The 111,218-nt window shown below is 71.5% G+C and carries 105 protein-coding genes, 2 tRNA genes and 1 pseudogene (1 of these 108 running past the window's edge); 54 read left to right on the top strand and 54 right to left on the bottom strand.

Going from position 1 to position 111,218, the window contains the following annotated elements:
* Positions 1-90 precede the first annotated feature (90 nt).
* The 5 genes from ACPPVO_RS52985 to ACPPVO_RS52965 all read left to right on the top strand — a co-directional run bounded on the left by ACPPVO_RS52985 (position 91) and on the right by ACPPVO_RS52965 (position 6,976).
* Entirely contained in the window at positions 91-1,134 is a 1,044-nt protein-coding gene (locus ACPPVO_RS52985; RefSeq protein ID WP_426506981.1) for a substrate-binding domain-containing protein, read from the top strand.
* A 55-nt stretch (positions 1,135-1,189) separates the two neighbouring features.
* On the top strand, positions 1,190-2,356 hold the full coding sequence (locus ACPPVO_RS52980; RefSeq protein WP_426514862.1) for a Gfo/Idh/MocA family protein: 1,167 nt from the start codon (positions 1,190-1,192) through the stop codon (positions 2,354-2,356).
* A gap of 133 nt (positions 2,357-2,489) precedes the next feature.
* On the top strand, positions 2,490-3,668 hold the full coding sequence (xylA, locus tag ACPPVO_RS52975) for a xylose isomerase (protein ID WP_426506979.1): 1,179 nt from the start codon (positions 2,490-2,492) through the stop codon (positions 3,666-3,668).
* A gap of 323 nt (positions 3,669-3,991) precedes the next feature.
* Positions 3,992-5,533 (top strand): ThuA domain-containing protein, encoded by a 1,542-nt coding sequence (locus tag ACPPVO_RS52970; protein ID WP_426506977.1) that lies wholly within the window; start codon positions 3,992-3,994, stop codon positions 5,531-5,533.
* Between the two features lie 435 nt (positions 5,534-5,968).
* Entirely contained in the window at positions 5,969-6,976 is a 1,008-nt protein-coding gene (locus ACPPVO_RS52965) for a sugar phosphate isomerase/epimerase family protein (RefSeq protein WP_426506976.1), read from the top strand.
* A gap of 56 nt (positions 6,977-7,032) precedes the next feature.
* On the opposite strand, the gene ACPPVO_RS52960 is transcribed toward ACPPVO_RS52965, so the two are convergent.
* Positions 7,033-7,488, bottom strand: a complete 456-nt coding sequence (locus ACPPVO_RS52960; RefSeq protein WP_426506974.1) for a hypothetical protein — start codon at positions 7,486-7,488, stop codon at positions 7,033-7,035.
* A gap of 84 nt (positions 7,489-7,572) precedes the next feature.
* Between ACPPVO_RS52960 and ACPPVO_RS52955 the strand changes: the two genes are divergently transcribed.
* The 3 genes from ACPPVO_RS52955 to ACPPVO_RS52945 all read left to right on the top strand — a co-directional run bounded on the left by ACPPVO_RS52955 (position 7,573) and on the right by ACPPVO_RS52945 (position 8,258).
* A tRNA-Asn gene (locus tag ACPPVO_RS52955) sits at positions 7,573-7,645 on the top strand.
* Positions 7,646-7,735: 90 nt separating this feature from the next.
* Positions 7,736-7,809: transfer RNA gene (locus ACPPVO_RS52950), tRNA-Ile, on the top strand.
* Between the two features lie 134 nt (positions 7,810-7,943).
* Complete coding sequence (locus tag ACPPVO_RS52945) at positions 7,944-8,258, top strand: hypothetical protein (protein ID WP_426514949.1); 315 nt, start codon at positions 7,944-7,946, stop codon at positions 8,256-8,258.
* Here the strand turns inward: ACPPVO_RS52945 and ACPPVO_RS52940 are convergent.
* The 3 genes and pseudogenes from ACPPVO_RS52940 to ACPPVO_RS52930 all read right to left on the bottom strand — a co-directional run bounded on the left by ACPPVO_RS52940 (position 8,157) and on the right by ACPPVO_RS52930 (position 11,943).
* Positions 8,157-8,539, bottom strand: a pseudogene (locus ACPPVO_RS52940) (recombinase family protein). The gene ACPPVO_RS52945 and the pseudogene ACPPVO_RS52940 overlap by 102 nt on opposite strands.
* A gap of 117 nt (positions 8,540-8,656) precedes the next feature.
* Complete coding sequence (locus ACPPVO_RS52935) at positions 8,657-10,894, bottom strand: autotransporter-associated beta strand repeat-containing protein (RefSeq protein WP_426506972.1); 2,238 nt, start codon at positions 10,892-10,894, stop codon at positions 8,657-8,659.
* 281 nt (positions 10,895-11,175) lie between these two features.
* Entirely contained in the window at positions 11,176-11,943 is a 768-nt protein-coding gene (locus ACPPVO_RS52930) for a hypothetical protein (protein ID WP_426506971.1), read from the bottom strand.
* A 251-nt stretch (positions 11,944-12,194) separates the two neighbouring features.
* On the opposite strand from ACPPVO_RS52930, the gene ACPPVO_RS52925 reads away from it, so the two are divergent.
* The gene (locus tag ACPPVO_RS52925; RefSeq protein ID WP_426506970.1) at positions 12,195-13,712 is read left to right on the top strand and encodes a BTAD domain-containing putative transcriptional regulator; all 1,518 of its coding nucleotides are present in this window, start codon (positions 12,195-12,197) and stop codon (positions 13,710-13,712) included.
* A gap of 81 nt (positions 13,713-13,793) precedes the next feature.
* Here the strand turns inward: ACPPVO_RS52925 and ACPPVO_RS52920 are convergent, their stop codons facing one another.
* The 3 genes from ACPPVO_RS52920 to ACPPVO_RS52910 all read right to left on the bottom strand — a co-directional run bounded on the left by ACPPVO_RS52920 (position 13,794) and on the right by ACPPVO_RS52910 (position 17,432).
* Positions 13,794-14,876, bottom strand: a complete 1,083-nt coding sequence (locus tag ACPPVO_RS52920) for an amidohydrolase family protein (RefSeq protein WP_426506969.1) — start codon at positions 14,874-14,876, stop codon at positions 13,794-13,796.
* Positions 14,864-16,210, bottom strand: a complete 1,347-nt coding sequence (locus ACPPVO_RS52915) for a glutamine synthetase (RefSeq protein ID WP_426506967.1) — start codon at positions 16,208-16,210, stop codon at positions 14,864-14,866. Before ACPPVO_RS52915 ends, ACPPVO_RS52920 begins: the two co-directional genes overlap by 13 nt.
* Before the next feature lie 1,009 nt (positions 16,211-17,219).
* On the bottom strand, positions 17,220-17,432 hold the full coding sequence (locus ACPPVO_RS52910; RefSeq protein WP_426506966.1) for a hypothetical protein: 213 nt from the start codon (positions 17,430-17,432) through the stop codon (positions 17,220-17,222).
* A gap of 391 nt (positions 17,433-17,823) precedes the next feature.
* Here ACPPVO_RS52910 and ACPPVO_RS52905 point away from each other — a divergent pair, with 391 nt between their 5' ends.
* Entirely contained in the window at positions 17,824-18,297 is a 474-nt protein-coding gene (locus ACPPVO_RS52905) for a hypothetical protein (protein WP_426506965.1), read from the top strand.
* A gap of 140 nt (positions 18,298-18,437) precedes the next feature.
* Here the strand turns inward: ACPPVO_RS52905 and ACPPVO_RS52900 are convergent, their stop codons facing one another.
* The 3 genes from ACPPVO_RS52900 to ACPPVO_RS52890 all read right to left on the bottom strand — a co-directional run bounded on the left by ACPPVO_RS52900 (position 18,438) and on the right by ACPPVO_RS52890 (position 20,275).
* Positions 18,438-18,647, bottom strand: coding sequence for a hypothetical protein (locus ACPPVO_RS52900; protein WP_426506964.1), 210 nt, complete (start codon positions 18,645-18,647; stop codon positions 18,438-18,440).
* Positions 18,648-19,120: 473 nt separating this feature from the next.
* Positions 19,121-19,699, bottom strand: coding sequence for a GNAT family N-acetyltransferase (locus tag ACPPVO_RS52895; RefSeq protein ID WP_426506963.1), 579 nt, complete (start codon positions 19,697-19,699; stop codon positions 19,121-19,123).
* Positions 19,700-19,741: 42 nt separating this feature from the next.
* Entirely contained in the window at positions 19,742-20,275 is a 534-nt protein-coding gene (locus ACPPVO_RS52890) for a dihydrofolate reductase family protein (RefSeq protein WP_426506962.1), read from the bottom strand.
* 66 nt (positions 20,276-20,341) lie between these two features.
* Here ACPPVO_RS52890 and ACPPVO_RS52885 point away from each other — a divergent pair, with 66 nt between their 5' ends.
* Together ACPPVO_RS52885 and ACPPVO_RS52880 are read left to right on the top strand one after the other, a co-directional pair.
* Entirely contained in the window at positions 20,342-20,632 is a 291-nt protein-coding gene (locus ACPPVO_RS52885; RefSeq protein ID WP_426506960.1) for a hypothetical protein, read from the top strand.
* A complete protein-coding gene (locus ACPPVO_RS52880; protein ID WP_360381941.1) occupies positions 20,629-20,919 on the top strand; it encodes a ribbon-helix-helix domain-containing protein in 291 nt (96 codons plus the stop codon). The genes ACPPVO_RS52885 and ACPPVO_RS52880 overlap by 4 nt, the downstream gene beginning before the upstream one ends.
* An 18-nt stretch (positions 20,920-20,937) precedes the next feature.
* Here the strand turns inward: ACPPVO_RS52880 and ACPPVO_RS52875 are convergent, their stop codons facing one another.
* The 6 genes from ACPPVO_RS52875 to ACPPVO_RS52850 form a co-directional block, all read right to left on the bottom strand.
* The gene (locus ACPPVO_RS52875; protein WP_426506958.1) at positions 20,938-21,342 is read right to left on the bottom strand and encodes a hypothetical protein; all 405 of its coding nucleotides are present in this window, start codon (positions 21,340-21,342) and stop codon (positions 20,938-20,940) included.
* 99 nt (positions 21,343-21,441) lie between these two features.
* Positions 21,442-22,884: a hypothetical protein gene (locus tag ACPPVO_RS52870; RefSeq protein WP_426506956.1), complete on the bottom strand. Its 1,443-nt coding sequence runs from the start codon at positions 22,882-22,884 to the stop codon at positions 21,442-21,444.
* A gap of 146 nt (positions 22,885-23,030) precedes the next feature.
* Positions 23,031-23,456: an SHOCT-like domain-containing protein gene (locus ACPPVO_RS52865; RefSeq protein ID WP_426506955.1), complete on the bottom strand. Its 426-nt coding sequence runs from the start codon at positions 23,454-23,456 to the stop codon at positions 23,031-23,033.
* Between the two features lie 12 nt (positions 23,457-23,468).
* Entirely contained in the window at positions 23,469-23,729 is a 261-nt protein-coding gene (locus ACPPVO_RS52860) for a hypothetical protein (RefSeq protein ID WP_360369752.1), read from the bottom strand.
* Entirely contained in the window at positions 23,726-24,100 is a 375-nt protein-coding gene (locus ACPPVO_RS52855; RefSeq protein ID WP_426506953.1) for a DUF2089 domain-containing protein, read from the bottom strand. Before ACPPVO_RS52855 ends, ACPPVO_RS52860 begins: the two co-directional genes overlap by 4 nt.
* Positions 24,101-24,213: 113 nt before the next feature.
* Entirely contained in the window at positions 24,214-24,660 is a 447-nt protein-coding gene (locus ACPPVO_RS52850; RefSeq protein WP_426506951.1) for an iron chaperone, read from the bottom strand.
* A 126-nt stretch (positions 24,661-24,786) separates the two neighbouring features.
* Here ACPPVO_RS52850 and ACPPVO_RS52845 point away from each other — a divergent pair, with 126 nt between their 5' ends.
* Entirely contained in the window at positions 24,787-25,260 is a 474-nt protein-coding gene (locus ACPPVO_RS52845) for a hypothetical protein (RefSeq protein ID WP_426506950.1), read from the top strand.
* On the opposite strand, the gene ACPPVO_RS52840 is transcribed toward ACPPVO_RS52845, so the two are convergent.
* Positions 25,257-25,973 carry a lysozyme gene (locus ACPPVO_RS52840; protein WP_426506948.1) on the bottom strand — a complete coding sequence of 239 codons (717 nt, stop codon included), beginning with the start codon at positions 25,971-25,973 and terminating at the stop codon, positions 25,257-25,259. The genes ACPPVO_RS52845 and ACPPVO_RS52840 overlap by 4 nt on opposite strands.
* A 149-nt stretch (positions 25,974-26,122) precedes the next feature.
* On the opposite strand from ACPPVO_RS52840, the gene ACPPVO_RS52835 reads away from it, so the two are divergent.
* The gene (locus ACPPVO_RS52835; protein WP_426506946.1) at positions 26,123-26,725 is read left to right on the top strand and encodes a peptidoglycan recognition protein family protein; all 603 of its coding nucleotides are present in this window, start codon (positions 26,123-26,125) and stop codon (positions 26,723-26,725) included.
* A 411-nt stretch (positions 26,726-27,136) separates the two neighbouring features.
* On the opposite strand, the gene ACPPVO_RS52830 is transcribed toward ACPPVO_RS52835, so the two are convergent.
* A complete protein-coding gene (locus tag ACPPVO_RS52830; protein WP_426506944.1) occupies positions 27,137-28,864 on the bottom strand; it encodes a cellulose binding domain-containing protein in 1,728 nt (575 codons plus the stop codon).
* Positions 28,865-29,082: 218 nt separating this feature from the next.
* Here ACPPVO_RS52830 and ACPPVO_RS52825 point away from each other — a divergent pair, with 218 nt between their 5' ends.
* Positions 29,083-29,337: a three-helix bundle dimerization domain-containing protein gene (locus tag ACPPVO_RS52825; protein WP_426506943.1), complete on the top strand. Its 255-nt coding sequence runs from the start codon at positions 29,083-29,085 to the stop codon at positions 29,335-29,337.
* 675 nt (positions 29,338-30,012) lie between these two features.
* Here ACPPVO_RS52825 and ACPPVO_RS52820 read toward each other — a convergent pair.
* Complete coding sequence (locus ACPPVO_RS52820; protein ID WP_426506941.1) at positions 30,013-30,666, bottom strand: macro domain-containing protein; 654 nt, start codon at positions 30,664-30,666, stop codon at positions 30,013-30,015.
* Between the two features lie 96 nt (positions 30,667-30,762).
* Between ACPPVO_RS52820 and ACPPVO_RS52815 the strand changes: the two genes are divergently transcribed.
* Positions 30,763-32,328 carry an ADP-ribosyltransferase domain-containing protein gene (locus ACPPVO_RS52815; RefSeq protein ID WP_426506939.1) on the top strand — a complete coding sequence of 522 codons (1,566 nt, stop codon included), beginning with the start codon at positions 30,763-30,765 and terminating at the stop codon, positions 32,326-32,328.
* A 436-nt stretch (positions 32,329-32,764) separates the two neighbouring features.
* Here the strand turns inward: ACPPVO_RS52815 and ACPPVO_RS52810 are convergent, their stop codons facing one another.
* The gene (locus ACPPVO_RS52810) at positions 32,765-33,964 is read right to left on the bottom strand and encodes a beta-ketoacyl-[acyl-carrier-protein] synthase family protein (protein ID WP_426514861.1); all 1,200 of its coding nucleotides are present in this window, start codon (positions 33,962-33,964) and stop codon (positions 32,765-32,767) included.
* An 88-nt stretch (positions 33,965-34,052) separates the two neighbouring features.
* Here ACPPVO_RS52810 and ACPPVO_RS52805 point away from each other — a divergent pair, with 88 nt between their 5' ends.
* Positions 34,053-34,628 (top strand): TetR/AcrR family transcriptional regulator C-terminal domain-containing protein, encoded by a 576-nt coding sequence (locus ACPPVO_RS52805; RefSeq protein ID WP_426506938.1) that lies wholly within the window; start codon positions 34,053-34,055, stop codon positions 34,626-34,628.
* A gap of 418 nt (positions 34,629-35,046) precedes the next feature.
* Here ACPPVO_RS52805 and ACPPVO_RS52800 read toward each other — a convergent pair whose 3' ends face one another.
* From ACPPVO_RS52800 to ACPPVO_RS52785, 4 genes are all read right to left on the bottom strand, one after another.
* Positions 35,047-35,940, bottom strand: coding sequence for an MBL fold metallo-hydrolase (locus ACPPVO_RS52800; RefSeq protein WP_426506937.1), 894 nt, complete (start codon positions 35,938-35,940; stop codon positions 35,047-35,049).
* Positions 35,941-36,528: 588 nt separating this feature from the next.
* On the bottom strand, positions 36,529-37,092 hold the full coding sequence (locus tag ACPPVO_RS52795; RefSeq protein ID WP_426506936.1) for a TetR/AcrR family transcriptional regulator: 564 nt from the start codon (positions 37,090-37,092) through the stop codon (positions 36,529-36,531).
* A gap of 26 nt (positions 37,093-37,118) precedes the next feature.
* Positions 37,119-38,906 (bottom strand): arabinofuranosidase catalytic domain-containing protein, encoded by a 1,788-nt coding sequence (locus tag ACPPVO_RS52790; protein WP_426506934.1) that lies wholly within the window; start codon positions 38,904-38,906, stop codon positions 37,119-37,121.
* 594 nt (positions 38,907-39,500) lie between these two features.
* Positions 39,501-39,809, bottom strand: a complete 309-nt coding sequence (locus ACPPVO_RS52785; RefSeq protein WP_426506932.1) for a hypothetical protein — start codon at positions 39,807-39,809, stop codon at positions 39,501-39,503.
* A 174-nt stretch (positions 39,810-39,983) separates the two neighbouring features.
* On the opposite strand from ACPPVO_RS52785, the gene ACPPVO_RS52780 reads away from it, so the two are divergent.
* The 5 genes from ACPPVO_RS52780 to ACPPVO_RS52760 all read left to right on the top strand — a co-directional run bounded on the left by ACPPVO_RS52780 (position 39,984) and on the right by ACPPVO_RS52760 (position 43,631).
* Entirely contained in the window at positions 39,984-40,343 is a 360-nt protein-coding gene (locus ACPPVO_RS52780) for a hypothetical protein (protein WP_426506930.1), read from the top strand.
* 1 nt (position 40,344) lies between these two features.
* Positions 40,345-41,649 carry a glutathionylspermidine synthase family protein gene (locus tag ACPPVO_RS52775; protein ID WP_426506929.1) on the top strand — a complete coding sequence of 435 codons (1,305 nt, stop codon included), beginning with the start codon at positions 40,345-40,347 and terminating at the stop codon, positions 41,647-41,649.
* A gap of 11 nt (positions 41,650-41,660) precedes the next feature.
* On the top strand, positions 41,661-42,521 hold the full coding sequence (locus ACPPVO_RS52770) for a hypothetical protein (protein WP_426506927.1): 861 nt from the start codon (positions 41,661-41,663) through the stop codon (positions 42,519-42,521).
* Entirely contained in the window at positions 42,518-43,024 is a 507-nt protein-coding gene (locus tag ACPPVO_RS52765) for a GNAT family N-acetyltransferase (RefSeq protein ID WP_426506925.1), read from the top strand. The genes ACPPVO_RS52770 and ACPPVO_RS52765 overlap by 4 nt, the downstream gene beginning before the upstream one ends.
* A gap of 460 nt (positions 43,025-43,484) precedes the next feature.
* Complete coding sequence (locus ACPPVO_RS52760; RefSeq protein WP_426506924.1) at positions 43,485-43,631, top strand: hypothetical protein; 147 nt, start codon at positions 43,485-43,487, stop codon at positions 43,629-43,631.
* An 803-nt stretch (positions 43,632-44,434) separates the two neighbouring features.
* Here the strand turns inward: ACPPVO_RS52760 and ACPPVO_RS52755 are convergent.
* A complete protein-coding gene (locus ACPPVO_RS52755) occupies positions 44,435-46,318 on the bottom strand; it encodes an adenylyl cyclase (RefSeq protein ID WP_426506922.1) in 1,884 nt (627 codons plus the stop codon).
* A gap of 252 nt (positions 46,319-46,570) precedes the next feature.
* On the opposite strand from ACPPVO_RS52755, the gene ACPPVO_RS52750 reads away from it, so the two are divergent.
* Positions 46,571-48,385, top strand: coding sequence for a PH domain-containing protein (locus tag ACPPVO_RS52750; RefSeq protein ID WP_426506920.1), 1,815 nt, complete (start codon positions 46,571-46,573; stop codon positions 48,383-48,385).
* Between the two features lie 183 nt (positions 48,386-48,568).
* Here the strand turns inward: ACPPVO_RS52750 and ACPPVO_RS52745 are convergent, their stop codons facing one another.
* Positions 48,569-48,997: a VOC family protein gene (locus ACPPVO_RS52745; protein WP_426506918.1), complete on the bottom strand. Its 429-nt coding sequence runs from the start codon at positions 48,995-48,997 to the stop codon at positions 48,569-48,571.
* A 190-nt stretch (positions 48,998-49,187) separates the two neighbouring features.
* Here ACPPVO_RS52745 and ACPPVO_RS52740 point away from each other — a divergent pair, with 190 nt between their 5' ends.
* The gene (locus tag ACPPVO_RS52740; protein WP_426506916.1) at positions 49,188-49,814 is read left to right on the top strand and encodes a DUF899 domain-containing protein; all 627 of its coding nucleotides are present in this window, start codon (positions 49,188-49,190) and stop codon (positions 49,812-49,814) included.
* 275 nt (positions 49,815-50,089) lie between these two features.
* Positions 50,090-50,479, top strand: a complete 390-nt coding sequence (locus ACPPVO_RS52735; protein ID WP_426506914.1) for a VOC family protein — start codon at positions 50,090-50,092, stop codon at positions 50,477-50,479.
* Positions 50,480-50,661: 182 nt separating this feature from the next.
* Here ACPPVO_RS52735 and ACPPVO_RS52730 read toward each other — a convergent pair whose 3' ends face one another.
* Complete coding sequence (locus ACPPVO_RS52730) at positions 50,662-52,248, bottom strand: cellulose binding domain-containing protein (RefSeq protein ID WP_426506912.1); 1,587 nt, start codon at positions 52,246-52,248, stop codon at positions 50,662-50,664.
* A 745-nt stretch (positions 52,249-52,993) separates the two neighbouring features.
* Here ACPPVO_RS52730 and ACPPVO_RS52725 point away from each other — a divergent pair.
* The 4 genes from ACPPVO_RS52725 (at position 52,994) to ACPPVO_RS52710 (ending at position 59,392) form a co-directional block, all read left to right on the top strand.
* On the top strand, positions 52,994-54,154 hold the full coding sequence (locus ACPPVO_RS52725; RefSeq protein WP_426506910.1) for a hypothetical protein: 1,161 nt from the start codon (positions 52,994-52,996) through the stop codon (positions 54,152-54,154).
* Positions 54,155-54,585: 431 nt separating this feature from the next.
* Positions 54,586-57,285, top strand: a complete 2,700-nt coding sequence (locus ACPPVO_RS52720) for an Hsp70 family protein (RefSeq protein ID WP_426506908.1) — start codon at positions 54,586-54,588, stop codon at positions 57,283-57,285.
* 77 nt (positions 57,286-57,362) lie between these two features.
* Complete coding sequence (locus ACPPVO_RS52715; protein ID WP_426506906.1) at positions 57,363-58,694, top strand: SPFH domain-containing protein; 1,332 nt, start codon at positions 57,363-57,365, stop codon at positions 58,692-58,694.
* A 98-nt stretch (positions 58,695-58,792) separates the two neighbouring features.
* Positions 58,793-59,392 (top strand): DUF4142 domain-containing protein, encoded by a 600-nt coding sequence (locus tag ACPPVO_RS52710; RefSeq protein WP_426506904.1) that lies wholly within the window; start codon positions 58,793-58,795, stop codon positions 59,390-59,392.
* Between the two features lie 45 nt (positions 59,393-59,437).
* Here the strand turns inward: ACPPVO_RS52710 and ACPPVO_RS52705 are convergent, their stop codons facing one another.
* Positions 59,438-60,784, bottom strand: a complete 1,347-nt coding sequence (locus tag ACPPVO_RS52705) for a DUF1996 domain-containing protein (protein WP_426514860.1) — start codon at positions 60,782-60,784, stop codon at positions 59,438-59,440.
* A gap of 311 nt (positions 60,785-61,095) precedes the next feature.
* Between ACPPVO_RS52705 and ACPPVO_RS52700 the strand changes: the two genes are divergently transcribed.
* Entirely contained in the window at positions 61,096-61,827 is a 732-nt protein-coding gene (locus ACPPVO_RS52700) for an SDR family oxidoreductase (RefSeq protein ID WP_426506902.1), read from the top strand.
* 90 nt (positions 61,828-61,917) lie between these two features.
* On the opposite strand, the gene ACPPVO_RS52695 is transcribed toward ACPPVO_RS52700, so the two are convergent.
* Positions 61,918-62,058 (bottom strand): hypothetical protein, encoded by a 141-nt coding sequence (locus ACPPVO_RS52695; protein ID WP_426506901.1) that lies wholly within the window; start codon positions 62,056-62,058, stop codon positions 61,918-61,920.
* A 19-nt stretch (positions 62,059-62,077) separates the two neighbouring features.
* Between ACPPVO_RS52695 and ACPPVO_RS52690 the strand changes: the two genes are divergently transcribed.
* Together ACPPVO_RS52690 and ACPPVO_RS52685 are read left to right on the top strand one after the other, a co-directional pair.
* Entirely contained in the window at positions 62,078-62,647 is a 570-nt protein-coding gene (locus ACPPVO_RS52690; protein WP_426506900.1) for a hypothetical protein, read from the top strand.
* Positions 62,644-62,955 carry a hypothetical protein gene (locus ACPPVO_RS52685; protein WP_426506898.1) on the top strand — a complete coding sequence of 104 codons (312 nt, stop codon included), beginning with the start codon at positions 62,644-62,646 and terminating at the stop codon, positions 62,953-62,955. Before ACPPVO_RS52690 ends, ACPPVO_RS52685 begins: the two co-directional genes overlap by 4 nt.
* A 229-nt stretch (positions 62,956-63,184) precedes the next feature.
* On the opposite strand, the gene ACPPVO_RS52680 is transcribed toward ACPPVO_RS52685, so the two are convergent.
* The 4 genes from ACPPVO_RS52680 to ACPPVO_RS52665 all read right to left on the bottom strand — a co-directional run bounded on the left by ACPPVO_RS52680 (position 63,185) and on the right by ACPPVO_RS52665 (position 66,753).
* On the bottom strand, positions 63,185-64,390 hold the full coding sequence (locus tag ACPPVO_RS52680; protein WP_426506896.1) for a glycosyltransferase: 1,206 nt from the start codon (positions 64,388-64,390) through the stop codon (positions 63,185-63,187).
* A gap of 178 nt (positions 64,391-64,568) precedes the next feature.
* Positions 64,569-65,234: a response regulator gene (locus ACPPVO_RS52675; RefSeq protein WP_426506895.1), complete on the bottom strand. Its 666-nt coding sequence runs from the start codon at positions 65,232-65,234 to the stop codon at positions 64,569-64,571.
* Positions 65,231-66,619, bottom strand: coding sequence for a histidine kinase (locus tag ACPPVO_RS52670; protein WP_426506894.1), 1,389 nt, complete (start codon positions 66,617-66,619; stop codon positions 65,231-65,233). Before ACPPVO_RS52670 ends, ACPPVO_RS52675 begins: the two co-directional genes overlap by 4 nt.
* Positions 66,607-66,753, bottom strand: a complete 147-nt coding sequence (locus ACPPVO_RS52665) for a hypothetical protein (RefSeq protein WP_426506892.1) — start codon at positions 66,751-66,753, stop codon at positions 66,607-66,609. Before ACPPVO_RS52665 ends, ACPPVO_RS52670 begins: the two co-directional genes overlap by 13 nt.
* 135 nt (positions 66,754-66,888) lie before the next feature.
* Here ACPPVO_RS52665 and ACPPVO_RS52660 point away from each other — a divergent pair, with 135 nt between their 5' ends.
* Complete coding sequence (locus tag ACPPVO_RS52660; protein WP_426506891.1) at positions 66,889-67,086, top strand: hypothetical protein; 198 nt, start codon at positions 66,889-66,891, stop codon at positions 67,084-67,086.
* 13 nt (positions 67,087-67,099) lie between these two features.
* On the opposite strand, the gene ACPPVO_RS52655 is transcribed toward ACPPVO_RS52660, so the two are convergent.
* The gene (locus tag ACPPVO_RS52655; protein ID WP_426506890.1) at positions 67,100-68,323 is read right to left on the bottom strand and encodes a homocitrate synthase/isopropylmalate synthase family protein; all 1,224 of its coding nucleotides are present in this window, start codon (positions 68,321-68,323) and stop codon (positions 67,100-67,102) included.
* Positions 68,324-68,483: 160 nt separating this feature from the next.
* Between ACPPVO_RS52655 and ACPPVO_RS52650 the strand changes: the two genes are divergently transcribed.
* The 6 genes from ACPPVO_RS52650 (at position 68,484) to ACPPVO_RS52625 (ending at position 75,109) form a co-directional block, all read left to right on the top strand.
* A complete protein-coding gene (locus ACPPVO_RS52650; protein WP_426506889.1) occupies positions 68,484-69,677 on the top strand; it encodes a citrate synthase in 1,194 nt (397 codons plus the stop codon).
* 22 nt (positions 69,678-69,699) lie between these two features.
* Positions 69,700-71,751 (top strand): M3 family metallopeptidase, encoded by a 2,052-nt coding sequence (locus ACPPVO_RS52645; protein WP_426506888.1) that lies wholly within the window; start codon positions 69,700-69,702, stop codon positions 71,749-71,751.
* A gap of 145 nt (positions 71,752-71,896) precedes the next feature.
* The gene (locus ACPPVO_RS52640; RefSeq protein WP_426506887.1) at positions 71,897-72,532 is read left to right on the top strand and encodes a hypothetical protein; all 636 of its coding nucleotides are present in this window, start codon (positions 71,897-71,899) and stop codon (positions 72,530-72,532) included.
* Positions 72,533-72,966: 434 nt separating this feature from the next.
* Positions 72,967-73,659 carry a FadR/GntR family transcriptional regulator gene (locus ACPPVO_RS52635; protein WP_426506885.1) on the top strand — a complete coding sequence of 231 codons (693 nt, stop codon included), beginning with the start codon at positions 72,967-72,969 and terminating at the stop codon, positions 73,657-73,659.
* The gene (locus ACPPVO_RS52630; protein ID WP_426506883.1) at positions 73,656-74,483 is read left to right on the top strand and encodes a sterol desaturase family protein; all 828 of its coding nucleotides are present in this window, start codon (positions 73,656-73,658) and stop codon (positions 74,481-74,483) included. Before ACPPVO_RS52635 ends, ACPPVO_RS52630 begins: the two co-directional genes overlap by 4 nt.
* Positions 74,480-75,109 carry a lysoplasmalogenase gene (locus ACPPVO_RS52625; RefSeq protein WP_426506882.1) on the top strand — a complete coding sequence of 210 codons (630 nt, stop codon included), beginning with the start codon at positions 74,480-74,482 and terminating at the stop codon, positions 75,107-75,109. Before ACPPVO_RS52630 ends, ACPPVO_RS52625 begins: the two co-directional genes overlap by 4 nt.
* Positions 75,110-75,164: 55 nt before the next feature.
* Here ACPPVO_RS52625 and ACPPVO_RS52620 read toward each other — a convergent pair whose 3' ends face one another.
* The 7 genes from ACPPVO_RS52620 to ACPPVO_RS52590 all read right to left on the bottom strand — a co-directional run bounded on the left by ACPPVO_RS52620 (position 75,165) and on the right by ACPPVO_RS52590 (position 81,575).
* Positions 75,165-75,842 (bottom strand): phosphatase PAP2 family protein, encoded by a 678-nt coding sequence (locus tag ACPPVO_RS52620; protein WP_426506880.1) that lies wholly within the window; start codon positions 75,840-75,842, stop codon positions 75,165-75,167.
* A 5-nt stretch (positions 75,843-75,847) separates the two neighbouring features.
* Entirely contained in the window at positions 75,848-76,444 is a 597-nt protein-coding gene (locus tag ACPPVO_RS52615; protein ID WP_426506879.1) for a hypothetical protein, read from the bottom strand.
* Between the two features lie 23 nt (positions 76,445-76,467).
* A complete protein-coding gene (locus tag ACPPVO_RS52610; RefSeq protein ID WP_426506877.1) occupies positions 76,468-77,256 on the bottom strand; it encodes a prepilin peptidase in 789 nt (262 codons plus the stop codon).
* Between the two features lie 75 nt (positions 77,257-77,331).
* Positions 77,332-77,805, bottom strand: coding sequence for a prepilin-type N-terminal cleavage/methylation domain-containing protein (locus ACPPVO_RS52605; RefSeq protein WP_426506875.1), 474 nt, complete (start codon positions 77,803-77,805; stop codon positions 77,332-77,334).
* 130 nt (positions 77,806-77,935) lie between these two features.
* Complete coding sequence (locus ACPPVO_RS52600) at positions 77,936-79,168, bottom strand: type II secretion system F family protein (protein WP_426506873.1); 1,233 nt, start codon at positions 79,166-79,168, stop codon at positions 77,936-77,938.
* Between the two features lie 61 nt (positions 79,169-79,229).
* Positions 79,230-79,952 (bottom strand): type IV pilus twitching motility protein PilT, encoded by a 723-nt coding sequence (locus ACPPVO_RS52595; protein ID WP_426514859.1) that lies wholly within the window; start codon positions 79,950-79,952, stop codon positions 79,230-79,232.
* Between the two features lie 444 nt (positions 79,953-80,396).
* Entirely contained in the window at positions 80,397-81,575 is a 1,179-nt protein-coding gene (locus ACPPVO_RS52590; protein WP_426506871.1) for a GspE/PulE family protein, read from the bottom strand.
* Between the two features lie 279 nt (positions 81,576-81,854).
* Between ACPPVO_RS52590 and ACPPVO_RS52585 the strand changes: the two genes are divergently transcribed.
* Complete coding sequence (locus ACPPVO_RS52585) at positions 81,855-82,973, top strand: hypothetical protein (RefSeq protein WP_426506869.1); 1,119 nt, start codon at positions 81,855-81,857, stop codon at positions 82,971-82,973.
* On the opposite strand, the gene ACPPVO_RS52580 is transcribed toward ACPPVO_RS52585, so the two are convergent.
* Positions 82,958-83,812: an NAD-dependent epimerase/dehydratase family protein gene (locus tag ACPPVO_RS52580; protein ID WP_426506867.1), complete on the bottom strand. Its 855-nt coding sequence runs from the start codon at positions 83,810-83,812 to the stop codon at positions 82,958-82,960. The two genes, ACPPVO_RS52585 and ACPPVO_RS52580, sit on opposite strands and share 16 nt — an antisense overlap.
* Positions 83,813-83,821: 9 nt before the next feature.
* A complete protein-coding gene (locus ACPPVO_RS52575) occupies positions 83,822-84,406 on the bottom strand; it encodes an NADPH-dependent FMN reductase (RefSeq protein ID WP_426506865.1) in 585 nt (194 codons plus the stop codon).
* Positions 84,407-84,458: 52 nt separating this feature from the next.
* Here ACPPVO_RS52575 and ACPPVO_RS52570 point away from each other — a divergent pair, with 52 nt between their 5' ends.
* Positions 84,459-84,929 (top strand): MarR family winged helix-turn-helix transcriptional regulator, encoded by a 471-nt coding sequence (locus tag ACPPVO_RS52570; protein WP_426506863.1) that lies wholly within the window; start codon positions 84,459-84,461, stop codon positions 84,927-84,929.
* A gap of 38 nt (positions 84,930-84,967) precedes the next feature.
* On the opposite strand, the gene ACPPVO_RS52565 is transcribed toward ACPPVO_RS52570, so the two are convergent.
* From ACPPVO_RS52565 to ACPPVO_RS52555, 3 genes are all read right to left on the bottom strand, one after another.
* A complete protein-coding gene (locus tag ACPPVO_RS52565) occupies positions 84,968-86,122 on the bottom strand; it encodes an LCP family protein (RefSeq protein WP_426506861.1) in 1,155 nt (384 codons plus the stop codon).
* 54 nt (positions 86,123-86,176) lie between these two features.
* Positions 86,177-86,302, bottom strand: coding sequence for a hypothetical protein (locus ACPPVO_RS52560; protein ID WP_360369899.1), 126 nt, complete (start codon positions 86,300-86,302; stop codon positions 86,177-86,179).
* 108 nt (positions 86,303-86,410) lie between these two features.
* Positions 86,411-87,445: an isopenicillin N synthase family dioxygenase gene (locus ACPPVO_RS52555; protein WP_426506859.1), complete on the bottom strand. Its 1,035-nt coding sequence runs from the start codon at positions 87,443-87,445 to the stop codon at positions 86,411-86,413.
* Between the two features lie 63 nt (positions 87,446-87,508).
* Here ACPPVO_RS52555 and ACPPVO_RS52550 point away from each other — a divergent pair, with 63 nt between their 5' ends.
* From ACPPVO_RS52550 to ACPPVO_RS52540, 3 genes are read left to right on the top strand one after another with little or no spacing between them, the layout of a single operon-like run.
* Positions 87,509-87,736 (top strand): helix-turn-helix domain-containing protein, encoded by a 228-nt coding sequence (locus ACPPVO_RS52550; protein WP_360369905.1) that lies wholly within the window; start codon positions 87,509-87,511, stop codon positions 87,734-87,736.
* The gene (locus tag ACPPVO_RS52545; protein ID WP_426506858.1) at positions 87,737-88,288 is read left to right on the top strand and encodes a Clp protease N-terminal domain-containing protein; all 552 of its coding nucleotides are present in this window, start codon (positions 87,737-87,739) and stop codon (positions 88,286-88,288) included. It abuts the gene before it with no gap.
* Between the two features lie 40 nt (positions 88,289-88,328).
* Complete coding sequence (locus ACPPVO_RS52540) at positions 88,329-89,315, top strand: winged helix DNA-binding domain-containing protein (RefSeq protein WP_426506857.1); 987 nt, start codon at positions 88,329-88,331, stop codon at positions 89,313-89,315.
* Here ACPPVO_RS52540 and ACPPVO_RS52535 read toward each other — a convergent pair.
* Complete coding sequence (locus ACPPVO_RS52535; RefSeq protein ID WP_426506856.1) at positions 89,292-89,921, bottom strand: hypothetical protein; 630 nt, start codon at positions 89,919-89,921, stop codon at positions 89,292-89,294. The two genes, ACPPVO_RS52540 and ACPPVO_RS52535, sit on opposite strands and share 24 nt — an antisense overlap.
* A gap of 59 nt (positions 89,922-89,980) precedes the next feature.
* Here ACPPVO_RS52535 and ACPPVO_RS52530 point away from each other — a divergent pair, with 59 nt between their 5' ends.
* From ACPPVO_RS52530 to ACPPVO_RS52520, 3 genes are all read left to right on the top strand, one after another.
* Positions 89,981-90,778, top strand: coding sequence for a phosphatase (locus ACPPVO_RS52530; protein ID WP_426506855.1), 798 nt, complete (start codon positions 89,981-89,983; stop codon positions 90,776-90,778).
* Positions 90,779-90,886: 108 nt separating this feature from the next.
* Positions 90,887-91,933: a S1 family peptidase gene (locus ACPPVO_RS52525; RefSeq protein WP_360369920.1), complete on the top strand. Its 1,047-nt coding sequence runs from the start codon at positions 90,887-90,889 to the stop codon at positions 91,931-91,933.
* 261 nt (positions 91,934-92,194) lie between these two features.
* Positions 92,195-95,893 carry a BTAD domain-containing putative transcriptional regulator gene (locus tag ACPPVO_RS52520; RefSeq protein WP_426506854.1) on the top strand — a complete coding sequence of 1,233 codons (3,699 nt, stop codon included), beginning with the start codon at positions 92,195-92,197 and terminating at the stop codon, positions 95,891-95,893.
* 282 nt (positions 95,894-96,175) lie between these two features.
* On the opposite strand, the gene ACPPVO_RS52515 is transcribed toward ACPPVO_RS52520, so the two are convergent.
* Together ACPPVO_RS52515 and ACPPVO_RS52510 are read right to left on the bottom strand one after the other, a co-directional pair.
* Positions 96,176-97,006 carry an ABC transporter permease gene (locus ACPPVO_RS52515; protein ID WP_360369926.1) on the bottom strand — a complete coding sequence of 277 codons (831 nt, stop codon included), beginning with the start codon at positions 97,004-97,006 and terminating at the stop codon, positions 96,176-96,178.
* Positions 97,003-97,947, bottom strand: a complete 945-nt coding sequence (locus tag ACPPVO_RS52510; protein WP_426506853.1) for an ATP-binding cassette domain-containing protein — start codon at positions 97,945-97,947, stop codon at positions 97,003-97,005. The genes ACPPVO_RS52515 and ACPPVO_RS52510 overlap by 4 nt, the downstream gene beginning before the upstream one ends.
* 356 nt (positions 97,948-98,303) lie before the next feature.
* On the opposite strand from ACPPVO_RS52510, the gene ACPPVO_RS52505 reads away from it, so the two are divergent.
* Genes ACPPVO_RS52505 through ACPPVO_RS52495 form a run of 3 tightly spaced genes read left to right on the top strand, consistent with a single transcriptional unit; the run spans position 98,304 to position 99,450 of the window.
* Positions 98,304-98,771, top strand: a complete 468-nt coding sequence (locus ACPPVO_RS52505; protein WP_426506852.1) for a cysteine dioxygenase — start codon at positions 98,304-98,306, stop codon at positions 98,769-98,771.
* The gene (locus tag ACPPVO_RS52500) at positions 98,768-99,178 is read left to right on the top strand and encodes a rhodanese-like domain-containing protein (protein ID WP_360369935.1); all 411 of its coding nucleotides are present in this window, start codon (positions 98,768-98,770) and stop codon (positions 99,176-99,178) included. The genes ACPPVO_RS52505 and ACPPVO_RS52500 overlap by 4 nt, the downstream gene beginning before the upstream one ends.
* Positions 99,175-99,450: a Smr/MutS family protein gene (locus ACPPVO_RS52495; protein WP_360369938.1), complete on the top strand. Its 276-nt coding sequence runs from the start codon at positions 99,175-99,177 to the stop codon at positions 99,448-99,450. Before ACPPVO_RS52500 ends, ACPPVO_RS52495 begins: the two co-directional genes overlap by 4 nt.
* A gap of 22 nt (positions 99,451-99,472) precedes the next feature.
* Here ACPPVO_RS52495 and ACPPVO_RS52490 read toward each other — a convergent pair whose 3' ends face one another.
* On the bottom strand, positions 99,473-99,853 hold the full coding sequence (locus ACPPVO_RS52490) for a DUF6401 family natural product biosynthesis protein (protein ID WP_426506851.1): 381 nt from the start codon (positions 99,851-99,853) through the stop codon (positions 99,473-99,475).
* Between the two features lie 189 nt (positions 99,854-100,042).
* Between ACPPVO_RS52490 and ACPPVO_RS52485 the strand changes: the two genes are divergently transcribed.
* Positions 100,043-102,421, top strand: a complete 2,379-nt coding sequence (locus tag ACPPVO_RS52485; protein ID WP_426506850.1) for a M28 family peptidase — start codon at positions 100,043-100,045, stop codon at positions 102,419-102,421.
* Between the two features lie 45 nt (positions 102,422-102,466).
* On the opposite strand, the gene ACPPVO_RS52480 is transcribed toward ACPPVO_RS52485, so the two are convergent.
* Positions 102,467-104,416, bottom strand: a complete 1,950-nt coding sequence (locus ACPPVO_RS52480; RefSeq protein ID WP_426506849.1) for an Hsp70 family protein — start codon at positions 104,414-104,416, stop codon at positions 102,467-102,469.
* Between the two features lie 116 nt (positions 104,417-104,532).
* Here ACPPVO_RS52480 and ACPPVO_RS52475 point away from each other — a divergent pair, with 116 nt between their 5' ends.
* Both ACPPVO_RS52475 and ACPPVO_RS52470 read left to right on the top strand, forming a co-directional pair.
* On the top strand, positions 104,533-105,240 hold the full coding sequence (locus ACPPVO_RS52475) for a peptidylprolyl isomerase (RefSeq protein WP_426506847.1): 708 nt from the start codon (positions 104,533-104,535) through the stop codon (positions 105,238-105,240).
* Positions 105,241-105,304: 64 nt separating this feature from the next.
* Positions 105,305-105,544, top strand: a complete 240-nt coding sequence (locus ACPPVO_RS52470; protein ID WP_360369955.1) for a hypothetical protein — start codon at positions 105,305-105,307, stop codon at positions 105,542-105,544.
* Here the strand turns inward: ACPPVO_RS52470 and ACPPVO_RS52465 are convergent, their stop codons facing one another.
* Together ACPPVO_RS52465 and ACPPVO_RS52460 are read right to left on the bottom strand one after the other, a co-directional pair.
* The gene (locus ACPPVO_RS52465) at positions 105,545-106,564 is read right to left on the bottom strand and encodes a TAXI family TRAP transporter solute-binding subunit (RefSeq protein WP_426506844.1); all 1,020 of its coding nucleotides are present in this window, start codon (positions 106,562-106,564) and stop codon (positions 105,545-105,547) included.
* The gene (locus tag ACPPVO_RS52460) at positions 106,470-108,689 is read right to left on the bottom strand and encodes a TRAP transporter permease (RefSeq protein ID WP_426506843.1); all 2,220 of its coding nucleotides are present in this window, start codon (positions 108,687-108,689) and stop codon (positions 106,470-106,472) included. The genes ACPPVO_RS52465 and ACPPVO_RS52460 overlap by 95 nt, the downstream gene beginning before the upstream one ends.
* A 92-nt stretch (positions 108,690-108,781) precedes the next feature.
* Here ACPPVO_RS52460 and ACPPVO_RS52455 point away from each other — a divergent pair, with 92 nt between their 5' ends.
* Positions 108,782-109,381: a hypothetical protein gene (locus tag ACPPVO_RS52455; RefSeq protein WP_426506841.1), complete on the top strand. Its 600-nt coding sequence runs from the start codon at positions 108,782-108,784 to the stop codon at positions 109,379-109,381.
* 100 nt (positions 109,382-109,481) lie between these two features.
* On the opposite strand, the gene ACPPVO_RS52450 is transcribed toward ACPPVO_RS52455, so the two are convergent.
* Positions 109,482-111,218, bottom strand: the 3' portion of a protein-coding gene (locus ACPPVO_RS52450) for a SpoIIE family protein phosphatase (protein WP_426506840.1). 759 nt of this gene lie beyond the right edge of the window; only the last 1,737 of its 2,496 coding nucleotides appear in the window; the start codon falls outside the window, past its right edge; its stop codon occupies positions 109,482-109,484.

Genomic DNA, 111,218 nt, shown 5'->3' with positions numbered 1-111,218 from the left:
CTGCACTGCTCGAAAATCCCACGCTGCCGTCCACGCCGGGACGGTCGCGCCGTTCCCCACACCCAAAAACACCCCAATTTGGAGGTCGTGATGAGCGACATGTCCCGCCGCCGGCTCCTGCTCGGCGGGGCCGCCCTCGGCGCTGGTGCGCTGCTGGCCGGCTGCACGTCGAACGACACGAAGGACAGCGAGCCGCAGACCAACACCAAGGAGGGCAACGCCGCCAGCGAGGCCCCCGGCAAGGCCGTCACCATCGGCTTCTCCGCCCCGGCGGCCGACCACGGCTGGATCGGCGCCATCACCGCCAACGCCAAGGCCCAGGCGGCGAAGTTCTCCGACGTCACGCTCAAGGCGGTCGACGCCGGCAAGGACGCCCCCGCCCAGATCGCCGCGCTGGAGACCCTGATCGCCAGCAAGCCGGACGCGATCGTGCTGCTGCCGCAGGACGGCGCCCAGCTCACCGCGATCGGCAAGAAGGCCATGGACGCGGGCATCATCGTCATCAACCTCGACCGCGAGTTCTCCGACTCGGCCGCGTCGTTCTGCCTCATCAAGGGCGACAACTACGGCATGGGCGTCGCCGCCGGGCACTACGTCGGCGAGAAGCTCAAGGGCAAGACCGACGCGGTCATCGGCGAGATCCCCGGCATCGACGAGCTGCAGCTGACCAAGGACCGCTCGAAGGGCTTCGCCGACACGCTCAAGACCTACGGGCTCACCGTCAAGCACCGCGTCGCGGCCGGCTTCACGGTGCAGACCGGCCAGTCCGCCGCGGCGAACCTGCTGCAGGCCGCGCCGAAGCTCGACGCGGTGTGGAACCACGACGACGACCAGGGCGTCGGCGTGCTCGCCGCGATCCAGCAGGCCGGGCGCAAGGAGTTCTTCATGGTCGGCGGCGCGGGCTCCCGCGACGCGATGGACCACATCAAGGCCGGCGACACCGTGCTCACCTCGACGGTCACGTACCCGCCGTCGATGGCCTCGTCGGCGATCATCCTGGCCCGCCTCGCGGCCCAGGGCAAGGGCATGGGCGACCTGGTCGAGCTGCAGGTGCCGAAGCTGATCGTGCTGCAGTCCGAGACGATCACCAAGGACAACGTCGACAAGTACCTGCCGCTCGGCTTCAAGTCCTGAACGACCGCACTTCAGAAAGGAACCGCCAGTGTCCAGTCAGGAGCTGCGCGTCGGCATGGTCGGGTACGCCTTCATGGGGGCCGCCCACTCGCAGGCGTGGCGCACCGTGAACCGGGTCTTCGACCTGCCGGCGCGGGCGAGCATGGTCGCCGTCTGCGGTCGCGACGCGGCCCGGCTGGCCGAGGCCGCGGCCCGGCTCGGCTGGGCCGAGGCGGTGACCGACTGGCGCGAGCTGATCGCCCGGGACGACATCGACGTCATCGACGTGTGTACCCCGGGCGACAGCCACGCCGAGATCGCCATCGCCGCGCTCGAGGCGGGCAAGCACGTGCTCTGCGAGAAGCCGCTGGCCAACACCGTCGACGAGGCCCGGGCGATGGTGGCGGCCGCGGCCAAGGCCCGGGCGGCCGGGGTGCGCTCGGCCTGCGGGTTCAACTACCGCCGCGTGCCGGCGGTGAGCCTCATGCGCAACATGGTCGCCGCGGGCCGGCTCGGCGCGATCCGCCACGTCCGCGCCGCCTACCTGCAGGACTGGATCGTCGATCCGAGCTTCCCGCTGGTGTGGCGGCTGCAGAAGGAGAAGGCCGGCTCGGGCGCGCTCGGCGACATCGGCGCGCACATCATCGACCTGACCCAGTTCGTCACCGGGCAGCGCATCACCGGCGTGTCCGGGCTGACGGAGACGTTCATCAAGGAGCGGCCGCTGCCCTCGTCCTCGACCGGGCTGTCGGCGTCGGCGGCTTCGGGGCCGGCGGTCCCGGGGTCGGCGGTCTCGGCGGCCACGGGCGAGGTCACCGTGGACGATGCCGCCTTGTTCATCGCGCGGCTCGACGGGGGAGCGGTGGCGACGTACGAGGCGACGCGGTTCGCGACGGGGCGCAAGAACGGGCTGCGGGTGGAGGTCAACGGGGAGCACGGCTCGCTGGCCTTCGACCTCGAGCGGCTCAACGAGCTCGAGTTCTTCGACGCCACCCGGCCCGCGGCCGAGCAGGGCTGGTCGCGCATCCTGGTGACGGAGGGCGAGCACCCGTACCTCGGCGCCTGGTGGCCGCCGGGGCACATCATCGGGTACGAACACTCCTTCACCCACGAAATGCGCGACTTCATCGAGGCAGTCGCGACGGGCGCCGACCCGACGCCGTCGTTCGAGGACGCGCTGCAGGTGCAGCTGGTGCTCGACGCGGTGGCGCGCTCCGACTCGTCGTGGATCAGCGTCTCGTGAGCGGTTCGGAGCGAAGCGGAGAGGCCGCTCACCCGGAGGGCTTTGTGCCGGGGCCGCAGCGAAGCGGAGGCCACGGCATGAGCGACCCGTACGCCCCCACGCCCGCGGACCGGTTCCCGGCCGGGCGGCCGTCATGAGCGACCCGTTCGCTCCGACTCCGGCCGACCGGTTCTCGTTCGGGCTTTGGACCGTGGGCTGGCAGGCTCAGGACGTCTTCGGCTCGGCCTCCCGGCCGGCGCTCGACCCGGTCGAGACCGTGCACCGGCTGGCGGAGCTGGGGGCGTACGGCGTCAGCTTCCACGACGACGACCTGATCCCGTTCGGCAGCGACGAGACCGTGCGGGACAAGCTCGTGGCGCGCTTCCGCGAGGCTCTGGACGACACCGGGCTCGTGGTCTCGATGGCGACCACGAACCTCTTCGGCCATCCGGTCTTCAAGGACGGCGCATTCACCGCCAACGACCGCGCCGTCCGCCGGTACGCGCTGCAGAAGGTGCTGCGCAACATCGACCTCGCCGCCGAGCTGGGCGCGCCCACCTACGTGCTGTGGGGCGGCCGCGAGGGCGCGGAGTCCGGGGCCGGCAAGCAGATGCGGGCGGCCCTGGACCGGTACCGCGAGGCGATCAACGCCATCTGCGCCTACATCCGCGAGCGCGGGTACGACATCCGCCTGGCCATCGAGCCCAAGCCCAACGAGCCGCGCGGCGATATCCTGCTGCCCACGATCGGCCACGCGCTCGCGCTCATCTCCACACTCGACGAGCCGTCCCGGGTCGGGCTCAACCCCGAGGTGGGCCACGAGGAGATGGCCGGGCTGAACTTCGCGCACGGCATCGCGCAGGCGCTGTGGCACGGCAAGCTGTTCCACATCGACCTCAACGGCCAGCACGGGCCCCGGTTCGACCAGGACCTGCGCTTCGGGGCGGGCAACCTGCGCGGCGCGTTCTGGACGGTGGACGTGCTGGAGAACAGCTCCGGCTACCCGACCGCCTACGCCGGCCCGCGCCACTTCGACTACAAGCCCCCGCGCACCGAGGATGCCGACGGCGTCTGGGTCACCGCGGCGGCCTGCATGCGCAACTACCTGATCCTGCGTGAGAAGGTCCGCGCGTTCCGCGACGACCCGGAGGTGTCGGCCGCGCTGGCCGGCGCTCGCGTCGATGAGCTGTCGGTGCCGACGCTGCTGCCGGGCGAGTCCGTGGCGCAGCTGCGGGCCGAGGAGATCGACATCGACGCCGTGGCCGCGCGCGGGATGGCGTTCGAGCGCCTCGACCAGCTGGCGATGGAGCATCTGCTGGGGATTCGGGGCTGAGTCTGCTTCGCCGGGCCCGGTGGCGAGGGACCGCCCGCGGTTGCGCCCCGCGGGCGGGGGTACCTGGCCCGGTGGAGAGCAGGACCGGAGCGCCGGTGCGGTGCCCTTAGCCGGGCACCGCGCCGGGCCCCGGGGAACAAGTACGACCGGTGCGGGTGCCCTCATTCGGGTGACGCGCCGGGCTCGGAGACAAAGTACGACCGGAGTGACGGTGCGGCGCCAGCCAGGCGACGTGCCGGGCCCGGACAACTTCACACACAACACGACATGACAGCGCGGCGGCGCGCGCACATCCGGCAACGACGCGATCGTGAGGAACTGTCATGACCATCCGCTCGTGGCTCGCCGCCGCTACGGCCAGCCTGATCGCCGTGCTGAGCGTGTTGCTCGCCGTCCCCGCCAGGGCGGCCGACGCGCCGTACAAGGTGCTGGTCTTCTCCAAGACGGCCGGCTTCCGCCACTCGTCCATCCCCAACGGCATCGCCGCCGTGCAGGCCCTGGGCGCCGCCAACAACTTCACCGTGACCGCCACCGAGGATGCCAGCGCATTCACCGCGAGCAACCTCGCGCAGTTCCAGACTGTCGTTTTCCTGTCGACCACCGGCGATGTGCTCAACGACGCGCAGCAGACGGCGTTCGAGGCGTACATCCGCGGGGGCGGCGGGTACGTCGGCGTGCACGCGGCGGCCGACACCGAGTACAGCTGGCCCTTCTACGGAACCCTGGTCGGGGCCTGGTTCTCGTCGCACCCGGCGATCCAGCCGGCGACGGTGAGCGTCGAGGACCGCGCGCACCCGGCGACCGCGCATCTGAGCGCGACCTGGACACGAACGGACGAGTGGTACAACTACCAGACGAACCCGCGCGCGAGTGCGCATGTGCTCGCCTCGCTCAACGAGTCGTCGTACTCGGGCGGCACCATGAACGGCGATCACCCGATCACGTGGTGCAAGACGATCGACAGCGGGCGCTCGTTCTACACGGGCTTCGGGCACACCGAGGAGAGCTACACGGACTCGGCGTTCGTCGCGTTGCTGCTCGGCGCGATCCGGTACACCGCCAAGCGTGTCGACGGCGACTGCTCGGTTGCGTCCATCCCGCCGTCCACGGCCGTGCAGGGCGAGTCGTTCACGTCGACCAGTGGCGTGCAGATTGCGACGCACACTCCTGCAGTCGGGGGTAGGACAGCCGGTTTCATCGACAACGGCGACTGGGCCGCGTACAACGGCGTGGCGCTCTCCTCGGCCAAGGGCATCACCGTGCGTGTCGCCTCGGCCGGCGCCGGCGGCACGATCGAGGTCCGGGCGGGCTCGTCGACCGGCACCCTGCTCGGGACCGTGACCGTGCCCGGCACCGGCGGCTGGGAGTCGTACCGCGACGTGTTCGCGACGTTGTCCAGTTCGACGTCCACATCTGTCGCTCTGGTGTTCAAAGGCACCGGCGGCTCGCTGTTCGACGTCGACCAGTTCACGATCGCGCGCACCGCGCTCACCCGGCAGGGTGAGGGATGGACGTCCACGAGCGGCATGCAGGCGGCCGCGCACGCGGGCGCCACGGGCGGGCAGACGGCCGGCTTCATCGACAACAACGACTGGGCCGCGTACGGCGGCGTGTCGCTGAGCGCGGTCGCCGGCGTGCGCGTGCGCTGGTCGTCCGCGGGGGCGGGCGGCACCATCGAGTTCCGCGCGGGCTCGCCGACCGGGGCGCTGCTGGGGACGTTGCCGGTGACGAACACGGGCGGATGGGACACGTTCCGGGAGGCCGCGGTGCCGCTGTCGGCGTCGACGGCCCAGGCGCTGTACCTCGTGTGCCACGGCGGCACGGGCTCGCTGTTCGACATCGACGAGTACACCCTGATCGGCTGACATTCGTCGGCCGTCGCTGGCGGGGGAGGGGCCGAGACGCCGACCGGCCCCTCCTTCGGGACCCGCCCGCCCGGACATTGCTCCGCGCACGGCCCTCCGGTTCGGTGACGCCGACTCCGGACCGGTTCGCCGTCGCGGCGTCCGGGCGGGCGGGCAACCTCTTCGCTTCGGCCCTGGCTGCTTCGGCCCTGGCCGGCCGGCAACCTCTTTACTTTGCGCCCCGGCCCGCTTCGGCCCCGGCCGGCCGGGCGGGCGACCTCTTTTGCTCGCCGCCCCGGGCCGCTTCGACCTCGGCTGCCCGGGCGGGCAACCTCTTTTGCTTTGCTGCCAGGTCTTTTAGGATTGGCTCGTGGGGGCGCAACCCACTGTTGGTTTACGTCGTAAATTTCGCAGGTATCCCTCGCGCCTGAACCTTCATTCCGGAAGGACAGCACTATGGCGCGTCCAATCACGCTCTTCACCGGTCAGTGGGCCGACCTGCCGTTCGAGGAGGTCTGCCGCCTGGCGTCCGAATGGGGCTACGACGGCCTCGAGATCGCCTGCTGGGGCGACCATTTCGAGGTCGACAAGGCCCTGGCCGACGAGTCCTACGTGGACCGGAAGCGCGAGACGCTGGCGAAGTACAACCTGAAGGTCTGGGCGATCTCCAACCACCTGGTGGGCCAGGCCGTCTGCGACCACCCGATCGACCAGCGGCACCAGGGCATCCTGCCGGCGCGCATCTGGGGCGACGGCTCGCCCGAGGGCGTACGGCAGCGGGCCGCCGAGGAGATCAAGGACACCGCGCGGGCCGCGCGCAAGCTCGGGGTCGACGTGGTCGTCGGCTTCACCGGCTCGTCCATCTGGCACACCCTGGCCATGTTCCCGCCGGTACCCCCGGAGATGATCGAGGCCGGCTACCAGGACTTCGCCGATCGCTGGAACCCGATCCTCGACGTCTTCGACGAGGTCGGGGTCAAGTTCGCGCACGAGGTGCACCCCAGCGAGATCGCGTACGACTACTGGACCGCCAAGCGAACCCTCGAGGCGATCGGCCACCGGCCCGCGTTCGGCCTCAACTGGGACCCGTCGCACTTCGTGTGGCAGGAGCTCGACCCGGTGAACTTCATCTTCGACTTCGCCGACCGCATCTACCACGTGGACTGCAAGGACGCGAAGGTGCGCACCGGCGACGGGCGCCGCGGACGGCTCGCGTCGCACCTGCCCTGGGCCGACATGCGCCGCGGCTGGGACTTCGTCTCGACCGGCCATGGCGACGTGCCCTGGGAGGACTGTTTCCGGGCGTTGAACGCGATCGGGTACAGCGGCCCGATTTCGATCGAATGGGAGGATGCCGGCATGGATCGCCTGGTCGGCGCCCCCGAGGCGCTGCGGTTCGTCCGCGGCCTGGCCTTCGACGCGCCCGCGGCCGCCTTCGACGCGGCCTTCTCGTCGTCCTCCTGACGCCAATGGCCGGCTCGGGTGCTCCCGGGCCGGCCATTACACGATCGGGTGTACCGCTAGAAGCTGGACCCCGTCGACGGCGTCGTCGGCGTTCCGGTGGTCGCCAGATCCCGCTCGATCGCGGGGTTCGGCGACGTGTTCAGCAGACGCTGTCCGACCTCGGTGTCGGCGAAGCGGCTGTTGGCCAGCTTGTCGGTCACCTTGGTCTTGCTGTCACTGTAGAGCCGCGTAGCCTGCTCCTGGACGACCCCGGCGGCTTCCTGCACCGTCGGGCTCTCCTTGATCTTCAGAGCAGTGGCCTTGAGCTCCTCATACTTCTCCCGACCAGCCCGGGCACCGAGCACAAAGCCCGCGGCCAGTCCGCCGAGGAACAGTAGCTTGCCGCGCATAGCGACGACCTCCTTCTGACGGCGCGGGATCATCGTTGCCAGGTGCGCGCCGCCTGTGTTGACATACCCGCCCATCGTCGTCCCGACACATGGATCTTGCCTCGGTTTGCCGATCTCCGGCACCCGAACGGGGATACCCGGTGGCGAAGACCCCCGAGTCGTGCTGTACTCTTTCCCGGTCGCCCTCGAACAGAGGGGGATGCACGATCCCGCGTAGCTCAATTGGCAGAGCAGCCGGCTGTTAACCGGCAGGTTATAGGTTCGAGTCCTATCGCGGGAGCCCTTCAGGCCTCTTCGGAGGCCCTTTTCATGTCTGTGCCCGTTTCTGGGCGGCATTGCACTTGCGCGGCTCGGTAAGCTTGCGACGCTCGGGGCGGTAGCTCAGCAGGTTAGAGCTGGGGACTCATAATCCCTTGGTCGCGGGTTCGAGTCCCGCCCGCCCCACCGTGTGAGGCAGTGCGCGAACCGGGGTGCCCAACGGCACCCTGAACACGGGGACAATCTGATAGTCATCGGTGATGCGGACTTCCGCGACCAGACGCTCGATGAGGGCCTTCCGCTCGGCGGGGGAGCCCTCGGTGATCGCGTGGCTCAACTCGCGCCGGATGCCCTCCAGGGTGGCCGGCTCGGGCATGGTCGGCTCGTCTTCGATCAGGTCGGTGATCTCGTCCCTTCGCGCCTTTAGCGCGACGGTTTCCTGTTTGAGCGCTTTTACCCTTTCGCCGGTTGTTGAATCGTCGGGAGTGCCTGCCTCGAACGCCGGGGCGGTTGCCGCCTACCCACTGGCCTTTCTACGCTTTGGCGGCCATTCCGTTGATGACTCGGTCGATGATGGTTTCGCGCTCGAACTCGGCGAAGACGCCGAGGAGCTGCACGAGCATGCGGCCGATTGAGGTCGAGGTGTCGAACGGCTCGGTGGCGGACACGAACGCGACGCCCGCCTCGTCGAGCTTGCCCAGGAGGTCGAGCAGGTCGGACAGGCGGCGGGTGAAGCGTCGACGCGGTACACGAGCAGGATGTCGAACCGGTCGGCCTTCGCGGCTCCGAGCGCCCGCTGGAGGCCCGGCCGGTCCGTGTTGGCGCCCGATGCGTCGTCCGTGAAAGGTTCGCCGACAAGCGTCCAGCCGGGCTGCGAAGCGACATACGAACGCAGGCTTGCGAGTTGTGCGTCGATCGAGAACGGCTGGCGCTCGTCGTCGGTGGAGCGCCGGACGTAGATGGCGACCCGGCGTTCGTGGACAGGTCGTCCAGCGGTGGCCGGGTTTCGGCGTACTTGGCGGCGGTGCGCCGTTCACCCGGTGTGGCTACGCGCACGCCGACGCCAGACCAGGACCAGCAGTGCCGCGAGCACAAGGACGGCGATCGCGGCGATGCTCCAGCCGAGCGCGGATCCCTTGCCGGTCATGATTGACGCGAGACCAGGCCCGGCGGAGTGATCAGCGGCGCCTTCGCCGATATGGTCACCGGACAGCACGACATCGTTGCCGTCGCCGCCGGTGTAGCTGATCGTGTACCCGTTGATCGTCGCGCCTTCGGGGAGGCCGTCGAAGGCTCCCTTCACGGGGCCGGTGCCGGTGTTGTCGATGACCGTCTTCGTCTGGTCAGGGGCGAGCCGCAGCGCGCCGGCGAGGGTCACGTTGCCGGACACGGTCAGTTTGTCGGCGACCAGGGACCCGCTCGGCTGCTGGATGTAGTCGCCGCGGACGGTGAGCTGCCGGGCTGACACGGTGCCCGCGTTCGTGACCGGGGCCTCGATCGTGCCGGTGGCGTCGAGCGTCGCCTTGTCCTGCACCACCAGGCCGGTCGCGCGGATGGACGCGGTGTCCGCGCCGAGGCGCAGCGTGCCGCCCCCGACGATCCACGCGCCGGTGATGGTACTGACACCGGTGAGGGTGAGGGTCTCCGGACCGGTTTTCGTCACGGTTGTGGCGCCGGTGCCGGTGATGGCACCGCCGAAGGTGGTGGCGGTGCCGGCGTTGACGGTCAGGTCGCCGGTGATCGCGACGGAGCTTCCGGTGGTACCGGCAAGATTGTTGATCTTTTGGGTACCGGCGCGAGTCAGGTCGAGGCGGGCGCCTGACCCCGACAGGTCGACGCCGCTGCTGGTCGCGATGCTGCCGCCGGTAACGGCGAGGGTCCCCGCAACGACGGTGGTACTGCCCTGGTAGGTGGTCTGCCCGGTCAGGGTGGTCGTCGCAGCGCCCGCCTGTTTGAGAGAGCCGCCGCCGCTGATCTTCGACAGGGTGAGTCCCTGCTTCGTGTTCTGGAGGATGAGTGTGCCGTCGTCGACGATCTGGTACCGGTCGGTCAACAGCAGCGCGCTGTCGCCACCGGCGGTGCCGTCCCCGAGCCGCAGCGACGCGCCCTTGCCGATCGTCGTGCTGCCGTCGTAGTTCTGCGGCGCGCTGAACGTGACGGCGTTGCCGGGCGTCGCGGCGATGACCACGTCGCCGCGGCCGACGTCGTTCATCGTGTCGTGGTACTTCCCGCCAGAGATGGGGGCGTCGAGGGTCACCGGGCCGTTGTAGTTGAAGGTCAGCCTGCTGCGGTCCCGCCCGTCGAAGTGCATGTTGATGTAGACGGTGTCCTCGTTACCTGGCAGGAAGAAACGGTTGTTGGTGCCGTTGCCCCATTCGACGGTGGCGCCCTCGATGTTGATGCCGCGCTTGTTGTCGCGGTGTGCGACGGCGGCGAAGTTCAACGATGGCGAGCTGAGCCTGGGGTCGGTGTCCGATCCGTTGTCCGACCAGCTGTAAACGCCGGTCATCCGCACGACACCGCTGCCCCAGGTGTGGAAGTTGATGTCGTTGCCGTAGACCTGCGAGTACACGTCGGCACTGTCGGTCACCGTGGCGCCGTCCGGTGCGCTGTGGATGGCCGAGCCAAGGTTGACGATCTTCTTCACGTTCGGCATCGAGGTCAGGAACTGGTTCGAGCCGAAGTCCACGCCGGTGCCGATGTAGAGCACCCCGGAGAACGGGTGGTTGCCGCCCAGGTCGATGCCGGGCCAGGTGAGCCGGCGCTGCATGATCAGACCGGATCCGCTCATGACGCCGAGGTGGATCCGTCGCTGGACCGCCACGTCGAGGGTGCCGTCGACGCGATGGTTGAGAGCGTTGAAGGTGACGCCCGGCGCCGGCAGGCCATGCACGATCGCTCCGGTCGCCGTGCCTCCCGCCCCGTACTGCAGCGTCGCGCCCTTCTCGACGATGACCGCGGGCGGATCCGGGTCCTCGACGACGCTGACCGGATGGTTGCCGCCGACCGTGACGACCCGCTGACGCTGCCGGGACTTCGGCAACGTGAAGTCGCTGTCCCTGGTCAGCACCAGCGTGCCGGTACCGGTCACGGTGAAAGTGCCCTCACCGGAGATGACCCCCGTGTACGTCGTGACGCCGCCGGCCAGCCGCACGACGGCGTCACCGGAGAGGCCCACGTTGCGGTTGGCCCGGACGTCGGCGGTCACGTCCATGCCGGCGAGGTAGGAGGCGTGCGCGGGTGGTGCGGGCAGCGTCCCCGTCACAACCACCCCCGCCACCGTGAGCAGCCTTCGCCAACGGGCTTCCCATCGCGTTACGTGCACAACCCACTCCTCGACTGTCCATGCGGTACCGCGGTATGGCAGTCCGGCCGGAGACGACCCGGATAACACAAATTCGGCGGCAACGGCGCAGCCCCGCGCCGGCGATCGACGCGGGACTGCGGTTGCTGGGTCAGTAGGTGGCGCTGAACGGCGCGGCTGTCATCGCCCCCTGGTGAGGGGGCTGGGCGTGCGCATCGGTGCCCCCGTGGCGCCGATGCGCACGGAGCTCACTCCTGGCTGTACATGGCCGCCGGTGCGTCGACCACCTTTGCGCCGGTCGGCTTCGTGATGGTGATGGGCGAGCCGAAGTCCGAGAACTTCAGGTCGTACTCGCCGTCCTTTCCGTCGTCGATGTTGGGCAGCGTGGCGTTGAACTCGGCCAGGTAGCCCTGCTCGTTGACCGCGGCGGTGAACTTGACCGCGGTGGCACGGTCGGTCGCGAACGCCAGCACGTACTCGAGGAACTTCCGTGAGCCGGCCGTTGTGCCGGTCGCCTTCGTCAGGTCGAGGGTGCCGGTGAACGAGCCCGGCGCGGTCAGCTTGACGTTCTTGACGCCGGTCAGCAGGGTCAGCGGAGTCAGGACGTCGGTGAACATGGCGAGCGGGTTCTTCGCGGCGATCTTCGTGATCTTCAGGCGCATGGTCTTGCCGGCGAGGTCGCTCAGGCCGGAGAGGTACAGGTCGTCGGGGGTGGCGATGATCGTCATGCGATCGGTTCCCGAGGTCTGGGTGATCGACCCGATGGTGTGCTTCGCGTCGTAGGCGCCCGTCACGTTCTCCTCGGCCTTGTCGCCGACGAGGACCGCCTTCAGGTTGATCCCGGTGGTCTTGGCGGCCGCGGCAGCCAGCGCCGGCGCGCCGTCCGGAGCCGGGGACGCCGCGGACGAGGCGGGCGGGGCGGCCGTATCGGCGGCCGTACCGGTCGCCGCGCAGCCGGTCAGCGTGGCGACCAAGGCGGTGCCGAGCAGCGAACCGACGATGAATCTGGACAGCATTCGTCCCTCTCATGGATCGTTTTCACAGGCGACCGTCGGCCGCCGGGACATCGTCGGCAAGCCCGCTGCAGACCGGCTGCCGTCGCACTGCCGGGCGCTGCGATCGCACTGCCGTCGGCGTGTTGTCCGTGGTCGGAAGGGGGCCTGGCGCGCGGCGGCGGCGGCCGTAGACTGTCCGGCGGCACGGGGAGGTCGGGGTGGCCGGGACGCCGGATGGGCATGAGTTGCCCCTGTTTGAGATTCTCGGGCCGGTGCGCGCCCGGCGAGGCGACGAGGAGCTCGACCTCGGGCCGGCCAAGCAGCGGGCGGTGCTGACCGCGCTCCTGATCAACGCGAACCGGCCGGTCTCGACGGCGCAGATCGTGGACATGGTGTGGCAGGCGGAGCCGCCGGAGAACGGCGCGAACGTGGTGCAGAAGTATGTGGCCGGGCTGCGGCGGGTGCTGGAGCCCGACCGGTCGCCGCGAAGCCCAGGCAGCCTGCTCGTCCTGACCGACGCCGGGTACCAGCTCTCGGTCGGCCCGGAGCGGCTGGATGCCGATGTCTTCCACGGCTATGTGCAGGCGGCGCAAGCCGCGCGGGCCCAGGGCCGGCTGGCCGACGCCAGCGGGCTGCTGCAGCGCGCGCTGGGGCTCTGGCGGGGCAGCGCGCTCGCCGGGCTGTCCGGCGCGCACTTCGACGCGACCCGGGACCGGCTCGCCGAGAGCCGGGCGACCGCCTTGGAGTCGTGGGCGTCGCTGGAGATGGAGCGCGGTCACCACGCTCGGCTCCTACCGAGGCTCGGCGAGTTGGTCGTCGAGTTTCCGTTGCGCGAGGAGCTGCGGTACCTGTCGATGCTGGCGCTCTATCGGTGCGGCCGGCAGCCGGAGGCGCTGGCGGCGTTCCGCGACGCCCGCAGGCTGCTCGCCGACGAGTTCGGCGTCGAACCCAGCGAGCGGCTGCAGGAGCTGCACCGCGGGATCCTGCGCGCGGATCCCTCACTGGCGGCGCCCGGACCGTCGCATCCGGCGGCCGGCGACCACCGGCACCAGCCACCCACGGCCTACCCGCCGAGCGTCGTGCTGGTGCCCACGGCGGCGCCCGCGGTACTGCTGCCCGCCCTGCCGCCGCCCCCCGCGCCACGGTCCGATCCCTTTCCGGTCTGGCTGGCCTGCACCATCGCGGCCGTCATACCGCTGGCGACGTGCGGGGTGACGAGCTGGTTGGTCGTCGGCTTCCTCGCCGCCCGCTACCGCAGCCGGATGCTGGGCGTCGTCGCGGCGGCGTTCCTCGCACTGCTCGTCTTCTTCATGGTGGCCATGGAGCTGGACGGTCCGCAGGATGAGGCCGGGCCCTGGGCGGGCGTCGGGGTGGTCGCCCTCCTCGTGGCGACCGCGGGTGGCTCGGCGGCCGGCGCGTTCATCGTCGCCCGCCCGCCCGGCCGCCTTCCGAAGCCGTCGGCCGAGATCGAGCTGACCCGGAAGGTACAGCGGGAGCAGGCGCGGCAGCTCGTCAACCACCACCCGTCGATCGCGCGTGAGCTGTGCATCGGGCGGCCCGACCTGCCGCGCAGGTTCGACGACGGCGGCCTCGTCGACATCAACAGCGCCCCGGAGAGCATCATCGGGTCGCTGCACGGGATCGGGCCGGACGACGCCCGGCGGATCGTCGCGGACCGGCACATGCGCGGCCCGCTGGCCTCGGTCGACGAGATGGTCACCCGGAACCTCGTGCACTGGTCGGTGGCCCGGGCGCTGAGCGAGACCCTGGTGGCGGTGCCGCCCGGCTGACCGGGATAGGCGGCGAAGTCGTTTGCGAACCCGGGATCAGGCGAGGACGCCGGCACCGCTCCCGCGGGCGTGCTGCATGCATCAGAGCGCGTAGACCCGGCGGGCGGTGCCGGCGCACACCCGCTCGGCGAGCCGCACCGCATCCGCCGAACTGATCGCGTCGTCGGCCCGCCAGGCGTCCAGCATGCGGCGCAGGCTGTGGCGGAACTGCGCGGCGCCGATGAGATACAGCTCGGGCAGCAGGTACGCGTCGGTGGAGAAGAGCACCTTGCCGAACGGGGCGAGCTCGAAGAACTCGGCCAGCACGGCGTCGGCGCGCACGCCGAGGTGCCCTACGGTCAGGCCGACGTCGAGGTACACGTGCGGATAGACCTGTGCCAGCCAGCCGGCCTGGCGATGGTACGGGTAGCAGTGCAACAACACCACGGGCACGCCGACGGCGCCGAGGAACGGCTGCAGGAGTGCGGGATCAGCGGCCGGCAGCGCCAGGTCGCGGTCGCCGAAGCCGGTGTGCACCTGCAGCGGCAGTCCCGTATCGACGCCGGCCCACAGCACGTGGTGCAGCAGCACGGGGTCGGTGAGCCGGCCACCGCCCCCGCGCAGCCAGTCGCCGGCCGCCCGTCGTACCTCGGCGGCGGCCGGGCGCTCGGCGGGCACGGCCAGCCCGGCGCGGTACGCGATGATCGATTTTACCGCCACCGCGCGGGCCGTCCGGCGTTCGAGGGCCTCGGTGAGCGCGGCGGCGAACCCGGACGCCTCGACGCCCGTGGACGCCAGGTCCTCGGCCACCGCCTCGAGGCGTACGACCTCGCGGACCGCCGCACCGGCGAGACTGCCGAGCGTCGCGGCGTCGAGCAGGTCCGGGCCGGCCAGGCCCGTGTCGACCAGCAACGTCGCGAGGCCCGCCGATCGCAGCAGGGTCTCCGTCGCGTCGCGCCAGCCGATGGCCGAACGGCGGGCGAGGTAGTCGCCGATCTCCGTGTGTCCGGGCAGCCCGAGCGCGGGCGCGCACCAGCGCCGGACGGCCAGCCCGACCTGACTGTCCAAATAGGACGCTCCGGCCGGCGCGGGCAGGTGCGCCTCGGTGCATGCCAGCTCGAATGCCTCCGCGTCGAGCTCCCCCGCGACGACGGTATGGCAATGGGCGTCGATCAGTACCGCCACCGGCCGGCCTCCGCGATCGCCGCCGGATCGGCGTTGCGGAACAGCTCGGCCTCGGCGCGCCGTACCGCGCAGAACGCCTCGAGCAACGGTTCACCGAGGGCATCCGGCAGCAGATCATCGCGGCGCAGTGCCTCGACCGCCTCTTCGACGCCACGCGGCAGCCGGGGCGGTTGTTCGGCGTCGGGCAGCAGGGCCGGGTCGACGAGGACCTCGGGCGGCAGCCGCCGCTCACCGTCCGCGATCCCGGCCACAACCGCGGCCACCGCACCGACCAGCAGATACGGGTTCGCCGCGCCGTCGCAGCACTTGAGCTCGGCGTTGGCGGCAGTGTCCCGCTCGCCGAGGCTGCCGGTCACCAGGCGCAGGGCGGCCTCGCGGTTCTCGCGGCCCCAGCACTGGTACGGCGCCGCCCAATGCTGCGGTACCAGACGCAGGTAGCTCGCCACACTCGGTGCGCCGATCGCGGCCAGCGCGGGGAGCCGGTCGAGCAGCCCGGCCAGGATCGTCTCACCCCGTGCCGTGAGCCCGTACGGCCCGTCGCCACCGCTGAACAGGTTGCGGCCGTGCGACCAGGCGGACAGATGCAGGTGCTGGCCGTTGCCGACCTGCCCGGCGACCACGACCGGAGCGAACGAGACCCGATGGCCGAACGACTGGGACACGGCGCGGATCGTCTGCCGGACGAGCACGTGCCGGTCGGCCGCCGCCACCGGGTCGTCCGCGCCGACGGAGATCTCCAGCTGCCCCGGCGCGTACTCCGGGTGGAACTGCTCGACCGGCACGTCCTGCGCGTCCAGCGCCGCCAGCAGACTGTCTACATAGGACGAGAGCTCGACGACGCGGTTCATGCCGTACGCCGGCCCCTGACACGCCGGCGAGGCGTCGTCGGTGCCGACGAACCACTCGACCTCGAACGCCATCCGCAGGTCGACGCCGCGCTTCCGGGCGCGCTCGGCGCCGGTACGGGCGAAGATCCGCTGGCAGCCGGGGTGCGGCCCGCCCTCCTGGGTCAGCCGGTCGGCGGGCGCCCAGGCCCAGCCGGGTTGGGCGGCGAGCACGGTGAACCGGTCCAGGTCGGGGTACAGCCGCAAATCACCGACCGGGCCACCGATGTGGCGGCTGGTGGTGATCGAGTCGTCGAGCAGGAACACGTCGAAGACCGGTGACACGCCGACGCCCCACGCCGCCGCATGCCCGAACCGGCCGATCGGGACCGTCTTCACGCGCGTCACGCCCGCGTTATCGACGAAGGTCAGCGCCACAGCCCGTACCCCGCGGGCGGCCGATTCGTCGGCGAGCTGGCGCGCTCGGGCGCTGCGCTCTTCACGTTCCACCGCCTGATTGTCCCCCGTCGGCCCGATTGTGGGCGTAGCCCGTCCAGGACGATCGGCAGCATCCGCCCGCCATCTCCGGCGTGGACTCGCCGGCCAGGGCGACACCGTGCCCCTGGGCATCACGTGGTGCCGGCCGCGTGGCGGCAGGAGCCTGCCAGGAAGCAGCGTCCGCAGTCCGGGGCCCGCGATGCAGGTGTCCCAGGCGACGTCCGTACGGCCTCGGCGGGGCGGCCTTGGGCCAGGATGGCCAGTCCGAGCGTCTCGAACGGCGGGCCGGACAGCCGAATCATGCCCCGGTGGTGTCGACGTACAGCCCCGATGCCGGTTGATCCTCGAGGGATCATGGCGCCGACCTGCTCACCGTCACGGAACGCAGCGGTCAGCAGTGCCCGCAACCGCCCTCCTTCCCCGCCGGGCATTGGCAGCCTCAGAAGTGACGGCTGAGGGCGACTTGCGGCGACATCAGTCTTTCGTACGGTCGGCGCCGCTGCTTGCCGGCAAGCGTCGTGCGGTGGCCAAGCCCTCGGTCAGTGGCCTGTCCGCAACCATGATCGTCCGGCTCGGATGGTGCTGCGTCCGCCCCACTGGCCTGCCTTCTGTGGGGGAGGCTTCGCCTCCACCCACGCCTCCTCGCAATCTACGGCGGGTCCCAAGGGAACGGAACGTTCTCCACCTTCGTGCACGCGGCCGTCGGCTCTCGGCTGCACCAGCCCGCGGCGGTGGTTGGCGCACCGACGGCGGCAAATCCGTGCCCCCAAGTCCGATGGTGACCGTACGGGCGGCCCGCTCTTCAACCCCGACGGCGCGCAACCACGGCAACAAGTCGCGTCCGCAAGGCGCTCCGGACTCGGCTCAAATTATTGCTCTTCCTCCCTCAGAAATTTGAAGCTCTTCGCTCTTCGGCTGGCATCCGTACGACCGTCCGGCCGCCATGCACGCCGGCGCGGCCCCGTCTCCGGCCGGACCGCACGAGATACCCGACCAAGCGGGCGTGACGGAAGAGGCGGCATCAGGCTGCCGGCGTGATGGACAGCTCACGAGGGACCCCGAACTCCTCGATCAGGCCGACGAGTGCCTCGCGGAGATCCTCCAGCGCCGCGTCCTCGGTGTCGCCCTCGCCGTGGGCGCCGACACCAGGACGAAGTTGGGCATGGGCGCACCAGACGCCGTCTTCGTCACGCTCGACGACGACCGGCACGGTGACGGTGCGAGGTTCTGCCATGGCACAACCATAACGTCGCCGGTAGACGATTCGCGAGGGCCGTGAGACCGACCGCGGCGTTGATGGGCAGGGGTGCTCAACCGCTTCCCTAGCCCGTGAACTGTTCGAACGTTCGGTCACCGGGACGCCGGCAATCATGATCGAGAAGACTGGCGCGAGAACAACGGCGAGCCTGGCCGGTCGGATCTTGCCGGATGCTGTCCGCGCGCCCATCGGAGGCGCCAGCGTCAAGGCATCGTTACGGCCGACGCGCACTCCTACAGCCGTCTCCGCGTCTGGCCGGTTCCGTCCTGCTGCCGCCGGATTATCGGTTGGGTACGACACTTTCTTCTCCTGTGTGCCGCCCGTCCGGCTGACCGACTCCGGCTCGGGCGCGAGCACGATGTCGATTGTGGCCACCGACGACCAGCCGATCACCCTTGCCGAGTTGATGCCCGGCCCGGCGCGGGCGCGGCGTTCGAAACGACCGTGGAGGGTCGCTGCGATTGGTGTCGCAGCGGTGGTCGTTGTCGCCGGCATTGCCGTCTTTGCGTGGTCGGTGCGGCCCGTCGAAGCGGCGTCGCGATCCCTCGGCCCGCTTGCGAAGGACGCGGCCCGCGAATGCCGGGACGCGATCGCCGCCGAGGGGCGCCGCCGGGTCGACGCCGCGGCGCAGAGCGGCAACGGCCTGGCTACGGCGACCGTCTCAGACGTCACCGTCACCGAACCACGTTGGGGTGAGACCCCGCATGCATGGACGGTCGACGGGACGATCAAGTTCAGCATCGCGTCGATGCTGGGCATCCTGCCCACGAGTGTCGACGTGCGGTGTAAAGCCACCAGGTCCGCGGGCGGACAGTTGGTGACGTTGGTCGCCAACCGGTGAGCAGCCTGAAGCGGTTTCGACGGCATTGCGCCTCAGCGACGGGAGCTGACCGAATGATCCGCACGCGTGCCCGGCGCGGGCGGGACTCACCTCGCATGACGTGTCCCTCCAGCGTGGCCGGGCTCAGATCGCGATCCGGGCTACTCGTGGCGCCGCAGCGTCGCCGCCGCCGGTAGAACGGTGCTGAGCAGGGCCAGCGCGGTGGATGCGCCCGTGATGGGGAGCAGGGTGCGGTACGGGATCACGAGCGGGACCGGGCCGAACAGCCGGGGTAAGGGCGACGACGCCACCGCGAGTACCAGGTCGATGCCCACCACCAGCAGCGACCCGGCCGCGAACACGCTCAGCACCTGCCGGCTCGTCGCCGTCGAGGCGCAGGGCCGTCGAGTCGCGGCGGCGGTCGACGGCCGCAATTACCAGGATGTTCACGATCGCGATGCAGCAGAACAGCACGACGATGCCGGCCACCGGCTTCTGCCGGACGGCGATCAGGTGTCTGGCGAACGCGCTTTCGGAGGCCTCAGCTCGGCGCTGGTTCCGACGGTTGCGCCCCTTCCGGCCACGGCGCGGCGCCCGGCCTCGATCGCGGCCGGGCGGTCGGTGCCGGGGCGATGCTGGTACGCGCGCCGTGGTGCCCTTGCGCCGGTGGCTACTCCGGCCGGGTGGATTCTTCTCGGATGCGGTCGACACATTCGACGCGATCGAAAGGCTCGACGAGCACGAGATGACCATCGACCAGCAGTTGAAACTGGCCGAGGTCAAGGCGTTGGCGTCGATTGCGCCGGCATACGATCCGGACGTCGACTGGCACCAGCGCCGGGGGCTACCGCACCTCGGACGGCCGCACCGACATGTTCACCGCATCCACCCACCGGTCGTCGAAGCGCAACGCCTCCCGCGTGATGCCGTCCACCGTGAAACCGGCCTTCTCGTACACATGCTGGGCCCGCGGATTGAAGGCGTACACCCGAAGCGAGATCCGGCGCAGGCCCAGCGCCGTGAATCCGTGGTCGAGCACGAGCCGTGTCGCTTCGGTACCGAGGCCGCGATCGCGCCCCCGGGGACCGATGAGGATGCGGAAGCCGCAGCTGGCATCGGCCCGGACCCACTCGTTCAGGACGACCTCGCCGACGCACCGGCCGGTGGCGTTGTCGACCACGGCCAGGTCCAGCCGATCGGTCTGGTCGTTGCGGGAGCGGTACCACCGCCGCAGCGCCTCGTCGACGACCGGCCGCCGGCCGATCGCCTCGGCCGTGGAGTGGACCGAGCCGGTCAACCGGAGCACCTCGGGGTCGGCCATCGCCTCGGCCATGGCGTCGTGGTCCTCGTCGCGGAAGGGGCGCAGGGTTGTGAGCTCGCCGAGCAGCGTGGGTTTGGTCGCGAACGGGGAGGTCTCGGGCACGGGGGGAAGCATGGTGGCCGCCGTGCGCGAGCGCCACCGGTTTCAGGCCGGCCCGTACGTCAGGTGCGCTACGCCCGTCGGAAAGGTTTCCGACGCGATGAGCCGCAGCGGTACCCGGCCGTCCGCGTCGTCGAAGAGGCGCTTGCCGCCGCCCAGGACGATCGGGCAGATCATGAGGTGCAGCTCGTCGACCAGGCCGGCCAGGACCAGGGACCGGACCAGCGTGGCGCTGCCCGTGATCGTGATGTTGCGGCCCGGCTGCTGTTTCAGGGTGGTCAGGGCGGTCGCGGCGTCTCCTTCGAGCAGGGTCGCGCCGGACCAGTCGGCCGAGGTCAAGGTCGTCGAGGCGACCAGCTTCGGGGCGTTGTTCATGAAGTCGGCGACCTCGCCGTCCTGGCCGGGCCAGATCGCGGCGAACTCCTCGTAGGTGTTGCGGCCGAGCAGGAGGATGTCGGTACTGTCGCGGCGGCCCTTGATCGATTCGCCGGCCTCCGGGCACAAGTAGTCGAAGCTCCAGCGCTCCGGCGACTCGATGACGCCGTCCAGCGAGATGTGCAGCCCAGCAACGATCTTCATCGCGGTTCCGAGCGGCGCGGGTCCATTTCGACAGCGCGAGCCGTATTACCGGTATTACCATGGGGCATGGCCGAAGTCCTGTGGCGGATGCCGCAGCCCGGTGAGCGCCCCGAGGCGATCCTGCAGGAGAGCCTGACCGTCGCGGACGTCGCCGAGGCGCTGGAGCGGCCGGGCGAGCTGACGTTGCGGGTCAGGCTCGACGAGCTGATCCTCGCCGTGGTCGCTCCCGCCGGACCGGGCCTCGCCGCCCTGTTGCTGCGGCGCGGCGATGACTCGTTCATCTGGGTGGTCCTGCGGGCCCGCCTGGCCGGGGCCGGCGAGATCGTGCAGTGGAACCAGCGGAACGGAGCGCAATGATGGCAGTGCCGGACTTCAAGGCCATGACCCGCGAGGAGATCGCCGACTGGTTCATGACCAACGACGTGAGCGAGCTGATCGCGTCGGGCGAGCGGGTCGGCAGCGGTCACTTCGTCCAGGTCGAGGCCGACGGTACGCCGGTCGAGAAGGTGGTCACGGTCAAGATGCCCGGCGACATGGTCGCGAAGCTGGACCAGGCCGCGGGGCGGGACCGGGCGGGCCGGTCGGGCATCATCCGCCAGGCGGTCGCCGAGTGGCTGGAGCGGCACTCGGCGACCGCGGTGTGACAACACTGCCCGGGGCCGTTACGCGGCGTCGATGGCCGCGGTGATCTTGCGGATCATGTCGGTGACGGCGGGGGTGGGCCGGGTGTTGTGGGTGGCCGACTCCAGGGCGGTGAGGACGGTGCCGCGGAAGTTGGCGGCCTCGTCCGGCGCCTGGGTGCGCAGCAGCGCCGACGCCTCGGTCAGCGCGGGCAGGACCCGGTCGGCGATCTCGGCGACGGAGCGGCCGTTGAGGTCCTTGTGGCTGGGGTATTTGGCCAGGATGTGGCCGACGAGGCCGGTGGAGGTGCCCAGGGCGATGCTGCCGTTGCTGGCGACCTTGTGCGGCGAACCACCCGCGGCGGCCGCGGCCGACAGGAGGGTGACGGCGCCGTAGGCGGCGAGGCGGATGGTGTTCTGGTCCTGGGTGGTGAGGGTGGTCGACATGGTGGGCGCTCCTTCGTGGCGGTTGTTGTGTGCCACCACCATGCGGGCCGCCGCTGACACCGAACGGTCAGCGCCCTGACGCGGTCGCTGACACCGGGATCAGCCGCGCGCGCCGCCGATACCCATCAGGACCGCGATGCCCAGGGCGCTGCGCGCGGAGTACGGCTGGCGCCACAGCCCGCCGTGGGCCGCCGCGAAGGCCTCGTCCTGCCACGGGTGCTCGTGTGCCGGGCGGCCGGCGTTGAGGTCGTGGACCAGCAGCGCGGCCATGAGCGTGTTGCTCGTCGCCGGTTCGAAGATCTCGATGCCGAAGCGGTGGGCGCCCGCGAACGCGGCGGCCAGGAGGCGGTTCTTCACCACGCTGCGGGTGCGGGTCGCCGGCGCGACCGCGAACGCCACCGTCAGGCCCGCGGCCCGGGCCTCGGCCGCCCGCCAGCGCTGCAGCCGCTTGGCCAGGGCATAGTTCGGACCCTGCTGCGGTACCAGACTGTCGTTGACCCCCGGATAGAGCCCCGGCGGATAGTTGCGGGTGAGCAGCCGGCCCGCGCTCAGCACGCGCAGCGGCCGCCGGAACCGGCCGATGCCGGCCGCGGCCGCGTAGCGGCGGGTCGCCTCGTCGACGGCGTCGTCGGGCACGGCGAACACGTCGGTCGGCGTGGCCAGGAACGCGAGGCCCAGGTCGGGGCGGCGCTCCCGCAGGTGGACGGTGAGCGCGTCGACGGCCATCGCGACGCGGACGTTGAGGGGCCCGTCGGCGTACACGTAGTTGCCGAGCACGAGCCGGCCGTCGAGGCCGTCGATCCACTCGGCCACCCGGCCGAGGTCGTGCAGCAGGTCCGCGCCGCGCTCGTCGCCGGTGGCGGGCAGGTGCAGGCGGCCGGCGTACCGCTCGGCCAGGCCCGTCAGCCGCTCCCAGATCGCCGGGCGGGGCAGGTCGACGGCGACGACGTCGGCGCCCCAGCGCAGCAGTGCGCGCAGCGGGCCCATCTCCGCGCCGGCGCCGAGGACGACGACGCGCCGCCCGGACAGCGACAGCCAGTCGGGGTTCGCGGCGACGGTGCGGACGGTGTCGGCGCAGGAGCGCTCGATCGTGCCGGCGGCGACCCACCGCTCGAGCTGGCGGTCGAGCTCCGCGCCGGCGAGGCGGCGGCCGCGGTACGGCACGGTCAGCTCCCGCTCCGGTTCACCCCGCCCCGTGACGGTGACGGTCGTCAGGGGAGGGGCGGCCGGGGTGAACGCCGCCGCGAGGGGCTCCTCGGTGCCGTCCGGCTTCTGGCGGTACCGCATCCGCTTGTGCAGTGAAGAGAGCCCCTCGCGGGCGATGGTGAGCGCGGCTTCGCGGGACGGCAGCCCGGCCTCGACCAGCCGTCGGAAGTGCACCAGGTAGTCGTGGCGCCAGTCCGTCGACGCCTCCGCGCCGCGGGCCCCGACGGGGTCGACACCGCGCAGCGCGTCGGCCACCACCGCGCGCCCGAGCGCCGACGTGCTCGGCTTGCCGTCGACGCTCGGGATGATCACACCGGTCGGGTTCACATTGGGCACGTCGGCCAGTCTGCCAGCCGGCAGGCCGGGCGTGCGGGTCGGTTAAACTGGAGGTTGGCAGTACCTCGTGTCTGCTTCTGCGGGCGCGACCTTGGGAAGGTGTTGGCGCACCTTCTCGGGGGCCCGTCCGGGCGTCCGGACGGTGTTCACTCGCAGAAGACGCGGACCTTGGCGTCCGGCTGGTCGACCTCGACCGTCATCTCCTCCAGGTGCTCGACGAGCTCCTCGAGCTGCTCGGGCTTGAGCTGGGTCAGGTCGATCGGCACGCCCGCCTTCATCAGCTGCGCGTTGGCCTCGCCGAGCGCCTGCGGCGGGATGAGCGCGGCCAGCCGCACCCCGGCCCGCAGCAGCTGCAGCGGCACCCGCACGTTGACCTTGCTCGGGACGCCCTCGTCGAAGGCGTCCACCACGACCCGCAGGTACTTCGCCCGCCCCTGTGGCCGCACGTCGGCGCCCACGGCCGCCGGCACCGGCTGGTCGCGTTCGAGCGCGGCGATGAGCTGGTCCGCCTCCTCCGCGGTCACCTTGCCCTCGACGAGCATCTGCAGGATCTCCCTACGCTGTTCGTTCACGGTGCACCTCTCTCATCTGATGGTCACGAGCACGGCCGTGCGGCCCTGCTCGATGTCGAACCGGGTGCCGGGGAGGGCGGACAGGACCCGCCATCCCGAGCCGAAGGCCCGCAGGACACTGATCCGGTACACCAGGCAGGCGATCGCCGCGACGGCGACCGCGAGCACCAGGACCGGGGACAGGACGAGCAGCACCGGCAGCACCGGCACCCAGATCCGGATCGGGCGGCCGTCCGGGCGCTGCACCCGGGCGGTCAGCAGTTGTGGCATCATGGGCGACCCTCCAACTCGCGCAATGCCTGCTGGGCGTCGATCTCGCCGCGGCGCAGCCGGTCGATGACGTCGGCGCGCGACGGCGCCGGATCGGTCTCGACGAAGTCGAGCGTCTGGCCGATCCGGTTGAGGCGGGACTTGATCGTCGGGTAGCTCACCCCGAAGATCCGCTCCATCTCCTTGATGGAGCCGTGGCAGCGGACGAACGCCGTGACGAAGACCTGGTCCTCGAGGCTGAGCTGGCCCAGCTGCGGGGGCTCGAACGCCCCCTCGATCGCCACCCCGCCGTCCAGCCGCACCCGCTCCACGACGAACGGCCGGCCCCGGGTCAGGTTCGTCAGTTCCTGCCAGTCCATCGCCCGCTCGCTCATATCTAAGTTGTACCTTGATTTTCTTAATCAAACAACAAGTTGATCTTGAATTTATTGAAAAGGGCCCGTCCGACACGTGTCGGACGGGCCCGCGGGAGCGGTGGTGGGGGAGGTCAGCCGATGGCCTGCTTGATCAGGGCGGCGATGCGGGCCTCGTCGGCCGCGGTCAGGGTCTTCAGGGCGTACGCCACCGGCCACACGTTGCCGTCGTCGAGCGCCGCGTCGTCGTTGAAGCCCAGCGTCGAGTAGCGCGTCTTGAACTTCTGCGCCGGCTGGAAGAAGCACACCGACTTCGTGCCCTTGTAGTAGGCGGGCATGCCGTACCACAGCTTCGGCGCCAGCTCGGGGGCGTTCTCGGTGATGATCGCGTGCACGCGCTCGGCCATCGCCCGGTCCTCGTCGGCCATCTCGGCGATCTTCTCCAGCAGCGCCTGCGCGTCCTCGGCCGCCTTGTCGGCCTTCGAACCGCGGCGGGACGCGGACGAGCGCACCTCGGTGGCGTGCTCGCGCATCGCGGCGCGCTCGTCCTCGGTGAACGTCGGGGTCGACTTGCGGGCCATGGCTGGTACCTCCGTTTGATTGGGACGTTTCCCATGCTAGGAGGGCTTGCGGCCGGCCTGCTTCTCGAATCCTGACTGAACGGGACGGGTCAGCGCGCGGACGTGGTGATCGCTACGCTCCCAGCCGTGCGCATCACATCAATGACCATCGTGCTCGGGGTCGCCCTGTTCGCGGCCGCGGGCTGCACCGGCGACGGGACCGCGACCCCGCCGGCCGCCTCGGCCGCGGCGGGGGCCCCGGCGCCGTCGCCTTCGATTCCGCCCTCGGCCGGCCCGAGCCCGACCGGCGACACGGCCGGCGGCAAGGCCGCCTGCACGGCCGTGAACGCCGACATCCAGACGACGCTGACGAAGGTCGCCGAGGCGGAGAAGATCGGCCCGCCGGCCGGTTTCAACGCGGTCAGCGCCCAGTACTCGGCCGGCGCCGCCCAGATCTACTCGCACGTCATCGACGCCCCGAAGGCGATCTCGGACGCCGGCCGCGCCGTCGCGGACGCGATGGGTGTCGTCGCCGACAAGTACGTCGACAACAGCTCCAAGCCCGACAAGGCGCCCCTGAACGCGGCGATCACCGCGTTCAAGAGCGCCTGCGGCCTTTAGCAGGGGCCGTTACAGGCCAGCACCTTGAGACGGTCGAGGGCGCCGTTCCACTGGTTCGAGTCGCCGGCGAAGGGGCCGGTGCTGGAGTACTGCCAGAAGGACCAGGTCGGCGCCCCGGCCGGAAGGGTGCCGGGGGTGCTGCTGTAGCGCGCGAGCCACAGCGGCGAGTTGGCCCAGAAGCCGCTGTAGTTGCCGGTGCACGTGACCCACCAGTCCGTGGTCGTGTAGATCACGGCCCAGCGGCCGGTGCGGGTGTGGTACTGATTCAGGAACGCCCGGATCCAGCTCACCATCGACGACTGCGAGAGCCCGTAGCAGGTCGCGCCGTACGGGTTGTACTCGATGTCCAGCGCGCCGGGCAGGGTCTTGCCGTCCTTGGACCAGCCGCCGCCGTGGGCGATGAAGTAGTCCGCCTGCGCCGCGCCGCCGCCACCGTCGGGGATCGCGAAGTGGTAGGAGCCGCGGATCATCCCGATGTTGTACGAGCCGTTGTACTGCTGGGCGAAGTACGGGTTGGTGTAGTACGTGCCCTCGGTCGCCTTGATGTAGGCGAAACGCGAGCCGGCGCTCCACTGCGCCGACCAGTTGACGTTGCCCTGGTGACCCGACACGTCCTGGCCGTACGTCACGGTCGCGGCCTCGGCCGGCCGGCCGATCAGCACCGTGGCGACCAGCGCGAGCGCCGTGAGTACGGCGAGCCTTCGTACCGACACTCTTCCTCCTCATTTGGGAAAGAACTTCGCCGATTAGCTCATGCTCGTCGGAAAGTTTCAATAGGCTTGCGTCGAAGTCTGGAAAAAATCTACAGTGACTTCAATCGATGCTTCGGGGAGGTTCCATGGCTCGTATCACCCGCCGCGGCGTGCTGCTCGGCGGCGCTGCCGCGCTGCTCACACCCGCTTTGCCGGCCGCGGCCGCGCTTGAACAACCCACGATCGCCAGCTGTGGCGCCTGGGGGGCCCGACCGCCGCAGGGTTCGCTGACCATCGACGAGCATCGCCCCAACAAGATCATCGTGCACCACACGGCGCTGGCCAACTCGACCGACTACTCGCAGGCGCACGCGTTCGCCAACTCGCGCGACATCCAGAACCTGCACATGGACACGAATCACTGGGTCGACAGCGGCCAGCACTTCACGAACAGCCGCGGCGGCTGGCTGACCGAGGGCCGCAACGGCAGCCTGTACGCGCTGTTGCACGGGCAGACCATGGTGCAGGGCGCGCACTGCGTGGGCCAGAACGACCAGGCGATCGGGATCGAGAACGAGGGCACGTACCTGACGGAGCAGCCGCCGGCCGCCTTGTGGAACAGCTTGGTCGACTTCTGCGCGTTCGTGTGCCACCAGTACGCGATTCCGCCGGCGGAGATCTACGGGCACAAGGACTTCAACACGACGCAGTGCCCCGGGTTGTTGCACGATCGGTTGCCGGAGCTTCGCTCGGCTGTGGCTGCTCGTTTGTGAGAAGGGGCCCGGCTCGCGAGCCGGGCCCCTTCGTCGTGCGCGTTCCGTCGTGCCCATTCGGTCGTGCGCGTCTTGCCGTGCGCGTTCGGTCCTGCTCGTTCAGTCGTGCGCGACATGGGCCGTGCGCGTCTCGTAGTGCGCGTTCGGTCATGCACGTTCGGTCCGTGCGCGTTCGGTCGTGCGCGCTTGTCGTGCGCGTTCGGTCATGCACGTTCGGTCCGTGCGCGTTCGGTCGTGCGCGCTTGTCGTGCGCGTTCGGTCATGCACGTTCGGTCCGCGCGCGTGCGGTCGTGCGCGCTTTGTCGTGCGCGTTCGATCCTGCGCGCCCTGTTGTGCGCGCTTTGTCGTGCACGTTCGGTCGTCCGTGCTTGTTCGTGCGTGCTCTGTTGTGCGCGTTCGGTCGTGCGCGTTTTACCGGGCTGCGCAGGTTGCGGTCGTCCCGGTGGCGGTGCCCGTCCCTTGGAAGCCGAACTCGGTCGACTGCCCGGCGGGGACGCTGCCGTTGTATTGCACGTTGCTGAAACTGTTCCCACTGCGCGTGGCGTTCCACGTGTTCGTGATCGTCGTACCGGACGGCAGCGTCGTGTTCACGGTCCATCCGCTGATCGGCGCCGAACCGGCCGTGACCTTCACGGTGACCACGAACCCGCCGGTCCACTGGTTGAGCGAGACCGACGCGGTGCAGCCGCCGTTCGACCCGCCGGACTGACTCGGCGACTGACTCGGCGACTGGCTGGGCGACTGGCTCGCTGACTGACTCGGCGACTGACTCGGCGACTGGCTGGGCGACTGGCTGGGCGACTGGCTCGCTGACTGACTCGGCGACTGGCTCGGTGATTGACTTGGCGACGCGCTCGGCGACTGGCTCGCCGACGGCGTCGGACTCGTGGTGCCGCCACCCAGGGTCGGCGTCGTCCAGTCGCGCCACTCGGCGAGGTTGCCCGACGCCTTGCTCGACACGTGGAAGGAACCGGGGGCGGAGCTGGTCTTCAGCAGGTACCGCTGAATGTTCTGTTGCAACGGCGTGCGCCACTCCGGTCGGTTCGCGCAGTGGTTGCCGTCCTGGATGTCCGACCAGTAGGTGATGCTGTCGCCGGCGCCGAGGGCCTTGTAGACCTCCGCGCCGCCGAGGGCCGCCACGCTCGCCGACTTCGGGCCGAGGTTGACGATGTGCGGGTTGTCCATGATGAACAGTCCGCGCGGCGCGACCATCGCCACCATTTCGTGCGTGTCCACCGGGAGCCGGTTCGGGCTGCTCGTGAACGAGCCGAACGCGTCGCCGAGCCAGGGCTGCTCACCGTACGCGCTGCTCAGGCTCTGTGCGCCCTCGCCCGGGATGCCCCGGAAGATCGGCACGCCCGCGCTGCCCGACTCGATCGGCATCGTGAGCTGAATGCGCTGATCGAACGCGCCGATGACGAACGCGCCCTTGCCGAAGCGTGAGCAACCGGTTACTCCGGTCGCATCCCCGCGCAGAATGCTGCCACCGGACTGTTCGATTACGTCGATGAGCCGGCTGACGCCCCACGCCCAGGCCATGAGCAGCCCGGTGCTGCTGTTCGCGCCGTAGATGGTGTAGAACGCGCCCTGCTTGTTCGTGCGGGGCGTGCCTTCCTTGCCGACGGCGTACGGGTCGTAGGTGATGACCGCGGCGCCCGCGGCCTTGATCGCGGCGGTGTCGGCGCCGAAACCGCCAAGGACGAACACGGCCGGGAACGGACCGGTGCCGCTGGGCAGGTCGACGGCGGCGGAGTAGCTGGCGGACTTCCCCGCGTTCGTGACGTTGACGGTGATGGAGGTTCGGGAGACGGTACCGCTGACCGTCTGCGGCTTCGCCGGCTTCTCGCCGTAGACGAACTTCTCGGCGAGCTTCTTGATCTCCTCGCGCCGGCAGGTCCAGTCCGACTTGTTGGTGATCCGCGAGCCGTCGAGCTTCTTGAACGGGTCGGGCAGTTTCGCGTTGGTGGGCAGCGAGCCGGCGTCGGGCAGGGCGGGCACCGAGCAGCCGGCGCCCTCGTCCTCGACGCCGGCGCTGGCGGCCACGGCGTCGGGGGAGTGCAGGACCAGCGCCCCAGCACCCACGAGCAGGGCCGCGACCGCCAGGGCGACGAACGCCAGGCGACCCGATCTGATCTTCACCAGGGCTCTCCTTCCGGAAGGTCCGGTCGGGGCGGGCCGGATGTAAATGTTGCGCTGAGGGTCGAGCAACATTTCGAAGCCTGTCAAGGTGCGCCCACTCTGCTCCCGCCCCGCCGCAGGTAGGCCGTGGAACTTGCACATTCGGCCATCGGCCTTGTTCACTCCGCGTTCACTTCGGCGGGGAACTTGAAAGATCTCAACGAAAGGACGGTGCCCCCATGTCCGAACATGACGGCGTCGCACACTTGGGCGACATCGAGACGGCGCTACGGCGCGAGGTCGACATCGCGCGGGAGCGGTTCCCAGACGCACCGAGCGCGGAGGTGGAGCGGCTGGTGCGGGAGACGTACGAGGAATTGCTGCGCAACGCAGAGGTGGAGACCCACGTGCTGTCACTGACGCGGCACCAGGTCGTGGAGCGTCTGACCGAGAGCGGCTACACGCTCCACGACCCTGTGCTGAGCGAGGACTGACAACCAACAACACCGACCCGCGCCGGACGTCGGCACATCGGACTGTGGTCCAAGCCGGACGTCGCTTCGCATCGGACTGTGGTTCACGCCGGACGTCGCTTCGCATCGGACTGTGGTTCACGCCGGACGTCGCTTGACGTCGGACTGTGGTCCAAGTCGGACGTCGCTTTGACGTCGGACTGTGGTTCACGCCGGACGTTGGTTCACGTCGGACTGTGGTCCAAGTCGGACGTCGCCTTGACGTCGGACTGTGGTTCACGCCGGACGTCGGTTCACGTCGGATTGCGGTTCACGTCGGATTGCGGTCCACGTCGGACGTCGATTCACGTTGGACGTCGGTCCACGCCGCACGTCGGTCCAAGTCCGACGTCAGTCCACGTCGGACGTCGGTCCACGCCGCAGGTCGATCCGATGGCGGTCCAAGTCCGACGGTTGTTCGTGACCGCCGGTTGCTCGCGACGGACGGCCGTTCGTGCACGGCGATTGCTCGTGACGGACGGCCGTTCGCGCGCCGGTTGTTCGTGAGCGACGGCAGTTCATTTGCAGTCGGTTGTTCGTGACCGATGGCTGTTCGTGTGCAACGGCCGTTCGTGCCGATGGCTGTTTATGTGCGACGGCCGCTCGTGTCGGTGGCTGTTCGTCACCAATCGTTGCTCATCGGCTACGGGCCGATGGTCAGCGACGGCGGCGGGCTGCCGGTGGCGTGATGCGCACTCGCTCGGTGGCCGGCCGCGTTTCGATGTCGCCGAGCTGCTCGCTCACCGTGGTGCGCAGCTCGGCGTAGTCGTCGAACGTGCTCTCACTGAACAGCGTGTACCCCGCCCACATGAGGTTGGCGCACACCTGCGGCGGCACCTTCCCCGTCGCCGCGCCCATCCCCACCAGCGCTACCGAGGTGATGCTGCCCGGCTCGCGCTCGTTCTGCATTTGCACCGCCTGGAACGCGGCCGCGCACGCGAGCGCCACGTTGAGCGTGTGACGCACGTTCTCGGCCTGCGCGTGCATTGTCGGCGCCGAGATGAGGTACTTCGGATTCGCCGCCCCCGACGGTACGCACACCGCGGCCCCGATCGGCAGCGTGCCGCCGAACTCGTCGCGGATCGCGTGCTGGACCCGCAGCTGGATGCCCGGCCCCAGCTGACGCAGGATCACCGCGTCGACCCCGCCGCTCATGACGCCGTGCGAGTTGGTCGGCGTGACCCACGCGTCGACGTGCTGGTTGAGGATGGAGCCCTTCACGATCTCGACTCCGGGCTCGTCGGCAAAAGCCGACATCCAGGACTGCACAACCTTGGCGTTGACGTCGCTGAGCACGACCCTGACGGTCATCGCTTGCCTTTCGTTCGGCCGATCGACCCCGGGTGCCGGGGCCGGAAGGTACACGATACGGTTCGGTGTCCACAGTGGAACTGCGCGGAGGTTACCGTGAGCGACACCGAAGACGCGCTGGGCCTCGCCGAGCTCTTCGCCGGCGGCGGCGAGCCCTGGCTGCCGCTGCTGCGGCCGGTCATCGAGGCTCAGTCGAGCGCGCCGCAGTTCATCGGACCCAAGCGCAGCCCGCAGATCGTGCCGGTGCGCGAATTGACATTCCAGGCGCTCAAACCGAACCCGCCGCACAAGTGGAAGGTCGTCGTCTTCGGGCAGAACCCGTACCCGCGGCCGGAGTCCGCCACGGGCATCGCGATGTTCGACAACACGTTCCACAACTGGGCCGACAGCCAGTTCGGCCGGGTCGTGAGCATCCGCTGCATCATCAAGGCGGCGGCGATGTGGAAGTACGACATCCCGAAAAAGACACCGATCGCCGACATTCGCGCATTGCTCAAACAGCACGACACGGTGCAGCCGCCGGAGTGGTTCTCCTCGATGCTCACGCAGGGTGTGCTGCTGCTCAACGCTTCGCTGACGGCGAGTGCCGACGGCGGGTACGGTACCGATCAGCACACCGGCTTTTGGCGCCCCGTGGTGGAGCGCATCGTCGAGGAGATCCTGCGCGCGAAGCAGGACGCGGCCGAGGAGGACCGGGGCGTCGTCTTCGCCTGGTGGGGCGCGCACGCGCGGGGCCTAAAGACCCTTGTGACCAGGCTCCAGAAGAAGTACCCCGGCGTCGAGGTCCGCCACATCGACCACCCGAACCCGGCGGCGCAGGGCGACATCTTCTGCGACAACGAGCACTTCGCGACCGTGAACGAGGCGCTGCGCTCACTCGGCGTGGACGAGATCGACTGGCTGCCCAGCGTCGGCTGGAACGCGCACCAGGACCCGGCCGCGCTGCGCATGGGCGACTTCATCGCCTCGACGATGGAGCTGCACAAGCTGTACCTGGAACGGCTCGAAAGCGTCAAGGACGAGGGCCTTGCGCTGCCCGCGATCAGTGGCGTATTCGACACTCCGCTCATGGACTTCCGCGCGGCCTTGGCGCCGACGGTCGGGGTGCTCAAGGGCCTCGACTGGCACATCGAAGCCTCGCACACGTTCGGCCAGAAGCAGGCCGAGAGTTCGAATCTGAGCGCTGACGAGGTGGCGGCGCTATATCTGTACACCTGCGAGTCCGCGTTCTATCGCCAGATCAACGCGACTCTGCGCGATCCCGACCGCGACCGGATCGTGCCGTACCTGCCCTACCTGCGCCTGCTCTTCTCGGCCGTGTCGCGCCTGCCCGCCCGCCGCGAGCCGCTGTGGCGCGGTGTGCGGATGGACCTGCGCCGGCAGTACCCGCTCGGGCAGACCGTCACCTGGTGGGGCGTGTCGTCGTGCACGTCGAGCCTCGGCGTGGCGAGGGCGTTCATGGGCGGCAGCGGCAAGCGGACACTGTTCGAGGTCGTACCGCTGCGCGCGGTGGGCATTCGCAGCTACTCGGCGTTCACGGGCGAGGAGGAGTACATCCTGACGCCCGGCACACAGCTGACTGTGACGGATGTGACCACCGAGCGCGGCGGTTTGTGCACGGTGAAGCTCACTGAGCTGGAGGAGCAGGACCAGGTCCACTGACGCCGCCGGCGGTTCGCGCAAGTTCGTGCAGTCCATTCGGGCAGACGCGCGTGCACGAATCCGGGCCGACACGATCGGTCTGCACGGGCGATGAGCAACGGCTCGCCCGGGCAGACCGATCGATCATTCGGTTCGACCGCGCACGACGGTTCGTGCACGTCGGTCAGATGGTGCACGGTTCGTGCAGGTCGGTCGGTCAGACGGTGCACGGTTCGTGCAGGTCGATCTGACGGTGCACGGTTCGTGTACGTCGGTCAGATGGTGCACGGTTCGTGCAGGTCGATCTGACGGTGCACGGTTCGTGTACGTCGGTCAGATGGTGCACGGTTCGTGCAGGTCGATCTGACGGTGCACGGTTCGTGTACGTCGGTCAGATGGTGCACGGTTCGTGCAGGTCGGTCAGATGGTGCACGGTTCGCGCGGGTCGTTCATTCGCTCAGGCGGTGAACAGCAGCGACACGTTCAGGCCGCCGAAACCGAACGAGTTGCACACCGCTGCCGTCATCGGCAACTTTCGCGGCTCGCCGGTGACGACGTCGAGCGTGACCTCGGGGGCTTTCTGTTCGAGGTTGAGCGTTGGCGGTACGACACCATTGACCACCGACAGGAGAGTCACGATGCTCTCCACCGCGCCCGCGGCCCCGACCAGGTGCCCGAGGGCCGACTTCGGCGCGGTGAGCACCACGTCGTCGCCGAGCGCGGTCTGGATCGCCACCGCCTCGCCGACGTCGCCGACGACGGTCGAGGTGGCGTGGCAGTTCACGTGGGCCACGTCGGACGGCGCGAAGCCGGCGTCGGCGACCGCGCGGCGGATCGCGCGCACCTGTCCGGCGCCGCTCGGGTCTGGGCCCGTGATGTGGTGCGCGTCCGAGGTAACCCCGACCCCGGCGACCCGCCCGTGCACGCGCGCCCCGCGGGCCGCGGCGTGCTCGGCCCGCTCCAGGATCACGATCCCCGCGCCCTCGCCCATCACGAAGCCGTCACGGTCGACATCGAACGGCCGTGACGCGCGGTGCGGTTCGTCGTTGCGCTTGGACAGCGTCCGGGCCTGCGCGAACCCGGCCAGCGTGAGCGGCGTGATCGCCGCCTCCGAGCCGCCCGCGATGACGATATCGGCCTCGCCGGCGCGGATGAGCCGCACCCCGAGCGCGATCGCCTCGGCGCCCGACGCGCAGGCCGAAACCGGCGTGTAGACGCCGGCGTGCGCATGGAACTCGATGCTCACCCACGCCGCGGGCCCGTTCGGCATGAGCATCGGTACCGTCAGCGGCGACACCTTCCCCGGCCCCTTCGCCTCCAGCACGTCATCCTGGGCCAGCAGCGTGCTCACGCCGCCGATCCCGGTGCCGATCACCACCGCCAGCCGCTCGGTGTCGACCTCCGGCGCGCCCGCGTCCCGCCAGGCCTGCTGCGCCGCGACGAGCGCCGCCTGCTCGCAGCGGTCCATGCGCCGCGCCTGCACGCGGCTCAGCAGCGTGTCGGGCGACACCGCCATCGTGGCCCCGATCCGGACCGGCAACTCGTCCAGTACCCCGGCGGGCAGCAGGTCGTCGATGCGTCGCACGCCCGAGCGCCCCTCGAGCAGCCCCTGCCACAGCGCCTCGACGCCCTCGCCGAGCGGCGACAGCGCCCCCATTCCCGTGACAACTACGTCTGCGCCCACGGTACCCTCCCCGGTCCGATTGCCTCCCGATACTTGTATCGCATACAAATATGACATGTCCATGAGCGAACCGGCCCGGGCCCGCGGCCGCCGCACCCGTGCGCGGATCCTCAGGTGCGCGGCGGACCTCTTCGCCGAGCGCGGCCTGGCCGCTGTGAGCGTGGCGACGATCGCGCGCGCGGCCGACGCGTACCCGCACCAGATCACGTACTACTTCGGCTCCAAGGACTGTCTGTTCGTGCACGCGGCCATGTCCACTTTGCTGCGCGACGCCGCGCGCCTGGAGTCGGTCGGCTACCGCCGCCGCACGCCCGAGACTTTCCGCTCCGCCCTGGCCCGAACGGCGCTCGCCCTGCCCTCGATCCCCCAGGCGGTGCAGGCGATGGCGATCGCCCGGGAGCGACCGGAACTGCATTCGACCGCCCAGTTGTACCTCACGATCTTGTTCCGCCAGGCCGAGCACTACCTGGTCGCCCTCCTGGACCGGCGCGCCTGGGCCGTGGACCGCGAACCGGCCATGGAGGTGCGTACCTTCTGGAGCGCGGTGCTGGGTGCCCGCCTGATCGCCGACTCCGGCCACGGCGGCCACTCCGCGGACGTGGACCTGGCCGGCCTGCTGACCGTCCGAGCGCGCTAGATGGCGGCCGGTTAAACGGCGGCTCGTGCGCGCGAGCGGTGGAGCTCGGGCTGCCTCTTGCGTGTTGGTCGAACTTCGGCCCCGGCGCCACCTTGCGGATGTGGACTTGGCCGGTCTGCTGGCTGTTTGGAGTGCGTTGGCGGCGGCTGGTTGACCGCTCTTGCGCGTTGGTCGAACGCCGACCCGAGCCCCATGTTGTTCGTTCGCGCATTCGTCGAACGCCGACCCGGTCCAACTTGTTCGTTCGCACATTAATCGAACGCTGACCGGCGCCAAGTTGTCCGTTCGCACATTGGTCGAACGCTCACCTGCGCCGAGTTGTCCGGTCGCACATTCGTCGAACGTTGACCCCGGGCCATGATGTTCGTTCGCGCGCTTGGCGGGCGCAGACGAGCTCGGTCCGTTGAGCGTTCGTGCGTCAGACGGACGTGGGCATCGGTCCGCCGCGCCATTTGACGGCGTCGCTCAATGCGGCGATGAGGTCCATTTCGGTGCCGTCGTGCTCCGCGTACGCACGGTGCAGGTTGAGCACGATCCGCTCCGCGTCCGCCCAGCCCCCGAATTCGCCCAGGTCGCACGCGCGGGCCGCCTCGAGCGGGGTGCGGCCGGGCTGGACGGTGGCGAGGACGAACTCGTAGTACCGCCGAAGCTGCCCGAACGCCTTGGCGATCTCGGAACCGTGCAGCACCGGCCCATGGCCCGGCACCAGGTGCTCGGGTTGCAGGGCGGCCATCCAGTCCAGCGTTCGCATCGCTCCGCCGACCGAGCCCATGAACACGAGCGGGGTGAGTCCGCTGAACACCAGGTCCCCGGCGAAGAGCACCCCCTCGTCGGGCAGCCATGCGACGAGGTCTCCGGTCGTGTGCGCGGTCTCGCCCGGGTGCAGCAGTTCGATGCGCGTGCCGCCGGCGTGCACGGTCAGCCGGTCGCGCACGGCGACATCCGGCACGCGGCGCGTGACGTCGCCCCAGTCGGGGACGGGCTCCCAGAACGGCGGGCAGCCGTCGATGATCGGGTCGGTGCGCAGTGCTTCGCGCATTCGCTCATGTCCGAACAGCACAGTCGCGCGCGGAAGGAGACTGTTGCCGTACGTGTGATCGCCGTGCTGATGCGTGTTCACCGCCATCCGCACTGCTCGTCCACCGGCGACTCCGTCGACGGCCGCGAGGAACCGCCGCGTGCGCGCCTCGGTGGCGCAGGTGTCCACGATGAACACGTCATCGCCGCCGACGATCGCGCCGGCGTTGTTCACCCACCACGTGCCGTCGGGCTGTACCCAGGCGTGCACACCGGGGACCACGGTCTCGAGCATGCGGACAGCCTATTGGAAGGATGCGTCGCGCCGGGGATGAGCGAACCGACACTGGAACGGCCAGGTGGACAGTGCGGTTGGTCGTGGCGTGCGGTTTGGGATGAGCGAACCGACACTGGAACGGCCAGGTGGACAGTGCGGTTGGTCGTGGCGTGTGGTTTGGGATGAGCGAGGCGACGTCGAGCGGCATGGAACGGCCAAGTGGACAGTGCGGTTGGTCGTGGCGTGTGGTTTGGGATGAGCGAGGCGACGTTGAGCGGCATGGAACGGCCAAGTGGACAGTGCGGTTGGTCGTGGCGTGCGGTTCGGGGTGAGCGAGGTGACCGTGGACGGTCGGGGGACTGTTCGCCGTGCGTGATGTGCGCGGTCCGGGATGAGCGCAACCTTCACGATGACGGTTGAGTGGACACTGCGCGGTTGATCGCGACGCGCGGTCGGCGGCGTGAGCGAGTCTTCATGATGGCGACTTGGTGGACTCTGCGCGGTTGAGTGCAGTGCGCGGTGGGATGTGCGCGAATCTCTACACCGGCGGCTGCGCGGACACTGCGCGGTTGAGTGCGTTGCGCGGCGTCGGATGTGCTTGAACGTTCAGGACGATGGCCAAGTGGACAGTGCCCGGTCGACGGCGTCCAGTACCAAGGACCAGCTCGCGTCCAGGTTGCGCGCGTGGTGGAAGCCGCCGTCCGTTTCCAGGTGTAGGAAGCCGTGCATCGTGCTGTACACGAAACGGACGGCGTCTATCGCGCGGGTTTCCTCCAGGTCGTAACCGCGCAGCAAAGTTGCGCAGCCGGTCACGATTCTTGCCTGGGCCGCTGCGCCGGCGGGGTCGGTCAGGGGGCGCACCGTTGCGGCGTACCGGCCGGGATGGGCCAGGACCCAGGTGCGCAGCGCGGTGCCGTACGCGATCAAGGCCCCCCGCCCCGCTCGCCCTTGCAACGCCTCGCCCAACCGGTCGGCCAGTTCGTTCGTGGCCTGTCCGGCCACCGCGTCCAACAGGTCCGGCACGCCCCGGACGTGCTCGTACAGGCTGGGCACCGCCACGCCGAGCCGGCGCGCCAAGGCGGTCATCGTCACGTGGTCGATGCCCACCTCGTCGGCCAGCTCGAGCGCGGCGGTGCACACCTGGGCGCGCGACAAGCCGGCTCGTACCATGCGGTACAGCCTAATGGCTTTAGGATTTAGCCTACAAGGAACTTCTGCGTGGTCGATCCGTTGCAGTCGTAGACCTGCAGCCGCGTGCCATTGGCGGTCGCGCCGCCCGGTGAGTCGGCGCAGCGGCCCGAGGCCGAGTTGCGCAGTGAACCGTCCGCCTGCTGCACCCAGTTCTGCGCGCTGCCGCCGTTGCAGTCGGAAAGCTGCAGCTTCGAACCGGACGACACGTCCAGGCAGCGGCCGAGTGTGCGCAGCGAACCGTTCGCGCCGCGCAACCAGTGCTGGTCCAGCGCGCCGGGCTGGCAGTCCCACAGTTGCACGGCCGCGTTGTTGCCGCCGTTGTCGTCGCCGGACACGTCCGCGCATTTGGAGGTGTTCGTTGTGACGGTACCGCCGCCGTTTACCGCGAACTTCTGCGGTGCGAGGCCGTTGCAGTCCCAGATCTGCAGCTTCGTGCCGTTGGCCGTGGCGCCGCTGGGGGAGTCGAGGCACCGGCCCGAGACCGGGTTGCGCAGCGAGCCGTCGGCCTGCTGCACCCACTTCTGGTACGGGCCGCCCGCGCAGTCGGCGAGCTCCACCTTCGTACCGTTGCCGGTCGCGTTGCCCATGAGGTGCAGGCAGCGCCCGAGCGCCGATACCGACAGGTCGGAGCCGTGAATCCAGCGCTGGTCGGCCGTCGCCTGGCAATCCCAGAGTTGTACCGCCACCCCGGCCGCGTTCGCGTCGGCCCCGTCGACGCACTTGCCGCCCGGGCCGGTCACCGTGGCCGCGGGCGCCGGGCTGTTCGCGCCCCCGCCGTACCCGGCCGCGACGATGCTCGCCTGCACCGCGTCGTCGGCGGCGTCGGTCGGGTACCCGGCCGTCATCACGCCCTCGAAGAACGAACCGATCGCCTGGTTGCTGTTGTCGCCGCCGGTACCGAGCACGATCGAACCCTCGAGGTGCATCGGCTGGTAGCCGCCCGCCGGCAGTGCGCCGTTCCACCACGTGTTCAGCGCGCCGGTGCGCGAGTCGCCGCCCTTGAGTGCAAATGTGTGCTGCCCGTCGTTCTTGAGCAGTGCGGTCACGAACGGCGTCGCGTTGCCGAGGTTGGCGGGGTTGGAGGCACTGCCGAGGTACAACCCATTCTCCAGATCGGCCTCCACCCACGGCCCGGAACCGGTGCACGGCGGGGTCTTCACGCAGCGGGTGGTCAGCGATACCGCGTCCATGTGCCCGTTGCCGGTGTCGGCGATCTCGGCCTCGGCGTTGCCGTAGTCGAAGCAGCACAGATTGTTCGTATGGACGCCGCTGGCGACCATGTACATGCCCTCGGGCTGTCCGCCCGTGGCCACCCCGTCGCCGACCCGGTGCCGGTAGCCGGTGTGGCCGTTGAAGTACACGCCGTACACGCGATGTCCACCGGCGGTGGTGGGCAGGGCGGCCGCGTTGGCGCCGACGTCCTGGCCGCCCGCGGTGCCCGGGCCCTCGACGGTGAGATCGTTGTGGCGCGGTGACTGGTCGTAGATGACGGTGATGATGCAGGCGGTGCCGGTGCAGAACGCGTCCTGCGCGTCCGCGTTGGCGAATCCGCCCGTGGCGAGCAGTCCGATGTCGAGCGTCGCTCCGTCGGAGGCGCGGCGTACCTGGTAGAGGCGGCCGTTGTACGCCGAGTACAGGGCCCGGGTCGTGCTGTGTGCCCCGACGCACGGCGTGCCGGCGGCGCCGTAGATGTCGCAGGGCTGGGCCGTGGCGGCCTGGGCGGCGCTCGGGAGTGCGACGAGGCACCCGAGCGCTAGCAGCAGGACGGCGGCGGCGCGGAGCCGTGATCGCATCAGATCTCCTCGATGACTTCATCGTGGCAAGTCGATGCGGCGAGTATTGCGACGGGGAATTCTTCCAGCCAGATCCCGGCGGAATCGAGAATCGGCGTCCGGCGAGCCAGGGGGCGGGGTGTGGTCGGGACCTGGGGAAGCGGGGGCGAGTGGTGCCGGGATTCAGCGGCCGTCGCCCGGGAGATCAGCCCACGAAGCGGTGCGGGTCGTGGCCGGGATTTGGCGCCGGGGAGCGGGCGCGGGGCGCGGCGCCGGCCGTGGTCGAGATGAGTGCTCGTCGCGCGGGAGCGTGGTGGCGGCCGTGGGTTGAGATGAGCGCTCGTCGCCCGGGAGCGCGCGGCCGTGGTCGAGATCAGCCGCCTGCGTCCAAGAGCCGGCGAAGATTCAGCGCCCGCCGTCAAAGCGCGGCTGTTGCTCAAGAGCCGGCCGAGGCGCAGCGCCCGTCGCCAGAAGGACGGCCGAGACTAAATGTCCGTCGTGCGGGAGTCGGCGGAGACTAAATGTCCGTCGTGCGGGAGCCGGCGGAGGCTCGGCGCCCGTCGCCCAGGAGGTCGGCCGAGACTCAATGGCCGTCGGGCGGGAGCCGGCCGGGGCTCAGCGGCGCTCGTCCACGAGTCGGCGCACGGTCGCTAGCTCCGCCGCTACCTCGGGCGCCGTGCCCGCCGTCGCCGAGACGCGGTCGATGAGGTCGCGTACCTTCGCGGCGTCCGGCTTCGGCGCCGCCAGCTCGGCCTGCAGGGCGATCGCGGCCCGCTCGGCCGCAGCCGGGTCGGCGACTCGTCCGCGCTCGCGCCGGATCGCCGCGACCAGGGCCGAGTCGCCCTGTTGGTTCACGATCATGAGCCCGTGGTCACCGAACTGGACGTTTGTCGCATCGACGCGCCCGATCTCGAAGTTGCTCACACTTCTCAGGCTACGGAAGTGCGCGTCGCCGTGCCCATCGAGCGTTTCGGGTACGAAATCCAGCATTTGACGGATCGCCAGGCACCTTTCGGTCAATGTCACGGAACGGCCGGGCCCCTCGCGCAGTTTGCGAAGGTCATTTACCGTGCTAAGGCACACCTGAGGGAGCAGACGATGAGGCGATCGAAGTCGGTACCGCTTGGCCGCAGCTACCTCGCCCTGGCGGCGCTGGCGGCGACGGGCGGTCTCGCGGCGTGCGGCCGTGAGAAGCAGACCTACTGCGCCGACCAGAGTGGCGTGGTCGTGCCCGACTACCGGTGCGACGACGGTTCTTCCGGTCACTACTACTACACGGGCAGTTACGGCCGCGGCCGCTCGCCCGGGTACCGGCTCAGCGGCGGCAGCCGGGTCGCGTCGACCGACTCGGTCGGGCGCTCCAACGCCGGGCTGCCCGCGACCGGGCACGTGAGCAACGGCAAGGTGAGCTCCGGCGGCTTCGGCAGCAGCAGCGGCAGCAAGAGCTCGGGCAGCTGACGTGCGCCGGATCGCCGAGGGCGTCGTCCGCCCGGACTGGCGCCAGCAGCTGGCCACGCAGGGGATCGTGTACAACGACACGCCGACGCCGGACGGCGGGACGATGTCGTACTGGAAAGAGGGCCCGTTCTACGACTTCACGTCGACCGAGATCGATACGCTCACCGCGAGCGCCGCGACACTGTTCGAAATGTGCATCGCGGCCGGCGACTTCGTCATCGATCACAACATGTTCCAGCTGCTGGGAATCCCCGAGTTCGCGTGGGAACAGGTCAAGCGCACCTGGTGGGACGACGAGACCGAGCCGGGCGGGCGCAGCAAGGGCGACTTCTCGCCGAGCCTGTACGGCCGCTTCGACGTGCGCTACGCGGGGGAGTTCGCGGGCAAGCCGCAGCTGCTGGAGTTCAACGCCGACACCCCGACGGCACTGCCCGAGGCGGCGGTCGCGCAGTGGTACTGGATGCAGCAGACCGGCCAGGGCAAGGACCAGTGGACCACCATCCACGAGATGCTTGTCGCGGCCTGGCAGCGCAACATCAGCCGGCTCCGGCAGGCCCGCACCCACCTGCTCGACCCGATGACCATCCACTTCGCGTGCGACCGGTCGGAGGAGAGCGGCGAGGACCTGTTCAACACCGAGTACATGATGGAGACGGCGCGGCAGGCGCTGGGCCCCCTCGGGTACAACACAAAATTTTTGTGGATGGACGAGATCGGGGCCGGCGACGTCCAGGCCGGCGACCGCTTCTATGACCCGGACGGGCAGCACATCGACGTTATTTTCAAGTTGTACCCGTGGGAGTGGATGACGAGCGAGCAGTTCGCCAAGCAGTGCTTCCGCGACATGAGCGACCCGCGCCGCGACAGCACGGTCTGGATCGAGCCGCCGTACAAGATGCTCTGGAGCAACAAGGGCCTGCTGCCCGTGCTCTGGCACCTCTTCGGGGACGACCCGGAGAAGAAGGACCTGCTCCTGCCCGCGTACTTCGAGTCCGAGAAACCGGACTGGATGACCTCGTACGTGCGCAAGCCCCTGCTCGGCCGCGAGGGCGCCAACGTCTCGATCATCGTCGACGGCATCACCAAGGCCAGCACCCCCGGCGAGTACGGCGGCCCGTTCGTGTGCCAGTCGTTCGCGCCGCTGCCGGCGTACACCGATCCCCGGGGTGGCGAATGGCACCCCGTGCTCGGCGTCTGGATGATCGACGGCGAACCGGCCGGGCTCGGCATCCGCGAGAGCGCCGGGCTCATCACCGACAATCTGAGCCATTTCGTTCCCCACACCATCGACCACAACGGCTTTTAGTAGGAGACGGCATGAACGGTACTGCCGCCCTGATCGCGGTGCTCCAGGTGCTCATCGTGATCCTCGGCGTCGGCGGCGGCTGGTGGCTGCTCAACGCCGTCACCTCCTTCGACGACCACCATGAGCTCTGGGAACGGGCCAACTGGGGGTACCTCGTCCAGCGCATCGGCTTCGTGGCCGTGCAGGTCATCGGCGTGTCGAGCCTGATCGGCCAGGACCTGACCAGCTGGAGCTCGCTCGCCTGGGTCGGCGGCGGGATCGTGTGGGCCACCGTGCTCGCGGTGCTCGGGTTCTGGATCACGGACTGGATGATTCTGCGCACTCGCGCAACCCCGATCGGCGCGCTCAACACCGTGCCGCTCTCCGTCGGCCTGGTTCGGCTCGGCTTCTACCTGGGCCTGGCGCTCGTCGTGCGCGCCACGTTCATCGGACACGCGCCGAACCTGCGCACTTCGCTCATCTCGACGGCCGTGTTCACGCTCGCCGGCATCGCCGGGCTCGTGATCGCGTTCTACCTGCACGGCCTCGTGGCCCACGGCAACCTGCGGCTCGCGATGGTGCAGGGCGGCGTCACCGAGGGCCTCGAGTCCGCGGCCGTGCTCACCGCCGTCGGGCTCATCCTGTACGGCTCGATCGCGGGCGACTTCACTACGTGGCCCGAGAGCCTGGCGGGCTTCGGCGCCGCGCTCGGGATCGCTTATGTGGGGTTGTACATCGCGCGGTACCTCATCGACTGGTTCGTGCTCACGGGCGAGTGCACCCTCAAGACCATTCACGCCCAGCAGCAGACGGGCGCGGCCACCCTCCTCGCGTTCCTCCTGGTGATGGTGGCCCTGCCGATCAGTGCCGTGATCAACCTGTACGTCGAGTGACCGTCCTGACCACCGAGCGCCTCGTCCTGCGCGAGATGGACGAGGCCGACCTGGACGATCTCGCGGAGCTGCTCGGCGATCCGGAGGTCATGCGGTACTACCCGAGGCCGAAGACCCGCGCGGAGACGCTCGAGTGGATCGGCGTGAACCGGCGGCGGTACCGCGAGCACGGCCACGGCCTCTGGACCCTGCGCCTGCGCGACGGCGACGCCTTCGCGGGCGACTGCGGCCTGACCATCCAGCATGTCGACGGCGTGGACGAGCTCGAGCTCGGCTACCACGTGGTGCCGGGCCTGCAACGTACGGGCCTGGCCACCGAGGGCGCGCGGGCCTGCCGAGACTGGGCCCGCGACATCCTGGGCGCCCGCCGCGTGATCGCGATCATCCACCCGGACAACATCGCGTCGCAGCGGGTGGCGCAGAACGTCGGTCTGACACTGGAGAAGCGCACGTCCGACTACGGCCCTGGGACCGAGGTCCTGATCTTCGCCATGTCACTGTGACGCGCTGTCCCGCCTCAGCTGTGGGACCGGACCGACCTTAGCCACGTCGTTCGTGACTTGACGCGATGCGATGCGATGCGATCGTCGGCCCGATCGCGGCCACGTCGTTCGATCGCCGCCGGGTCCGCGATTCTGTACGGCCTGGGCTGGGACGACTACTCTCCGTCACGTCGTCGTGGCGCGATCGACCGACCGCTTCGGCATCCCGTTCTGTGTGACCGTCGGGCTGCTCTTGGCCACGTCCTGGTGACTCACCCGACCGCGCGCCGACGCGGGGCCGGTCAATTCCACTGGGGCGTGCGACCAGGCAGACCCACATCACAATGCGTGACCTGGCCCTTTTGCGCCGCCCGGTGGCGCGGAGACAAGGGGCAGGACCGGATCTCGCACCTTACGAATATGAGCGCTACCTCACAGGGGAAAACGTTTGCCGTCACTCTTTGGGGGTACCGATGTCGACATGGATAGCGCGGTGCTCAGCAGTGACGTTCGGGAACAACAGTCAAACGTCGAGCCACAGGACGCGTCGGACGATCTGTTCTGGCTGCCGGTCGAGCCCGGCACCTCGATCGCCGGCCCGCACGCCGATCGGCGGTTCATCCTCTGATTTCAGCGGCCTCGTTCGGAAAGGTCGCTCCATAACCGCTGTTTCGCAAAGCCCGGCGTTCGATTCGCCGGGCTTTCGCTTGCCCACTGGCCGAACGCGCCCATCCGCGCAGCGCCTCATCCGCGCATCGTGTCCGTTCGCGTCATGTCCGTCCACGCGTGTCCATCCGCGTCGTGTCCGTTCGTGCATCGCGGACGTTGCGCACCGTGCAGAACGAACACCGCGCACTGCCCACAGTGCACACGGTGCGCGGTGTGCGCGGTGCGCGGTGCAGGCGGTGCGCGGTGCGCGTTGTGCGCGGTGCAGGCGGTGCGCGGTGCAGGCGGTGCGCGGTGCGCGTTGTGCGCGGTGCAGGCGGTGCGCGGTGCACGCGGTGCGCGGTGCGCGTTGTGCGCGGTGCAGGCGGTGCGCGGTGCAGGCGGTGCGCGGTGCACGCGGTGCGCGGTGCACGCGGTGCGCGGTGCGCGGTGCACGCGGTGCGCGGTGCACGCGGTGCGCGGTGCGCGGTGCACGCGGTGCGCATTGCACGCGGTGCGCGGTGCACGCGGTGCGCGGTGCAGGCGGTGCGCATTGCACGCGGTGCGCGCGTTACAGCGGTGCGCGGTGCGTGCCTTGCGCGCGGTGCGCGTTGTGCGCTTCGCGGGCCTTGGAGGGTTGTGTGCTGGGCGTGTTCGCGTCGGGCGTCCGAGCGTTGTGCGTCTGCGTGATTGCGCACGGCTGTGGTCGGGCGCTCGGGAATGTGGAACGGCGCCCGGCCTGAATCCAGGCCGGGCGCCGTCTTCTGATCAACTGGCGTGCCTGGATCAGCTCGCCGGGTAGGAGGTTACGTAGCTCGGTACGCCGACGCCGGTTTCTGTGGCTACCGGGGCGCCGGTGTCGTTGACCACGTGGTCGATCGTGCCGGCCGAGAGGTTCACCGTCAGGATGTCGTGGAGCTTGACGCCCGGGCGGTTGGGGACCTCGAAGCCGTGCGCCGCGTGGATGGTCGGGTCGACGTTCGTGAAGATGTAGGCGCCGCCGCCCCACAGTTCGTGGGTCTTCACCTTGTCGTTGACCTTGTACGCGGCCCAGCCGAGCACGCCGTCGTGCTGCCACGCGGCCTGGTTCGGCGGGTCGTAGGGCAGCTCGTTCTGGAAGAAGATCGTCTTGCCGCGTTCGCCGTTCCAGATGACGTTGTACTGCTGGTAGTGCTCGACGAACAGGCCCGTCGCGAGGACGTCGTCGCCGTTGACGATGACGCCGTTGCGGCCGGTGTTCACGTCCCAGCCTACCGATCCGGCCACGCCGTGGTCGGCGCGCCAGGCCCAGATGTCGTCGAGGATGACGTGGTCGGAGTTGACCTCCAGGCTCACGTCCGCCTTGCCGACGTGCGGGCCGCCGACGCGGAAGAACACGTCGTGCAGCACCGTCGGGTCGTTGGCGTCACCGAGGTTGAGCGCGCCGCCGAGCTTGGTGCCGACCTGCATGAGCGCGGGCGAGTTCACGGTACCGGCGTCGATCATGATGCCCGAGACCGAGATGCCCTTGCTGTCGGCGATCCACAGGGGTACCGCACCGTTGACCGCGGTCAGCGTCGCGATGCCCATGCCCAGCACGATGGTGTCGGGCCGCCAGACGAGGATCGAGCTGTTGATGTTGTACACCCCGGGCGTGAAGAGCAGGTGCTTGCCCAGGGCGAGCTGGATGTTGATCGCCAGCACCGAGTCGGACGGCTTGGCCAGGTAGAAGTCGGAGAGCGGGACCGAGCGGCCCGGGGTGGGGCCGTTGGCCCAGCTCGCGCCCGAGGAGTTCTTGCGCAGCGCGGGCTCGAAGACGTTCCACTTGCCCTTGGCGTCGATGTACAGGTACGGCCGCTCCTTGCTGGACGGCGTGCTGTCCAGGGTGGTGTACGGCGGGTTCGGGAACTGCTGCGCGGGCGCGCCCACGGCACCGGAGAACACCTGGTTCCACACGGCGTTCGACCAGCCTCCGAGGTTGGAGTCCCGGACGAGGAACTGCTGCTGCGATCCGTTCGTGGCCGTGCCGAGCTGCGAGTCGGCGATGAAGCCACCGCTGGCGTACTGCGGGCCGGCCGTGCAGTAGTCCATGAACGTCGTGTTGCCGTTGATCTTCACCCGCCGCAGCGGCGCGGCCTGCGACACGGCCCAGAACTCACCGGACGCGCGGCAGTCGGCGGCGCCGGCCACGTTGATGGTGAGGTTGGACAGCGAGCGCCAGAAGTTGACCAGCGCGATGCAGTTGTCGGCCGCGAGGCAGCGGTTGTACACGTCGACGTGGCCGTTGATGACCGTGTCGGTGGGGTTCAGGCCGAGGCCGGCCACCTCGGTGTAGTACCCGACCTGGAAGACCAGCGGGTGGTCGGGCGTGCCGTACGTTCCCGGCTTGAACAGCAGCGTGTAGCGCTGCGTGCCCATCTCGTTGTCGACCTGCTGCGCGTGGACGGCGTCCACGGTCGCCTGGATCTGCTCCACCGTCATCGACGGGTCGAAGATCTTCACGTTCGGGCCGAAGTCGGGCTGCCCGGACGGGCGGCCGGCGGGCGCGGCCGCGGCGACGCCGGGGGTGGATACGGCGGCGACAGCGGTCAGCAGTACAGCGGCCCCGAGGGCGAACCACCGGCCACGGCGTCCGCGAGGGGCTGACCCGGCAGACCTGGCGGACGCCATGCCGGAGGGGACCAATGGCATGAAACGTGACCTACTTTCCTCTGGTGGCTCATCAACCCACGACCCCAGACGACGGTGGGGCGAGGCATCGCGGGCGGGGGTGATGCGCCACAAATGCGAGAGAGCGCTTTCACGGGGGGACGTTACAGGGAACATCGCGACTGGTCCACGGGTACAAATCGCCTCCGATCCCCACGGATCTCGCTCTCTTGACGGCCCGTGGTCCGACCCCGCGCAAGCATGGCCGGGCCGCGCTCGGAAGAATGGCGGCAAATGACCCCGCTGCTGACCGCCGACGTCTTCGGCTGGACCATGCGCCCGGTGCGCTGGCGTCGCGCCCGCGCGCTGCTCGTCGTCGTCGCGGCGGCCGCAGTCCTCTCGCTGCACGTAGCGTTCGATCCGCCCGTCGAGTGCTCCGACGCCGCGCCGTGCGGGCCGGACTGGCTCAACGCGCTGCTGTTCGGGCTCGTCGCCGCGCTGCCCGTCGTGGCGTTCCTCTCGCTGCCGGTCACCGCCTGGCTCGCGGCCCTCTTCTTCACCGCCGACGCGATCTGGCAGGAGGCGCACCCGGGCCTCGCCTCGCCCGCGTGGCTCACCGGGGCCGACGCGGCGCTCGCGTTGCTGGCCTTCGTGACCGCCCGGCTCGACCCGCCCGGGCTGGGCAGCGCCGCGGAGATGTGGGCGGCGACGACATCGCACCGCAAGCCCCCGGCGCCTGCGGTCCTTCCGCGGTACGGGTTCGGCTGGCGCCTGCTCGCGGTACCACTGCTGCTTGGGGCTCTTGCGGTCGCCGGGCTGGCGCTGGCGGATCAGACGGGCGCGGACGACCGCCTCGCCGCGGCCGACCGCGTCACGGCCGAGGTCACCGCGCACCCGGACGAGTACACGCTGGAGGTCCGGCTCCCGGGCGCCACCCCCGCGGACGCGCCCGCGCGTGTCACGGTGGCCGACGCCGACGAGCACCCGGTCGGCTCGCACGTCGCCGTCCTCGTGTCCGGGGACGGCCTCTACCAGCTCGTGAGCGAGCCGTACGACACCAGCGGCTGGCTGTCCCTCGCCGTCCTGCTCGCCGGCGTCGCCGCGGGTTGCCTGGCCCGCGCCCGGGAGCGCGCCGCGGTGGCCCGCGCGCTGTTCGAGGGGGAGCAGCCGGCGACGGAGGTGTACGTCTGGGCGCACGGCGGCCGCGTCGCGGTCTACGCCACCGACGCGCGGCCGGGCGAGCCGGCGCTCGTGGAGTTCTTCGCGCTCGCGCGGCACGGCTCCGACGACATCCGCCCGGGCATCCTGTTCGGCGTACCCGCGCAGCGCCACTGGTGCGCGGTCGCCGTCGACGGCGAGCTGCTCGTGCCGCGCGGTCCCGCGCGCAGTGGCCGCTTCGCCCCCGCGTACGGCGGACCCGCGCCCGACCCCGACGTGGACGGTCCCGCCGCGGTCCCGGACGCGGCCCGGCTGCCGCTGCGCCCCGAGGAGATCCTCGCCCTGCGCCCCGAGGACGTCGCGGCCGACCCGGAGACCGTGCACACCCATCGGCACAACCGCTTCTCCGGGTACGCGGTCGTTGTCGCCTCGTCCTGGCCGTTCCTGCTCATCCTGTCGCGGCTGCTGCCGACGCTGCCGTACTGGGGCGCGGTCGCGGTGACGGCGCCGGTGACCGCGATCGCGTGCCTGTCCGGCTGGCGGATGTTCCTGCGCCCGCGCGTGAGCTGGAACGGCGCGGGCCTGAGCGTCGTGGGCAGCATCGGCGCCCGGCTGCTCGTCTGGTCGGACGTGCACGCGATCCGCGCCGACCGCCACGGCGCGGTGACGATCGAGACCGACCACCACGGGGCGGGCCTGGTGGTGACGGCCCGTGGCGAGCACGCGCTGCTGCCGCGGTTCCTGTCGGGGGACGAGCGGACCGGGCTGCAGCTCTCCGGCGCTCTGCGCCTCGCGGCCGAGCGGGCGGAGGCTCGCGCGCGCGACCGCGTGCGGGACGTGGTGTCGCTGCCACCGGCTCCGGTGGCGCCGCCCGCGCCGGCGCCGCTGTACGTGGCGTGGGTGGCGGAGACGCTGCTGTACGCGCTGGTGCTTGCGGGCCTGTTCGGTTAGGACGGCGCTCGCCGCTGGTCTCGGTGACGCCGGCTGTCCCGGCTTTGCCTCCCCGCTGCGCGGATGGCATTGCTATACGGCGCTCGCGGACCTGTTCGGCCAGGACTGCGCGGCTCGCCCCGGGCTCCGACTCGACGCGGGTTTGGCACGGCGTTTGCGGCCCGGCTGTTGCCCCGGGGGCGTTCAGGAGACGGTGATGCCGCCCCAGGACTCGGGCTCGACGTCGGCCAGGGTCTGCGAGAACGTCCATCGGTGCCCGGCGAGGTCCTCGGCCTGGTACTGGCGCTCGCCGTACTCGAAGTCGGTCGGCTCCATGACGATTCGCGCACCGGCCGCGCGTGCTCGCGCGCAGTGTTCGTTTGCGTCGTCGACGCGCACCATGACCGCGTGCGTCACACCGGCGCCGGGCTCGGGCGCGCGCCGCTCGCTGCCGTCGTCGGCGACGATGATCGCCCCTTCGCCGGCGCGCATCTGGGCACGGTGGTCCGCTCCGATGCGCACGCGCTCCGCGAAGCCGAACGCGGCCTCGAGCCAGGCGACGGCGCGGCGGACGTCGGGGTAGGTGAGGACCGGGATGACGGCGGCGGCCGGAATCGAGCGGTTGGGCTTCACGCTTCCGATCGTAGAACGGCGCGGCGGTCGTGCGGGTGGATGCGGGGTCGTGCGGTATATGCGCCGGTTCGGCGGGAGTGGTCAGAATCGAGCGGTTGGACTGCGCACAAGCGACGGCCACCCGTCGAACTCGATGTGCGGAGCGCGCGTAAACGCGCAATGGGGCCTCGTGGCGGGCAGAATCGGGCGCATGGAGAAGCCACGGATTGTTTCGGTGCAGGAGTACCGGGAGGCTCGCGACGAGCTGCTCAAGGCGGAGAAGGAGGCGACCCGTCAGCTGGACGCGATCGCCGCCCGGCGCCGGCGGCTGCCGATGGTGCGGTTCGGGGAGTACACGTTCGACAGTCCAAGCGGGCCGCGCACGCTGCTCGATCTGTTCGATGGGCGGTCCCAGCTCGTGGTGTACCAGTTCATGGACAACGGACCGGATCACTTCTGCCCGGGCTGCACCTGGTTCACGGACGGCATCCCGCCGACGGCACTGGCTCCGCTCGCCGCGCGCGGCGTGAGCTGGTCGAATGTGTCCAACATGCCGCTGGCGCAGATCGAGCAGTACAAGGCCGAGCGTGGATGGACGATTCCGTTCGTTTCCTCGCGCGGCACGACGTTCGCGGACGACTGCGACGCCGGCGGCGGGTTCATGCTGAGCGTTTTCCTGCGCGATGGTGACGAGGTCTACCGCACGTACAACACCACCCAGCGCGGCGTCGATCGCCTCGTGTTCACGAACAGCATCTTCGACCTGACCCCGTACGGCCGGCAGGAGGACTGGGAGGACTCGCCCGACGGGTGGCCCCAGCGCCCGACCTACGGCTGATCGAGCCGACGGGTGGGAACGTCCGAATGCGTGCGAATGCGCGTCGATGTGGACGTGCGGTCGTGCGCGTGCGGCTCGCAGTGTCCGGATGTGGACGTGCGCGTGCGACCGGCGGCGTGTGGACGTGCGCGTGCGACCGGCGGCGTGGACGTGCGCGTGCGGCCGGCGGCGTGGACGTGCGCGTGCGGCCGGCGGCGTGCGGCTCGCGGTGTTCGGATGTGTGCGTTCGACCGGCGGCGTGTGGATGTGGACGTGCACGTATGGACAATGGCCGGATGCGGCTGCGTATGGAGCTTTTCGTCGACGATCTCGAGGCGTCGGTTGCGTTCTACGTCCAGGCACTCGGGTTCGTTGTTGAGCGGCGCAGCCCCGGTTACGTCAGCGTTCGCCGCGGGGACGTTGTGCTCGGGCTCGGGCCCGTCTCCGGACTCCCTGAGCTCGGGGACGGGCCCGGGTTCAGCCAGGAGCGGCTCGCCGGGCGGGTGCGCGGGCTCGGGGTGGAGATCGTGTTCGAGGCGCGCGATCGTGCGGAGTTGCGCTTGCTGTACGAGCACTGCACGAACGCGCAGGTCGTGGTGGAGGAGCTGCGCGAGCGGCCGTGGGGGCTGGCTGACTTCCGGGTGGGTGATCCGGACGGGTACTACATTCGGATCACCCACACCTGACGGGAGCTCTTTGAGAACGGCGGCCCTCCGGGCTGGTGACCCGGACGGGGCAATACATCTGGATCACCCAGGAAGTCGGGCTGTGCGCGCGGTGCAGTCCAGTGACCTCGGGCGGGGTACACCCAGGAAGCGGTGACCCGGACCGGGTACTGCATCCGGGTCACCCAGCGCCTACACGGAGCTCACCCCGTGTACGCCGCGAAGATCTTTGAGAACTCGTACGGGGACTGCGCGATGTTCGTGCACATGTACAGCGCGCCGTTGCAGGCGTTCCTGTCGCGGGTCTCTTCCCAGAACGCCAGCATGCCCAGGTGGTTCGTCTGGGCGAAGGCGACCAGCTGGCGGGCGTCGTTCTGGTCGTACGTGCCGCCGTCGTCGTTCTTGCCCAGCATCGGGGTGACGCCCAGCATGCGCCAGATCTGGGCGTCGGTCTTGCTCGGGTACAAACCCTTCAGTTGCGTGAAGGTGGACTGCGCGGCCTGGACCGCGAAGTTGCCGTAGTCGCCGCTGCTGCGCTGGTAGTCCATCGCCATCACGTTGACGAGGTCCAGGTTGACGCCGGCGTCGCGGGCCGAGCGGACCACGTTGACGCCGTCGCTGGTGAGGCCCTCGGGCAGTACCGGCAGGGTCAGCGAGATCTTCACGCTCGGGCGGGCGGCCTGCAGCAGTGCCAGGGCCTGCGAGCGGCGGGCGATCGTCGTCGGGTCGGCGACCGCGGCGCCCTCGATGTCGAGGTCGATGTACTTCAGGCCGTACGCGTCCACGACCGCCTGGTACTCGGCTTCGACCTGGGCCGGCGTCGAGCACGCCTGGGCGAGCTCGATGCCGCTGGCCCCGCCGAACGAGATCTTCACGTCGCCGCCGCGGGCGCGGACGGCGTCGATCTGGTCCTTGGCCCAGGCGGCGCGCGGGTCGTACGCGTTGAACCACGATGCCTTGCACCCGGCGCTGTTCACGAACGCGAGCGTGAAGTTCTTGAGGTTGCCGCTCGTCGCCATGTCGGTGAGCGTCGGCGTGGGCCAGGCGCCCATGTCGACGTACGGGGCCACGGCCAGCGTCGTGCCCGTACCGCCGCCGCCACCACCGCCGCCGGCCTGGGTGGTCGCGCTCACCTGGTTGCTCGCGCCCGAGGCGTTGCCGGCCGCGTCACGCGCCTTCACCGTGAAGGTGTAGGCGGTCGAGGCGGAGAGGCCGGATACGGTACCGCTGGTGCCGGTGACCGACGCCGCGAGCGCGCCGGCCTGGTAGATGTCATAGCCGGCGACGCCCACATTGTCGGTGGAAGCGTTCCAGGCGAGGCTGACGCTCGACGAGGTCGTGGCGGTGACGCGGAGGGTGCCCGGTACCGACGGCGCGGTCGTGTCTGTAACCCCGGCGCAGGAAGCGCCGTTGAGCTTGCAGTTTGCGGGCTTGCCCGAGCCGGACACGAGGAACCCGAAGCTGGCCGTCCCGCCGGGGGCGAGCGTGCCGTTGTACGTCCGGTTGTTCGCGGTCACGTGCGTGCCGCTCTGGCTCATGAGCGCGTCCCAGTAGCTGCCCAGCGCCGAGCCGGACGGCAGGTCGAACTCGACCTTCCAAGCCGAGACGGTGGCGGCCGTCCCGTTCGTGATCGTGTACTTCGCCTGGTAGCCGCTGCCCCAGTCGGAGTCGTAACTCAGCGTCGCGGTAAGGGAACCGGCGGCCTGCGCCGGCGTCGTGATCGCCGCAATGCCGCCCGCGGTCACGAGGACCGCCGCGGCCGCGAGGGCGATCCGGAGTCGGGATGTCATCGCTGCCTCCAGACAAGACAGAATCCTATTGAGGCACAACGATAAATAAACTTAACTAAAAGTCAATGCTTCGATGGCTCGGGTCCGTGGTGGTCCGGACCGTTCCTCCCGCGAGACACCGCTCGGCGCTGGCGCGCCGTCGCTGCCAGGTCCGCGTGTAGTCACCCTCCCTCATCCGGTGGCGGGGCTCCGTCGGTGGGCCGGAAAGTCGGGCGCTGCGCGCCGCGACTTTCCGGATTTTTCGCCTGCCGGGCCATGAATCCGTTACGCCGGAATCTTGGGGCTTCGGCTGGACGCTGCGGATCTCGAACGCGGACTCGACGTCGGTCGATGGCGATGGGGCGGTTGAGCGTTCGGTCTGCGCGATGATGCGCGGATGCCGGTCGTTCGTGGTGGGCGATCGAAGCGTTTCGTCGTTCGGTCTGCGCGAGTTTGCAACGTCGCGGTCGTTTGCGCGGTGGCGAGGTTGATGCGCGAGTTGGCTGTGCGTGCCGGCATGCCCGCGTGTTGGCGTGTTGGCGTGTCGGTGCGCGTGGCGGGCCGTGGGGCGTGCTGTGTCGCGTTCGTTGCGCGGTGGCGGCGTTGATGCGCGGTGTCGGTCGTGCGTAATGGCACGACGGCGTGTCGGTGCGCGTGGCGGGCCGTTAGGCGTACGGTGCCGGGATCGTCCGGATCGGGTGATGCCTCGGGTGGCACAGTGTGAGGCTTCGATGTGCGGACGGGCCGCGTGCGGCATGATGTGCCGATGGGACGGCACGAGCAGCGGCATCGGGCGGGGGTCTGCATCGTTCGTGATCCGCGCCGCGCCGTGCCGCGGTGGCCGTGGCTGCTCCCGCCGCTCGGGCTCGCGCTGCTTCCGGTTGGGGTGGCCGCGGGGCTCTTCGCGGCCGCGATGCTGTTGCTGGTGGTCGGGGCGTGCATGCGGTACGGCCAGGGCGGGGTCCGCATCGAGGGCTCCGCGCTCCCGGAGTGGCAGGCGGCCGAGGCGGCGCTGCGGGAGGTACGGCTGCGGTGGCCCGCGCTCGGGGCGATGGCCGAGCCTGCGGACATCGGGCCGACGCTGGACATCACGCGGTACAACTTGGCGCGTCTCATTGCGGCCCGGGTCCGGCTGCGCGCGAACCTCGACGAGTTGCGCGCCACGCGCAAGGACCTCGGGGCGGGGCATCCGCGCGGGGAGCTGCGTGCGAGCCGTGATGAGTCCGGCGCGCGGGATTCGTGGAGCGAGCTGTACGGGAGCCGGGACGGCGCCGGCGCGGAGGAGCTGCGGGGCGAGCTGGACGCTAGCCGCGAGGTTTCCGCCGCGCGGGAGCTGGGCGCGATTCGCGAGGACTCTGGCGCGGGAGAGCTGCGGAGCGAACTGGACGTGAGCCGCGATGTCTCCGGCGCGCGGGAGCTGCGGGGCGAGCAGTCCGGCCTGAGCCGCGATGTCTCCGGCGCGGGAGAGCTGCGGGGCGAGCAGTCCGGCCTGAGCCGCGATGTCTCCGGCGCGGGAGAGCTGCGGGGCGAGCTGGACGCTAGCCGCGAGGTTTCCGGCGCGCGGGAGCTGCGGGCGATCCGTGATGATTCCGGCGCGGAGGAGGTGCGCGCCGGTCGTTGGGTGCTCGGCGGTGGGGATCTGCGCGATGAGCTCGACGAGCGCATCGAGGCGGCCGAGGATCGGCTCCGGGACCTCGGTGCGCAGCTCGCGGCGCGGACGGCGGCGCTCGGGCGGCTCGCTGCTTCGCTGGACGCGCATGAGCGGCGTGAGGTTGCCACGGCCCGGGCTCGGGTGCTGCTCGCCGGTGACATGCCGGGGGCGACGCTGCTCGCCGATCCGTTCGCGGAGGTGGGGGAGCGGACGGCGGCGACGCTTGCGGCGTACCGGGAGTTGTCCGAGCTTCGGCCGTCGTCGTCTGCGCGGTGATCTGGGAGTCCGCGCGGCGTGGGAACTGCGCGAACGTGCGAAGGTTGCCGTCTGAGTGGTGACATTGGGGTTGGCGCAGTGCGCGAAACGTGCGACCCGTCGCCGTCTGAGCGGTGCCGTGGGAACTGCGCGAACGTGCGCAAGCTGCCTTGGGAAACTGCGCGAACGTGCGCAAGCTGCCGTCTGAGTGGTGGTGTGGGGGCCGGCGCAATGTCCGAAACGTGCGACCGTTGCCGTCTGGGCGGTGACCTCAGAGCCTGCGCGTGGCGGGGGACGACTGTCGGCGGCGCGGCGGTGGGCTCGGGAACTGTGCGAAACGTGATGTAAGGGGCGGTGGCCCTCCTCGCGGCGTATCGAAGCTGTCCGAACTGCGACCGTCGCCGTCCGAAACGTGATCGTAGGGGAGCGTTCCGGCGAACTACGATTAGGGCATGTCACCGGCCTACGGGCTCGGGATCGACTTCGGTACCTCGAACACGGTGGCCCTGATGCGCTGGCCGGACGGCCGGGTCAGGCCGCTGTTGTTCGATGCCAACCCGTTGCTCCCGTCCGCCGTCTTTGCCCCGACCAAGCCGGGCGCGGGATCGGCCGTGCCCGGAGGCGATCTCGTGGTCGGGGGCGACGCGCTGCACCACGCGCGGTTCGACCCCGCGGGGCTGGAGCCCAATCCTAAGCAGCACATCGACGAGCCGACCATCCTCCTCGGCGAGCGTGAGGTTGCCGTCGTCGATCTTTTCGCGGCGGTACTGCGGTACGTGTTCACCGAGGCCAAGCGCGTCGCCGGGTCCGATGACTTCGCCGTGGCGATCGCGCACCCGGCCGGGTGGGGGACGCAACGGCGGGCGGTACTGGCCGAGGCCGCGCGCCGGGCCGGGCTCGGTGGAGGCGGCGGCCCGGGCAACGGTGGCGGCGGAGCGGGCGGCGCCGGGGGCTTGGGTAACGGCGGCGGCGCAGGCGGCTTCGGCAACAGCGGCGGCGGACAGGGCGGTGGCGCCAGCGGCGGCGCACAGGGCGGTGGCGCGGGCGGCGGCGCACAGGGCGGTGGCGGTGTGCCCGCGCTGCTCGTGCCCGAGCCGGTCGCGGCCGCGCACGCGTTCACGGCGGTGCTCGGGCAGCAGGTGCCGGACGGGAAGGCGCTGGTCGTGTACGACCTCGGCGCCGGCACGTTCGATGCCAGCGTCGTGGTGCGCCGCTCGGCCGGGTTCGAGGCGGTCGCCGTGGACGGGCTCACCGATGTCGGCGGGCTCGATATCGACGCGACGATTGTGCGGTGGCTCGCGGAGCGGTACTCGCCGGGCGACCCCGAGCTCTGGACCCGCCTCGCCGACGCGCAGGACCCCGAGTCGCTGCGGCACCGGCGGATGCTCTGGCACGACGCCCGCGTCGCCAAGGAGATGCTCTCGCGCGCGCCCGCGGTGGTACTGCAGATGCCGGCGCCGCTCAACGTCGACTCGCAGCTGACCCGCGAGGAGTTCGAGGCGGCCGCGAAGCCGCTGCTGGAGCGCACCGTGTTCACCACGGCCGCGCTCATCCGCCAGGCCGGCATCGCGCCCGAGGATGTGGCCGGCGTGCTGCTCGTCGGCGGTGGCAGCCGTATCCCGCTCGTGGCGACCATGCTGCACCGGGCCCTGAACGTGGCCCCCACCATCACCGAGCAGCCCGAGATCGTCGTGGCGGAGGGGTGCCTGCTGTCGTTGTCGGCGCCACCCGCCGACGGGACGGGGGAGGGCTCGCCACTGTGGCCGGCCGCGGCCGCGGCGGCCGCCCCGTACGCCTCGATGGCCGCCGGTCCGTCGTCCCCAGCGCCGTCGATGTCGCCCCCGATGGCCGGTTCGTCCCCATTCGGCGGAGGTGCTTCGCTGGCCGGAGCCGGAGCCGGAGCCGGAGCCGGAGCCGGAGCCGGGCTGGCCGGGGCCGGGCGGGCCGCGGAAGGGCTGGCCGGGGGCGCCGCTGGGGAAGAGCTGGCCGGCGGTGCCGCTGGCGCTGGCGCCGGGGCAGGCGCACTCACTGGAGCCGCCGCCGCCGCGGGTCCGGCCGCCGCCCCGAGTCCGCAAGCGGCGCAGGCCCAGCCGATGCAAGCGCCACCCGCGGATCAAGCAGGAACGGATCCGGGCATCATGTGGCCGGATCAGGGCTCGCCCGCCGCGGCCGGATTCACCACGCCACCCGCCGCCTCGACCTCGGCCCCGCCCGCCGGCTACATCCCGACGTCGTATGCGCCGCCCGCCTCGGGCCCGCCGGCCGGCTACGTAGCGCCCGCCTCCGCGCCGCCGGCCGGGTACGGCGCCCCCGTCTCCGCGCCCCCCGTATCCGGAATGCCGTACTCGGCCCCGCCCGTGTCAGGAGTGCCGGCCTCCGGACCACCCGTGTCGGGCGCACCGGTCTCCGGAGTGCCGCGCGGCCGCGTGTACCAGACGGGCGCGTACCCCACCGTCCAGCCACCGCCGAACCAGCCGCCACCGTTCCAGCCGCCCGCGCCCGCGCCGATGCCGGCCGTGCCGCGGTACCTGCCGCCGCCGCCCGCCATGGCCGGCGCGCCCGTGTCGCCCGGGCCGTCCAGCCGGGTCGTGCCCGTGTACGACGACCGGCCCCCGGCGCCCCCGCGCAAGGGCGGGCGCAACTGGCTCAACGCGCTGCTCGTCGTCATCGCGCTGCTCGCCGTGGCCGGGGCGGGCACCACCGTGTACCTGGTGCAGCTCGGCAAGGACAAGCCCTCCGCCAACAGCCAGTCCCCGGGCGCCGGAACGTCCGCGAACCCGGGCAACGCCGGTGCGGGCAACGCGGGATCGGCGGATCCGACCGGCACCGGTACCGAGCCGACCGAGACCACCCACGCCCCGGCGACGACGGCCACCAAGACCGAGACCGTCACCGCCCCGGACGTCAGCGGCCAGTACGTCGAGTACGCCAAGCAGCAGTTCCGCGACAAGGGGTTCACCGGCAACTTCAAGATCACGAAGCGGCCGACGGACGACCCGGACCAGGTCGACCACGTGCTCGCGCAGGACCCCAAGGCGAACAACCGCGTGGCCAAGAACGGCACGGTGACGCTGACCGTCGGCTCCGAGCCGGTCACGCCGTCCAGCCGCCCCGCTCCGACGACGACCGGGCCCCGGCCGACGTCGACCTGACCGAACGAAAGGGTTGTACGAGGTTGGCAGACTGATGCCGCACCGTCCACTGCGGACACCCCCAAGAGGAGCGGCGGATGTCGAACACCAACACGTACCTCGACCAGGTCGTCAGGCAGCAGGAGCGGCTGGAGTCCGACCTGCGCTCGAAGCGCGCCGCGCCCGCGGGCGGGCCGCCGCCACCGCAGGAACGGACGCGCGCCGAGGGCGGGCGCCAGCCCACGCCCAACGCCGTCGAGGTGCGGGTGACCGGGTTCGGGCGCTGGAAGACGGTACTCGTCCCGCCGAACGCGTTCGTCGTGCACACGCGGCGCGGCCGGGCCGAGCCGCTGCACGTCGGGCTCGGGGTGTCGTTCCGGTACAACCCGGCGACCGACTCGTACCTGGTGGTGCCGGGCGCCATGCAGACCATCCTGATCAACGCGTACTGCATCTGCCGCGAGCTTCAGGGGGTACTGGTGCAGGCCTATGTGCAGTGGATCATTCAGGACTTCGCGACCGCGTACCGCCGGCTCGACTTCGGTGACGCCGAGGACCCCATGCGACTGGTCAACCTGCAGCTCAAGGAGCAGGCCGAGGCGGCGATCAAGGACAAGGTCTCAACCCTGGGCGTTGCCGATGTACTGAGCGACAAGCAACCGATCATCGAGGAGCTCACGGCGCGGCTGCGCGCGGTCGCGGAGGGCTCGGGCGCCGACGACGGGCTCGGGCTGCGGATCGTCACGGTGCAGATCAAGGAGGCGGTGGTCAGCTCGCCGCGGCTGTGGGAGAACCTGCAGAAGCCGTACCGCAGCGAGCAGGGCCGCATCGCCCGCCTGGCCGAGCTCGCGGCCGAGGAGGCCGTGGCCGAGCGCGAACTGACGGCCCAGCGCCAGCGCGAGACGCAGCGCATCGCCAGCGACCGTGACCTCGCCGACCTGCGGGCACAGAGCGCGGCCCACGAGTTCGACCGCGAGGCGAGCGAGGCCCTGCGCCGCTCCCAGCGCGAGCAGGAGGACGCCCGCGCGCTCGCCGACCTGCAGGACGCGACGAACCGGCACGCCCTGACCCTGGAGCGCGAGCTCGCCGCCGAGGAGGCCGAGATCGGGCGCCTGCGCATCGAGCGCGAGGCGGAGCTGACGCGGCTGGGCGCGGAGGCGGAGCTGGCCCTGGGTGCGGCCCGGGCCCGCGACGCGCACGAGCGGGCGCTGCTGGACGTCGAGCGGGAGCGGCAGCGGGCGGAGATCGCCAACGTACGCTCGCCGGAGAGCGTGCAGGCGCAGCTGATCGACCGCCTGCCGGAGATCGTGGCGAAGCTGCCCAAGCCCGCGGAGCTGCGCTCGGTGACGATCGGCGGCAACGACGGCACGTCGATCGCGAGCGTCGTCGCGGAGCTCACGGCGGTCGTCAACGCCCTGCGGCAGACCTGAGGGGCCCTGCGGCAGCGGCGCATTGCAACCGAGCGAACCGTTTGGCGGCGCGGGCGTCGGCAATCAGGCAACCAAGATCGCTTCAGCGGGAGGTTGTCATGCGATTGCCGATGCTTGCCGTGGCGGTGGTCGGCGCCGTCGTGCTCGGGACGGTGCCGGCCTCGGCGGCGCCCATGGACCCGCCGGACCCGGCGGCACCTACAGACCAAGTGCCCACGGACCCGGTGCCCACGGACCCCGCGGCCCCCACCCAGTTGTCGGCGCAGGACTCGCAGTTCGTGATCGCGGCCGGGTACGCCGGGAACTTCGAGGTCGCCGCCGGTTCGCTCGCGCACGGGCGGGGCTACTCGCAGGGCGTCAAGGACTTCGGGACCAGGATGGTCAGTGACCACAACCGGGCGGGCACCAAGCTCTCGCAGCTGGCCCGGGCGAACGGCATGTCGACGCCGGACCTGCCCGACTCGGCCCAGCAGAACATTCTCAACGCGTGGTCGCGCCTCGACGGGCTGCTGTTCGACTGTGCGTACGTGCCGGCCGAGTACCTCGACCACGTCGGGGTCATCGCGATGTTCGAGAACGAGGCGGACCACGGCGACAACGCGGACATCGTCGCGTTCGCGCGGAACACGCTGCCCACGCTGCAGGAGCACAAGCGGATGATCTCGACGGCGCTGACGGCGCTGGATTGCAACGGGTAAGGCGAAGGCCCGCCCGGGAAAACCGGGCGGGCCCTCGGAAAACCGTTACGGCAGAACGTAGTTCTCGTTCAGCGCCGCGCCGCGGTCCGGCTTGTACTGGTCGAAGCCGCGCGGGTCGCACTGCAGGCCACCGTTGATGCAGTGGTCCGAGAGGGCCTTCAGGGTCGGGGCGTCCCACGCGTTGTAGACGTCGTAGTGGAACGAGTACCCGCGGCCGCTGGAGAAGTGCACGTTCGCCATGTTGCCGCTGACCGGCCAGGCCATCTTGAACTCGATCATCGGCACGGCGACCGGGTGGTCCTGCGGGCAGACGCCCACGACCGGGTACGCCATGTGCGACTTGTGGTCCGGCGTGTCCAGGTGCAGGCCGTCCCAGCAGCTGGGGGCCTGGAACCGGACGTTGAGCTGGCTGCCGGCGACGCAGTTGGCGGGGATGTCCCACTGGTTGGTGATGTCGCCGCACTCGAAGCCCTCGACGTGGCCGGGGTGGTTCTTGAACTCGTCGAGCGTCGAGGCCGGGCTGCCGACGACGTAGCGCAGGCCGGCCGGGAACGGGCGGACGCTGCGGTAGTCGAGGACGCCGCTCTTGTAGTAGATGACCTGGCGGCCGACCGGCTGCACGGCCTGGTCGCCGTTGAGCAGGGTGGGCATCCAGTACGCGGTCTTGTCGCCCGGCGTGATGCAGGCGGTGCCGCCGGCCTGCAGCGAGGCGAGCGTCGTGTTCGCGTTGGTGGTGGTGTTGCCCATGAACGTGTGCGAGTGCGACGCGCCCGGCAGGCCGTAGAACACGATCGGGTCGTCCGGCAGGTTGCTGCGGCTCACCGAGCAGTTGGCCTGGAACTCGTGGTGGGTCGTCGGCGGGTTCGTGGCCGGCGGGGTGGCCGTCGACGGGACCACGCCGGTGACCGGCGGGTTGGCCATGACGTACCCGGGGCCGTCCGACGCCGGCGGGGTGGTGCCCGAGGTGCCGTAGACCTTGAACTCGTACAGCGAGTAGCCGTAGCCGGTGCCGCGCTGCGTGCCGTACATGCGCACGTAGCGGCCGGAGCCGGTGACGTTCAGGGTCTGGGTGCCGCCGGTGCTCGTGGTGGTGCTGTAGATGCTGGTCCAGGCGTTGCCGTCGGCCGAGGTCTGGATCTGGTAGGCCTTGGCGTAGGCGGCCTCCCACTGCAGCACGACCTGGGAGATCGTGGCGGTGGAGCCGAGGTCGACCCGCAGCCACTGCGGGTCGCTCCACTGGCTGCTCCAGCGGGTGGTGTCGCTGCCGTCGAAGGCGGCCGCGGCCGGGGACTCGCCGAGCTCCGTCGACGAGGCGAGCGCGGGCCGGTTCTGTGACAGCAGGGTGGCGGTGGCCGCGTCGGCGGACGTCAGCTGAAAGGCGCCGACGACCATCGACGCCACCACGGCGGTGGTGACCCCGATGGGGATCCCGATTCTTCTGAGGCGTCTGGTTCTCAATGCAGCTCCCAGGGGTGTGGGGCGCCGGTGGCGGACCGGCTGGGTGCGCGCTCGGAGAGCGCTCTCCCATGTTGCGCCCGCTGCGGCGACCCGTCAATACGTCGGCCGTGCCGGATGCCCTGTAACCGTGCAAATAGGACGAAGATGAGCGGAATTTAAGACAGTCAGGGAGAGCGCTCTCCACTCCCAACGCCAGGTCTGATCACCGCCAGACCGCGGGGGCGGCGGCAGCCATGCTGAACGGCATGAACGAACTGCATGGCAAGGTCGCGCTGGTCACCGGGGGTTCGCGGGGGATCGGGGCGGCGATCGCGCGGGAGCTGGCGGCCCGCGGCGCGGATGTGGCGATTACGTACCAGAGCGGGGCGGCCCCGGCGGCCGCGGTCGCGTGCGAGATCAAGGAGCGGGGTCGGAGAGCGCTTACCCTCCAGGCCGACAGCGCGGACGCGGCGGCCGTCGCGGGCGCCGTCGACGAGGCCGCCGAGCTGCTCGGGCGCCTGGACATCCTGGTCAACAACGCGGCGATCTTCCTGCCCGGCGCGGAGGGCATCGACGAGCTCGACCGGACCCTGGCGGTCAACGTGCGCGGCCCCTACGCGGCCGCGCGGGCGGCGGCCCGGCATCTCGGCGCCGGCGGCCGGATCGTCAACATCGGCAGCAACGTGGCCGAACGAGTGCCTTTTCCCGGCCTCACGATGTACGCCCTGAGCAAGACCGCCCTCGCCGGCCTGACGAAGGGCCTGGCGCGCGAGCTCGGCCCCCGGGGGATCACGGTGAACCTCGTGCATCCCGGCCCCACCGACACCGACGCCAACCCGGCCTCCCAGCCGAACGCGGCGGCGATGGCCGGGCTGACCGCGCTCGGCCGGTACGCGGACGCGGCCGAGATCGCCTCGGTGGTCGCGTTCCTGGCGGGCGACGACGCCGGCTACGTGACGGGCGCGTCGATCAGCGCCGACGGCGGATGGGCCGCTTGAGGAAGCGGCCGGGCGGTCGAAGGGCCAGGAGAACGCGAGCCCGGTCGCCGGCAAGAGCCAGCGGCAGCGGTACCAGCAGCGCCGCGAACGTCAGCAGGCGTTGACGAGCCCGGCCGTGACCGAGTGCGGCGCGGCGATGTAGTCGCCGTCGTAGAAGTACTTGGCGGGCAGCAGCGCCCGGGCGCGCAGCAGCGGGCCGAGCGCGCCCAGGCCGGCGACGAGAGGAACCATCCTTATGCGTTGCCTGACAGTGGCCGGAACGGCCCTCGCCGGCCTGGCGGCCGCCACCGCGCTCGGTAGCGTCGCGCTCGCCGAGCCCAGTCCGTCGTCCTCGCCCGCCCTGGTCGAGCCGCAGCCGATGCCCAGCAGCGCCGAGGTCTCCGACCAGACCCCGGTCGCCGGCGGCACCGTCGTGGTCACCGGCCACGGCTTCCAGCCGTTCGAGTGGGTCAGCTTCGACGCGACAATCAACGTGACCGGCGAGTCCCGTGCCCGCGTCCGGGCCGAGGCCGGCACCCACCTGGCCACCGTCCAGGCCGACGCCCAGGGCAACGCCTCGGCCACCGTCCAGCTCCCGGCCGGCTTCTCCGGCCAGCTGCCGATCCTGCTCACCGGGCAGACCTCCGGAGTCACCCTGACCGTCGCGCTCACCGTCGCCGCGGGCGGCCCGGCCGCGCGCACCTCGGGCCTGCCGGTCACCGGCTCGGGCGCGCTCGGCTACACCGCGGCCGGACTCGCGTTCGTCGTCGGCGGGGCCGCCCTGATCACCGTCGCCCGCCTGCGCCGCGGCGCCCACGTCGCCACCCACGCCACGCGATGACGTTCGCGCGGGCGCTGACCAACCCGTGGGTCCGGCAGCGCGCGGTCCGCGTCTGGGACCTCCTGCGGCCCCGGGTCTCCTCCGTGCGCTTCTGGGCCCTGCAGCTGCTCGGCCTGGTGCTGGCCGGCGCGCTGTGGATCGCGGTCACGGGCTGGTTCGCCCGCGGCGAGCTGCTGCAGGTGCGCGACGCGGGCACGGCGGCGCGCACGGCCGCGGCCCGGGGGCGACCTGCCCGCCGTCACCGCCGCGGCCGGGCGGCTGCGGGTGCACGCCGCCCGCGCGCAGGCCCTCACCAGCGGTCGCGCTGACCTGGCCCGTCGGGCTGCTGTGGATCCGGCACGCGACCGGGCTGCGGGTCGGTGGGCTGTTCACGCACGGCCTGCGGGCGCTTGCCGGCGGCGCGGCCGGGCTGACCGCCGCGCCGCTCGGCTCGGGCTGGTGGGGGCTGATCGTCGCGGGCCTGCTGGTTCCGGCGTACCTGGCGGTGCTGCCCTGGTGTGGCCGGCCCTCCGGCGGTGGTAGGAGCGGCGGCGACCGTCAGAGGCGCTGGGGCACGCGCAGGCCCAGGTCGTGGTAGGCCGCGTCGATCACTGTCGCGTACGAGGCGATCATCCGCGTGTGGCTGAACCGCTCCCGGCTGCCCAGCAGCCTCGGGGTGAACTCCGCGCGGCGGTCGACCGCCTCCGACCAGCCCGCCGCGATCGCGTCCGGCTCCGCCGCCGTGATCAGGCCGTGGCCGGCGACGATGATCGCGGTGTCGCCGATGTCGGTCGAGACCGGTACGGCGCCGCACATCGCGCCCTCGATCAGGCACAGCGGGGCCGCCTCGCCGCTGGTGGACGTGAGGGCCACGACGTCGCTGGCCGCGTACACGGCCTCCATGTCGCGGCGGATGCCCAGCAGGTGCACGCGGGCCAGGAACCGCGGCTCGTCGTCGAAGAGGTCGTTGAGCAGCCCGCACAGCTCGGCGTTGGCCGTGGTCATGCCCGCCCCGCACAGCAGGACGTGGCCGTTGGGCTCGCGCTCCAGGTAGCGCCGCGCGGAGGCCAGGAACAACGGGATGTTCTTCATCGGGTCGTAGCGGGCCGCGAGGGTGACGACCTCGGCCTTGGCCGGTACGCCGAGCGCGCGGCGCAGCGCGGCCCGGCGCCGGGCCGGCACCGGCTGGAAGCGGGAGAGGTCCACGCCGTTCGGGATCACCTTGAGCAGCCCCGCGGGGATGCCCGCCGCCTCGTACGCCGAGCGGGTCGACTCCGCGCAGCAGATCGCGGCGGCGACCCGGCCGTCCGCGACCGCGGTCTTGAACTCCGTCAGCGCGCTGCCCTGGTTCTCCGGGTCGGAGCGGTGCAGACAGACGATCACCGGGCGGTGCGGGAAGCCCGGCCGGTTCACCAGCCGCAGCGGCTGCTCCTTGAGCGACAGGATGATGTCGGCGCGCTCCGCCTGCGCGATCGCGGTCGCGACCTCCGACGGGCTGAACGTCTTGCGGGCCGCGGTGTCGCCCCCGATCCGGCGGCCCAGCGAGCGGACCTCGACGCCGATCGCGCTCAGCGAGCGGTAGCTGGCGTCCTCCTCCATGCGCTGCAGGAGCGTCTCGCGGCGCATTGCCGCATAGATGCTCAGCACCGAATGGTGGTGGCTCCCACCGGTGTGCAGCCCGGCCACGACCGTGGTGTGCAGGGCCCGGGCACCCCCGGAGAAGAAGCCCTCATAGATCGACATCACGCGGAGTTGGCTAGTCACGGGCAAATCATCACCCGTCGTGGCCGTCCTGTCAGGTTGAACCAGTGAACTGTGCGTTTCCGGGAAGTCACGGATTGGCCGACGTCGTCCCTCGATACGGTGAGTCGTCCGAACGGCGCCGCTGGGTCATCCGAACCGCCACTATCATGTCCACATTTGTCCGGACAAGCCGCGGCGATCACTCCGGGCCCGGCACGCTCACCAGGCCGGACTCGTACGCCAGGATCACCAGCTGCACCCGGTCGCGCACCCCGGCCTTCGCGATCGCCCGGGTGACGTGGGTCTTGGCGGTGAGCGGGCTGATGTACAGCGCCCGCGCGATCTCCTCATTGGACAGTCCACTCGCGACCAGCCGGACCACCTCGGCCTCCCGCGCGGTGAGGAAGTCCAGCCGCCGCCCGCCGCCCCCGAGCGGCCGCCGCGCGAACTCGGTCACCACCCGGGCCGTCACGCTCGGCGACAGCAGCGCCTCGCCCGCCGCCACCACGCGCACCGCCCGGCGCAGGTCGTCCGGCTCGACCTCCTTGGTCAGGAACCCGCTCGCCCCCGCGCGCAGGGCCGCGAAGACGTACTCGTCGGTCTCGAACGTCGTCAGCACCACCACCCGCGTCCCCGCCAGCGCGGGATCGCCGCAGATGAGCCGGGTCGCGGCGATCCCGTCCAGCCCGGGCATCCGGATGTCCATGAGCACGACGTCGGGCCGATGCGCCCGCGCGGCGCGCACCGCCTCGTCCCCGGTGCCCGCCTCGGCCACGACGTCGATGTCCCGGCTGCGCCGCAGCAGGCTGCCGAACCCGGCCCGGACGAGGGCCTGGTCATCGGCGAGCAGGACGCGCACGGTCATGCCGGAATTTTCGCGTGTACCACGAAGCCTCCGTCGCCCGCCCCCGCGCCGAACGAGCCCCCGGGCGGCGCGCCCACGCCGGACGAGCCACCGGGCGGCGTGCCCGTGCCGGACGAGTCGCCGGGCGGCGACCCCGCGCTGAACGAGCCCCCGGGCGGCGCGCCCACGCCGGACGAGTCGCCGGGCGGCGCGCCCGTGCCGGACGAGTCGCCGTGCGGCGCGCCCGTGCCGGACGAGTCGCCGTGCAGCGCGCCCGTGCCGGACGAGTCGCCGTGCGGCGCGCCCGTGCCGGACGAGTCGCCGTGCGGCGCGCCCGTGCCGGACGAGTCGCCGTGCGGCGACCCCGCGCTGAACGAGCCCCCGAGCGCCGTGACCCGCTCGGCGAGCCCCCGCAGCCCGTGCCCGGTCGGCCCCGCGCCCGCGCCCGCCCCGTCGTCGGCCACGGTGACCTCGGTGGACGGTCCATAGTGGACCCGGACCGTCGCGTGGCGGGCCCCCGCGTGCTTGACCACGTTCGTGAGGGCCTCCCGGACGACGGCGGCCGCGACCAGCCGTACCGGCAACGGCACCTGATCCTCGTCGCCGTCGACGTGCAGGGCCGCGTCCAGCCCGGCCGCGCGGACGCCCGCGACGAGGTCCTCGAGCGCCGGCGGGGCCACGGGCGGGGCGACGCCGTCGCCGGTGGTGCGCAGGACGCCCACGAGCGCGGACAGGTCGGCCATCGCCCGGCGGCGGATGTCCTGGGCGAGGCGCAGGGCCGCCCGGGCCTCGTCGGGGTCGGAGTCGAGCGCGTCCGCGGCGACGTTGACGTGCACGCCCACCACGGCGAGCGTGTGCGCCACCGCGTCGTGCACCTCCTGGGCCAGGCGCAGCCGCTCGGCGGTGCGCTGCTCGTCGAGCTCGGTGCGCAGCCGCTGCAGAGACTCGGCCTGCAGGTTGCGCCAGTTGCGGTACGACACCGTGAAGCCGATCGCCGCGGACACCCACAACGCGTCGGTCGCGACACCCGACATGGCCGCGCGGGCCGTGTGCCCGAGCACGGTCCAGTCGAGGTTGAACGCGATCAGCGCGTGCAGAATGACGGCCGCGACCACCGTCGTCGTACGCCGGGCGAGCGCCGCCTGCACGTAGAGCAGCGTGGCCGGCCAGAGCCAGCCCGCGTCGGTCAGGTGCGAGATGCGCAGCGCCGCGATCGTCGCGGCCGCGAGGGCGAGCGCGCTGAGCGGGTACCGCCGCTGCAGGAACAACAGGCCGAAGAGCGCCCCGGCGAGGCTGATCGGCCCCGGGTCGGCGAGCGGGGCCCCGGCCGCCGCGGTCGCGCTGAGCACGCCGAGCACGGTGATGGCGCCGAACGCGCCGGTGGTGGCCCGGGTCAGCGGTTGCATTGGACCACCGTCGCACGTCCGATGACGGTGAGCCCGCCCGCCGCCCGTGCGGCGGTGGGCGGGCCGAGCGTGTACAGCACCCCGATGAGTGCGGAGGCCAGGCCGATGACCAGGCCCTGGTTCGTCTTGTTCATGCCGCCGACGCTAGGGACCGGCGCGGTCGCGGTCGTCCTGCCGGCGGTGACACCGGGGCGTACACCATTTGGTGTATGCCCCGGCCCCGGGTGTCCGGGTGGGTGCGCGAACGGCCCGCGGATAGCTTGGCCGACATGGCGAACCCACTCCGCTGCGGCAAGCACGTCGTCCTGGCGAACCCGGCCTCGCGCATCCCGGTGTGGATGGAGTGCGCGGTGCACCGGTTCACGCCGCTGCAGGTGACCCGCCGCTACACCGACATCGTGGAGCTGGAGTTCAGCCACGAGGAGACGCTGCGCCTCGACTGGATCGTCGAGCACGCGATGCTCTGAGCGGCGCGGCCGCTCAGTCCAGGTAGCCGGGGTAGAGCAGCGCCAGCTCGTCCGGGTAGGCGGCGATCAGCCGCAGCTCGTCGTCGGTCAGCGGGCGTCCCGTCGACGCGTTGACGAGCTGGACGAGCTTGAACGTCTTGGCCTCGTCGGTCACCTCGACGCCGAGGTCCTCCAGCACGTGCCGGAAGCCGGCCAGCCCGCCGTACTCGCCGGTGAGCACGATCCGCCCGGCGCGCGCGTGCCGGTCGGCCGGGTACGGGCCGAGCAACTCCTCGTCGTAGAGCTCGTAGTTGCGGTGGTCCTTCAGCGCCCCGTCGGCGTGGATGCCGGACTCGTGCGCGAAGGCGTTCGGGCCGACGCCGGGCTGGTTGTTCGGCAGCGGCTGGCCGAACGCGTACGCCGCCCAGGCCGCGAACCGCCGCGCCCACGTCAGGTCGAGGGCGTCGCCGATCTCCGCGCCCTCCGGCACGCCGAAGCCGTGGCGCAGGGCCAGGATGCACGAGATCAGGTCCGCGTTGCCGGAGCGCTCGCCGATGCCGTTGACGCACGTGTTGATCCAGGCGTCCTGCCCGGCGGCCAGGTCGCCGAACGCGCCCGCGAGCGAGTTGGCCACGGCCATCCCCAGGTCGTTGTGGCAGTGCGTCTCGATCGGCCGGCCGACGGCCCCGGCCAGCTTGGCGAAGCGCTCGCCGATGCGGGCGGGGGTGTCGCCGCCGATCGTGTCGCAGTACCGCAGCCGGTCCGCCCCGGCCTCCCGCGCGGCCAGCCCGAACTCGGTGAGGAAGCCCTCGTCGGTGCGGGAACCGTCCTCGGCGTTGACCCCGACCGTCTCGGCGCCGGCGGACTTGGCCGCGCGCACGGCCGCCGACATCTGGAGGATCAGCGCGTCGCGGTCGAGCCGGCCGCGGAACTTGTTCTGCAGCATCTGGTCGGACGTGGAGATGGACAGGTTGTAGTGCCGCAGCCCGAGCCCCGCGGAGCGCTCCACGTCGGCGGCGACCGCGCGGCACCAGCCCGACAGCCGCAGCGACCCGAACGCGCCGGCCCGCTCGAGGGCGGTCTGGGCGCGCACGTACGGCACCTCGTGGAACAGGAACGGGAACCCGATCTCGGACTGCGCGACGCCGAGCCGGCCCAGGTAGAAGTTCACCATCGTCTTGCCGAACTTGGACAGCCCGGTCCGGGCCGTCTGTACCCCGTCGCGGTTGGTGACGTCGAGGAAGTGGATTTGAGGCATGCCCTCAGGTTGACTGTCGTACCTGATTTGTGTCAACGTTGACTAAAATCAACGTCGTAAGGTCAACGCGCGTGAGCGGTACGGAGCGAAGCGGAGTGGCCGCTCATCAATTGGCCCAGGGTTCGTCATGGCGCGGCCGGAGCGAAGCGGAGGTCGTGGCATGAGCGAGTGGATGAGTGCTGAGCAGGCGGCGCTCCGGCTGGGGGTCAAGGCGGCGACGCTCTACGCGTACGTCAGCCGGGGCACGCTGACCCGGCGCAAGGCCGACGGCCGCAGCGTCTTCAACCGCGCCGAGATCGAGGAGCTGGCCCGGCGCGGGCGGCCGCGGCGCCAGGCCGGCACCACCGAGCTCGTCATCGAGTCGGCCGTCACGATGCTCGGCGCCGACCGGCACTACTACCGCGGGCGGGACGCGGTCGGGCTCGCCGCCACCTGGCGGCTCGAGGAGGCCGCGACCTGGCTGTGGACGGGCGCGGAGGCGGGGGCGCCGGAGGTCTGGGAGACGGCGCCCGACGCCCTCGCCGCCGCCCGGGAGGCCCAGCGCGGCCTCTCGCCCGAAGTGCTGCCGCTCGAGCGGCTCCAGGTCATCGTCACCGCACTCGCCGTCGCCGATCCGGTGCGGTACAACCTCGAACCGGCCGCCGTCGCGCAGACCGGCAAGGGGCTCATGGCCGGCATGGTCGACGCGTTGCCGTCCGAGGCGTCGCCGGACGGCCGGGACCGCGGGCTGCACGCGCGGCTGTGGCGCAAGCTGTCGGGGGCCGGGGCCGGGGAGCGCCTCGCCGACGTGCTGCGGTTCGCGCTCGTCCTGCTCGCCGACCACGAGCTCGCCGCGTCCACGCTCGCCGCCCGCGTCGCCGCCTCCGTCCGCGCCGACCCGTACGCCGTGGTCACCACCGGGCTCGGCACCACCAGCGGGGCCCTGCACGGCGGGGCGTCGCTCGGGGTCGAGTCACTGCTGGCCGAGGTCGCCGAGCCGGGGCGGGCCGCGCCGGCGATGGGGGAGCGGCTGCGGCGCGGCGAGCGCATCGCCGGGTTCGGGCACGTGGTGTACCGGGCCGGCGACGGGCGCGGGGACGCGCTGCTGGAGCGGGTACGCCAGGCGGTACCCGGCCACCCGCGGCTCGCGGTCGCCGACGCGGTGCTGGACGAGGCGCGGCGGCGCGCGCTGCCCGCCATGAACATCGACTTCCCGCTCGGGCTGCTCACCCACCTGGCCGGCATGCCCCGCGGGGCCGGCGAGGCGATCTTCGGCATCGCGCGCACGGCCGGCTGGCTCGCCCACGCGATGGAGGAGTACGCGAAGCCGACGCGGCTGCGCCTCCGCGCCGCCTACACGGGCCCGCTGGAGTAGCCGACGACGATACAGTCGGTTGGTGACCACGGACAATCCGTTCTTCGTGCCGAGCGACCTGCCCTACCAGCTGCCGCCGTTCGACCGCATCGAGGTCGAGCACTACCTGCCGGCCTTCGAGCGCGGCATGGAGGAGCAGCGCGCCGAGGTCGCCGCCATCGTCGCCGACCCGGCCCCGCCGACGTTCGACAACACCCTGGTGGCCCTGGAGCGCTCGGGGCGGACCCTGCAGCGCGCCTCCGCCGCGTTCTTCACCCTGACGAGCTCGCACACTTCGGACCGGCTCCAGGAGATCGAGGCCGAGGTGGTACCGCGGCTGTCGGCCCACAGCGACGCCATCATGCTCGACGCCGGGCTGTACACCCGCATCAAGGACCTCTACGACCGCCGGGCCGAGCTCGGCCTCGACGCCGAGGGCGCCTGGCTGCTGGAGCGCTACCGCACCGACTTCGTGCGGGCCGGCGCCGAGCTGTCGCCCGGGCAGCACGAGCGGCTGCGCGAGATCAACGCCGAGCTGGCCGGGCTGGCGACCGAGTTCGGCAACCTGGTGCGCGACGAGATGAAGGCCCGCGCCGTGATCGTCGAGGACGAGGCGGCCCTGGACGGGCTCTCCGCCGACGCCGTGGCCGCCGCGGCGGTCGCCGGCAAGGACCGGGGCCTCGACGGGCAGTACGCGCTCAACCTGGTCCTGCCCACGTCGCAGCCGCCGCTGGCCGCCCTGCACGACCGGGCCCTGCGCGAGCGGCTGCACAACGCCTCCATCGGCCGCGGGGCCGGCGGCGACAACGACACCACCGGCCTGGTGCTGCGCATCGTGCGGCTGCGGGCCGAGCGGGCCCGGCTGCTGGGCTACGAGCACCACGCCGCGTACACCATCTCCGACAACACCGCCCGCTCGGTCGCCGCGGTCGAGGAGATGCTCGCCAAGCTCGTCCCGGCGGCGATGGCCAACGCCGCCGCCGAGGCCGACGACCTGCAGGCCGTCATCGGCGACGAGTTCACGCTGCGGCCCTGGGACTGGTCCTACTACACCGAGCGCCTGCGCCGCGACCGCTACGCCATCGACGGGAGCGAGCTGCGGCCGTACTTCGAGCTGGAACGCGTCCTGCACGACGGCGTCTTCTTCGCCGCGGAGAAGCTGTACGGGCTGCGCTTCACCGAGCGGCCGGACCTGCACGCGTACCATCCCGACGCCCGCGTCTTCGAGGTCTTCGACCATGACGGGAGCCCGCTCGGGCTCTACATCGGCGACTTCTTCACCCGCGCGTCCAAGCGCGGCGGCGCCTGGGCCAACGCGCTGGTGCCGCAGGCGCGGCTGTTCGGCACGTCCCCGGTCGTGTGCAACAACCTCAACGTGAACCGCGCGCCCGACGGCGAGCCGACGCTGCTCACCCTCGACGAGGTCCGCACCCTGTTCCACGAGTTCGGGCACGCGCTGCACACGCTGTTCTCCTCGGTGCAGTACCCGAAGTTCGCCGGCACGCGCGTGCCGCGGGACTTCGTCGAGTACCCCTCCCAGGTCAACGAGGTGTGGATGTTCTGGCCGGAGGTGCTCGAGAACTACGCCCGCCACCACGAGACCGGCGACCGCCTCCCGCAGGAGGTCGTGGACCGGCTCCACGCGGCCGAGCGGTTCAACAAGGGGTACGCGACGGTGGAGTACCTCGCCGCGACCCTGCTCGACCTGGCCTGGCACACCCTGGACGCCGAGCGCGCCGGGGCCGTCACCGACGTCGTGGCCTTCGAGGCCGAGGCGCTGGAGCGGGCCGGCGTGGCCACGCCGTTCGTGCCGCCCCGCTACCGCACGCCGTACTTCGCCCACATCTTCAGCGGGGCGGCGTACAGCGCCGGCTACTACTCGTACATCTGGAGCGAGGTCCTCGACGCCGACACCGTCGACTGGCTCACCGAGCGCGGCGGCCTGCTCCGCGACAGCGGCGACGCGTTCCGCGACGGCCTGCTGGCCAAGGGCGGCAGCGCCGACTCGATGGACGTGTACCGCGCGTTCCGGGGCCGCGACCCACTGATCGAACCGCTGCTCAGGCGCCGTGGGCTACTCGGTGACGCTGAGTAAGGTTCCTTAGTCTTCCTTAGGTTTTTCATAAGGCGGTGGATCCCGCCTTTCGGTACGGGCGCCACGTTCGTAAGCTGTCGCGGTGCGTGGCGCCACCCCCCGGCGCAGGCGCGCGGCCGCACGTCGTCTGCACCTGAGCAGACTGATGCTGCTGGCCGTGGTCAGCCTCGTCGCCTCGTTGATCAGTGTCGGTGTGTCCTGGGCGATTTTCCCGGATCGGCCGGCAACCCCCGTTGCGGACGACGTCAGCTTCGACTCCGCCAAGTTCTACGAGACGCACGCCCGGGCGAACGCGGCCCGGGGCGCGGCCCAGGCGGTGCTGCCGGGCCAGCCGCTGGTGCCGAAGCCGGTCGCGGGCATGACCCAGGAGCAGACGAACAACGCCTACATCGTCGTGGAGGTCGCCCGGCAGATGAACCTGCCGGAGCGCGCGATGGTCGTGGCGATCGCGACGGCCCTGCAGGAGACGTACCTCAAGAACCTCGCGAACCCGAAGGTCCCGGCGTCGATGAAGCTCCCGCACGAGGGCACCGGCACGAACTACGACTCGGTGGGCATCTTCCAGCAGCGGGTCAGCATCTGGGGAACGCCGGAGCAGCTCATGGACCCGGCGTTCGCGTCGGCCAAGTTCTACACGAAGCTGCAGAAGGTCAGCGGCTGGGAAAAAATGAGCGTCACGAACGCCGCGCAGGCCGTGCAGCGCAGCGCCTTCGCGAGCGCTTACGCCAAGCACACGACGACGGCTCAGAAGATCGTCGACGAGCTGACGGCTAACGACTGATTCGCGCCGTGTTGGCGCGATAAGTCGGGCGCTTCGCGCCGCGACTTATCGGATTTATCGCCTGACGGGTGGCGTATCCGGTTTGTGGCTTTACGGTCAACTTACCGGGACGAGGGCTGACCGGCGACGCTCGGCCGATGGTGGCGGGAGCCTCCGGCGCCCGCAATGGGTAAGCGTGGTCCCGGTTCGTTGTTGCTCACGGTTGTGCCTCTTGGCCGTTGTTTGCTGCCGGGTTCGTGCGGGTCGTCATTCGGTGGTCCCGGCTGTGCGCCACGGCGTGCAAAGGCGGTCACAAATGTCGGACGCTCCGTGCGTGACTTATCTAAATTTATCGTCTGGTCGGGCACAAGTGCGATAAGTCCGATTACCAAGCCTCGAACTTATCGCGACTGCACCACTGGTCCAACCAGTTGATGAGTGGCAGACTCCCGGGCATGGAGTTCGTGCCCGCCAGCCGCACCTCAGTGTCCGACCACGTATTCGCCCAGCTCCGCGACGCCATCCTCGCCGGCGAGTACCGCCCCGACGACAGCCTCCCGAGTGAGCGCGACCTCGCCGCCGGGTTCGCGGTGAACCGGCACGCGGTGCGGGAGGCTCTGCGAAGGCTCCAGCAGCTCGGCCTCGTCCGGGTCGCCCAGGGCGGCGCCACCAAGGTCCTGGACTGGCGCGAGCACGCCGGCCTCGACCTGGCCATGGCCGCGGGCGTCCAGGATCTCCTCCCGGTCGAGCACCTCGTACGCGACGTGCTGGAGATGCGGGCCTGCCTCGGGGCCGATGCCGCGCGGCTCTGCGCGCGGCGCGGCCGGGAGGCGGACAAGGCCGCGGTCGCCGCCGCGGTCGAGGCGTACGCGGCCGAGGCGCCCGACCTCGAGCGGATGGGCGCCGCCAACATCGTGCTGTGGCGGGCGATCCTGCTCGGCAGCGGTAACACCGCCTACCTGCTCGCGTTCAACAGCCTCGTCGGCGGTGCGCTCGCGGTCGGGCGGGTGCCGGCCGCGCACCGGACGGCCGAGCTGCTCGACGTCGCCGGGCATCGGCGGCTCGGTGAGTACATCGCCGCCGGGGACGCCGCCGCGGCGGAGGTTCAGGCCGCGACGCTCCTCAACGCGCCGGCGGCCGCCGTATGATCCCCGCCGTTCTCTACGCCGTGCCGGCGTTCCTGCTGCTGATCGTCATGGAGGCGGTCTCGTACCGCTTCCTGCCCGACGACGACGAGCGCGGCTACGAGGTCCGCGACACCGCCACCAGCCTGTCGATGGGGCTGGGCAGCCAGGTCATCGGCGTGCCCTGGAAGCTGCTGGTCGCGGTCGCCTTCGCCGGGCTCTACGTGCTGACGCCGCTGAAGATGGACCCGCACAGCCCCTGGACGTGGGCGGTGCTGTTCTTCGCCGACGACCTGGCGTACTACTGGTTCCACCGCCTGCACCACGAGGTCCGCGTGTTCTGGGCCGGGCACGTCGTGCACCACTCGTCGGTCTTCTTCAACCTCAGCACCGCCCTGCGCCAGAGCTGGACGCCGATGACCGGGACGCCCTTCTGGCTGTTCCTGCCGCTGCTGGGCATCCCGCCCTGGATGGTCTTCCTGCAGCAGTCGATCAGCCTGGCGTACCAGTTCTTCCTGCACAGCGAGCGGGTGAACCGGCTCTGGGCGCCGATCGAGTGGTTCTTCAACACCCCGTCGCACCACCGCGTGCACCACGGCGCCAACGCGGAGTACCTCGACCGCAACTACGGCGGCATCCTCATCATCTGGGACCGGATCTTCGGCTCGTTCGAGCCCGAGCGCGCTCCGGTCCGCTACGGCCTGACGAAGAACATCGCCACCTACAACCCGTTGCGCGTGGCCACCCACGAGTACGCGGCGATCTGGCAGGACGTCCGCGCGGCGACGCGCTGGAGCGACCGGCTGCGCTTCGTGTTCGGCCGGCCGGGCTGGGAGCCGGCGGCGTGAAGCTCAAGCTGTTCTGGCTCGCGGTCGCCGTGGAGCTGGCCGGTGTCGCGACCGATGTGCACGTGCTGCAGTGGATCGCCAAGCCCTTGATGGCCCCGATCCTGATCTGGTACCTGAAGAAGGGCGGCCCGGTCACGATCGCCCTCGTGTTCGCCACGATCGGCGACATCGTGCTCCTGATTCCCGGGGCGTTCCTGTTCGGCATGGCCGCGTTCCTCGGCACCCAGGTCGCCCTGCTCGTCGCGTTCCTGCGCGACCACCGGCCGCGGGCGCTCGCGGTCGCCGGGTACGCGGTGCTCTGGGCCGGGGCCAACGCCGCGCTCTGGGGCGAGCTGGGCGCGCTGCGGGGGCCCATCCTGGGGTACAGCCTCGCCCTGGTCTCGATGGCGTGCGCCGCCACGGGCGTCTCGGTGCGGGCCGGGGCCGGCGGGGCCCTGTTCCTCGTCTCCGACCTCCTGATCGGGGTCGGGGCGGCCGGCCTGCACTTCCCCGGCCGGGACCTGGTGGTGATGGCCACCTACGGCGCGGCGCTGTACCTCATCGCGACCGCCGCTCAGTGCGCGTGGGCCGGGACCGAGACCCGCAGCGCGCCGGTGAGCGCGGGGATCTCGTCGCCGGGGGCGTAGTCGAAGCGCACCCGGACCTCGTCGCCGGTCAGCACCGCACAGGGTAGCCGCAGGACTACTCCGCGTTGTCGGTTTTGTGCAGGTCCAGCCCGTCCCAGCCCGCGTACCCGCGCAGCCGCTGCGGCCGCCGACGGGCCCGCACGAAGAGCCACGCGCCCCCGGCCAGCGCCGCCCCGGCGAGCACGTCGAGCAGGTAGTGGTGCCCGGTCAGCTCCACCGACCAGGCCATCAGCGCGGCGAGCCCGGCCCCGGCGGCCCGCACCCAGGCGCGCCCGGCCGCGGCCGCGACGCTCAGGCCCAGCACGACGTCCCACCCGGCGTCGAGCGACGGCAGCGAGGCCAGGCCGCCCCCGAGGTCCGGCGGCACCACCGGGAACACCACGAAGACGAACACGGCGACCCCGGCGGTGAGCAGCATCGTGTCCCGCGCCCGGTAGTACAGCGCCGGCTGCCGGCGGGCCAGCCACACCAGCATCGCCGCCGCGGCCAGCCAGTGCCCCCACGTGTACAGCCACTTGGACGCGTCCGCGACGAACGCGTTCGTGGTCACAAACTCGCGCAGCCCGAGCGAGCCCTCCAGCCGCGCGACCGCGTCCGCGTTGGACTGGGCGCGGCCGTCGGTCGCGCTCACCGCCCCGCGCACGAGCAGGTACGCGACTGCCGCCCCGAGCCCGATCCCCGCCTGCCGCCCGAGCGACACCTCGCCCCGCGGCGCCCCCACCGTGATGCTCATGCGCCTCAGCCTCGTCCGCAGCGGCCGCGATGCCATCCGGTCGATGCCCCTACTTTTCCCCGATGTTCTTTCAGGGGTGTCGGGTCCTCGATGTTGGCCGGGGCGTTCCACTTCTGCAGCTTCGAGCCGTCGCAGGCGGCCACGACGAGCTTGCTGACCGTGGTGCTGCCCTTGAAGATGGCCGCCGCCGGCAGCTTCGGGTCGTCGAGGTTGGTCGGGACCAGGCAGCTGCCGTTGTGGTCCTTGATGACGTAGCTGGCACCGTAGGTCTTCTCCTGGTACGACACCGTCCACAGCGCCGAGGCGTCGGTCAGGGCGGGGCAGGTCTTCGCCGTCACGAAGTGCGAGGCGGCGCCCGGCTCGGCGGTCGTCAGGCACACGTTCGTCTTCGTTTTCGAGCTGTCGTACGTCCAGATCTGCCCGCTGCCGCAGCGCCGCGGTGACGGCGTGCTCGTCCTGCACAGCGCCGTTCTGCACGGCCCGGGCGGGAGCAGGATGTGGCCGAAGTTGCTGATGACCGGCCCGTCCTTGCTGTTGCTGGTCTCCGCCGCGCGGATGGACACCGTGCCGATGTCCAGTCCGATCAGGTTGACTGCGGCCATCGTGCTCCTTCGGCAGGACCGGTTCAGGCAGGGATGAGCAGGTTCGTGTACCAGGCGGTGATCGGCGCGGCGGCGAACAGCGCCAGCAGCGCGCCGGCCAGCATCGCCGGGCCGAACGGCAGGGCGGTCCTGCGCCCGGCGCGCCCGGACGCCATCAGCGCCAGGCCCGCGGCCCCGCCGAGGACGAACGCGGCGAGCGTGCCGACGGCGACCGAGGACCAGCCCAGCGAGCCGAGGTAGAGGCCCAGCACGCCGGCGAGCTTCACGTCGCCGAAGCCCATGCCGCCGGGGTACACGATCGACAGCAGGAAGTAGAAGGCCCACAGCGCGGCCATCGCGAGCAGCCCGCGCACGGCCGTGCCCCAGTCGCGATCGACGATCACGGCGGGCAGGAACAGCAGCGGGGCGACGGCGTAGGCGGGCAGCACGATCGCGTTGGGCAAGCGCAGCACGTCGAGGTCGATGAGCGCGAGGGCCACGGCGATCGCGGCGAGGTAGAGCCAGGCGGGCAGCAGCAGCGGGCGGGAGGCGCCGAAGCGGGCGGCGACGGCGACGAACAGCGCGGCGGTGCCGAGCTCGACCAGGGGGTACCGCACGCTGATCGGGGCGGCGCAGTCGGCGCAGCGGCCGCGCAGGGCGAGCCAGCCGAGCACGGGGACGTTGTGCCAGGGGCGCACCGGGGCCGTGCACTGTGGACAGTGCGACGCCGGCCGCAGCAGCGACTCGCCGCGCGGGACCCGGTGGATGACGACGTTGAGGAACGAGCCGACCGCGAGGCCGAGGACGCCGGCGACGACGAGAACGAACGCCACGCCAAGGTCTCCTTTCCGGGGGTCGGTGGCGGCCCGCACCCGGTGAACCCCGGTGCGGGCCGCCGTCGGACGGGACTACGGGTTGACGCTCGCGATGCAGGCGGCGAGGTCGTCCTGGGCGGTCGCCTTCTTGACCGAGCCGCCGACGGCCGAGTCGTACACGTAGATGACCTTGCCGTCGGCGTTCATGCCGCAGATGCGGTACGAAGCGCCGTTGTTCTTGTACTGCATGCTGTTGCCCGGCGAGAGCGTCGCGGTCTGCGGCGTGCCGCCCGTAGCCGTCGCGCCACTCGCCGTGGTGCCGAAGACGAGCTTGTCGGCGGTGCTGGAGCCGCTGAACGGGTACGCGTTGCCGTTCTCGGTGTAGAACTGCTCCACGGCGCTGACGGCGGCGCGCACGTCGGACTCGGCCGACTTGTTGGCCGCACCCTTGCGGTAGTTGAGGTACATCGGCACCGCGATGGCGACGAGCACGCCGATGATGACAACGACGACGAGCAGCTCGACGAGCGTGAACCCGCTGTCGCCGGCGGCACGTTTCTTCTGCATCCTGCGCAGCGTCTGGGTCATGGATGAGCCTCCTGCTCCGGGGCCTGGGCCTGGGGTGTTCGGGTGGTGGTGCGGGTTTTCTCAGTAACGGGACCCCCGGTTGCACCGGCGCTGCGGGGTCCGTTGCGGTCTAGTTGCTCTGGATGTTCTGGTAGATCGAGAACATCGGCAGGTACAGGCAGACGATCATGCCGCCGACCACGCCACCCATGACGAGCACCATGATCGGCTCGATCGACGCGGTGAGCGCCTCTGCCGCGCTGTCGACCTCTCGGTCGTAGAAATCGGCAACCTTTTCGAGCATCTGACTGATTTGGCCGCTCTCTTCGCCGACCTCCACCATTTGGACCACCATGGGCGGGAAGATCTTGTGCGTTCCCAGCTGTGACGACATGGGGCGACCCTCCCGAACCGCCTGCTGCAGGTCGGCCATGGCCGTGCTGATGACGGTGTTGCCGGTGGTGGCCCCGACCACGTCGAGGGCCTGCAGGATGGGCACGCCGACGCCGAGCAGGGTGCCGAGGTTGCGCGAGAAGCGGCTCAACGCGATCTTCGTGAACAGCGGCCCGAAGACCGGCAGCCGCAGCTTCACCTTGTCGAACCACAGCCGCACGGCCGGGTTGTTCGCCATGATCTGGCGGAACGCGACGGTGATGACGATCCCGGCCACGATGAGCAGCGGGCCCAGCCAGAACAGCGTGTGGCTGGCGGTGACGATGATCTGGGTCGGCAGTGGCAGCTGGCTGCCGAGCTGCTTGAACATCTTCTCGAAGATGGGAACGATGAAGATCAGGACGGCGCTGATCATCACGGCGGTGAAGACGAGCACGATCACGGGGTACGTCAGCGCGCTCTTGATCTTTCCCCGCAGGGCCGCGTCCTTCTCGAGGTTCGTCGCGATGCGATCCAGCGCGTTGTCGAGGAAGCCGCCGGTCTGGCCGGCCCGGATCATCGCGACCATCAGCGTCGGGAACACCTTCGGGTGCTTGCCCAGCGCCCCGGACAGCGACGTGCCGCCCTCGATGTCCAGGCGCACCTCGCCCAGCGCCTTCTTCAGCGACGGCTTGGCCGCCTGGTCCTGGAGCACCCCGAGGGAGCGCAGCAGCGACATGCCCGACTGCGTCATCGTGGCGAACTGGCGCGCGAAGACGCCCAGGTCCTTCAGGGTCGTGCGGTCGCCGAGCCCGGGGATGTGCAGATCGCGCTTCATGAGCGTGTCGGCGATGGTGATGGCGAGCGGGGTGAGCCCCTGCTGGCGCAGCGCCTGGGCCGCGGCCAGCTCGTTGGACGCCTCGATCCTGCCCTTGCCGCGCTTGCCGGCGTGGTCGATCGACTGGTACTCGTACGTCTTGGTGGCAACCATTCGGAACACCTCTGCCCTTACTGCCGGCCCGCCAGCCGGCGGAACTCCTCGGCCGAGTGACTCAGCTCCAGCGCCGACTCGTAGGTGATGAGCTGCTGGCGGACCCGTTCGGCCAGGTGCTGGTCGAACGAGAGCATCCCGTCGTTGCCGCTGGACTGCATGAAGGACGGGATCTGGTGGTTCTTGCCCTCGCGATGAGGTTCCGGATCGCGGGCGTGGCGAACATGATCTCGGAGACGATCGTGCGGCCCTGCCCGTCGGCCCGCGGCGCGAGCGCCTGCGTGACGACCCCCTGCAGGGCGTTGGACAGCTGCGCGCGGACCTGCTGCTGCTGGTGCGGCGGGAAGATGTCGATGACCCGGTCCACGGTCTGCGCCGCGCTCTGCGTGTGCAGGGTGGCCAGCACCAGGTGGCCGGTCTCGGCGGCGGTGAGCGCGGTCGAGGTGGTCTCGAGGTCCCGCAGTTCGCCGACGAGGATGATGTCGGGGTCCTGGCGCAGCGCGTGGCGCAGCGCGTGGCGCAGCGCGTGGCGCAGCGCGAGGGCGAAGGACTGGGTGTCGGCGCCGACCTCGCGCTGGTTGACCAGGCAGCGCTTGTGCTCGTGGAGGAACTCGATCGGGTCCTCGATGGTCACGATGTGCGAGGAGCGGGTTCGGTTGGCCAGGTCGAGGATCGCGGCCAGGGTCGTCGTCTTGCCCGAGCCCGTCGGGCCGGTCACCAGCACCAGCCCGCGGTGCAGGTGCGCGAAGCGGGCCACCTGCTCGGGCACGCCGAGCTGGTCCAGCGGCTTGATGTTGTGCGGGATGGCCCGGAAGGCCGCGCCGAACGAGCCGCGCTGGTTTGTACAGGTTCACGCGGAAGCGCGAGACGCCCTCGATGGCGTAGGCGAAGTCGAGCTCCCGCACCTCCAGGAACTGCTGCCACTGGGCCTCGGTGGTCATCGCGGCGCGGGCCAGCATCGCGCAGTCCTCGGGGGTGAGGTCGTCGTAGCCGGGCAGGTACCGCAGCCCGCCGTTGATCCGCACCGTCGGCCGGGCGCCCACGGTCAGGTGGAGGTCGGAGCCGCCGACGCGCACCAGCGAGACGAGCATCGCGTCCAGGGACGCCCGCTCGTCGCTCGTGGCGGTGCGGGACGCCAGGGCGCCGGGGATCGTTTGGGTCACGAGCGCTCCCTTGCGGGTAATGGTCCTCGTTCCCCGGATCGGCCGGATGGGCCCGGAGCTGAGCGTTAGACGGCCACCCGCACGACCTCGGGGACGGAGGTCTGCCCGTCGGCCGCCTTCGCGAGGCCGTCGACGCGCAGGTCGAGCAGGCCCTCGCGGTAGGCGACGGCCTGGATCTCGTGCGCCGAGGCGCGCAGCCGGTACTCCACCGGGTCCTCGACCGTGATGATGTTGACGGTGGGCTTGCTGATCTCGGCGAGGGTCGCGTAGAGCGTCGTGGACTTGCCCGAGCCCGTCGGCCCGGTGACGAGCAGCATCGCGTGCGGCTTGTTGAACGAGGTGGCGAAGCGCTCGTAGTTGCCCTTGCCGAAGCCGAGCTTGGTCAGCTTGAGGTCCATGCCGCTGGTGTCGAGCACCCGCAGCACGATCTTCTCGCCCCACACCGTGGGCAGGGTCGCGGTGCGCAGGTCGACCGCGCGCTTGTTGATCTCGACGGTGATGCGGCCGTTCTGCGGCACCCGGCGCTCGGTGATGTCGACGTTCGACATGATCTTCAGGCGCGAGATCAGGGCCGCCTGCACGTGCTTGGGCACCGTGTCGACCTCGTGCAGGACGCCGTCGATGCGGTACCGCACCCGCATGCTGTGCTCGCCCGGCTCCAGGTGCAGGTCGGAGGCGCGGTTGACGATCGCCTGCTCGATCAGGGAGTTGACGTACCGCACGATCGGCGCGTCCTCGTTGAGCGAGGTGAGGCTCGACACGGACGGCACGGCCTCGGCGGCGAGGCTCTCCGCGACCTCACCGAGATCGTTCTCCTCGCGCTTGAGCCGGTCGATGATCTTGCGCAGCTCGGAGCGGGCGACCACGACCGGGCGCACCAGGAGCCCCGTCGCGGCGCGGACGTCATCCAGGGCCAGGACGTCACCCGGGTCGGTGATGCCGACGGTGATCTCGTTGTCCTTGAGGGCGATGCCGAGCACGCGGTGCTTGAGCACCAGGGCCATCGGGATCTTGGTGACGGCGGCCGGGTCGATCGGGTAGCCGACCAGGTCGAGGGTGGCGATGCCGTACGCGTCGGCCGACGCCTCGGTCAGCTGCTCCTCGGTGACGACGTGGTCGTTGATGAGCACGGCGCGGATGGACCGGCCGGTGCGCTCGGCCTCGTCGGCCGCACGGTCGACCGCCCGCGCATCGGCACCGCGTTGTTTCAGCGCGTCCAGAAGCGGCCTGAACGTCTGGTACATCTCACCCCCGGGTCACTGCTGGTCTTATCGGCGCCAATCCGGGTGAGTTTCGGGTTTCACCCCGGGCGCGTCGGGCGCCCTCGTTGACGGGTCCCGGTGCTGTCGTGAGGATGCTTCGCTGTGTCGGTTGCCGTCGTGGAAGAACCCAGAAGCGAATTGCCCGGCAATATCAGCATTTGGCGAGCACGGTGGCTGCTGATGCGCTACGGCGGCCGCCAACCAGGGGAGGTTTCGTATCCGGGAGTGCCCGCCGCCGCGCAGACCGAGCTGCAAGCGCTCGTGGCTGAGGTGGCGGCCCGCGTGGGCGTGGCACGGCCCGACGCCGTGCTGCTGACCGGGTTCGGGCTGATCCGGTCGTGGGCCAGCCGCCGGCGGCGCCTGCTGCTCGTGGGGCTGCCGCTGCTGCAGTGCCTGACGGTCGACGAGGTGCGGGCGCTTGTCGCGCACGAGCTCGCCGTCGTCGACCACCGGCGCGCGCACCTCGTGGTGCGGCTGCGCGCGCTGTACGAGGAGGCGGTCGACCCGCTCGCGGTGCTCCCGTCGCCGCGGGCCGAGACGATCGCCCGGGCCACCCGCGACTTCGCCGCCGCGCTGGAGCGCAAGGCGGATCAGGCCGCCAGCTCCGCGTCCGGGCTGCACACCGCGGCCCGGGCGGTGGTCAAGGCCGACCTGGCCGCGTTCGAGTTCGCCGACCTGGCCTTCGACGTCGAGGAGCAGATCTGGCAGCGCACCAGCGCCGGGGTGCAGGACCTGCACGCCGGCTGGCAGGAGGCGGTGCGCGCGGGCGCGGTCGTGGCGGCGCTCGACGACGACACCCGCACCGCGCTGATGGCGCGGCATCCGAGCCTGGCCGGGGCGATCGCGTCACTGTCCCCGGCGCACGTGGCGCTGCGGGTCACCGACTCGGTGCCGCTGGGGCCGCTGCCGCCGGACCTGCAGCGCGAGCTGGCCCGGCACGTGCTGCGCCGGGACAGCGGCCAGTGGGTCACGTTCGCCGCGGTGCCGGGCGAGGAGTGGCCGGGCTGGCTCGAGCGGCAGTCCCGGGCGGTAAGCGACCAGGTGGCCACGCTGCTGCGCCGGCCGCCGCTGGGGCCGGCCGAGGTGGTCGAGGTGCTGCTGACCCGGCTCGACGAGCTGGTGGCGGCGAACTGGCCGGCCCAGCCCGAGCCGCCCGCCGAGCCCGAGGAGCTCGACGGGACGCCCTCCGTGGTGGTCGTGGCCGAGGCGGCGCTGGCCGCGATCGGCTGGCGGCGGGTGCACCCGGCGGCCGCGGGCGTGCTCGTGAGCCCCGACGGCGAGCAGCACAACCTCAACCTGCTGGCGCGGGCGGCGGTGGACTCGCCGGCGGCGATGGCGGTACTGCTGGAACTGCTGTCGCGCGCTCAGCGACCGACGTGATCGCGCCAGGAGTGGGCGGGGGAGTAGCCGAGGACCTCCCGGGCGCGGTCGATCGCGAGCAGGGTCTCGAAGCCGTCCAGCGCCCGGCGCAGCGGCACCTCGGGGAAGACCTCGCGCATGAGGTCGGCCGAGGGCCGGTCCATGATGGTGTCGGCGGCGGCGATGACGTACGACGTCGCCCCCGGCACCGCGGCGGTCAGGGCCAGCCGGCAGGCCGCGGCCACGTCCCGGGCGTCGACGTAGCCCCACAGGTTCCACTTGCGCGCGTGCGGGTCGGCCCAGTAGCCGGGCACGGCCGCGTAGTCCTCCGGCACGTGCACGTTGGACAGCCGCAGCCCGACGAACGGGATGCCGCTCCAGCCCGAGATCTCCCGGGCGAGCGTCTCGCCCACGACCTTCGACAGCGCGTAGGTCGTGGTCGGCAGCGGGAAGTGCTCCTCGTCGACCGGGGCGTAGCGCGGCGGCGTGTCGAAGGGCAGGCCCAGGGTGGTCTCGCTGGAGGACCACACCACGCGTCCGAGCCCGGCCGCCCGGGCGGCCAGGAACACGTTGGCGTTCATGGCGGTGTTGCGGTTGAACGTCACCGCGGGCGGATACATGCCCGGGGCCGGGATGTTCGCCAGGTGTACCACCGCGTCGGCGCCCTGCAGCGCCTCGAATGCCTGCCCGTAGTCGGTCAGGTCGGCGATCAGCAGCGGCACGCCCAGCGTGGGGATGCTCAGGTGCCCGGCGGCGCCCACGGCGTCGGTGGCGATCACCTCGTGGCCGTGGGCGAGCAGGTCTTCGACGACGACTCGGCCGGTCTTGCCGCCGGCACCGGTAACGACGATCCGTGACATGCGTTCTTTCTACTTGGCCGCGCGCAGCGTCCGGAACGCCGGGGCCAGGCGGGCCAGCTCCTCGAGGACGGCCTTGGCCGACGCGTCCAGCGCGGGGTCGCTCTCGAAGGTCTTCTCCGCGGTGATGTGCGTGCGGGACGGGATCGCGACCTGCGACTTGATCGCCATCATGCCGAGCGCGCTCACGACCGGGCGCAGGGCGATGACGGCGCGGGTGCCGGCCGACAGCCCGCCGTAGCTCACGAACGCCGAGGGCTTGTCGCGCCACTCCTGGGCCAGGAAGTCGATCGCGTTCTTCAGCGGGGCCGTGAAGCTGTGGTTGTACTCCGGCATCACGAACACCACGGCGTCGGCCGCGTCGATTGTCGCGCTCCAGTCCTTGGTGTGCTGCTTGGTGTAGTTGCGCTGCGAGGGGTGGTGCGGCTCGTCGAGCAGCGGCAGGTTCAGCTCGGCGAGGTCGGAGACGTGCACGTCGAAGCCGTTGTGCTCCTCGGCCCGGCCGACGAACCAGTCGGCGACGAGACGGCCGACCCGGCCCGGGCGCGTGCTGGCGACGATGACTTCGAGGCGAGGGCGGAGCGCGGTTGTTGACATGTCATCATCGTGACACTGGTTTGGTGACACGTCAACGACTACGCTGTGAGACGTGGCAGACAACGAGGTACCGCGCTGGCTCGACGAGCGGGAGTTCCGGGCCTGGATCGGGTACCGCCGGATGAGGGCCCTGCTCGATCTGCAGATCTCCCGGGAGCTCGCGGCCAACCAGGGCCTCTCCGAGCCCGACTACGACGTGCTGACCAGCCTGGCCGACGCCGAGAACCGGCGCATCCGGCTGAGCGAGATGGCCGAGCGGATGCTGTGGTCCAAGAGCCGCCTGTCCCACCACGTGACCCGCATGCAGCAGCGCGGCCTGGTCACCCGCAAGGAGTGCGACTCCGACGGCCGCGGCGCGTTCATCGTGCTCACCGACGAGGGGATGGCGACCCTGGCCGCCGCCGCGCCCGGGCACGTGGCCGCGGTGCGCGAGCACCTCATCGACCTGTTGACCGAGGAGCAGATCCGGGTGCTGGGCGACGTCGCCGACATGGTGGTGGAGCACCTGCGCACGCGGGTCTAGGAGCTGCTCACGAGGTCGGTGTGCGCGATCAGGAAATCCTACACGCGGTCGGCGCGCACGGCCTCGAGCAGCGCCAGGGTGGTGTCGTCGAGGGCCTCGGCCCCGGGCTGCACCGACGACTCGTGGAACGTGCCGTTGTTCGACTTCACGGTGAGCAGGGTGTCGCCGCCGATGCCCTTGAGCGCGAAGATCCAGTCCTGCAGGTCGATGCCGCCGGAGTCGATCGTCATGGACTGCCCGACCACGTCGAGCACCTTCCGCAGCTTGGCCGGGTCGGTGAGCGTGTCCCGGCCGGCGATCCCGCGCAGCAGCGCCTTGATGAACTGCTGCTGGTGGCGCTGGCGGTCGTAGTCGCTGTTGGGCAGCGTGTCGCGCTGGCGCACGTAGTCCAGCGCCTGCCACGGCTCCAGGTGCTGGTAGCCGACGTGGTACGTCTGCGGGGTGATGCCGGCCACCGGGATCAGGTCGGTGCCGCCGGACGTGTTGAACCGCTGGATGTAGGGGACCTTGGTCTCGCCCTTGGCGTCGTGCCCGATGTGCACCGACCGGGTCTCCTGGTCGACGTACATGTCCACCCCGCCCAGCACCTCGACGATCTGGGTGAAGCCGGCGAAGTCGACGATCGCGGCGGCGTCGAAGGTGAGGCCCCAGTTCTCCTCGATGGTGTCGGCCAGCAGGGCCATGCCGTAGCGGCGCTGCTCGCGGCCGGTGAGCTTCAGCCCGCCGACGGCGAACGCGGCATTGATCTTGTCGTGCCCGCCGTAGTACCTGGCCCGGCCGTTGCTGAACTCGGGGATGCGCACCCACGTGTCGCGGGGGATCGAGATGAGGTACGCCGAGCTGTGGTCGGCGGGCACGTGCACGACGATTATCGAGTCCGACCGGACCGCGTCGCCCGGGCTCTGGTCCGGCCGGGTGTCGGTGCCGACGAGCAGGATGGTCTTCGCCCCGTTGTTGGAGGCGTGGCGGCCCTGCTGCTCGGCCGCCGGGACGATGAGGTCGTCCTGCTGCACGTTGCCGGTGACGTAGCCGACGAACAGGTCCTTGGCGACGAAGGCGCCGCCCGCCAGCAGCATCATGATCGCGCCGGTCACCACGAGGGTGCGCGCCCACCTGGGGTCGCGGCGGGTGCGGCGCAGGGCGCTCGGAGGCTTCGGCCGTTCCCCGGTCGGGGGGTCGTCGAGTTGTAACACGCGCTCGCGAGGTCCCTTCCGAGTTCTGGCCGGCGATCACCGCCGGCGGCTCGGTCAGCCGCCGACGGCGATCACCGCGATCACGCTGACGAGCACGAGGGCGGCAAGGAAGATCATCATGCCCTGCTCGGCGTCGAAGCGGGTCAGCTTGCGGGTGGTGGTCGGGGTGGGGGTGGTCATCGCCGGTCGCCTCCTGTTGTGCGGTGTTGTGACTACTACGCTACGAACACCGCGGACAGGTTTGCTCCCGGGAACGTGCCACTGGCCTCGTGGAACGTTCCTTGGGTACTACCGATCCACACCCGCTGGGGGTAACGGTGCCCGGCCGTCCTCGTTGACGTCCGCGATCAGCTCCGGGAACACTTTGCCCACCTTCCGGACGAGATAATCCCCGTAGGTACCGGTAAATGCGCGCAAATCCTGACCGTCCCACCGGCGGGCATCGCCCGTGCCGGTGCGGCCCGGCAGCGGGGGCACCTCGGCCGCGAAGTCCGGGTCGAAGAAGAACGGGAACGACAGGCGCTCGTTGCCGCTGGTGTTGCGCACGCGGTGGGGCGTGGAGCGGTACCAGCCGCCGGTCATCCGATCGAGCATGTCGCCGATGTTGCACACGAAGGTGCCCGGGATCGGCGGCGCGTCGATCCAGCCCTCGTCATCTGCGGGCGAGGTGTCCGGCCGGCGCACCTGCAGCCCGCCGTTGTCGTCCTGCAGCAGCAGGGTGAGCAGGCCGTAGTCGGTGTGCTCGCCGACGCCCCAGTCGGTGCTCGCCGGCGGGCTGGGCGGGTAGTGGAAGATGCGGAACAGCACCGTCGGGTCGGCGGTGTACCCGGTCGCGAAGTAGCCCGCGGGCAGGCCGAGGCTCTGGGCCACGCCGCGCAGCACGGCCTGGGCGGTGCGGGTGAGCGCGTCGAGGTACGCCAGCACCGCCTCCCGCAGCTGCGGTACCCCCGGCGGGAACAGGTTGGCCCCGTGCAGCGGCAGCCCGGCCCGCACCTGCGGCGCGTCGGGGCCGAGCTCGGTGCCGAAGTACAACCCCTCCTTGCGGTCCGGTACCCCCGAGGTGACCTCGGCGCCGACCGGGAAGAACCCGCGCCAGGCGCGGCCGCCGCGGGCCATGGCGATCTCGAGCTTCTCGGCCTCGGGGAGGGCGAAGAAGGTCCGCGCGGCCGCGTCGAGCCGCGCGATGAGCGCCGGGTCCACGCCGTGGCCGGAGATGTAGAAGAAGCCGCTGGCCCGGCAGGCCGCCTCGATCTCGCGGGCGGCCCGCTCGTCCTGGCCGGCGCGGACCAGCCCGGCGACGTCGATGACCGGAAGTGTGTTCACGGCGTTCAGGCTAGGTGTCAACTTCGGTTGACTCTTTGGTTTGTGTCAACTACAGTTGACGACATGACGGAGGCCAACGATCTCGCCGAGGCGGCGGCCAGCGCCGACCCGCGCATCGGGCTGCGGGCCGCGGTGGCGCTGCGGCGGCTCGCCGACGCGCTCGAGGTGCTGCAGGTCGACAACGCGCGCCGGCAGGGCTGGTCGTGGCAGGAGATCGCCGACGCGCTCGACGTGACGCGGCAGGCGGTCCACAAGAAGCACGCCGGCCGGGCGTCTTCGAAGGAGGGGTAGATGTTCGAGCGGTTCACCGACCGGGCCCGCACCGTGGTGCGCCTGGCCAAGAGCGAGGCCGACGGCCTCGGGCACCCCATGATGGGCACCGAGCACCTGGTGCTGGCGCTGCTGCTGGAGGAGGGCGGGGTCGCGCGGACCGTGCTCGACGGGGCCGGCGTCACCCATGCGGAGATTCGCGCGGCGATCGCGGCCGGGGACGACGCGGCCGCGCTGCGCTCGATCGGCATCGACCTCGACGCGGTGCGGACCAGCGTGGAGCAGACCTTCGGCCCGGGCGCGCTGGAGCGGGCCGAGCCGGCCGAGCGGGGCGGCTTCCTGTTCCGCCGCTCGAAGCTGCCGACCCGGTTCAACAACGGGGCGAAGAAGGCCCTGGAGCTGTCGCTGCGGGTCGCGCTGTCGCTCAAGCACAACTACATCGGCACCGAGCACCTGCTGCTCGGGGTGCTCAAGGAGGAGCGGGGGGCCGGGGGGCGGCTGCTGCGGGAGCACGGGCTGACGTACGACGGCACGGTGGAGCGGGTGCAGGCGGTCCTGCGGGACGCCGCATGACGGCCCGCGCGCTGTACCGGGCGGCCCGGCGGGACGCCGCATGACGGTGCTGACGGCCCGCGCGCTGAACCGGGCGCTGCTGGCGCGGCAGATGCTGCTGGAGCGGGCCGCCGTGCCCGTGCCGGACGCGCTGGAGCGGATGGGCGGCCTGCAGGCGCAGTACGCGCCCTCGATGTACATCGGCCTCTGGACCCGCCTCGCGGACCTCGACCGCTCGTCGGTGACGCGGCTGCTGGAGGAGCGCGCGGTGGTCCAGGCGACGGTCCTGCGTGGCACGATCCACCTGGTGTCGCGGGCCGACTTCTGGCCGTTCGTGGAGGCCGTGCGGCAGACCCGCGTGCGGCCCGACCCGGAGCAGGTGGCCGATGTCGAGGCGGTGGCGAAGCTCCTCGCCCAGGGCCCAATGCGCCGCACCGAGATCGACCCGAGCGTCCGCCAGCGCATCCACCTGTACCTCGACCTGGTGCGCGTGCCCCCGTCGGGCACCTGGGCGCGGCGCCGCGCCGACGTCTACGGGCTCGCCGAGGACTGGATCGGCCCGCCCGCGGTCGACCTGGCCGAGGCGCGCGAGCTGCTCGTGCGGCGCTACCTCGGCGCCTTCGGCCCGGCCCACCGCAGCGAGATCGCGAACTGGGCCGGGCTGCCGGTCGATGCGATATCGGCCGTGCTCGGGCGCCTGGAGCTGCGCCGGTTCGCCGACGAGCGGGGGCGCGAGCTGGTCGACCTGCCGGACGCGCCGCTGCCGGACCCGCAGACCCCGGCGCCGGTACGGTTCCTGCCGACCTGGGACGCCGCGCTGCTCGTGCACGCCCGGCGCACGCTGATCCTGCCCGAGGAGCACCGCACGAAGATCTTCCACATGCGGATGCCGCAGTCCATCGGGACGTTCCTGGTCGACGGGCAGGTCGCGGGCACCTGGGCCGTCAAGGGCGACCGGGTCTCGTGGACCGCGTTCGAGCCGCTGCCCGACCGCGTGCGCGACGAGGTCGACGCGGAGGCCGGGCTACTGGGCGCCTTCCACGTCTGAGCGGTCCTCCATCTCCCACAGGTGATCCAGCACGTGCCAGATGAAGCGGCGCGCGGCGTAGCGGGCCGTCCACCCGTTCTCGGTGAGCGGCCCGCCGTCGCTCGGGGTGCCCAGCACCTCGATGATGGCGTCGCGCAGGGCCTCGGGCCTGTGCTTGATGCCGATCTTGCGCGCGTACGCGCCCTCGGAGTCGAGCACGTGCCCGACCATCTTGTCCCGGTCCCGCCCGCCGCCCCGCGGGCCCTTGCGCAGCTCCTCGGGGGCCTGCGTGGCGTACGCATCGAAGGCCTCCCACGCCGCGCGCAGCAGCTTGGTGTGGCGGGCCGCGACCGCCGCCGTGACCGGCTGGGCGTCGGCCCCGGGCCGGCCGTCGGGCGCGCCGAACTCGGTCGTCGCGGTGCCCGGCACCCGCTCGGCCACGCTGAGCCGGGGCGCGGCGGGGAACTTGAAGCCGGCCGCGGTCGCGATGGGCGCGTAGCGGGCGCCGTACGCGGCCAGCGCCTCGATCGCGTCCTCCTCGCTCTTGCCGAACCGTCCCCAGCCGGGCCAGTCGAGGCTCCCGGCGAAGACCTTCTTCCTGCCCGTCTCGAGGTAGATCTCGGCCATGCTGTGACCTTAAGCCGCTTTCCTCGTTGGCGCGCGGGCCGGTACCTACCATGGTTCATATGCCTGAGCTAGTGAATCATCTTCGCGAAGCCCTGCTCGCCGGTGATGTCGAGACCACCCGGGACTCCAATCACGGCAACGCCGCCGCCTTCGCCGAAGGCCGCGAGGGCTACCTCTTCGGCCTGGCCCCGCTCAAGACGTGGACGCTCGCCGAAGTCCTGGCCGTGATGGCCGAGCGGGTCGGCATCGACGCCGACCCCGAGCGCTCGACCGGCACCGACGTCATCGACCCCGACAAGACCGCCCGCGCGCTGGAGCGCATGCGGGACCGGCTGCGCCAGGCCGCCCAGCGCCGGGAGCGCGTCATCGTGGCGACCGGCCACCCGGCCGGGATCATCGAGGTGCACCTGGCCGTCGCCGCGGCACTGCGGGCGGCCGGCTGCGAGCTGCTCCAGCCGGCGCCGGGCGCGCCGTTCGCGTCGCCGGGGTGGTACCTGGGGCGGGAGCTGCCGCTGGCGGTGCGGTACATCGGCGGGGTCGCCGTCGCCGCGGAGCGCGGGATGGCGCTGTGGCACACCCACTCGCCCGACGGCATGCGCGCCATGCTGGCCGAGCTCGACCGGCTCGGCGAGGCGCCGCCGGATCTCGTCGTGGCCGACCACGGCTTCGCCGGCGCGGCCGCCGCGGCCGGGCTCGACGTGGTGTCGTTCGCCGACAGCAACGACCCGGCCCTGTTCATCGGCGAGGCCGAGGGGCGCGTGCGGGTGACCGTGCCGATCGACGACAACGTGCAGCCCCACCACTACTGGCCGGTCAGCGACTTCCTGCTCGACGGGGTTATCGGGGTAAAAGTATGACTCGGGTGCTATGGGGGTAAATCGCCGGTGAATCTTGTGTGGGTTCCTTCCCGATGAAAGCATCGGTCGCGGCCGATATTTATCGGCTCCGATATAGGGGAGGCTCCCGTGAGACCCACCAAGACCTCATCCAGGCTGCTCGCGGTCATCGCCGCCGGGCTCGCCGCCGGTGCCGTGGTGACGCCGTCCGCCGCCCTCGCGGCCGCCGACCAGACGGCGCTCGCCGCCAAGTCGACCGACGCCCTGGTCGCCCAGCTGGGCACCCGGACCGCGGGCTCCTACTACGACGCCAAGCTGGACAAGATGGTCGTCACCGTGACCGACGCGTCGACGGCGGCGACCGTCGAGGCCGGCGGCGCCGTGGCCCGCAAGGTCGAGCACAGCGGCGCGGAGCTGGCGAAGATCACCTCGACGCTCGACGCCAAGGCCGCCATCCCCGGCACCGCCTGGGCCGTCGACCCGGTCGCCAACCAGGTCGTCGTCTCGGTCGACACGACCGTCCCGGCCGAGCACGTCAAGACCCTCGAGACCCTGGTGGCAAGCCTCGGCAGCGGCGCGCGCCTCGAGCGCCTCGGCGCCGCGCTGAGGCCCACCATCTCGGGCGGCCAGGCCATCTACACCGGCGGCGCGCGCTGCTCGCTCGGCTTCAACGTGGTCAGCGGCAGCACGTACTACTTCCTGACCGCCGGGCACTGCACGAACATCGGCGCGACCTGGACCACCAGCAGCGGGTCGGTCCTCGGCACCCGCGCCGGCACGAGCTTTCCCGGCAACGACTACGGCATCGTGCGCTACGCCTCGGGCGTCACGCACGCCGGCAACGTCTCCCTCGGCGGCGGCTCCTACCAGGAGATCAGCAGCGCGGCCAACGCGTTCGTGGGCGAGTCGGTCCGCCGCAGCGGCAGCACGACGGGCGTGCACAGCGGCCAGGTGACGCAGGTCAACGCGACAGTCACGTACTCCGAGGGCCGGGTCTCGGGCCTCATCCGCACCACGGTGTGCGCGGAGCCGGGCGACAGCGGCGGCTCGCTGTTCGACGGCACCAAGGCGATCGGCCTGACGTCGGGCGGCAGCGGCAACTGCAGCAGCGGCGGCGTGACGTACTTCCAGCCGGTGACCGAGCCGTTGAGCGCGTACGGGGTGAGCATCTACTGAGGTTTGCTCCTTTTCCTCACAGGGGCCGGGCGATCTCGTCCGGCCCCTGGTGCTTGACTCGTCGGCCCTGGTGCTTGACTCGTCGGCCCTGGTGCTTGACTCGTCGGCCCCTGGTGCTTGACTCGTCGGCCCCTGGTGCTTGACTCGTCGGCCCGTGTGCTTGATATGTCGGGCGCTTCGCGCCGCGACATATCCGCATTTTTCGCCCGCCGGGGTATTCGCGGCATCCGAAGTGTCGTACCCGGGTGGCAGAGTTAGGGCATGCGCGTGGGGCTGCTCGGACCGCTCTCGGTCGAGGTCTCCGGCCGGCCCGTCGAGGTCGGCGGGGCCCGGCTGCGGGCGCTGCTGGCCCGGCTGGCGCTGGAGCCCGGGCGGTTCGTCGCCGTCGAGCGGCTCGTCGAGGCGCTGTGGCCGGGCGGTCCGGGGCCGGCCGATCCCGCCAACGCCGTGCAGTCGCTCGTCTCGCGGCTGCGCAAGGCCCTGGGCAACCCGCCGGAGCTGGAGTCGGGCCCGCGCGGGTACCGGCTGGGGATCGAGCCCGGCGACGTCGACGCCGTGCGCTTCGAGCGGCTCGTCGCCGAGGGGCGCCGGGCGCTGCGCGACGACGACCGGGCCGGCACCACCCGGCTGCTGCGCGAGGCCCTGGACCTGTGGCGCGGGGCCGCCCTGGCCGACCTCGGCGCGGCGGACACCGACGCCGTCGCGGCCCGCTGGGCGGAGCTGCGGCTGGCCGCGACCGAGGATCTCATCGAGGCGTCCGGCTTCGCGCCCGACACCCGGGCGGGCGCCATCGCCGAGCTCCAGGAGCTCATCGTCGCCCACCCGCTGCGCGAGCGGCTCGTCGCGCTGCTGGTCCGGGCCCTGCACTCCGACGGTCGCCAGGCCGAGGCCCTCGCCGCGTTCGAGGGGTGCCGCGCCCGCCTCGCCGAGCAGCTGGGCGCCGACCCGTCGCCGGAGCTGCGCGACGCTCACATCGCGGTGCTGCGCGCCGAGGCCGGGCCCCGCCGCGGCGGCAACCTGCGTGCGGCCCTGACCAGCTTCGTCGGGCGTACCGGCGACGTCGAGCGGCTGGCCGTCCAGGTCGCCGACAGCCGCCTCGTGACGCTCGTCGGGCCGGGCGGCGCGGGCAAGACCCGGCTGGCCGCCACGGTCGCGGCCGAGCTGGGCCGGCAGCTGCCCGACGGGGCGTGGCTGGTCGAGCTGGCCCCGGTCGCGGAGGCGACCGAGGTCCCGGCGGCCGCCCTGCGCACCCTCATCGCCGGCGGCCTGGTCCAGCCCGAGGTGGCGGGGCGGCTGCGGCGCGGCGACGTGGTCGAGCAGCTCGCGGACGCGCTGGTCCTGCCGGGGATGCTGCTCATTCTGGACAACTGCGAGCACGTCGTCGACGCCGCGGCGGGGCTGAGCGAGGAGCTGCTCGGCCGCTGTCCCAAGCTGCGCATCCTGGCCACGAGCCGGGAGCCGCTGGGCATCCTGGGGGAGACGCTGTTCCCGGTCGGTCCGCTGCCCCTGCCGGCCGTCGTCTTCCCGGCGCCCGGCATCGCGCCGGCCCCGTTCGCGCCCGGTGCGATCGCGACTGTCGGTGCCGCGCCGACGACAGAAGCGCCGACGACACAACCGCCGACGGCGAAAGCGCCGACGACAGAAGCGCCGACGACACAACCGCCGACGGCGAAAGCGCCGACGACAGAAGCGCCGACGGCGAAAACGGCGACGACACAAGCGCCGATGACAACAGCGCCGATGACAAAAGCGCCGGTGACCGGAGAAACGGTGACGGGGGCCGGGACCACCGGGGCCAAGCCGAACGCGGGCGCCCTGGCCGCCGCCGTGGCCGCGCCCGCCGTGCAGCTGTTGCGGGACCGGGCGGCGGCGGTGCGGCCCGGCTTCGAGGTCACGCCGGACAACGTGGCCGCCGTGGTGGAGATCTGCCGGCGCCTCGACGGGCTGCCGCTCGCCATCGAGCTGGCCGCCGCGCGGCTGCGCTCCTTCACGCCGGAGCAGCTCGCGAGCCGCCTCGGCGACCGGTTCCGGCTGCTCACCGGGGGCAGCCGCACCGCCCTGCCCCGGCACCGCACGCTGCATGCGGTGGTGGCCTGGAGCTGGGACCTGCTCGGGGCCGGGGAGCGCGCCTTCGCCGAGTCCCTGGCCGTGTTCCCGGGCACGTTCGACGCCGACGCCGCCCACGCGGCCGCTTCCGGTGGGGGCTCGGACGATCACGGGCGGCTCGCGGCCGACGCCGCCCTCGCGGCCCACGCCGCCCACGCGGCCGCGTCCGGTGGCGGCTCGGACGATCACGGGCGGCTCGCGGCCGACGCCGCCCACGCGGCCGCTTCCGGTGGGGGCTCGGACGATCACGGGCGGCTCGCGGCCGACGCCGCCCACGCGGCCGCTTCCGGTGGGGGCTCGGACGATCACGGGCGGCTCGCGGCCGAGGAGATGCTGCACACGCTGGTCGACCGGTCGCTGCTGCAGGTCGTGCCGGGCGGGGCGGGCCCGATCCGGTACCGGATGCTCGAGACCATCCGCGAGTTCGCGCTCGAGGAGCTCGGGCGGCGCGGGGCGGTGGGGGCGGTGCGGGCGGCGCACGCCGCGTACTTCCTGGAACTGATGGAGCGGGCCGAGCCGCACCTGCGCACCGCCGCGCAGCTGGAGTGGCTCGAACGGCTGCGGCCCGAGCAGGACAACGTGCACGCCGCCGTCGGGCACCTCTGCGACGCCGGCGACGTGGTGCGCGCCTTCCGGCTCGGCGCGGCCAGCGGATGGTTCTGGACGTTCGAGGACAACCACGCGGAGTCGGCGCTGTGGCTCGGGCGGATCATCGAGGCGGGCCGGCGCGACCCGGCCGCGGTCCCGTCCGACCTGGGGCTCGTGGTGCGCTCGATGCACCTGGTCAACAGCGGGTTCGCCGGCGACTTCCAGTTCGACCGGGCGGAGCTCGACGCGCTCATCGCCGAGGCCGTGGCCGAGCCGCCCGGCGGGCACCCGATCGTCGAGCTGATCGCGCCGGTGGTGGCGCTGTTCCGCGACGACACCGAGCACGGCACCGCGCTCGTGCGCGCCCGCCTCGCCGGGCCGATCGACCAGTGGAGCCGCGGCATGCTGCACTCGGTCCTCGGCCACCTGTGCGAGAACGACGGCAACATCGACGGCATGCTGCGGGAGCTCACCATCTCGGCGGCCGCGTTCCGTGACATCGGCGAGCGCTGGGGGCTGTCGATGACGCTGGCCTCGCTCGCCGACGCGTACACCCGCCGCGGCGACTTCGCGGCCGCCCTCGCCCACTTCGAGGAGTCCATCGAGCTGCACCGGCGGCTCGGCATCCGCTCCAGCGAGGCCTACCTGCTCGTCAGCCGCGCCGCCCTGAGCCGGCACACCGAGGGCCCGGCGGTGGCCCGGGCCCGGCTGCGCGCGTTCGTCGAGGACCTCGGGCAGTCCTCGCGAGACGTGTCCCACGCGATGCTGGAGCTGGGCCACCTGGCGCGGGCCGAGGGCGATCTCATCGAGGCCGAGCGGCTGTACCACGAGTCGTGGCGGCTGCAGCAGGAGTCACCGCTGGTCGCGCCGCAGTACAAGGCCATCGTGGTCACCGCCCGCGCGGAGATCGACCTGGCCCGCGGCGAGCCCGGCGCCGCCCGGGCCCGGCTCGTCGACGCCATGGCGTTCGCGCTCGGCGCCCGGGACATGCCGGTGGTCGGCAAGGTCGCGGTCACGGTCGCCGGCCTCGCCGCGGCCCTCGGCGACCCGGAGCGCGGCGCGGCGACGCTCGGCGCGGCCCAGCGTCTGGCCGGCGCCCGCGACGCGTCAAACGCCGACTGGACCGGGCGGCTGGCCGCGCTGCGGGACGAGCTCGGCGAGGAGGCCTTCAAGACGGCGCTGGCCCGCGGCATGAGCATGCCGCGGGCCGAGGCGCTGGAACTGGTGAATCCTTCGTCGGTACCGGATCAGGCCTTGCGGCGCTAGGCCGCGGAACCGGATCAGGCCTTGCGGCGCTAGGCCGCGGAACCGGATCAGGCCTTGCGACGCAGGCGCGCGGGTACCGGATCAGGCCTTGCGGCGCTAGGCCGCGGAACCGGATCAGGCCTTGCGACGCAGGCGCGCGGGTACCGGATCAGGCCTTGCGGCGCTAGGCCGCGAAACCGGATCAGGCCTTGCGACGCAGGCGCGCGGGTACCGGATCAGGCCTTGCGGCGCTAGGCCGCGGAACCGGATCAGGCCTTGCGACGCAGGCGCGCGGGCACCGGATCAGGCCTTGCGGCGATAGGCGCGCACCGCCAGCGGGGCGAAGACCGCCAGGATCGCTACCGACCAGATCAGCGTCTTGATGACCGGGCCCGCCACCGCGCCCTGGCCGACCATCAGGCCGCGCGCCGCCTGCATGGCGTCGGCGACCGGGTTGACCTTCACCCACGCCTGCAGCCAGCCCGGCAGGGTGTCGGTCGGCACGAGCACGTTCGTGCCGAAGGTCAGCGGGAACATGATCACGAAGCCGAGGCCCTGCACCGCGCCGGGCTCGCGCACGACCATGCCCAGCAGGACGAACATCCAGCTGAAGCAGAACGCCATGAACATGATCAGCAGGCAGGCGCCGAGCACCTCCGGCAGGGAGGTGGTGACGCGGAAGCCGAGCAGGTACCCGAAGCCGATCATCACCGCGATCGACACCACGAAGCGGATCATGTCGCCGAGGACGCCGCCGATGAGCGGGGCCGAGCGGCCGATGGGCAGGCTGCGGAAGCGGTCGAAGACGCCCGTCTTGATGTCGGTGTTGAGGCTGACGCCGGTGGGCGCGGACGCGAAGAGCACGTTCTGCACCATGAGCGCCGGCAGCAGGAACTGCATGTACTCGTGGCGGTTGCCGGCGATGGCGCCGCCCAGGAGGTACACGAAAAGGACGATGAAGATGATCGGCTGGAGCGTGACGTCGAGCAGCTGCTCCGGCGTGCGCATCGTCTTGATCAGGCTGCGGCGGGCCATTACCAGGCTGTGCCGCACCAGCCCGAACGGCCGCGCGGGGACGGCCGCGATGAACTGGGCCTCCTCGCCGGTCTTCGCGGGCGTCGTCGTGGTCGTCATGCCGGCACCTCCTGGCGCTCGCGGGTCAGCGTGAAGAAGACCTCGTCGAGGCTGGGCAGGTGCAGCGACAGCTCGATGACCCCGATCCCGGCCTCGTCCAGCCGCCGTACCACGGCCGTCATGGCGCTGTCGTCCGCGACCGGCACCGACAGCACCCCGCGCCCGTGCGACTCCGGCTCGTTGCCCGACACGGCGGTCAGGATTGTCGCGACGGTGTCCAGGTGGGTCGGGTCGGTCGGCCGGACGCTGATCGTCTGGCCGCCCACGATGTGCTTGAGCTGCGCCGGCGTGCCGTGGGCGATGACCTTGCCGTAGTTGATCACGGAGATCTCGTCGGCGAGGGCGTCGGCCTCCTCGAGGTACTGCGTCGTCAGCAGCACCGTCGTGCCCTCCCGGACCTGGGCGCGGACCATGTTCCACACGTCCTCGCGCTTGGCCGGGTCCAGGCCGGTGGTCGGCTCGTCGAGGTAGACGATCGCGGGCCGTCCGACCAGGCTCGCGGCGAGGTCGAGGCGGCGCCGCATGCCCCCGGAGTACGTCTTCGCGGTCCGGTCCGCCGCCTCGGTCAGGTCGAACTCGGCCAGCAGGGCCTTTGCCCGGACCTTGGCCTCCTTGGCCCGCAGGTCGAGCAGCTGGCCGATCATGACCAGGTTCTCGGTGCCGGTCAGGTCCTCGTCGACCGAGGCGAACTGGCCGGTCAGCCCGCTGATGCGGCGCACCTGGGCCGGGTGGCGCAGCACGTCGTACCCGCCGACGACCGCCCGGCCCGCGTCCGGGCGCAGCAGCGTGGCCAGGATGCGCACCGCGGTGGTCTTCCCGGCGCCGTTCGGCCCCAGAACCCCCAGGACCGTGCCGGACTCCGCGGCCAGGTCCACCCCGGCCAGCGCGGTGGTCTTGCCGAAGCGCTTGACCAGGCCGGTGGCCTGGAAAGCGAGGCTCATAACTCATTCCCCCTGTGGAATGTCTCTTCTGACCCATGCAGCCTGCACGACCGCGCTGTCAAACCGCGCACATCGGCCTGTCATCCGCTGACAGCTCCGAGTATCCGGCGATTCCCGTATGTTGGACGTAAGTTGACGCCGGCCTGCGGCGCTGGGCACCATCGGTTGCATGGCGCTGTTGACCCGACGACTGGTCATTGACCTCGTTCGGATGGCCGGCGTCTGCTGTACCCGCTAGAGCCCCCGCTCGCGGAAGTCTCCCACCCGTTCCGGTAGTCGCCGCCCCGGCACTGTCCATGGGGGCCTCTTCTCTGCTTTAATTCCTATCTAGTACGTCCGAATACTGGAGAACCCGCATGCCTGTCGTCACCACGGTCGCCCGTGCGACCGACCTCCTGTCGATCGCCCAGACCTACGCCGCGGAGCCCGACGAGTGGCCGTTCGCGCCCCGTTTCGACCCCGCGAGACGCTGGTACGGCCGCCTCGCCGTCGCCGGGGACCACGAGGTCTGGCTGCTGACCTGGCTGCCGGGCCAGGGCACGGACCTGCACGACCACGGCGGCTCGGCCGGTGCGTTCACCGTCGTCTCGGGCGAGCTCGTCGAGCAGACCGTCCGCGGCGGCGAGCTGTCCGCGGCCGCGTACGGGCCGGGGGACGGGCACCGCTTCGGCGCGCACTTCGTGCACCGCATGGTGAACGCGGGCGACAAGCCGGCCGTCACCGTGCACGTGTACGGGCCGGCGCTGACCGCGATGACCAGGTACCACCTGCACGACGGCCGGCTCTCGGTCGAGTCGATCACGAAGGCGGGGGCGGACTGGTGAGCGCGGCACTCGCGCCCGGGCGCGGCATCGACACGATCCTCGCCGAGGCGCGCTCACGGCTCGACCGGCTCGACGCGGACCAGGCGCGGCTGGCGTTCGCGGAGGGGGCCGTGCTCGTGGACATCCGGCCGGCGGCCCAGCGGGCGCGCGAGGGCGAGATTCCCGGCGCGCTCGTCGTGGAGCGCAACGTGCTCGAGTGGCGGTTCGACCCGCGCAGCGACGCCCGGCTGGACATCGCCGACCGCTACGACCTGCCGGTGGTGGTGTTCTGCTCGGAGGGGTACACCTCGTCGCTGGCCGCGGCCGCGCTGCAGGACCTGGGGCTGCACCGGGCGACCGACCTCGACGGGGGCTTCCACGCCTGGAAGGCGGCCGGGCATCCGGTCACGTCTACGCTGGTGGGGTGAAGCTCAAGCTTGATCTCCACGACATCTTCAACCGCAACGGCGACATCGATCGTGCGCTGCGCGGGATCATCGACGAGGCGGTGGCCAAGCGCGCCACCCTCGTCGAGATCATTCCGGGGAAGGGCTCGGGGGCGCTGAAGAAGCGGGTGCTGCGGTTCCTCGACCAGCGGGAGATCAAGGCGCTGTACCACCGGGTGGAGAAGGATTCGGACAACTTCGGACGGTTGTTCGTGCATTTCCGCTGGAACGAGTCCCAGGGTCGTCGACGCTGACGACTGTCGGCGGGCTCCGGGCTCAGAACGCGTCCGCGTCGTCGGCGAGGTGGCACACCGCGACCAGGCGCAGGACCGTCCAGTCGGCGTCGGCCCAGTCGACGCTGTCCGGGGTGGGCAGCGGCCGGCCGTGGCGCTGGTGGACGGCGATGACCGAGCGGGCGTACCCGGCCAGGGACAGCGGCCCGATCGGCTTCCCGGCGGCGGTGAGGCTCTCCCGCACGGCGGCCGCGTGCTGGTCGACCTTGGCGAGCAGGAACGGCTGGGCGAGGGCCTCCACCAGGCCGTCGACGCCGACCATGGCCATGACCTGGTCGAGGTGGAAGCGGGCGTCGAGCTCGGCGGTGGCCAGGTAGCCGGCGTCGAACTCGACGGCGGCGGCAGGGGTGTTCTCGTTGCTCATGGACGATGACGCTAGGCAGTCCGCGGGCCGATCGGGCCGTCAACAACCGACCGGCACCCGTTCATGAACCACAGCACACCGTTCGGGCGACGTCACGCTCCGAAATCGGTCTCCGCGACCCCGGCCGAAACTGTCGGAGGGGGCGTGCAGAATGTCCTCACCCCGCGCCGCTCCTGGAGGACGAGACCCATGTCCGATCCTGTTCCATCCGCGTTGTCCGACGCCGAGACCGCCGTTGCGCCCGATCGCGCGTTCGGGGAGCCGCCGCGGCGGCCCCTGGTCGCGGCCGTGGTGCTCCTGGTGCTGGCGTTGGTCGCGGCGCTCGGGATCGCCGACGTGCAGCCGCCCTCGCCCCGCCCCGGCTCGACGCCGGCCGCGGAGTTCTCCGCCGCCCGCGCGTTCGAGCACGTGCGGCGCATGGGGCAGGAGGTGCACGTGACGGGCAGCCCGGCCGCCGACCGGGTGCGGGAGTACATCGTCGAGACGCTGACCGGCTACGGGCTCAAGCCCGAGGTGCAGGACGCGGTCGGGGTCAACGCCGGGAAGTTCGGCGACGGCGGCATGGCCCACGTGCGCAACGTCGTCGCGGTGCTGCCCGGCACCGCCTCCACCGGGCAGGTCGTGCTCATGGCCCACTACGACTCGGTGCAGGTGAGCTACGGCGCCAACGACGACGGCGCCGGCAGCAGCACCCTGCTCGAGGTCGCGCGGGCGCTGACCCAGGGCGGCGGGGCGAAGCCGCGCAACGACGTCGTGTTCGTGTTCACCGACGCCGAGGAGGCCTGCCTGTGCGGGGCCGAGGCGTTCGTCAGCCGGCACCCGCTCGGGCAGAAGCAGTCGGTCGTGCTCAACTTCGAGGCGCGCGGCAGCAGCGGCCCCGCGGTGATGTTCCAGACGTCCGAGGGCAACGCCGACCTGATCGACGTCTACGCGCGCACGCCGCACCCGGTCGGCACCAGCCTGGCCGTCGAGGTCTACCGGCTGCTGTCCAACGACACCGACTTCACCCCGTTCCTGGCGCAGCAGCGGTTCACGGGGCTCAACACGGCGTACATCGACGGCTCCTCGGTGTACCACAGCCCGTTCGACCGGCCCTCCACGATGAACCGCGCCAGCCTGCAGCACCACGGAGACAACGCCCTGGCGCTGGCCCGCGAGTTCGGCCGGGCCGACCTGCCGCCGCTCATGAAGCCCGCGAGCGGCGACGCCGTCTACTTCCCGTTCGCCGGGCTGCTGGTCCGGTACCCGGCCGCCCTCACGTGGCCGCTGGCGATCCTGGCCCTGCTCGCCGTCGCCGCGCTGACGTTCCTCGCCCGGCGCCGGGGCCTCACCTCGGTGCCGCGGACGCTGGCGGGCGCCGGTCTGGCGCTGGTACCGCTGATCGTCGTCGCCGTCGCCGCCCAGCTGCTCTGGACCGTGCTGGTCGCGATCCGGCCCGGCTACGGCGAACTGCTGGACCCGGCCCGGCCGACCTGGTTCCGCTTCGGCGTCGTGGCGCTGACGGCGGCGGTGCTCCTGGGGTGGTACGCGCTCAGCCGCCGCCGCGTCGGGCCCGTCCCGCTGGCCACGGGCGCCCTGGGCCTGCTCGCGCTGCTCGGCGCGCTGTTCGCGGCGGTCATCCCGGGCGGCTCGTACCTGGTGACCGTGCCGGCGCTGTTCGGGTCGGTGGCCGGCATCGCGGTGCTGTACATCCGGAACCGCCTCGCGAAGACGGCCGTGCTGACCGCGGGGGCGGCGGTGGCGACCCTGGTGCTCGCGCCCACGGTGGCGCTGTTCTTCCCGGCGCTGGGCCTGGCCACGGGCGCGGCGCCGGCGCTGTTCGCGATGCTGCTCGGCCTGGCCGCGCTGCCCGCCCTGGAGCCGCTGTTCCGCGCCGCGACCGCGCCGGGGCACCGCCGGCTGGGCTCGGCGCCGGCGCTGGCGGCCCTGGGCGTCGCGCTCGTGTGTACCGCGACGGGCATGGTCGTCGACAACTGGGACGAGGGGCATCCGGAGCCGACGCACCTGATGTACGCGCTGGACCGCGACACCGGCACCGCCGAGTGGGTGAGCCTGGAGCAGTCCCCGGGCGACTGGACCAGCAAGTACGTCCGGAGCCACCAGCAGCTCAACCGCCAGTTCCCGGTGCTGCCCGCCGGCGAGCTGTCGGTGGGCCCGGCCGAGGCCGCGAACCTGCCGGCGCCCCGGGCCACGGTGCTCGCCGACGACACGTCCGGCGACCAGCGCACCCTGCACCTGCGCATCGCCTCCGGGCGCGACGTGCGCTTCCTGTCCTTCTACGGCGAGGCCGGCGACCACCGCGTGGTCTCGGCGACCGTGGAGGGCCGGGCCGCCACGACGTACATCGAGGACCAGGACCGCTTCGGCGTCGTCTTCCACGGCCCCCCGGCGGCGGGCCTGGACGTCACGCTCGTGCTGCGCGGGGCGGGGCCGTTCAAGCTGCGGCTGGTCGACGGCAGCGACGGCCTGACGGGGCTGCCGGGCTTCACGCCGCGCCCGGCCACGGTCGGCGTCTTCGGCAGCCACTCGAGCGAGCTCGTGGCGGTGGCGGCGACGCAGACGCTGTAGCGGCCCGGTCGAGCGCCGCCCCGGTCGAGCGCCGGCCGGGGCGGGTCAGCCGACGATCTGGAAGGCCCAGGGGCAGGGGCCGTACGAGCTGGTGTTGATCCCGTACTGCAGGGTGCCCTCGTAGGACTCGGAGCCCTGGATGATTTTGATGACCACGCGGCCGCCGTCCTCCAGCGTGATGCGGCCGTCGTGGACCGCGGCGGTGCAGACCGAGGACGCCGTGGTGTAGGGGCTGGAGCCGTACACGGTGCCGATCGTGCCCTTGTTCGGGCAGTTGTAGGCGACGGTCGTGCCCGCCTTCTCGTCGTACTCCTCGGCCGTGGTGTACCAGTCGGGGCTGTCGCGTTCGAGGTCGGCCTGGACCTGGGAGCCGTCCCCGGCGCTCGAGCCGGAGCCCGGCCCGTCGCCGCCGTTGTTGTCGGTGGTGTCGCCCATGAACTTGCTGATGCCGTAGGCGCCGCCGCCGAGGATCAGCAGGACGGCCACGGCCGCGGCGATCAGGACTCCGGTGCGGCGTTGCCTGGGCGGAGCCGGCGGGGCGCCGTACGCCGCGGGGACGGGCGGGCGTCCCGCGGGCGGCGGCGCGTAGGCCGGCGGCGGCGAGAAGGACGTCGGGGGGGCCGAAACCGGCGGGGTGGAGACCGGGGATGCCGTCGGAGGGCCGGAGATGGGCGCGGCGGAGGTGGGCGCGGCGGACACGGGTGCGGCGGACATGGGTGCGGCGGACATGGGTGCGGCGGACATGGGCGCGGCGGACATGGGCGCGGCCGAGACCGGCGCGGCGGAAACCGGCGAGGCCGTCGGAGGCGGTGGTGTCGGCGAGACCGGGGCCGCCGGCGAGTAGGCGGGCGACGACGGGGGCACCGCGACCGTGGCGCGGGCGGTGGTGGGGGCAGGCGCAGCGGGTACCGCCGCCGGGGTTGTGAACTGCGCCGAAGCGCCCACCGCGCCCTGGGCCACCACCAGCTCCGGCTGCTCCACGACGGTCGGCGCGATCCCGAGGGCCTGGTGCAGCAGGGTCGCGACCAGCGGGATGCGGCTCCCGCCGCCGACCAGGAACACGCCCTGCACGTCGGCGGGGGTGAGGCCCGCGGCGGCGATGGCGGCGCGCGTCGACGTCACCGTGGCGGTGAGGATCGGGCGGGCGAGCTGCTCGAACTGGTCGCGGCCGAGCGGGACGTCGGACTCCAGGGACGGGACGTGGATCATGGTCTGGGCCGTGCGCGAGAGCATCTCCTTCGCCGAGCGGACGTCGTCCCAGAGCATGCGGTGCGCGCGGCGGTCGTTGCTGGTGTCCGGGTGGGTCAGGCGGTGCCAGGCCTGCGGGTCGTGGCCGGCGTGGACCGCGCCGAGGAAGCCGACGATGGCGGCGTCGATGTCCAGCCCGCCGGACGTGGACAGGCCCTCGGCCGAGAGGACCTCGAACGTGCCGTTGCCGCGGCGGACGACGGAGGCGTCGAAGGTGCCGGCGCCGAGGTCGTACACCACGAAGGCGGCCCCCGGCCTCGAGCCGCCCATCGAGGAGAAGACCTCGGCCGCGGCGACCGGCTCGGGCACCAGTGTGACGGTCCCCAGGCCGGCGCGCTCGGCCGCGGCGAGCAGCACGCGCCGCCGGGTCTGGGCCCAGGCGGCGGGGCAGGTGATGGTCGTGGGGCCGAGCTCGCCGCCGGAGACGCGCCGGGCCTCGCCGGCCACGCGGACGAGGACGGCGGCGAAGAGGTCCACGGTCGCGACCTCGTGCTCGCCGAGCAGTACGGCCGGCTCGTCGATGCGCCGCTTGGGGTTGGGCTCGTAGCGCTCCGGGCTGATCCGCGCCGCGTGCACCGCGTCGCGGCCGGTGAGCAGGCCCTGCTGGGCGTCGGCGTACACGGCTGAGGGCAGCGTCGGCGAACCGTCGAAGAGCAGCGGCCGGACGTGTCCGTCCGGCCACGCCAGCATCGCCACGGTGTTCGAGGTACCGAAGTCGACCCCGAGCCGGTAACCTCGCGCGTCCACGCAGCCAATATACGGGCTGGTGAGCGGGGTGTTATCGGCTCAACGGGTCCGGTTTCCGCGCTTGACGGGCGCATCGACATCCGTTAGACCGGCAGGTGTCGTATCGTCAAACGTCTATGGAGGACAGCGTGGTCCGATCACTCGTCGCTCTCGTGGTGCTTGCCGCGGCCGTGGGCATCACCGCCGCCGCCCCGGCGGCCTCCGCGTCCGCGCCCGGCCCCTGCGGGTACACCGCGACCCCCGAAGACCCGCCGGCGCGCCCGGTCTCGCTGCCGCCCGACCCGCGGCACACGCCCGACCGCGGGACCGTCACCGTCACGCTGTTCACCAACCTCGGGCCGATCCCGCTGACCCTCGACCGCGCCGAGGCGCCCTGCACCGTGCAGAGCTTCCTGCACCTCGCGCGGCACGGCTTCTACAACCGCACCGTGTGCCACCGGCTCACCACGTACCCCACGCTCAAGGTCCTGCAGTGCGGCGACCCGACCGGCACCGGCGAGGGCGGCCCCGGGTACCGCTACAAGGACGAGCTGCCCACGAACCTGCCCCCGGCCCCGACCGACCCGACCGGCGTGCGGCGCATCTACGGCCGCGGCCTGCTCGCCATGGCCAACGCCGGCCCGGACACCAACGGCAGCCAGTTCTTCCTGGTCTTCGCCGACTCGGTGCTGCGCCCGAACTACACGGTGTTCGGCTCGGTCCGCCCGCTGGGCCTGCACACCCTGGACTGCATCGCCGCGGGCGGCGTCGCCCCGACCGCCGACGACCCGGCCCCGGTCGACGGTGCCCCGGCCCGGCGCACGGAGATCATCCTGGCCCTCTGAGGGGGTTTTCCACAGGCGGAAAATCATCCTGTCGTACCACCTGAGCCGTTCCTAGCCTGAAGGTATGACGGTGGACGATGTCTGGCGCGTCCCGCCCGCGATGGTCCGGCGGGCGGGACGGGCCGCGCTCGACGCGCAGTGGACGCTTACCGCGATCCTCGAGCGGATCGAGGTCCCGGTCGTGGTGGGCGAGGACGGCCGCCTGACGTTCTTCCCGCACGACGCCGCCGACGTCACCGCGATCCGGGAGGCCCAGCTGGCCGCCCGGACCGTCCACGCCCACCTGGCCGGGATGCTGCGGTAGCTACTTGGCGGCGCCCAGCGTGTCCAGGGCCGCCGTCGCGCCCGGGTGCAGCGGCACCGGCGCCGTCCTGCGCACCGTCTGCAGGGTGATGCCCTTCGCCGCCGGGTTCGCCTTCGCCAGCTCGTCGCGCTTCTCCACCAGCGTCCTGGTCAGCACGCAGGCCAGGCCCGCGTCCATGTCGGAGCGCACCAGCAGCACGTTCGGCACCACGATCGTCTTCACGTCGGCCGCGGTCCTGTACGTCGCGGCCGGGATCGTGCCCGCCTGGTACGCCGGGCTGAGCTGCTGCATCTTCGGCAGCAGCGAGTCGATGTCGAGGAACTTCACCTTGTCGCCGGCCGTGGTGAACAGGTCGGTGACGCCCGACGTCGGCAGGCCGCCCGACCAGAAGAACCCGTCGATCGAGCCGGCCTTCATGCCGTCGGTCGTCTTGGCCAGGTCGAGCCGCTGCGGCTGGATGTCCTTGTCGGGGTCGAGCCCGGCCGCCTTCAGCAGCCGCTGCGCGATGACCTCGGTGCCGGACTTGGGCGACCCGGTCGAGATGCGCTTGCCCTTCATGTCGGCGACCGAGTTGATGCCGGAGTCGGCGCGCACGACGACGTGGGTGGAGTTGTCGTAGATGCGGCCCAGCGCGGCGATCTTCACCGGCTTGCCGTCGAACGAGCCGGTGCCCTGCACCGCGTCCGTCGCGGTGTCGAAGAGCGAGAACGCGACCTGGTAGTCGCCCTTGTCGAGGCTCTGGATGTTGCCCACGGAGGCCTGGGTCTCGGCCGCGGTCGCCTTCACCTTGTTGCTCGTGGCCTTGGTGACCTGCTCGGCGAGGGCGTTGCCGACGACGTAGTACACGCCGGTGGTGTTGCCGGTCGCGATCGAGATGCGGGTGTCGCTCTTGACGCTGCAGTCGACCGCGGCGCCGGCCGCCGCGCTAGCGGACGTCCCCGCGGGCGTCTGCCGGCCCCCGCACCCGGCCACCCCCGCCAGCAGGATCGCCGTCGCGCACAGGATTTTCAGGGTTCGCACGTGAGCTCCTTCGCGGTGAGAGAAACACGAGCAGTCCCGCCAGCGCGAGCAGCACCACGCCGGCGACGACGGTCCACAGGTCGAGCCACAGCAGGGCGAGCGCGGCCAGGCCGGCCAGCACCCGCGGTACCGCCGAAGCCGCCCCCAGACCGGTGAACCAGCCGCCGGCGGCGACGGACAGCGCCAGGACCCCGACGGCCGAGGCGGCCAGGGCGAACGCGACCCGGTCCCAGCCGCCGATGCCGAGCAGCCCCTGCCCGGCCGGGGTCACCACGAAGGCGATCGGGACCAGATAGGCCGGCAGGGCGTACCGCAGCGTCTGCCACATCGTCGGGAACACCCGCCCGCCGGTCACCGCGGCCGCCGCCACGGACGCGAGCGCGGTCGGCGGCGTCGCCTCGGAGAGCACCGCGAAGTAGAAGATGAACATCGCGGTCGCGGGCTCGGGGATGCCGAGGTTGAGCAGCGCCTGGCCGAGGATGACCCAGCCGATGATGAACGAGGCGGTGACGGGCACGGCCAGGCCGAGCAGCGTCATCGCGACCGCGGCGAAGATCGCGGTGAGCGCGACGACCGCGGTGTGGTTCGTGGCGAGGGCCTGGGCCCAGTCGACCATCAGGCTCGACAGCTGCGGCCCGAGCCCGGTCTTGGTCGTGCTCGCGGTGATGACCCCGGCCGCCGCGCACACGGCGACGACCGGCAGAACCCCGCGGATGCCGGCGGCGAGCGCCTGGACCAGCCGCCGCGGCGTGAGCCGGTGCCGCCGGTCCAGGAACGACAGCGCGGCCGCGAGCAGGGTCGCCCACACCACCGCCTGCGTCGCGGAGCGGCCGAGCGCCAGCAGCACGACGATCACGATCAGGGACAGGAAGTGGTACCCGAACCGCGCGAGCAGCGACCACGCGGGCGCCACCTTCAGCCGCACCGCCCGCGCCCCGAACCGCCGCGCGTCGATCTCGACGGAGAGCAGGATGCCCAGGTAGTACAGGATCGTCGGCACCGTGGCCCAGCCGAGCACCTTGAGGTAGGACACGTCGAGGTACTCGGCGATGATGAACGCCGCGGCGCCCAGCGTCGGCGGGGACAGGATCGCGCCCACCCCGGCCGCGGCGAGCATGCCCCCGGCGCGCTCCGCGGGGTAACCGGCCCGGCGCAGGATGGGCCACGTGACCGCGCCGATGCTCACGGTCGTCGCGGCGCCGGAGCCGGATACGGTACCGAGCAGAAAGCCCGACGCCACCGCCGTGCGCCCGGCCGCGCTGCGGGAGCGCCGGAACGCGGCCACGGACAGTTCCACGAAGAACGCGCCGGCCCCCGACAGGTCGAGCACGGCGCCGTAGATGGTGAACAGCACGATGTAGGAGGCCGCGACGTCGAGCGGCGTACCGTAGAACCCGCTCGGCGAGTTGTACAGCGCGTCGACGATCTGGTCGAAGTCCAGCCCCGCGTGCGCGATCTCCCAGCCCTGCGGCAGCAGCCCGCCGTAGTAGTCGTACGCCAGGAACAGCCCGCACACGACGGGCAGCACCCAGCCCGTGGTGCGCCGGCACGCCTCGACGATGAGCAGCAGCAGGGCCGCGCCCATCACCACGTCGAGCGGGTCGAGCAGCCCTTGCCGGTCGAGGAACGCGTCGTACCCGCCGCCGACGAAGGGCAGCACCGGGTACAGGCACGTGACGAGCGCGACGACGGCCAGGACCCAGTCCCCGGCGGTCGGGCCCCCGCCGAGGACCGGGCCGTCTCCCGGCGGTGTTCCGCCGCGTCGCCGCAGCCGCATGCCTGACGGGTAGAGGACGAACACGAGGGGCAGCACCAGCCCGAGAAAGATGACGAGGTAGTACTGGCTGCCCTGGGCGAGCGGCCGGAACACCTGCCACAGCACGAGCAGCGCCGCGATCGCCGCGACGGCGGTGACCCCGGCGTCGACGGAGCCGTACACGCGCCGCCCCGGCTTCTCCTCCTCGAACTGCGCCGCGAGCTCCCGGACGCCGGCGTCCTCGAGCACGGAGGCGTCGACGGCTTCGCCCTCTTGGTCCATGCCATCCACGGCCTCCTCGGGCCGGCCATCCGCGACGGTGCCGCGCGCCTCGTCCCGAGCCGTCCCCGTTCCGGACTCGTCCGACATGCGCCGGAGAATACGCGTTTTCATCAATATTCGTAGCGGTCTACTTCCGGGATTTGGTAGCGAACGTGCAACAACGCGGCATGATGTTGCGCGTGTACGAGTTGGACGTCGTAGCGCCCGACAGCCTGGGCCGGTTCGTGTATCGCTGGTACGGCCCCCCGGACCGCCCTCCGGCCGACCTGGACCTGCCCCGCGTGCCCGGACCCCTGGCCGAGTGGCACCGCCTGGCCTCGCGCTACACCTACCCGCTGAGCCGCGACCACGAGATGCTCCCGCCCGGTGGCGCACGCTTCTGGCAGGGCGCCACCGACTGGTACTCCTACGACGCCGAAGCTCACGACAACGGCACCCCCGACCCCGAGGTGATCGAGAACGACGAGCTGCGCACCGGCCTGCCCCTGTCGCGGTTCCTGGTGTACGCCGCCGTCTACGAGGCCGTGTACGCCCCAGTGCACGGCCTGGTCCACATGGACCCGGAGCCCACCGCGGTCCGTGCGGTGAAGGTCCGCCTCCGCGAACTGGACGACGGCCTGTGGCGGTGGCCCGACCCGTCCGTACGCTGGTTCGGCGACGACGACCTGCTGGCCCACCTGGGCCCGGACCGAATCGTGATCGCCGCCCGCCACCGCGACGCCTTGGGCCGCTTCGACGGCCTGGCGATCCCATGGGACTGGGACTCAAGATTGCTCTGATTCCCCACCCGGCGAAAACCGGATATGCCACCCGGCGGGCGATAAATCCGATAAGTCGCGGCGCGGAGCGCCCGACTTGTCGCGCCGAACACGCCGCGAATCAGGGCACGTGCACCAGCATCGCGCACACGTCCTCGTCCTCCGGCACGTTCAGCACCGTCATCAGGTGCGACACCACGGCGTCGAAGTCGGCCAGGTCGACGCTCTCCCCGGCCCGCCGCACCAGCTCCAGCCCGCCTCCCCGCCGCCGGTCGCCCCGTGAGCGCGCCACCGTCGCGTTCAAGCCGGTGTAGAAGAGCACGCGGTCGCCCGGGGCGAGGGTGACGGCCGTGTCCGAGTACTGCATCTGGTCCACCTCGCCCAGTGGCAGGCCGAGCGGGCCGGACAGCACGGTGCCCAGGCCCGCGGCGTCGTAGCGGATCGGGGCCACCTGGCCCGCGGCGGCCCAGCGCAGCTCGCGGGTCTGCGGGGAGTACCGGGCCACGATGAGGCACGCCGTGTGCTCCACCTCCATCGCGCACAGCATGCCGTTGACGGCGGTCAGGATGTCTCCCGGCGACATGTCCAGCATGGCGTAGGCCCGGACCGCGTAGCGCAGGCGGGCCGCCGTCGTCATCGAGGACAGGCCTCGCTCGTCCACGTCGCCCAGCACGAGGATCGAGCCGCTTCCGCCCACCGGGGTGGCGTCGTACCAGTCGCCGTCGATGGTGCCGACGCGCTCGGGGGAGCGGCACCGGCCGCAGATCTCGACGCCCTCCAGGTGGCCCAGCTCGGGGTCGGTCGGCAGCAGGGCCTTCTGCAGCGCCTCGGCCGCCCGGCGCTCGTCGGCGAGGCGGTGCCGCTGGGCGGCCAGGGCCTCCTCGGCGCGGCGCAGGCGGCCCTCGATCGCGCGCTCCTCGGTGACGTCCTGCAGCGTGCCGCGGACCGCGGTGACGTTGCCCGTGTCGTCGTGGATCGCCTCGGCGGTCAGGCGGAGGCGGCGGCCGTTGACGCGGCCCGCGCCGCGGATCTCGGCCAGCAGCTGCTTGCCCTCGACGATCGTGCGGCGCACCGCGTCCTGCACGGCGAGCAGGTCGTCGGGGTGCACGCTCGCGGTGAGCTCGTCGACCGGGATGCGGCCCGCGTCGCCGCGGCCGGCCTGGCCGCGGTGGAACAGCCGGACGAGCTCGGGGGAGCAGCGCGGCTCCGGGTCGCGCAGCTCCCAGCAGAACGAGCCGATGCCCGCGATGCGCTCGGCCTGCAGCAGCTGGTCGTGCAGGAGATCGGCCTCGGTGGCGACCTTCCACACCGCGAACACCCGGTCCCACAGCCGCACCGCGTGCACGGTCAGCGTCTGCGGGCCCGGCACGCCGTCGGTGCGCGGGTCGGCCCGCAGGCCCTCCAGGCGGCGGGGCTGGCCGTCCTGCAGCACCCGCGCGAACTCCGGCAGCAGCGTCGCGCTGCCCAGCGCCGGGTACGCGGCCAGCAGCGTGGCCTCGTCCGGGTCGACGCGCGCGCCGGAGAAGATCTGCCGGGCCAGGCCGTTGGCGTACTCCACCCGGAAGTCGACGAGCTGCCCGTCCTCGTGCACGGGGGAGAGCAGCGCGCCCGGGTCGTGCAGCGCGTCGACGACGGTCGGCAGCCACACCTGGGCCGGGGCCGCCTGCCCGCTCTCCTCGCCGCCCACGTGGAACCAGGCGCTGGCGATCTCGTCGCCGATGAGCGCGTCGACCTGGCGGCCCACCGGCTCGAGCAGGGCGGCCACGTACCGCCGCAGCTCCTCGCCGGCCGGCAGCCCCTCGGCCCAGGTCATGAGGATGCCGCCGATGACCCGCTCGCCGGCGATGAGCGGGGACGC

It is taken from the genome of Dactylosporangium sp. McL0621 (assembly GCF_049995355.1).
Classification (GTDB): Bacteria; Actinomycetota; Actinomycetes; order Mycobacteriales; family Micromonosporaceae; genus Dactylosporangium.
This window is presented reverse-complemented; position numbering and strand designations above follow the sequence as displayed.

Excerpts from the sequence above, each read along its gene's own strand:
- ACPPVO_RS52985 (WP_426506981.1), top strand. The coding sequence starts at position 91 with ATGAGCGACATGTCCCGCCGCCGGCTCCTGCTCGGCGGGGCCGCCCTC.
- ACPPVO_RS52980 (WP_426514862.1), top strand. The coding sequence starts at position 1,190 with ATGGTCGGGTACGCCTTCATGGGGGCCGCCCACTCGCAGGCGTGGCGC.
- xylA (WP_426506979.1), top strand. The coding sequence starts at position 2,490 with ATGAGCGACCCGTTCGCTCCGACTCCGGCCGACCGGTTCTCGTTCGGG.
- ACPPVO_RS52970 (WP_426506977.1), top strand. The coding sequence starts at position 3,992 with ATGACCATCCGCTCGTGGCTCGCCGCCGCTACGGCCAGCCTGATCGCC.
- ACPPVO_RS52965 (WP_426506976.1), top strand. The coding sequence starts at position 5,969 with ATGGCGCGTCCAATCACGCTCTTCACCGGTCAGTGGGCCGACCTGCCG.
- ACPPVO_RS52930 (WP_426506971.1), bottom strand. The coding sequence starts at position 11,943 with ATGCTGTCCAGATTCATCGTCGGTTCGCTGCTCGGCACCGCCTTGGTC.
- ACPPVO_RS52910 (WP_426506966.1), bottom strand. The coding sequence starts at position 17,432 with ATGGCAGAACCTCGCACCGTCACCGTGCCGGTCGTCGTCGAGCGTGAC.
- ACPPVO_RS52890 (WP_426506962.1), bottom strand. The coding sequence starts at position 20,275 with ATGAAGATCGTTGCTGGGCTGCACATCTCGCTGGACGGCGTCATCGAG.
- ACPPVO_RS52885 (WP_426506960.1), top strand. The coding sequence starts at position 20,342 with ATGGCCGAAGTCCTGTGGCGGATGCCGCAGCCCGGTGAGCGCCCCGAG.
- ACPPVO_RS52880 (WP_360381941.1), top strand. The coding sequence starts at position 20,629 with ATGATGGCAGTGCCGGACTTCAAGGCCATGACCCGCGAGGAGATCGCC.
- ACPPVO_RS52875 (WP_426506958.1), bottom strand. The coding sequence starts at position 21,342 with ATGTCGACCACCCTCACCACCCAGGACCAGAACACCATCCGCCTCGCC.
- ACPPVO_RS52860 (WP_360369752.1), bottom strand. The coding sequence starts at position 23,729 with ATGATGCCACAACTGCTGACCGCCCGGGTGCAGCGCCCGGACGGCCGC.
- ACPPVO_RS52855 (WP_426506953.1), bottom strand. The coding sequence starts at position 24,100 with ATGAGCGAGCGGGCGATGGACTGGCAGGAACTGACGAACCTGACCCGG.
- ACPPVO_RS52850 (WP_426506951.1), bottom strand. The coding sequence starts at position 24,660 with ATGGCCCGCAAGTCGACCCCGACGTTCACCGAGGACGAGCGCGCCGCG.
- ACPPVO_RS52825 (WP_426506943.1), top strand. The coding sequence starts at position 29,083 with ATGTCCGAACATGACGGCGTCGCACACTTGGGCGACATCGAGACGGCG.
- ACPPVO_RS52820 (WP_426506941.1), bottom strand. The coding sequence starts at position 30,666 with ATGACCGTCAGGGTCGTGCTCAGCGACGTCAACGCCAAGGTTGTGCAG.
- ACPPVO_RS52810 (WP_426514861.1), bottom strand. The coding sequence starts at position 33,964 with ATGGGGGCGCTGTCGCCGCTCGGCGAGGGCGTCGAGGCGCTGTGGCAG.
- ACPPVO_RS52805 (WP_426506938.1), top strand. The coding sequence starts at position 34,053 with ATGAGCGAACCGGCCCGGGCCCGCGGCCGCCGCACCCGTGCGCGGATC.
- ACPPVO_RS52800 (WP_426506937.1), bottom strand. The coding sequence starts at position 35,940 with ATGCTCGAGACCGTGGTCCCCGGTGTGCACGCCTGGGTACAGCCCGAC.
- ACPPVO_RS52795 (WP_426506936.1), bottom strand. The coding sequence starts at position 37,092 with ATGGTACGAGCCGGCTTGTCGCGCGCCCAGGTGTGCACCGCCGCGCTC.
- ACPPVO_RS52790 (WP_426506934.1), bottom strand. The coding sequence starts at position 38,906 with ATGCGATCACGGCTCCGCGCCGCCGCCGTCCTGCTGCTAGCGCTCGGG.
- ACPPVO_RS52780 (WP_426506930.1), top strand. The coding sequence starts at position 39,984 with ATGAGGCGATCGAAGTCGGTACCGCTTGGCCGCAGCTACCTCGCCCTG.
- ACPPVO_RS52770 (WP_426506927.1), top strand. The coding sequence starts at position 41,661 with ATGAACGGTACTGCCGCCCTGATCGCGGTGCTCCAGGTGCTCATCGTG.
- ACPPVO_RS52760 (WP_426506924.1), top strand. The coding sequence starts at position 43,485 with ATGGATAGCGCGGTGCTCAGCAGTGACGTTCGGGAACAACAGTCAAAC.
- ACPPVO_RS52755 (WP_426506922.1), bottom strand. The coding sequence starts at position 46,318 with ATGCCATTGGTCCCCTCCGGCATGGCGTCCGCCAGGTCTGCCGGGTCA.
- ACPPVO_RS52750 (WP_426506920.1), top strand. The coding sequence starts at position 46,571 with ATGACCCCGCTGCTGACCGCCGACGTCTTCGGCTGGACCATGCGCCCG.
- ACPPVO_RS52740 (WP_426506916.1), top strand. The coding sequence starts at position 49,188 with ATGGAGAAGCCACGGATTGTTTCGGTGCAGGAGTACCGGGAGGCTCGC.
- ACPPVO_RS52735 (WP_426506914.1), top strand. The coding sequence starts at position 50,090 with ATGCGGCTGCGTATGGAGCTTTTCGTCGACGATCTCGAGGCGTCGGTT.
- ACPPVO_RS52730 (WP_426506912.1), bottom strand. The coding sequence starts at position 52,248 with ATGACATCCCGACTCCGGATCGCCCTCGCGGCCGCGGCGGTCCTCGTG.
- ACPPVO_RS52725 (WP_426506910.1), top strand. The coding sequence starts at position 52,994 with ATGGGACGGCACGAGCAGCGGCATCGGGCGGGGGTCTGCATCGTTCGT.
- ACPPVO_RS52720 (WP_426506908.1), top strand. The coding sequence starts at position 54,586 with ATGTCACCGGCCTACGGGCTCGGGATCGACTTCGGTACCTCGAACACG.
- ACPPVO_RS52715 (WP_426506906.1), top strand. The coding sequence starts at position 57,363 with ATGTCGAACACCAACACGTACCTCGACCAGGTCGTCAGGCAGCAGGAG.
- ACPPVO_RS52710 (WP_426506904.1), top strand. The coding sequence starts at position 58,793 with ATGCGATTGCCGATGCTTGCCGTGGCGGTGGTCGGCGCCGTCGTGCTC.
- ACPPVO_RS52705 (WP_426514860.1), bottom strand. The coding sequence starts at position 60,784 with ATGGTCGTCGGCGCCTTTCAGCTGACGTCCGCCGACGCGGCCACCGCC.
- ACPPVO_RS52700 (WP_426506902.1), top strand. The coding sequence starts at position 61,096 with ATGAACGAACTGCATGGCAAGGTCGCGCTGGTCACCGGGGGTTCGCGG.
- ACPPVO_RS52695 (WP_426506901.1), bottom strand. The coding sequence starts at position 62,058 with ATGGTTCCTCTCGTCGCCGGCCTGGGCGCGCTCGGCCCGCTGCTGCGC.
- ACPPVO_RS52685 (WP_426506898.1), top strand. The coding sequence starts at position 62,644 with ATGACGTTCGCGCGGGCGCTGACCAACCCGTGGGTCCGGCAGCGCGCG.
- ACPPVO_RS52675 (WP_426506895.1), bottom strand. The coding sequence starts at position 65,234 with ATGACCGTGCGCGTCCTGCTCGCCGATGACCAGGCCCTCGTCCGGGCC.
- ACPPVO_RS52670 (WP_426506894.1), bottom strand. The coding sequence starts at position 66,619 with ATGCAACCGCTGACCCGGGCCACCACCGGCGCGTTCGGCGCCATCACC.
- ACPPVO_RS52665 (WP_426506892.1), bottom strand. The coding sequence starts at position 66,753 with ATGAACAAGACGAACCAGGGCCTGGTCATCGGCCTGGCCTCCGCACTC.
- ACPPVO_RS52660 (WP_426506891.1), top strand. The coding sequence starts at position 66,889 with ATGGCGAACCCACTCCGCTGCGGCAAGCACGTCGTCCTGGCGAACCCG.
- ACPPVO_RS52655 (WP_426506890.1), bottom strand. The coding sequence starts at position 68,323 with ATGCCTCAAATCCACTTCCTCGACGTCACCAACCGCGACGGGGTACAG.
- ACPPVO_RS52650 (WP_426506889.1), top strand. The coding sequence starts at position 68,484 with ATGAGCGAGTGGATGAGTGCTGAGCAGGCGGCGCTCCGGCTGGGGGTC.
- ACPPVO_RS52640 (WP_426506887.1), top strand. The coding sequence starts at position 71,897 with ATGCTGCTGGCCGTGGTCAGCCTCGTCGCCTCGTTGATCAGTGTCGGT.
- ACPPVO_RS52635 (WP_426506885.1), top strand. The coding sequence starts at position 72,967 with ATGGAGTTCGTGCCCGCCAGCCGCACCTCAGTGTCCGACCACGTATTC.
- ACPPVO_RS52630 (WP_426506883.1), top strand. The coding sequence starts at position 73,656 with ATGATCCCCGCCGTTCTCTACGCCGTGCCGGCGTTCCTGCTGCTGATC.
- ACPPVO_RS52620 (WP_426506880.1), bottom strand. The coding sequence starts at position 75,842 with ATGAGCATCACGGTGGGGGCGCCGCGGGGCGAGGTGTCGCTCGGGCGG.
- ACPPVO_RS52615 (WP_426506879.1), bottom strand. The coding sequence starts at position 76,444 with ATGGCCGCAGTCAACCTGATCGGACTGGACATCGGCACGGTGTCCATC.
- ACPPVO_RS52605 (WP_426506875.1), bottom strand. The coding sequence starts at position 77,805 with ATGCAGAAGAAACGTGCCGCCGGCGACAGCGGGTTCACGCTCGTCGAG.
- ACPPVO_RS52600 (WP_426506873.1), bottom strand. The coding sequence starts at position 79,168 with ATGGTTGCCACCAAGACGTACGAGTACCAGTCGATCGACCACGCCGGC.
- ACPPVO_RS52590 (WP_426506871.1), bottom strand. The coding sequence starts at position 81,575 with ATGTACCAGACGTTCAGGCCGCTTCTGGACGCGCTGAAACAACGCGGT.
- ACPPVO_RS52580 (WP_426506867.1), bottom strand. The coding sequence starts at position 83,812 with ATGTCACGGATCGTCGTTACCGGTGCCGGCGGCAAGACCGGCCGAGTC.
- ACPPVO_RS52575 (WP_426506865.1), bottom strand. The coding sequence starts at position 84,406 with ATGTCAACAACCGCGCTCCGCCCTCGCCTCGAAGTCATCGTCGCCAGC.
- ACPPVO_RS52560 (WP_360369899.1), bottom strand. The coding sequence starts at position 86,302 with ATGACCACCCCCACCCCGACCACCACCCGCAAGCTGACCCGCTTCGAC.
- ACPPVO_RS52550 (WP_360369905.1), top strand. The coding sequence starts at position 87,509 with ATGACGGAGGCCAACGATCTCGCCGAGGCGGCGGCCAGCGCCGACCCG.
- ACPPVO_RS52545 (WP_426506858.1), top strand. The coding sequence starts at position 87,737 with ATGTTCGAGCGGTTCACCGACCGGGCCCGCACCGTGGTGCGCCTGGCC.
- ACPPVO_RS52540 (WP_426506857.1), top strand. The coding sequence starts at position 88,329 with ATGACGGTGCTGACGGCCCGCGCGCTGAACCGGGCGCTGCTGGCGCGG.
- ACPPVO_RS52535 (WP_426506856.1), bottom strand. The coding sequence starts at position 89,921 with ATGGCCGAGATCTACCTCGAGACGGGCAGGAAGAAGGTCTTCGCCGGG.
- ACPPVO_RS52530 (WP_426506855.1), top strand. The coding sequence starts at position 89,981 with ATGCCTGAGCTAGTGAATCATCTTCGCGAAGCCCTGCTCGCCGGTGAT.
- ACPPVO_RS52520 (WP_426506854.1), top strand. The coding sequence starts at position 92,195 with ATGCGCGTGGGGCTGCTCGGACCGCTCTCGGTCGAGGTCTCCGGCCGG.
- ACPPVO_RS52515 (WP_360369926.1), bottom strand. The coding sequence starts at position 97,006 with ATGACGACCACGACGACGCCCGCGAAGACCGGCGAGGAGGCCCAGTTC.
- ACPPVO_RS52510 (WP_426506853.1), bottom strand. The coding sequence starts at position 97,947 with ATGAGCCTCGCTTTCCAGGCCACCGGCCTGGTCAAGCGCTTCGGCAAG.
- ACPPVO_RS52505 (WP_426506852.1), top strand. The coding sequence starts at position 98,304 with ATGCCTGTCGTCACCACGGTCGCCCGTGCGACCGACCTCCTGTCGATC.
- ACPPVO_RS52490 (WP_426506851.1), bottom strand. The coding sequence starts at position 99,853 with ATGAGCAACGAGAACACCCCTGCCGCCGCCGTCGAGTTCGACGCCGGC.
- ACPPVO_RS52485 (WP_426506850.1), top strand. The coding sequence starts at position 100,043 with ATGTCCGATCCTGTTCCATCCGCGTTGTCCGACGCCGAGACCGCCGTT.
- ACPPVO_RS52475 (WP_426506847.1), top strand. The coding sequence starts at position 104,533 with ATGGAGGACAGCGTGGTCCGATCACTCGTCGCTCTCGTGGTGCTTGCC.
- ACPPVO_RS52470 (WP_360369955.1), top strand. The coding sequence starts at position 105,305 with ATGACGGTGGACGATGTCTGGCGCGTCCCGCCCGCGATGGTCCGGCGG.
- ACPPVO_RS52460 (WP_426506843.1), bottom strand. The coding sequence starts at position 108,689 with ATGTCGGACGAGTCCGGAACGGGGACGGCTCGGGACGAGGCGCGCGGC.